This is a genomic window from Microbacterium lacus (assembly GCF_044794305.1).
Lineage (GTDB): Bacteria > Actinomycetota > Actinomycetes > Actinomycetales > Microbacteriaceae > Microbacterium > Microbacterium lacus_B.
In genome coordinates this window covers 1,953,571-2,068,125 of record NZ_CP084996.1, presented here as the reverse complement: position 1 = coordinate 2,068,125, position 114,555 = coordinate 1,953,571, and the positions used below count along the sequence as shown (strand labels likewise).

The window sequence follows — 114,555 nt, the reverse complement described above, 5'->3', positions numbered from 1 at the left end:
CCAACATCCTTTCGACGCGCCTGAAAGAACTCCAAGAAGGCGGGGTAGTCCGTCGCGTCCCGCTGATGAACTGTGGTCTCGTCTACGAACTCACTCCGTACGGGCGCGAGCTCGAAGAGGTCGTGCTCGCGCTGGGTCGGTGGGGCTTCGCGCAGATGGGCGAGCCGAGCCCTGACGACGTGGTCACCGCGGACTCCCTCACCATGGCGCTGCGTACAGCTTTTCAGGCGGATGCTGCGACGGCCCTCCCGCCCGCAGACTATGAGTTGCACGTAGGGGATGTCGTACTGCGCGTGCAAGTGTCCGCAGCCGGTCTGCGAATCACGCAGCTTGCGCCACCGGCGCCCGCCGTCGGCGGCCTGAGGCCGGACGGAGAACCAGAGCTCGTCTTCGCGGCGGGTCCCGGCATCCGGCGCATCATTTCGCGCGAGCTGACCCCTGCCGATGGGATCGACCAAGACGTGATCGCCGTCGTCTCGGGCGATGCCGACCTGCTCGAGCGCTTCGCCGCCACCTTTTACATCGCTGCAGGACCTGCCGCTGCCGCGGCCTGAGAGGAGCACGCCATGACTGGACGCATCCGAATCGATCTGTTCACCACGCTCGACGGAGTCGCACAAGCGCCCGGCGGGCGCAACGAAGACCCGAGCGACGGATTCCGCTTCGGCGGATGGCAGGCGCCGCTGCCCGACGAGGTCATCGGCGAGAGCGTGGGTGAAGGCATTGCGGCGATGGACGCCCTTGTGCTCGGGAGGCGCACGTACGACATCTTCGCCGGCTACTGGCCGACGCACACCGGCCCAGCCGCGCACATCGCGCAGAAGTTCAACAGCATCCCGAAGTACGTCGCCTCCCGCGGCAACCCCACCCTCGAGTGGGAGGGAACGACGCTGCTCGGCCCCGACCTGCACGCCGAGTTCGCGGGCCTCCGCGAACGCCACCGTGACATCCATGTCATCGGCAGCGTCGACTTCGTCCACACCCTGCTCGCCGAGCAGCTCTATGACGAACTGCTGATGTGGGTGCACCCGATCGTGCTGGGCGAGGGGCGCAAGGTCTTTCCGGATGGCGCGAAGCCCGCGAACATGAGGTTGCTCGCGCCCGCCGTCTCGACCCCGGCCGGCGGGTTGATCCTTCGGTACGGGCCGGCAGAGGGAGAACCCGCCACCGGCGACATGTGAGGATGTGTGCGGCCCCACGCGAATCGGATCCACCCGCGGCGGTCTATGGTGGTCACTCACGAAGGAATCGGGGGATCCCTTATGAAGGCACCACTTCGACTGCAGGTTGCCGCTCTTGCGCTCATGATGGCGGTCGGACTCGCCGGATGCACGGCATCGGGCGAGAACGAAGAGCCGGCAACCGACTCGAGTTCAGCGCCCAGCACAGACTCCGAGGCAAACGACGACGCGGAAGTTGACCCGGATACATCCGGAGCGGCGGATGCCGGCATCGATCTCGACAACCCGCCGGAGGCGATCGCCTCGATCGAGGTCCCTGTGACGATGGACGACGGCACCGACTCCATGCTCATCGAAGTCGTGGGGATGCGGCACGTCGAAGACGTGCTCGTCGCGACCTTCCGCTTCACCGCTGCCGGAGAGGACGCCGGAGTGGAGCCGGTGAGTCTCTTCCGACAGATGGGCCTGTTTTGGCCCGCGCTGATCGACTACAAGAATCTCGTCCGCTACGACTCCGTGAGAAAGCTCACGACGGACTCTGGCTTTGTCGAATCACGAGTGGGCAGCCCGATGTACACATCGGCCACGTTCGCGTACCCGGAGGGTGCCGACACCGTCGACATCTCGGTTAACAGCGGACTCCCGCCGATCGCGGATGTGCCGGTCCCTTGATCAAAGCAGTTGCAGCAGTTCTTGTCGCCGTCGTCTTCGCGACGCTCGGAACGGCCTTCGCTTCATCGAATGACGCCCCCGATGTCAGCAGTGCCGAACTCGCCGAGACCATCTCCGACATCGAACTGCCGCGGGAAGACATCGTGTTCCCGAAGCCCATCGAGGTGATCACCGAGACCGTCGATGAGGGCCAGCGTGTCATCGGCCTGAACACCGACATCCTCTTCGGCTTTGCAGAGGCCGTCGTCGCCGAGGCGGGCGCCGCTCAGATCGTCGAGGCGCTGGCGGACGTGCCGCAGGGGACGACTGTGTTGATCGGCGGGCACACCGACTCGATCGGCGATGACGCCTCAAACCAGGTGTTGTCGCAGCAGCGTGCCGAAGCGATCGCCGCGATCCTTAGGAGCGCTCGCCCCGATCTGGTGCTGACGGTCACCGGCTACGGCGAATCCCAGCCAATCGCCTCCAACACGAAGGGCGGAGAAGACGACCCGGAGGGTCGCGCTCTCAACCGTCGCGTCGAACTTCGCGTTGGGTAGCGAGGTCGAGCGCAGCGAGGAGCACCGGGGGCGGCGTGGGAGCGCCGGGTGTCCGCGGCGGCCGCGCTAGCGTGCGGGTGTGAGCGAGGCATCCGTCAAGCAAGAGCGCGCGCGGCGTGATGTGCCCGTCGGAGTGATCATGGTGGGCATCTCTGCGATCGCATGGTGGCCGGCGTTCACCCTCGGCGCGTGGGACGAGATCTTCTTCGACGACGTCCTGGGGCTCTGGGCCGCCTCGACCGCGGCCTTCGTCTTCGTGCTCGTGGAGCGCCGGCCGGTGGGCGGACGCCTCGCACGTGCGTTTGTGCTGTTGCTGCCGTCGGTGTGGCTCCTACTGAACTTCGTGGTCGAAGACGACACGACCGACTTGTGGGTGGCACTGCTCGACCTTGCCGCAATCGGGGCGGTGCTTGTCGGAATGCCGTTTACGTTATGGGTGCTGGTGCGGATCGTCTGGCCCGACTTTGCCGGTGATACCCCACGGCGCACAAAATGGCTCATCGTTCTCGTGGTACTCGGCGTCACGCTCGGCGCATTCGTGCTCGGGATAAACCACGAGTACTTCCTGACGTGTCAGGACTTTGCGATCAGCGGCAACTCCGAGCCTCCGGGCTGCCGGCCCGGCACCGATTGACGTCGGCGGTCACCACCACATGGGGCGGTTGTCGTCGTCTTCTTCTTCGTCGGTGGCAAAGTCGAGGTCGACCACGACCGGGACGTGGTCGCTCGGTGCTTCGCCCTTGCGCTCATCGCGGTGGATCGCGGCGCCCGTGACCGCATTGGCGAGGGCGTGCGAGCCGAGGATGAAGTCTATGCGCATGCCTTCGTTACGGGGGAAGCGCAACTGCTTGTAGTCCCAGTAGGTGAATCCGGTCGGGATCAGCGGCCGTACGACATCGGCGAGCCCTGCCGACTGGAGGGCGGCGAAGGCCTCGCGCTCGGGCGGTGAGATGTGGGTGGCGAAGCCTTGGACCACCGTCGGATCGCCGTTGTCGACATCGGTCGGAGCGATATTGAAGTCGCCGACCAGCGCGAGCGCCAGGTCGGGATCGGCAGCGAGGGTCGCTGCGGTGTACCCGCTGAGAGCCGCGAGCCACTCGAGCTTGTAGAAGTAGTGGGGGTCGCCGAGCGAGCGGCCGTTGGGAACGTATAGGCTCCACACCTCGACCCCGTCGATGGTCGCGCCCAACGCGCGGGCTTCTTGCGGAGCATCCGGGCCATCGTGGTCTTTCGCGAAACCGTGCATGCCCGGGAAAGACGTGCGCACGCTCTCGATCGGGCTCCTGCTGGCGATCGCGACACCGTTCCACTGAGAGAAGCCGTGCGCCTCGACGTGGAACCCGGCCTCTTCGAACGCGGCGAACGGAAACTGCTCGACCTTGCACTTGATCTCTTGCATCGCCAGCACATCGATGTGCTCGCGCACGGCGAACTCCACCGTTCGCTCGACGCGGGCGCGGATGGAGTTGACGTTCCAGGTGGCCAGGCGCATGACCTCAAGCCTACGGTCGCCCGCCGACGTCGTTGTGCGGCGCCGAGGCGCAGCATCCGTACACTCGATTGCATGACCGCAGCCTCCACGCCCGAGATCGAAGCCGACCGTCAGGCGCTCATCGCGCTGATCACGGACGAAGCTGTCTTCCACGGCGACTTCACGCTGTCGAGCGGCAAGAAGGCGACGTATTACGTCGACATGCGCAAGCTCACGCTTGACCACCGCGCCGCCCCGGCGATCGGTCGCATCATGCTCGACCTCGTGCGTGAGATCGACGGCATTGTGGCGGTCGGTGGGCTGACGCTCGGCGCCGACCCGATCGCCAACGCGGTCATGCACGAGTCTGCCCACACCGAGGCGCCGCTCGACGCGTTCGTCGTGCGCAAAGAGCCGAAAGACCACGGCCGCGGCCGACAGGTCGAGGGGGCGGATGTCGCGGGCAAGCGTGTCGTCGTGCTCGAAGACACCTCGACCACAGGCCAGTCAGCGCTCAAGGCCGTCGAGGCTCTGCGCCGAGAAGGCGCCGAGCCCGTCGCGGTCGCCGTCATCGTCGATCGCAAGACCGGCGCGCAGGCAGCGGTCGAAGCCGAGGGCCTGCAGTGGCTCGCCGCGATCGACCTCGACGATCTGGGTCTTGCCCCGCAGTAGCCAGCGCTGGCGAGCGTAACGAGACCCGGGCTACTCGCCCTTGTTGCGGCGCATGTACGACCAGGCCAGCGCGATGATCGTGCCGACCATGACCACTCCGGTCGCTGCGAAGAGCAGAGTCTGCTCGAATTCCGTCATGAGGGCCTCTTTCCGGATGCTGCATCCTGCACGATCTTCGCGATCCGTGCGGCTCGCGTCTCGGCGCGGCGCGCCATGTCCACCGTAGCGATGCCGAACTTGCGCGCCGACGCCGGAAAGTCGTCCCACGCCGCTCGAGCGGTGACATCGGCATCGAGAGCCTCCGCAAGGTCGTCGGGTTCACGCATCGCCTCGGAGTTGTCGAGCATGGTCCACGATCCGTTCGCCTTGGCGACCTCGATCGCCCGGTAGCCCGCCGGCTCCATTAATCCGGCGGCCTCGAGTTCGATCAGCCGCGCCTTGTTCGTCGCCGCCCACCCGCTCAGGGGCCGTCGGGGGGAGAACCACAGACCACCGAACTCTTCGTCGAACGTGCGGACCGGGCCGTCGATCCAGCCGAAGCAGAGCGCCTGACGGATCGCGTCTTCGTAGGGCACATGCCGGTCGGCGTACCCCGGGCGCCCGCGCAGCAGCCACGCCCCGGTTGTTCGGGTGTGGTTGTTCTCGAGCCAGGCACGCCAGGTCGCGGCATCCGGAGCGAAAACTCTCTCTCCGTCGTCGAGTGCACCCATGCGGCGACCCTACCCGCGAGCACCGACACCGGCGGCGATCAGAGGATGTCGGAGTCTTCGCTCTCGACCGGCTCGTCGGGGATCAGATCGGCGACCGAGTCGAGCACTTCGTCCGGTCGGAAGGGGTACTTCTCGATCTCGACCCGGTCGCTGATGCCGGTCATGACGAGCACCGTGTGCAACCCTGCTTCGATACCGGCGATGATGTCGGTGTCCATGCGGTCGCCGATCATGCCGGTGTTCTCGGAGTGCGCGCCGATGCGGTTGAGCGCCGAGCGGAACATCATCGGGTTCGGCTTGCCGACCACGTACGGCTCTTTACCGATCGCCTTGGTGATGAGCGCAGTGATCGCGCCGGTCGCGGGCAGTACCCCATCCGTCGATGGGCCCGTGGCATCGGGGTTCGTCGCGATGAACCGCGCCCCAGCGCCGATGAACCGGATCGCCTTCGTGATCGCCTCGAACGAGTAGTTGCGTGTCTCGCCGACGACCACGTAGTCGGGGTCGGTCTCGGTCATGATGAAGCCGGCCTCGTGCAGCGCGGTGGTGAGTCCTGCCTCGCCGATCACGAACGCGGTGCCGCCCGGCATCTGCGAATGCAGAAAGTCGGCGGTCGCCATTGCCGACGTCCAGATCGACTCTTCGGGAACCGTCAGGCCTGACGCCCGCAAGCGCGCCGAGAGGTCTCGCGGAGTGAAGATCGAGTTGTTGGTCAGCACCAGAAAAGGTGTGCCCTCGTCTTTCCACCGCTGCAACAGTTCGGACGCACCCGGAATGGGGGTGTTCTCGTGGACGAGCACACCGTCCATGTCGGTGAGCCAGCATTCGATATCGGCGCGGGTCCGCATGCGGTCAGCCTAGTCCTGACCGACGAACACGACGTTCGTCCGGGTGTGATCAGGCCGCTCGGAGAATGCGGGGCTAGGGTCGAGCCGTGCCGCGCGATCACTGGAGCCTGCCCGATCTGACCGGGCGCACGTACCTGATCACGGGATCGAACGCCGGCCTGGGCTTTTTCAGCACCGAGCATCTCGTGCTGGCCGGGGCCCGTGTGGTGATGACGGGTCGCAATCCGAACCGCCTCGCGGCGGCTCGCGCGGCGGTGCGCAGGCGGAATCCGGATGCTTCACCCGACCTCGTCGAGACCCTTTTGCTCGACACCAGCAATCTCGGGTCGGTTCGCGCGGCGGCAGCGACGCTGCGCGGGCGCAAGAAGCTCGACGGCGTGCTCTTCAACGCGGGGATCGTGCATCCTCCTCAAGAACGCCAGACGACCGCCGACGGGCATGAGATCGTCTTCGCCACGAACGTACTCGGCCACTTCGCCCTCGCGGGCGAGCTCCTGCGGCCGCTTGCGGCTGGGCTCGGGCGAATGGTGTGGGTGGGGAGCATGTCGACGTCGATGTGGCCCTACGATCCGGTCGACCCCGAACTCGTCGAGGGCTACACGGCCTGGCGCGCGTATGTGCAGTCGAAGGTTGCGACCGCCGCGCTCGGCTTCGAGGCCGATCGCCGTATGCGCGCAGCGGGAATCCCGGTGTCGAGTGTCGTGGCGCACCCCGGCTACTCGATGAGTGGCCGCACAGCGGGAATCATCGGCGTCAATGAGCCGTCGCGCCTCAAACGGTTCGCGGCCAATCTGCAGTCCCCGATCAACCAGTCGAAGGAGCGCGGCGCGCTCGTTCTCGTCCACGCGCTCGCCGGCGATGGCGTCGAGTCGGGCAGTTTCTGGGGCCCGCAGTTCGTGTCGCACGGAATGCCTCGACCCGCGACCCCCTCGAAGATCACTCGAGACCGTGAGATCGCCGCGCGCCTGTGGAAGGTCGCCGAGGACGCGACCGGAGTGCAGTGGCCGAAGCAGAAGTCCGGACGGCTGGGGCGGCGCTGACCCGCGTGACGGGAAAATTCGCGCTACGCGCTGAGCCAGACGGCGCCAACCGCGTCGGCGGGTAGCTGCACCTTCGCGTCGGCGATCCTGAGGGTCGCGGCATCCACCACCCTCACCTCCGCCCCGACGGTCACACCCGCAGCCTCCACCGCGCGGAGCACCTCGGGGTCGCGGTCGCTGACCCGCAGGACGCGCCCGACATGACCGGGTGCGGCGGCGGCCAGCAGCACGAAGGGTTCGCGTTGGGTGTGGCCCGAGGCATCCGGAATCGCATCGCCGTGTGGGTCGAACCGCGGGCGCCCGAGCCGCTGGTCGATGCCCTCGAGCAGACGGTCGCTGATCGCGTGCTCGAGCACCTCGGCCTCGTCGTGGACTTCATCCCACGCGTAGCCGAACTCGCCGACAAGCCAGGTTTCGATCAGGCGGTGTCGGCGGATGATCGCCGCCGCGCGGGTCTGGCCGGCCGCGGTCAGCGTGATGGGTCCATACGGGCGGTGGCTCACCAGCCCTTGTGCGGCGAGCTTCTGCACCATCTCTGTCACGCTCGACGGGGCAAGGCCCAGTTCTGAGGCGAGCTGCGACGGCGTGATGAGGACGCTCTGCCACTCGGTGTGGTGGTAGATCGTCTTGAGGTAGTCATCGATCGCTGGCGAAGGCACGGGATCAGGGTACCGGCGTGTCATGCGCCGGTGAGGACGAGCCAGAGCAGCAGAGCATTCAAAGAGATCAAGAAGACGGATGCTGCGACCCCCGCGATCGTCGTGACGACGCGGTTGCGGAAAACGCCGAGTGTCCGCCGCTGCGCGGTCAAGACCACGAGCGGCACCAGCGCGAACGGAATGCCGAACGACAGCACGACCTGGCTCAACACGAGGGCGAGTGTCGGGTCGACGCCGAGCGCGAGGATCACGAGTGCGGGGATCAGCGTGACCAGGCGTCGCGCGAGGAGGGGAATGCGGACGCGGAGGAGGCCGTGCATGATCTCAGCCCCGGCGTAGGCGCCGACGCTGGTGCTCGCGAGACCGCTGGCCAGCAGCCCGACCGCGAAGAGGGTGGCCACCGCCGGACCGATGCCGTCGCGCAGGGCCACGTACGCACCCTCGAGCGTGTCGGTCCCCGGCACCCCGGCGAGGTTCGCGGCCGCCAGGAGCAGGATGCAGAGGTTCACCGTCCCGGCGATCAGCATCGCGATCGAGACATCCCATTTGGTTGCGCGGAGGAGTCGCACCGTCGAGATTCCCCGGGCATCCTCGAGTTCGCCGGCTTCACGGGTGCTCTTCGCGGTGACTGTCTCTCCGTAGTTGCGTCGGCGCAGGGGGGTGTCCGCCAGGCCGATGGGCTGCAGGATTCCCCGGTTTCCGGCCGCGACCGGGGCGAACCTGTCGCGGGCCAGCGCGCTATGGGCGTAGATCGCGTGCGGCATGATCGTCGCGCCGAGGATGGATGCTGCGAGCAACACCGAGCCGGTGTCTTCGAAGCGGGGGACAAGGCCGCCGATCACTCCGGTGGCATCGGGTGGCGCGATGAACACTCCGAACGTGAAGCCGATCGCGATGATGGCAATCAGCCCGATGATCACGAACTCGAACGGTTTCGGCCCACGGCGGGACTGCAGCAGAAGCAGCGCGATCGACACGACGCCCGTGATCACACCGCCCCAGACGAGCGGCACGTCAAACAGCAGGTAGAGCGCGACCGCGCCACCGATCACTTCGGCGATATCGGTTGCCATCGCGACGAGTTCGGCCTGCAACCAGTACGCGCGGCGCGCCCAGCGACTGCGGATGCGCGTCCCGAGCGTCTCGGGCAGGCTCTGCCCGGTGACGATGCCGAGCTTTGCCGAGAGGTACTGGATAAGCCAGGCCATGACATTGCCGATGACGACGACCCACACCAGCAGATAGCCGTACATCGCGCCAGCGGTCATGTTGCTGGCGACGTTGCCGGGGTCGAGGTACGCAACCCCGGCGACCAGCGCGGGTCCCAGAAGCCACGCAGCGCGGGACGTGGTGAGGGTGCGAGTCGGCCGCTCGCTTTCGAGAGTTTTCGGCACACCGAAAAAATAGCAGAGCTTTCGGCACACCGAAAGACCGGGCGCCGGATACCCTGGGCCGGTGACTGACGACAATGCCGAGCCGCAGCTTCCTGTCGGCGTCGGACCGTGGCCCGGAGGCTCGACCGAGTGGCCCGACGAACCGCGGTACGACCGCAAACTGCTCGAGCTCGGTGACACCCGCAACGTGATTGACGCGTATCGGTACTGGACGATGGAGGCGATCGTCGCCGACCTCGACGAGCATCGCCACTCCTTTCACGTGGCGATCGAGAACTGGCAGCACGACATGAACATCGGCTCGATCGTGCGCAGCGCCAACGCCTTCGGCGCCGCCGAGGTGCACATCATCGGCCGCCGCCGGTGGAACCGCCGCGGAGCCATGGTCACCGATCGGTACCAGCACGTCCGCCACCACGAAGATGTCGCCCTCTTCACGGCCTGGGCGGCCAAGCAGGGCCTGCCGATCATCGCCATCGACAACGTGCCGGGCTCGGTGGCCCTCCCGAACTCGGACCTTCCCGAGCGGTGTGTGCTGCTGTTCGGGCAGGAGGGCCCAGGGCTTTCGCCGGAGGCGGTGGATGCAGCATCCGCCGTCGTCGAAATCACCCAGTACGGCTCGACCCGTTCGATCAACGCCAGCGCCGCCGCGGCCGTCGTCATGTACGAGTGGTGTCGCCGCTGGGCGTGATCTGCGTCCTCAGGCCCCGGCGGTGAGCCAGGCTGAGCCGCGCACGCGCCAGCCCAGCGTCGCGAGTCGCGCCAGCATGTAGACCCCGAAGAACGCGACCGCCAGCCAGGCGAGCCCTGCCGCGCCTCCGCCCGCGAAGAGCCCGACCAGAACGAGCGCCGGAATGAACGGTGCGAGATTGAGCAGACCGACGATCGCGAGGTACTTGGCGTCGCCGGCACCGATCAGCACGCCGTCGAGTACGAAGACGATTCCGCAGATCGGCTGAGCAATCGCGAGCACGATCAGCGCGGGCTGGATGAGCGCCGCGAGGTCGGGGTCGCCGGTGAAGACAAGTCCGATCACGCCCGAGAGGGCGGCGATGATCCCACCGACGATGACCCCGAACCACGCTCCCCACGCAAGGGTGCGACCGAGAACCCGCCGGACGAAGGGGTCGTCGCCCGCGCCCAGACCCTTGCCGATGAGAGCTTGCGCGGCGATCGCGAGGGCATCGAGGGCGAAAGCGGCGCTCGAGAAGATCGTGAACGCGACCTGCCAGCCCGCGAGCTCTTCCGTGCCGAGGCCGGTGGCCACCGCGACTGTGGCGAGGAGCGCGACGCGCAGCGAGACCGTCCGGACGAACAGCCAGCCGCCCGAGCGCGCGGACCCGCGTACCCCGTCGCGGCGGGGGAGGACGGATGCTTCGTGCCGCCGCGCGATCCGCCCCACGACGACCACGAACGCGGCGACCATGCCCCACTGAGCGAACACCGTTCCGAGCGCCGACCCTGCGATGCCCCACCCGAACCCGTAGATGAAGAGCCAGTTCAGCAGGGCATTGGCGGCGAACCCGATGCCCGCGATCCATAGCGGTGTGACGGTGTCTTGCAATCCCCGCAGGAGCCCCGTCGCGGCGAAGACGACCAGCATCGCCGGGAGCCCCCACATGGACAGGCCGAGGTAGATCTCGGCCTGTTCGGCGACCTCGGGGCTCGCACCGAACAGCGAGACCAACAGCGGTGTCGCGAACCAGCCGGCCACGGCGAGCACGGCACCGATGCCGACGGCGAGCCACATGCCATCGATGCCGACGGACACGGCCTTGGCCGGGTCGCCCGCGCCGAATCGCCGCGCGACGGCCGGGGTCGTCGAGTACGCGAGGAAGATCATCAGCCCGACGATGGTCTGAAGTACCGCTGCCGCAATCCCGAGGCCGGCGAGCGGCACCACACCGAGGTGACCCACGAGCGCCGAGTCGACGATCAGAAACAGCGGTTCGGCCATGAGGGCGCCGAGCGCGGGTACGGCGAGCCGCAGGATGCTGCGATTCAGCGTCACCGGGGGCTCTGTCACGCCTTCAGCCTAGAAGTTGCTATGACCTCCTCTCGTTCTCCCCAGGCAGGCGCGCCACAGGCACTCGGGAACGTATCCTGGAACGCATGACCGAGACCCCCCGATCGGGCCTCGCGCTCGATGAGCTGAGCGCTGAGATCCGCCCGCAGGATGACCTGTTCCGCTATGTCAACGGTTCGTGGATCGACCGCACCGACATTCCCGACGACAAGGCCCGCTGGGGCTCGTTCCACCTGATCGCCGAACAGGCTGAAAAGCACGTTCACGAGATCGTCGAAGAATCGCAGAACGCTGAGGTCGGCACCGAGTCGCGCAAGATCGGCGATCTCTACTCGAGCTTCATGGACACCGAGCGCATCGCCGCCCTCGGTGCCGCACCGCTCGCTGAGAACCTCGCCGTGGTCGACACGATCGATTCGATCCCGAGCCTCCTGCGCACGGTCGGCTCGCTCGAGCGCGATGGCGTCGGGGGCATGATCGCCCTGTACGTCGAGCCCGACCCGGGCAACCCGCAGCGCTACGTGCCGTTCGTCGTGCAGAGCGGTCTTTCGCTTCCGGACGAGAGCTACTACCGCCTCGACAACTTCGCCGACACCCGCACCGCATACCGCGGGCACATCGAGCGCATCCTCGCGCTCGCTGGTGTGACGGATGCCGCGGCCGACGCCGACCGGATCGTTGCGCTGGAGACCGAGCTGGCGACCCACCATTGGGACAACGTCAAGAGCCGCGACGCGGTGGCCACGTACAACCTGAAGAGCTGGGACGAACTCCAGGCCCTCGTGGGTGTCGATCTCGCGCCGTGGCTCGAGGGCCTTGCCCCCGGGTTCCCGGATGCGTTCGCCGAGGTTGTCGTCTACCAGCCGAGCTTCCTCGAAGGACTCGGCTCGATCCTGGTCGAAGAGCGCCTCGAGGACTGGAAGGCGTGGCTGCGCTTTCAGATCGTGCACGGCGCGGCCGCGTTCCTCTCCGACGACTTCGTGAACGAGAATTTCTCGTTCTACGGAACGCAGCTCACCGGTGTTCCGGTGAACCGTGAGCGGTGGAAGCGGGGTGTCGGACTGTCCGAGGCCGCGCTGGGTGAGGCGATCGGTCGTGTCTACGTCGACCGGCACTTCCCGCCGGCGTCGAAGATCGCGATGGATGAACTCGTCGCCAACCTCATCGAGGCGTACCGCGAGTCGATCACGAACCTCGAGTGGATGACCCCCGAGACCCGCGAGCGGGCGCTCGAGAAGCTCGACGCGTTCACGCCGAAGATCGGGTATCCGGTGAAGTGGAAGGACTACGCAGGGCTAGAGATCGACGCCGAAGACCTCGTCGGCAACGTCCGTCGCGCACACGTCCTCGAGCATGATCGTCAGCTGGGCAAGGTCGGCCAGCCGATCGACCGCGACGAGTGGTTCATGACCCCGCAGACGGTCAACGCGTACTACAACCCGCTGATGAACGAGATCGTGTTCCCTGCCGCGATTCTGCAATACCCGTTCTTCGACGCCGAGCGCGATGCAGCGGCGAACTACGGAGGTATCGGTGCCGTCATCGGCCACGAGATCGGCCACGGGTTCGACGACCAAGGCAGTCAGTTCGACGGCGAGGGCAAGCTCAACGACTGGTGGACCGACGCGGATCGCACCTCATTCGAGGGCCTCACCAAGAGCCTGATCGAGCAGTACAACCCGCTCGTTCCGCGCGGCCTCGGCGAAGAAAACACCGTCAACGGTGCGCTCACGATCGGTGAGAACATCGGCGACCTCGGTGGTCTCGGTATTGCGCTCAAGGCCTATGAGCGGTCGCTCAATGGCGCGGAGGCTCCCGTGATCGACGGTTTCACCGGCATCCAGCGTCTCCTGCTTTCGTGGGCGCAGATCTGGCAGCAGAAGGGGCGGGATGCGGAAACCATCCGCCTTCTCACGATCGACCCGCACTCACCCAATGAATTCCGCTGCAACCAGATCGTCCGCAACATCGACGCGTTCTACGATGCGTTCGAAGTCACCGAGGCGGACGCACTATGGCTGGATGAGGATCAGCGTGTCACCATTTGGTGAGTGCTGATCGACTTCTTGTACGAAACCCCCGATCGAAAGGAAACCTACTCGTGGGTATGCCCCCCGAACCCCAACGGGAGGCTGAGTCGCTTCGGGGGTCGCGACGCAGCAGCCGACGATTGCCGAGGAGGGCGGCAGTCGGACGCAGAAGTTTCACATCAACGCTCAAGGCGCTCGATGAGCTCGCAGCATCCGGAGCCCACGTCTCGATCCGCATCACCGATCTCGACCGCGGCACGACCGTGCTGTCGGGCGACGACTATCTGACGTTGCCCATCGCCGGTCTCGGAGTGGTCCCTCTGCTGATCGAGGTTGCGGCCGGCTTCGAATCCGGAGCACTCGATCCGCTCGAGATCATTGAGCGATCGAGCGTCGACCCGGTAGCCGTCGCCGGGGTGTGGCAACACCTGAAGGCACCGGCGCTTCCGCTGGTCGACCTCGCGGTGCTCACGGCATCGACCGGCGATGCCCTCGCTGCCAACGCACTGCTGCACCGCGTCGGGCTCGAGGCGGTGCACGTGCGGATCGCGCAGCTCGGGCTCACCCGCACGGCCGTGCTCGATCGTGTGCGTGACGAGCGTGGCCCCGACGATGCGCCGCACTTCGCACTCGGCTCGGCGAATGAACTCGCCGAGATCTTTGCCGCGCTGGTCAACACTCAGACGGTGTCGCCCGCGGTGAGTGCTCAGGTCGCGGAGTGGTTGAGCCTCAACCATGACCTCTCGCTGATCGCGGCTTCGACCGGACTCGACCCCTTCGCGCACGAGAACGACCAGCATGGGCTCTTGTTCATCAACAAGACGGGCCGTGATGCGGGCGTTCGCGTCGAGGCCGGCGTGCTCGCCGGACCCCGCGCGGGGGTCGCCTACGCGCTGATCGTGTGCTTCGACGACGTCTCGATCATGCACAGGATGCGGGCGCACGACGCGTTCCGCACGCTCGGTGTCGAGCTCATGGAGTACGTGCACTAGCGCTGGACTAAGTCTGGCTAAGTCGATACCCTCTTGAGTATGGCCCAAGTGAACGTGCACGAGGCGAAGTCGCAGCTGTCGGCGCTGATCGCGCGCGTGCTCGCCGGTGAGAAGATCACGATCGCACGCGCTGGAACTCCGGTCGTCGACCTGATACCTCATCGTGATCTTGTCGTTGTCTACGGGCTCGGTGCTGCCGAGGCTGAACACGACTCCGCACTGTTCGACGGCGGGGATGCCGAGATCAACCAATTGTTCTACGCGGGCAACGAGTGATTCTGCTCGACACGAACGCGCTGCTCTGGCTCTACCGCGACAGCGCTGACCTTGGTGTAGAGGCTCGCGTCCGAATCCAGAACGCTGACGGGGTCTACTTCTCCGCAGCAACCGTGATGGAGATCACGATCAAGCACATGCTCGGTCGGCTTCCGCTCCCGGGCGGCGAGGCCTTTCCGGGGGTGTTCGAGCGGTCGGGACTCACCGAGCTTCCGTTCACCTCCGATCATGCGGCCGCGATGGTCGGGTTCCCGACGCTGGCTCGGCATGATCCATTCGACCGGATGCTTCTTGCCCAGGCACGCTCGGAAGCCCTCGATCTGCTCACTTCGGACGCAGTGCTACTCGCGCTCGGCGAGCCGTGGATTCACGACGCGCGACGGTGACCTCCGTCGCGTCAGAAGACGATGGTGTGATTACCGTGGCGGATGACGCGATCCTGTGCGTGCCACAACACCGCACGCGAGAGCACCTGGCGCTCGACGTCGGCACCTCGTCGGGCGAGTTCTGCCGCTGAATCGGCGTGGGTGACCCGGATGGTGTCTTGGTCGATGATCGGACCCTCGTCGAGCTCGGTCGTGACGTAGTGAGAGGTGGCACCGATGAGCTTGACCCCTCGCTCTTTCGCCTTTTTGTAGGGCTCAGCCCCGATGAAGGCGGGGAGGAACGAGTGATGGATATTGATCACCGGCACTCCGAGCTTCTGGAGGAAGTCCGGTGAGAGGATCTGCATATAGCGCGCGAGCACGACGAAGTCGACATTGCCGACGAGCAGCTTCAGGATCTCAGCCTCGGAGGCCGACTTGTCAGATCCCACATCAGAGGGGACGTGGAAGAACGGAACCCCGAAAGTGCGGACATCTTCGGCGGCCGTGGTGTGGTTCGAGATGACCATGGGGATCGACACGGGCAGGTCCCCGCGGCGGTGACGCCACAGCAGATCGAGCAGGCAGTGGTCTTGCTTGGACGCGAGGATCGCCATCCGCTTCGGCACTGACTGGTCGGTGAGGGTCCACTCCAGGTCGAAACCGTCACCGAGAGTGCGACTGAGGTCGTCTTCGATCTCGGGGAGCGCTGCGCTGAGATTCGGGCGGTGCAGAACGACCCGGCAGAAGTACGCACCACCGGTGGGGTCATCGGAGTACTGATCGAGCGCGACGATGTTGCCCTGGTTGCGGGTTATCAGCGCCGAAATGGCAGCGACGATTCCGGGCTTGTCGCTGCCGTGCACGATGAGGCAGGCGTGATCGGCGAGCAGATGCATGCATCGATTCTGCCGTGTGATCGGGCAGACCGATTGCCTCAGCCTCTGTGGAGGGGTATTCTGGATGCGGATTTACCTATGCACATAGGTACTTCACCGGCACAGAGGAGTGGCGATGGCGGCAACATCAGTGGCGAAGATCTTCGACTATCCGCGCAACGCGTGGTACGTCGCCGCGTGGGATCACGAGGTCACTCGCGTGCCCCGTGCCCGCACAGTGGCGGGTCGTCCCCTCGCGCTCTTCCGCACCGAGGACGGTCGACCCGTGGCGCTTGCCGACGCCTGCTGGCACCGACTGGCGCCGCTGTCGATGGGCAAAGTCATCGGCGACGAGATTCAGTGCCCGTACCACGGCCTGCGCTACAACGCGGACGGCCGCTGCACGCACATGCCGGCTCAAGAGACGATCAACCCGAGCGCCACGGTGCCCTCGTTCCCGGTCGTCGACCGGTATCGCTACGTGTGGGTGTGGATCGGAGACCCGACTATCGCTGACCCAGAGACGATCCCCGACATGGGCCAGATGACCGATCCGGAGTGGACCGGCGACGGCGAACTCATCGAGGCGCCGTGCAACTACCAGTTGATCCTCGACAACCTGATGGACCTCACGCACGAGGAGTTCGTGCACACCTCGAGCATCGGACAGGCAGAGCTCAGCGAGGCGGAGTTCATCACGAGTCACACCGAGAACACCGTGAAGGTCGAACGCTGGATGCGCGACATCGATCCGCCGCCCTTCTGGCTGAAGAACATGCGCGACAAGTTCCCCGGATTCTCGGGCCGCGTCGATCGCTGGCAGATCATCCACTTCGAAGCGCCCTCGACGATTCGCATCGACGTCGGTGTGGCGAAGGCCGGGACGGGGGCGCCTGAGGGTGACCGCAGCCAGGGGGTCAATGGATTCGTCATGAATACGATCACGCCCGCGACGGATCGCACGAGCCTCTACTTCTGGTCGTTCCAGCGCAACTACCGGCTGGACAGCCAACTCATCACGACCCAGTTGCGTAACGGCGTGCACGGTGTGTTCGGGGAGGACGAGCGGATGCTGGCCGCACAGCAGGCGGCGATCGACGCGAACCCCGACTACGAGTTCTACAGCCTGAACATCGACACGGGTGGCATGTGGGTGCGGCGCATCCTCGATCGGATGCTGGCCGCCGAGGGGCGCTCGGCCGTACCCCTGCCGACGGGAAGCTGACGTGGTCGTCTCGCACACGATCTCGTGGCAGCAGGCGACCGTGATGGATGCGGTCCAGATCGCTGACCGCATCCGTCGCATCGTTCTGCAGCCCGCTGTGCGACGCAGGATCGACCCGGGCATGCACGTCGACGTGCGCGTCGGGGCTGATGCAGGCACGCTCGAGCGCTCGTACTCGATCGTTGAACCGGTCGGCGACGATGGCGCGTATGCCATCAGCGTCTTCGAGAGCGAAGCCTCACGCGGAGGAGCGCGGGCGATGCACGCGCTCGTGCCGGGCGATGTGGTCGAGGTCACCGATCCCCTGCAGGACTTTCCTTTCCGCGGCGGTGCGCCGCGCTACGTCTTTCTCGCGGGCGGCGTCGGAATCACGGCGGTGTTGTCGATGGCGCGGGCCGCGCGCATCGCGGGGGCCGACTACCAGGTCGCCTACTGCGGGCGCAGCCGGTCATCAATGGCGTATCTCGATGAACTTGCTGGCGAGCACGGTGAGCGATTGACCCTGCACGTCCGCGACGAGCAGACCTCGCTCGATGCAGCTGAGTTCGTCGCCAGAGTGCCCCGCAACGCCGAGGTGTACTTGTGCGGGCCGATCCGACTCATGGACGTCGTGCGGCGCGAGTGGCACGCCGCCGGCCGACCTCCGACGGCTCTCCGGTTCGAGACCTTCGGCAACAGTGGGTGGTTCGAACCCCAGCCGTTCGTGGTCGGTATCCCCGCAATCGGCGTCGAATGCGTCGTTTCGCCGCATCAGTCGATCCTCGAGGCCCTCGAGGCGGCGGGTGTTGATGCGCTCTCGGACTGCCGCAAGGGGGAGTGCGGTCTGTGCGAGGCGCGCGTCCTGGGGCTGCGGGGAACCATCGACCATCGCGATGTCTTCTACAGCGAGCGCCAACGCGATGCGATGACCAAGGTCTGCGTGTGCGTGTCGCGCGTCGCAGGAGACAGCAGCGTGGGGGTGCCTCGCATCGACCTGCAACTCACCTGAGGGCGCCGACGCCGGTGGTGGCATGATGGGCGTGTGTCAGACCAGGCCGGAGTCATCGGCGCTCCCCCACGTCGAGTGTCGCCCGCCCGCCAGGTGCTGACCCTTTTCGGTGACTATTGGTGGGAAGCCGACGATGCGATGCCCTCCGGAGCGATCGTCGCGGCGCTCGGCGACCTGGGAGTGAAAGAGGCCGCTGCGCGGGCCACCCTCACCCGGCTCACGCGGCTGGAACTTTTGGTTTCGGACCGCGCCGGGCGACGCACCACGCACCGGCTCTCGTCACGCGCGGCGGAGATCATCGCCGAGGAGGCGGCCTGGCTCGACTCGTTCGGTCGGGATGAGTCGACGTGGGATGGTCTGTGGAGTGTCCTGGCATTCTCGATCCCCGAGTCGCGCCGCGACGTGCGACACAGCGCTCGATCGCGCCTGAAGTGGCTGGGCTACGCGCCGCTGTACGACGGCGTGTGGATCTCCCCGCTCGACACGGCGGCCGAGGCCATGGCTGAGCTGCGCGAGCTCGGGGTGGCCGATGTGACCTCGATGCGCGCGAGTGTCGACACGACGACACCTGGCGGGCCGCAATCGGCATGGGACCTCGACGAAGCTCGACGGGAGTACCGAAAATTCGAGGTCGAACTGGCCGACTCGACCTCGCACGTAGGCGCGGATGCCCTCGCGGAGCGGTCGCGACTCATGCTCACCTGGCAGCGCTTTCGAGGCCTGGATGTCGGACTGCCGCGAGAGGTGCTCCCCGAGAAGTGGCCGCGTGTCATCGTCCGGGCACGGTTCGCCGGGCGCTACGACGCGCTGGGGCCGGAGGCCGAGGAGCGCATGCGCGATCACGTGCGCGTGATCTCGCCGGAGCTTGCCGGCGCGATCAGAGAGCGGAGACTCAGCGCCAGCTGATATTCGATCTTTCCTTGACGCACGTCACATGCACTTCTACTGTGGGGCGAGAGGGTGACGACGCCGTCACCCTCGACCTCGATGTCAAGGGAGACAGTCACATGTTCAGAAGTGGCGCACGCCGATGGGCGTTGTGTACGACCGCTGCGGCAGCAGTGGTCGTTGGTTTGATGGCTCCGCCGGCCGCTACGGCAGCCAGCGATGCGCAGATCGAAGTCCTGTCCGGACGAGCCGACATGATCAGCGCGGGAGACGCTCTGGTGAAGGTGACCGGACTGAAGAACCACGACCGCATCCTCGCCGCAGGCGTGGATGTCACCGATTCCTTCCAGCCACACGGTGATGGCGTAGTGGGTCTGGTCGAAGACCTTCCGCTCGGAGAGAGCCGGCTGGTGGTCCAAGCCGTCAGCGGCAACGAGCAGACCGGACTCGACGTCGTGAACCACCCCCGCAGTGGGCCCGTGTTCTCCGGTCCTCAGCACAAGTTGTACTGCCAGGCCACCGGCCTGGGAGTCCTTGACGAGAACTGCATGACCGACGAGGTCGTCGTTCAGTACCGTTACCGGACCACCGGCAATCAGTTCGCCAACTATCCGACCGACGGCTCGGTGCCGGCCAACCTTGCCTCCACCACTGTCGACGGTGTCGAGGTTCCCTATATCTTCCGCCTGGAGCGCGGCACCATCAACCGCTCGCTGTACCAGATCGCGATCCTGCACGAGCCCGGAACCCCCGAGCCCACACCCTGGAGTGACACCGCGGCATGGAACGACAAGCTCCTCTACACGTTCGGCGGCGCATGCGGCGTCGGGCTCGGTCAGGGTAACGGCACTGGCGGGGTGGAGAACGACCAGTTGCTGCGCGCGGGCTATGCGGTGGCATCCGGTTCGTTGAACGTCTACGCGACCAACTGCGATGACGTCACCAGCGCTGAGACCGCCTACATGGTCAAGGAGCACTTCACCGAGACGTACGGAGTTCCGAGGTTCACGATGGGCTTCGGCGGTTCTGCGGGCACGATGCAGCAGTACCTTCTCTCCAACGCCTACCCGGGCATTCTCGATGGCGTGATCGGCCAGATCGGCTACCCCGACGAGCGCACGACCACCGCCACCGGCCACGACTGCCGCGGACTCATGAACTATTGGAGTTCGCCTGCGGGTGCAGGGTGGACCGAGGCTGAGAAGGTCGCGCTGAGCGGCCACGCCATATCGGGCACGTGCTTCGGCTACGGCTTCTTCGACGGTGTCGATGACCCGACGCGCGGCTGCCCTGGTGTGGTTCCTGTCGCCGATCGCTGGTCGGTCGGCAACCCGGACGGCATTCGCTGCACCATTGCCGATACCGTGACCAACGTCTACGGCACGGATGACGAGGGACGTGGCCTGCGGGTCATCCCCGACAACGTCGGTGTGCAGTACGGTCTTCTCGCGTTCCAATCCGGTGCCCTTTCGGCCGAGAAATTCTTGAGCGTCAACGCGAACGTGGGCGGAATGAGCATCGACGGTGCCCGCACGCCCGCACGTTCGGAGGCGAGCGTCGAGGCCATCGAGCGCGGTTTCGAGACCGGTCGGTTCAACCTCACCACCGGGGGACTCACCCACATCCCGGTCATCGAGTACCGCGGCTACACGGATCCCAGCGGCGACTTCCACGACAGCTATCGGTCGGCAGTGCTGCGGGAGAGGATGCTGAACGCGCACGGTGAAGCGGGGACACACGTCAGCTGGCGCGGCGTCAGCACGGCGAACGGCACGATGGGTGCGCTGGCACTCGAGAAGATGGACGAGTGGCTGACCAACCTCGAGGCGATGGGTGCCGCGGGCGAGGAGAACCGCGAGGCCACTATCACCGCACGACCGGGTGACATCGAGGACGGATGCTTCACCGCTCCTGACACGTTCGTCGCGGCACCTCTCGACTGGTACGCCTCGGCTGACGAGAATCCGTGCAACGCGGCATTCCCGTTCCACGCAGATCCGCGTATCAAGGCCGGATCACCGTTGTCGGTGGACGTGCTGAAGTGCGAGCTGACGGCGCCGGTGCGCGGAGACTACCCCGCACTGACCGACGAGCAGTGGACGCAGCTGAACGCGATCTTCGCGTCTGGCGTGTGCGACTACAGCCAGCCCAGCCAGGGCTACGCCGAACTGGAAGGCACGTGGCTGTCGTTCGGTGCGGATGAGACCGTCGCGCTCGACAAGCCGGTGATCACGGGAACGCCTCGCGTGGGCGACACCCTCGCGGTGCAGGTGAGCGCCGCGGAAGGCGCTGCACTGTCGTACCAGTGGATGGTCGACGGTATATCTATCGCGGGCGCGACCGGACCGACGTTCGTGCTCACATCGGATTACCGCCTGGCGACCGTCACGGTCCGCGTGACGGCCGAGCTCGACGGCACCGTGCCGATGTCGCTCGTGTCTGACCCGTCGAAGAAAGTCCGTGAGGACCGCAAGGGCGGCAAACCCTGACCTGAGCTGAGCAAAGTACAGCCCTGCACGCCGTTGGTGTGCAGGGCTGTACTTCTTCGCACGCTCAGCTGTCGGGTAGCTCGAGGCCGCGCTCAGCCCAGGCGATCTCGATACGGGCGCGTTCCACCAGGCCCTCATAGGTGTGGCGCTTGAAGGCGATGGTGCGCTCGCGGTCGGCGGGCGCGGTGACGGCGAGCCGTCGCTGCAGCATCGGGTGTTCGTCACCGTCGATGCGGGCGAGTTCGCGGTTCCACTGGTCGAGTTCGGCCTGCCACTGCGCACGGTGCCGTTCGAAGAACGCGCGGGCGTTCTCGGCGGTTCCGGTCTCGAGGTACGCGGCCTTCAGGTGTGACTGATCCTTCACCCGTTGGTACTCCAGTGGCGCGGCGATCCAGTCGCGGAACGCCCGGTCACCAGCATCCGTCACGTGATACAGGCGTCGTGTCGCACGCTCTCCCCGCGGCTGCTCCTCTGCCTCGACAAGCTTGTCGGCCTCCATCCGCCGAAGTTCCGGGTAGATCTGCGAGTCAGGGGCGTACCAGACGTGCCCGACGGACTGCGAGAACTGCTTCTGGAGGTCGTACCCCGACATCGGTCCGACGCGCAGCAGTGCAAGTAGCGCGTATCGCAGACTCATCGAATCCCTTCCATCCCCGGAGCCTAGCGGCGCACGAGAACGACGAGTACGTCAGGCTTCAGAGGCGAACCGGGTGCGGAGGTCTGCTTTGCGCACCTTGCCGCTCGCGGTGCGGGGAAGCTCATCGACGATGACGACCCGCTGGGGGATCTTGAACCGCCCGAGCCGCCCATCGAGGTGCGCGCGCACGCTGTCGGTGTTGATCGTCGCGCCGTCGCGGACGGTGACGACGGCCCAGGGCACCTCGCCCCAGCGGTCATCTGGTACGCCGATCACAGCGGCCCCAGTGACACCGTCGATGTCGCTGATGAGGTTCTCGATCTCGGCGGGATAGATGTTCTCACCGCCCGAGATGATCATGTCTTTGAGGCGATCGGCGATGAAGAGATAGCCGTCGGTGTCGAGGTAGCCCAGGTCTCCGGTGCGAAGCCAGCCGTCAGCGGTGAACGCCTCGGCGGTCGCTTGGGGCAGATTGAGGTAGCCCGGAAAGACATTGGGTCCGGCGATCTCGATCTCGCCGATCGTGCCGCGAGAGACCACGGCGCCCTGTTCGTCGGCGATTCGGACTTCAGTGAAGAAGTGGGGGAGTCCGACACTTCCCTGTTTCGTGCGGGTCATCGTCGGATGCAGCGACGTAGCTCCCGGAGAGGTCTCGGTCATGCCGTACCCCTGAGAAAACGACAGGCCCCGATCTTCGTAGGCGTTCAGGATGCGGGTGGGTACGGGCGATCCGCCACAGGTCAGCTTCATCAGCGTCGACAGATCGGTGCTCGCCCAGTCTGGATGGTCCGCGAGGAGCTGATACGTGGTCGGCACTCCGCTCAGCATCGTCACCCCGTGTCGCTCGATGAGCGCGAGTGCGCGCCCCGGTTCGAACCCACGCTCGAGAACGATGGTCGCGCCCTTGAGCATGATCGGAAGTGCACCCATGCCGAGGGATGCTGCGTGGAAGAGCGGCGAGATCATCAGAGCGACATCGTCCGAGACGACGTCGTAGTCGACGAGCGTGTTGAGCGCGACCCACGTCAGGTTCTGGTGAGAGAGGATCGCTCCCTTGGACTTGCCCGTCGTGCCGGAGGTGTAGAGGATTGCCGCCGGATCATCGAGGGTCACCTCGACGTCTGTATGGCCTGCGGGGGTGTCGCGCAGGACACGCGAGAGGCCGGGCGCGGCATCCGTCCCCTCTCCTGTGGGGATGACGTGCGCGATCCCGACGGCCGAGATCAGCGGGGCAACTCGCTCGGTGAACGACGGATCGTGGATGAGCGCGCGGACCTGCGAGTCGGCGAGGACGTGCAGGATCTCGGGCGCTGCCAGTCGCGTGTTGATCGGCACGAAGACGGCACCGAGCTGCGCGGCACCGAAGAGGAGCTGAAGGAACTCGGGGCTGTTCTCGCCGAGGAACGCGACCCTGTCGCCCTTGCGAATACCGCGCCTCGAGAGCATCGCCGACACCCGGTCGGTGCCGTCGGCGAGCTCGCGGTAGGTCACTGTTCTGTCGTCGAAGATCAGCGCCGTCTTGTCGGGCGACTTGAGTCGGCGCTTGGCCATCCAGGCACCGAGTCCGTGGTTATGCACTTGCCCTCTCCTTCGAGGTGCGACGTTCGAGGTGCTGCGCGATGTTGCTACGCGTAGAAGCGGTACAAACCGCGTGCCACGACGGCCGGCTTGGACGCACCCTCGATCTCGATCGTCTGATCAACCGCGAACTGCAAGCCACCCGCAACCTCGGTGACCTCAGCGATAACGGCACCGCCGCGCACCTTCACGCCGACCTTCACCGGCGAAATGAACCGTACCTTGTCGAGGCCGTAGTTGACCTTCGTGCTCACGCCGGTGACGTCGAAGAGGTCAGACCAGAACTTCACGGTGAGCGAGAGTGTGAGGAATCCGTGCGCGATCGGTGCGCCGAACGGGCCGTCGGCGGCGCGGGCGGGGTCGACATGGATCCACTGCTGGTCATCGGTGGCATCGGCGAAGAGCTGGATGCGATCCTGCGTCACCTCGAGCCAGTCGGTGAACCCGAGGTCGGTGCCGGCGAGGCCTGCGGCGTCGGCGTAGTCGACGATGGTGGTCATGATGCTCCTTCTGATGCGGTCGTGGTGGTGAGTCCGAGCAGGCGTGCGGCGTTGTCTTTCATGATTCCGGGCAGCACTTCGGGCTTGAAGAGTGTTGCGGCGTCGGCATCCCGAACCCAGCGGTCCGGCATGAGCAACGGGAAGTCCGAGCCGAACAGGACGCGCTTCTTGAGGTAGGAGTTCGCGGCGCGCACGAGCGATTCGGGAAAGTACTTCGGGCTCCACCCGGAGAGGTCGATCCACGTGTTGTGCTTGTGGGTCGCGACCGACAGGGCTTCGTCCTGCCACGGCACAGACGGGTGGGCCATGATGATCTGCAGATCCGGAAAATCTGCGGCAACGGGGTCGAGCAGCATCGGGTTCGAGAGACCGAGCTTGAAGCCATAGCCCCCGCGCATTCCCGCACCGATACCGGTTTGTCCGGTGTGGAAGAGGGCCGGAATCCCGAGAGATTCGATCGTTGCGTACAGCGGATAGTGCGTCCGGTCGCTCGGATCGAACCCCTGCACGGTCGGGTGGAACTTGAAACCGCGCACGCCGTACTCATCGACGAGCCGGCGGGCGGTGTCGACCGCGGCAGCGCCCTGCAGCGGGTCGACCGACCCGAAGGGAATCAGCACGTCGTTGTTGCGCGCGGCACCCTCGGCGATCTCGACACTCGACAGCGCAGGGTGACCCAGGCGCGTGGTGGCGTCGACGGTGAAGACTACGGCCGCCATGCGGCGCTCGCGGTAGTACGCGGCCACACTGTCGAGGTCAGGCCGAGGCCCGTCCGCGCTGAAGTAGGTGCTGGCTGCCTCGACCAGATCGGGCGGCAACGACGTGTGCCCGTGTGCGTCGATCTCGATGTGCACGTGCATGTCGATCGCCTCGAGCGCGTCGAGGTCGATCGCGGATTCGTAGCGGGTCATCTTCGTCCCTGAGGCTCTTGAGGGTCAGGCGTTCGGCGCAGGGCGCTGCAGGTCTTCGGGGAGCGGCGGGAACTTCTCGCCGACGCTCTGCAACTGACCGCCGAACTCTGCGGGGAAGTCCGCTTCGAGCGCCTCGTACGACCAGCCGCCCTCGCGGTACGCCGTGACCACGGCTTCGGGGTGCGACCAGAGCTGCACGCGGTCACCGCCGACGCCGATGGCCTGCCCGGTGACATCAGCCGCAGCATCCGACGCCAGATACGCAATGAGTCCGGCGACATCGTCGGAGGTGCCGAAGCCGAGGTCATGACGGAAGAACGCGGGCATGGCCTCGCCCTTCTCGTCGGCTTCGACGGCTGCGGCGAAGTAGGGCACTGTGGCCGTCATCGCCGTGGCGGCCACCGGGACGACCGCGTTCGCGGTGATGTTCGCGCGGCCCAACTCGAGCGCCCAGGTGCGGACCATGCCGACGATTCCCGCTTTCGCGGCCGCGTAGTTCGTCTGCCCGAAGTTGCCGCGCTGTCCGGTGGGGGAGCCGATGCAGATGATCCGCCCGCCCTCGCCCTGCTCGCGCATGTGCACGACAGCCTCGCGGACGCAAGTGAAGGTCCCCCGCAGGTGCACGCCGATAACGGTGTCGAAGTCGTCGTCGCTCATCTTCCACAGCACGGTGTCACGCAGCACTCCGGCGTTGGTGACCAGAATGTCGAGACGCCCGAACTCGGTGACCGCTGTCTGTACCAGCAGGCGTGCGGTCTCGGTGGGCCCGACGGGCGCGGTGACGGCGACGGCTCTGCCGCCGGCTTCGGCGATCGCGGATGCTGCGGCCTCAGCGATCTCGCGATCGACGTCGTTGACGACGACCGCTGCGCCCTGCCGTGCGAGTTCGTGGGCGTAGGCGAGGCCCAAACCTCGGCCCGACCCTGTGACGATGGCGACTTTGCCCTCGAGTAGTGACATGTGTGCACGCTCCTTAGATCACCCATTATGGGGTCAACTCGCTCATTCTTCACCAATTTCGTGACGATCGTCACAATAACCTTGACAATCGGGGGCGCGTCGGCGCACCATGACTCATGTCGGTGGCAAAGGTGCCGAGACCGTGTCGCTGACGAACACCTGCCCGAGAACCACGAGAGGCCCATCAATGAAGAAGAGTCTTGCCACCCTGGGCGTGCTGGCCGCCGCCGCACTCGCCCTGAGCGGATGCACCGATTCCGCAGCCCCACCGGCTTCCAGTCCCAGTAGCAGTGGGAGCGGGAGCGAAGAGCCGATGGAGATGACCACCGTCCGCGTGGCCGCGCTTCCGATCGCCGAGACCGGAGCACTCTGGGCAGCAATGGAGGAGGGCATTTTCGAGTCCTATGGCCTCGAGATCGAGGTTGTGCCCGCCCAGGGCGGCGCCAACGCGATCCCCGCGCTTCTCAGCGGCGACATCCAGTTCGCGATCGGCCAGCCGTTCGGACCCATCCGCGCCGACCAGCAGGACCTCGGCATCGTGATCGTCGGCAACTACGCCAACAGCAACGCGGAGGGCGATGACGTGAATGCGGTCGTCGCGCTCGGCGACTCGGGCATCACAAGGCCTGCCGACCTCGCCGGCAAGAAGGTCTCGGTCAACACGATCGGCGCCGCGGGCGACCTCACCATTCGCAAGGCCGTGCAGGACGACGGCGGCGACCCTTCGACGATCGAATTCGTCGAAGTGGCCTTCCCCGATGTCCCGGCACAGCTCGAGGCCGGCACGATGGACGCCGCGTGGGCGCCCGACCCGTTCCGCGGCATGGTCGTCGGAGGCGGCGGTGTCTCGGTTGTCGCCCCCTACCAGGCGACGATTCCTGGGCTGTCGGTGCTCACGAACATCACGACGCAGGCTCTCTTGGACGAAGACCCCGACCTCGTCGCGGCGTACTCCGAGGCGATGGCTGAGGCGCTCGAGTGGGCATCGTCGAACGAAGACGCCGTGCGCGCGGCGATTGCCACCAACCTCGACATCCCCGAAGAGGCAGCAGCGGGAATCACGCTGCCGACCTTCACATGGGACCTCAGCGCGGCCGGTATCGAAGACCTCGGTGACCTCGCGGTCGAGTTCGGGTACATCGAGGCGGTGCCCGACTACGCAACGATGATTCAGCAGCAGTAACGTTCAGCGACAGGGGGCCGGATGCCGCGACCCGCGGCATCCGGCCCCTCACTGCACTCCGAAAGAGAGTCATGCACACCGACGTCACGACAGAAGCCCCCGCGGGGGTGCTCGCACCGACGCAAACCGCGAAAGACGCCGGGCGATTCCGCCGCGGTCGTCGCAACCGGTCGATGCGCAAGATCGCCCTGGGGCTCGCCGGAATCTTCGGCTTCCTGGTGACGTGGCAATTGCTGCCCACCCTCGGCCTTGTCGACCCGCGCTTCTTTCCGACCGCGACCGCGACCCTCGCCCAACTAGGCGAGGAGGTGCGCGACCTCGAGTTCTGGCGCAACGTCGGGCGTACCCTCACGAAGTGGGGTCTCGGGCTTGTCATCGCGACGACGCTGGCCGTGGTGCTCGGCACGCTCATCGGACTTGTGCCGTTCTTGCGTCGCGCGACCCACACCACGGTCGAGTTCCTGCGCCCCATCCCGTCGGTGGCACTCATTCCGCTCGCGGTGCTGCTCTTCGGGTACCAGATTCAGTCGGCGTTGCTCATCATCGTCTACGCGAGCTTCTGGCAGGTGTTCATACAGGTTCTCTACGGTGTCGCCGATGTCGATACGGTCGCTCGCGATACCGCTCGAAGCTTCGGGCTCTCGCGCGGCTCGCGCATCGTGAACCTGGTCTTTCCCACCGCGCTTCCGTACCTGATGACCGGGCTGCGCCTCGCAGCCGCCGTGGCGTTGATCCTCGCGATCACCGCCGAGATGTTCATCGGCAACCCCGGGCTCGGGCGCGAGATCGTCTTCGCACAGGGGGCCTCGAACTGGCCTCTGGTCTACGCACTCGTCTTGGTCACCGGCATCCTGGGTCTCCTCATCAACATGGTCTTCCGCGCGATCGAACGTCGGACGCTTTCATGGCATCAGTCCGTACGAGGGGAGGACGTCCTGTGACCCTCTACACGAGCACCGTGAAGGTGCCCAACAAGCCGTCCCGTGTATGGGCGAAGGTGGGCGAGAACGTCGCGTACGCGATCGGCCTTCCGATCCTCCTCGTCATTGCGTGGGGCATCTGGATGACGATCGCTCCCGCGCAGTTCTTCCCGACGCCTGTCGAACTCGCCGAGGCCTTCGTCGAGACCTGGATCGGGCCTGCGTTTGTGACGGATGTGCTGCCGAGCCTCGGGCGCCTCACGCTGGGCATCGTCTTATCGATCGTGATCGGAATCGTCGCGGGCGCGCTGATCGGGCTGAACCGGTGGCTGAGGGAGCTTCTCGAGCCGATGCTCGAGTTCTTCCGCGCCGTCCCGCCCCCGGTGCTCATCCCGATCGCGGTCGCACTGATGGGTGCCACGGACGCGATGAAGGTCGCCGTCATCGTCGCAGGGTCGATCTGGCCGATCCTGCTCAACACGATCGATGGTGTGCGCTCGACCGATTCAGTAATGACCGAGACAGGCAGGTCGTTCGGTCTCACACGGGCGGAGCGCATTCGCTTCCTCGTGCTCCCCGCGGCGAGCCCTCGCATCATGACCGGTGTCCGGCAGGCGCTGTCGATCGCGCTCATCCTGATGGTCATCTCCGAATTGGCGTACACATCATCGGGCCTCGGAAACAAGATCGTCCTCTTCCAGCGCAACTACCTCATCGCAGAGATGTGGAGCGGCATCTTGCTGCTCGGACTGATCGGGGTGCTTCTCGCGACGATCTTCGGGTTCGTCGAGCGTCGCGTACTTCGCTGGTACCACGGAATCAAGGAGGTGGAACGTGCCTGAATCGAACGAGCGCGGCACGCTGTTGAACGTCGAGAACCTGCGCAAGGTCTACGAGTCTTCGACTGGGAACGTCGAAGCGATCGGCGACATCAGCTTTCGCATGAACGCGGGCGAGCTGGTCTGCATCGTCGGACCTTCCGGATGCGGCAAGACCACACTCTTGAAGTGCATCGCCGGACTCCTGCGGCCGACGTCCGGCAGGATCGAGCTCGATGGAACGGCCGTCACCGCGCCGCCAGACAAGATGGCGCTCGTCTTTCAGGAGTACGGCCGCAGCCTCTTCCCGTGGCTCACCGTGCGTGGCAACGTCGAATTGCCCCTCAAGCACAAGAACCTCTCGCGCGCCGACCGCGACCGCCTCATCGACGACGCACTCACCGCCGTCGGCCTCGACCATGCGGCGAAGAGCTATCCGTGGCAATTGTCGGGCGGGATGCAGCAGCGCGTCGCCATCGCGCGCGCTGTTGCGTATCAACCCGAGGTGTTGATCATGGACGAGCCCTTCGCTGCCGTCGACGCACAGACGCGTGCCGACCTCGAAGACCTCGTGAGAACCCTCCATCGCGAACGCGGCATGTCGATCCTCTTCGTCACGCACGACATCGACGAGTCCGTCTACCTCGGCGAACGGGTGGTGGTGCTCTCGAAGTCTCCGACGTGGGTGCAGGAGGATCTCGCGATCGACCTCGCTCCGGAGCGTGACCAGATCACAACGCGGGCACTCCCGCGCTTCACTGAACTGAGGACACACGTCTACGAGCAGATTCAGCGGGCCAAGCGCGGTGAGGCGGTCCGGCCCACGGTATGACCACCGACGCGACGGTGCGATCGACTCCTCGCACACCCCGACGTTTGCTGCTGGCGCTGTTCGGTGAGCACGTGCTCGACCACTACGACGCACCGATCCGCACCGGGGTGCTCATCTCCGTGCTCGAGCAGGCCGGCATCGCCGCCCCCGCGACCCGCGCCACGCTGGATCGTCTCTCGCGCTCGGGTTTTCTCGCCAGTGAGCGCCGAGGGCGCGAGCTGCTCTTCCGGCTGACCACCGTCGGGGAAGACGTGCTGCGCGAAGCAACCGACCGCGTGCGCGGACCCCGCCCCTTCGACCCGCACGGGGAGGGGTGGACGCTGGTGACGTTTTCGATTCCGGAACGCCAGCGGCGGGTGCGCCACCGCTTGCGCGCCTCGCTCTCGTGGGAGGGATTCGCGCCGATCCGTGACGGGCTGTGGCTCGCGCCGGGCGAAGTAGACATGGAGGCATCGCTGGAGCCGATGCGCGCCGATCTGCCCGACGGTGCGCTCGTGGCTTTTCACGCGCGTGAGCTCGCGGGCTTCCCGATCGCCGAGAGCGTCCGAGCGGCATGGGACATCGAGGCGATCCGTACGGCACACCTCGGGTTCATCGACGAATGGTCACGGGAGGATGCAGCGGTTGGCCCGGGCCCACTCGCCACGATCACGATGCTCGTCGCCGACTGGCTCGCACTCCTTCGAGCGGACCCGCGACTGCCCTCGCAATACATGGGCGCCGACTGGCCGGCCACGCGATCGCTGAAGGTCTATCGCCGTCGGCGCGATGAGCTCGCCGCATCCGCCGAGGCCGAGTTCGCGACGCTCATCGCCGAGCGTGAACCCGCTCAGGCCGCGGGCAACGGCCAGCCTGTATAAGCCTCGGCCAGGAAGGTCGAGCCCGCCTCGGATTCCACGACCGAGCGCAGTTCTCCGAGCTGGCGCCGATGGTCGAACTCGGTCGCTTCGGGGGTGCTGTGCAACATCGAGGTCATCCACCACGAGAAGTGCTGTGCCTTCCAGATGCGGTGGAGGGCAGCATCCGCAAACCCGTCGATGAGTCGTTCGTCGTTCTCGAGTAGCAGCGCCTGCAGCGCGCGGTTCAGCAGAACCACGTCGGCGACGGCGAGGTTCATGCCCTTCGCCCCGGTGGGCGGCACGGTGTGCGCGGCGTCACCGACGATCGCGATGCGTCCCTTGCGGAGCTCGTGTGCGACGAAGCTGCGGAATCGCAGTACATCGCGCTGGAAGATGGGGCCTTCGGTGAGTGTGGTTCCGGGGACGCGGGCTTGCAGCATCCCCCAGATCTCTTCTTCAGACAGCGCGTTCGGGTCGGCGTCGGGGTCGCACTGGAAGTACATGCGCTGCACCGTGGGGCTGCGCTGACTGATGAGGGCGAAGCCGTCGGGGGAGTTGCTGTAGATCAGTTCTTCGGCGCTCGCCGGTGCTTCGGTGAGGATCCCGAACCACGCGAACGGGTATTCGCGGAAGTATCCGCCCTGTGAGGTGCCCGTCACCGCGGGGCGCACGACGCTGCGTGACCCGTCGGCGCCGACGATGAAGTCAGCCTCGATGATGAGCTCTTGGCCGTCGGCCTCTTTCGCGATCACGCGGGGGATGTCGTTGTCTTCGACGCGCTCGACGGTGACGCCGAAACGCAGGTCTTGCCCTCCGGCCAAGCGCGCGGCGATGAGGTCTTTCAGCGCCTCGTGCTGCGGGTACAGCCAGACGCTGCGACCGACAAGCCCCGGAAAGTCGATGCGGTGGCCGTGACCGGCGAAGCGCAGCTCGATGCCGTTGTGGCGGGTGCCGACCGTGCGGGCGCGGCTGAAATCACCGAGAGTGTCGAGCAGTTCGACGGTGCCCTGTTCGAGGATGCCGGCGCGGATCGTGGATTCGATCTGCTCGCGGGTGCGCTGATCGACGACGATCGAGTCGATGCCCGACTGTGCGAGCAGGTGGCTGAGAAGCAGGCCGGCAGGGCCGGCGCCGACGATCGCGACCCGGGTGCGGACGGTGGTGGTCATGGCGTCTCCTTCGACGGTGGATGCTTCGCCTCCAGTGTCGCGGTGTGGGCGGTGGCAGCATTCGAACTCTCCCGTTGAACGGGAATCCGAGTGGGAATGAAGGGCTCTGGATGCTTCAGCCGCGGAAGCCGAGGGCACGCTCGATCTCGCGCTTGCCGGAGTGCAGCTCCACGAGCGCAGGCTCGATCGGCGCATCCCGGCGAAGGACCACCGAGAGTGCGGCGGCGACGGTGCCCGTCTCGTCGCGCACCGGAACGGCGACTCCGGTCGAGACGGTCTCGATGAACCCCGGCGCGACGGCGTGCCCGAGTGTGCGCACCTCGGCGAGCTTGCGCCGCAGTGCGGCGGGATCGGTGATGGTCTCGCGGGTGAGCGGTGGGAGGGGCGCTGCGAGAATGCGCTCCTGCAGGTCGCGCTCGCCGAAGGCGAGCAGCACCAAGCCCGACGAAGAGGCGTGCAGGGGAAGGCGAGCGGCGATGCGCGTCACGTTCGCCCCCGAGTCAGGGGCACTGAGGCGCTCGAGAAACAGCGCCTCGTCCTGCTCGAGGATGGCGAGTTGGGTGTGCTCCCGCACACGAGATTGGACGCGCTCCATCGCGGGCATCGACGCTTGGCGCAGTCGCAGAGCCTGCGATGAGCGGGTTGCGAGCTCCCACAGGCGCATGCCGATGCGGATGCGGCGATCGTCATCGCGCTCGAGCAACCCGGTCTCGACCAGCTCGCCCACGATGCGGTGCGCGCTCGACCCGGGAAGGCCCGCGCGTCGGCCGATTTCGGCCGCGGTCTGGACCGTCCGCGTCGGAGTGAAGGTCTCGAGCACACGCACGAGCCGGTCGGTGACGGAGTCGCCGGACGTCGAATTGGCCATGGCCCAGCCTGACACGACTCCCATTGGATGGGAACAAGTTCGCTACTCTAGCCCGTTTGCACCGTTCGGGCCTGTGTCAGAGCATCGAGTGCTCCCGCGAGAGCGCCGAAGACCTGAGGGGGCATGTCGAACAGTCCCGCAGGTAGCGGGTCGGTCACGTTCCAATCGACACGGCGCTGAACGAGGGCCTCGTACGCGGGGTCGTGGGTGCGCAAGACGCCGAGCACGGTGGCCAATGCCTCGCGGTCATCCGCGATCTCGCGGAAGCTCGACCCGAGCGAGGGCACGGGCAGCTCCACACCTGCGGGTGCGGCAATGACCCAGCTGTGCGTCCCCGAACCCACGTCATGGGCGGTTCCGTCCGGCAGGTGCACCTCGGCGCTGGAGTGGGCGGGGACGGTGAGCGAGAAGTGGATGGCCTGATCCGTCCGCTCCCAGCCGCCGGCCACGCGGCCGGACGGTGTGTCCAGCGTTGCGCTCGCTCGGTCGAGATTGTCGAGGGGGGTTGGAGCGAAGCGGATGCGTCGGTAGCCAGTCGAGCCCGGTGCAATGCCCGCCAGACGGCGATAGAGCCAATCGACAACAGCACCGAACGCGTAGTGGTTGAACGAGGTCATTTCGCCGGGGTTGATCGAGCCGTCCGGCAGCATCGAGTCCCACCGCTCCCACACGGTGGTCGCTCCCATGGTCACGGGGTACAGCCACGACGGGAAGCTGGTCTGCAGGAGAAGCCGTCCGGCGACATCGGCGTGGCCCGTGTCGACGAGAGCGTCGAGCACGAGCGGCGTGCCGACGAAGCCTGTGGCGATGTGAAACGAAGAGCGACGTGACACATGGGCCAGGCGATCGCCGAGCTGTTGGCGTTGCGCAGCATCCGTCACGATCCCGTACGACAGCGCCATCGCGTACGCGGTCGGAGCATCGGCGGTCATGCGGCCGCCCGGGGTGACGTAGGCCCTGAGGAAGCCTGACCGAGTGCGCTCGGCGATCGCCCCGTACTCGCTCACGAGATCTACTCGGCCCAGTCGAGCGGCTGCGCGCGCCACCAGATCTGCGGACCGGAAGAGGTGCGCGGTGGCGACGATGTCGCCGGGAGTCTTTGCCGCACCCGGCAGCTCGGGCGGAGCCTCTGGGTCGAGCCAGTCGCCGAGTTGGATGTGCCCCTCCCATAGCCCGTCGGAATCCACGAACGGCAGGATGCTGTCGACCCAGGCCTTCATGCTCTCGAACTGGCCAGAAAGAACTTCTTCATCGCCGAAGCGGTCGGCGAGCACGGTCGGCACGACGGTCGCGGCATCCCCCCACGCAGCGGTCGGCCCGACGGGATAACGCAGAACATCGGGCACCACGAACGGGACGATGCCATCGCGCTTACTCTGCTCGAACGCGAGATCGCGAAGCCAGTTGCCCAGGAATGCGTTGCTGTCGTAGAGGGTCGCGGCAGTTGGGGCGAAGACCTGCACGTCGCCGGTCCAGCCCATCCGCTCGTCGCGCTGGGGGCAGTCGGTGGGCACCGAGAGGAAGTTTCCGCGCATCGACCAGACCACGTTCTCGTGGAGGCGGTTCAGCAGTTCGTGCGAGGAGTCGAACCATCCGGTCCTGCGCATGTCGGTGTGGAGGACGACCGCGCGTACCGCCGCAGGGTCGAGTTCGCCGGGCCAACCGGTGATCTCGGCGTAGCGAAAGCCGTGGAAGGTTCCCATCGGCTCCAGCGTGCGGTGTTCACCATCCAGGATGAATCGGTCGGTTGCCGCCGCGCGCCGCAAGGGCCGGGTTCCGAGCTCTCCGTGTTCGAGGACTTCCGCGTGGCGCACGATGATCTCGGTGCCGTGGGGGTCGGCTACCGAAAGCCGGAGGCGACCGACGAGGTTCTGCCCGAAGTCGAGGCGGTGAGTGCCCGAAGGCAGCCGCTCGATGGAGACCGGCGCGACTTCTTCGATGCGTCGGACGGGTTCCAGTGTTCGCGGTTCGGGGCTGATTCCGGTCTGCGCGATGAGCGCGGGTGTACCGGCCGCGGGTGAGCGTCGCAGGTCGACCGTCTCGCCGGCGTAGATGCCCGAGTCGACGACCTGCCAGTCGCCCGTCGCCGACCAGGTCTCGTCGGTGCGGATGACCTCGCGGCTTCCGTCGGCGAACGCGAGATGGAGTTCGAGCGCGACCGAGGGCTGCTCGCCGTAGACGCGGGTGCCCGCGGGGCCGAACCCGTACTCTTCGGTGAACCACCCGCCCGTGAGGCGGACCGCGAGCGAGTGTGAGTCTGCGCGGTCGAGGAGCGGGAGAACGTCTACCGTGTCGTGCAGCACGCGGTTGTCGTAGCTCGTCCATCCCGGGCCGAGAACCGTGTCATCGATCACGACGCCGTCGATGGAGACCTCGGCGATGCCGTAGGCCGCAACGTGCGCAAGAGCGCCGATCACGCCTTCTCTCACGACGAAGTTTCTCGACAGAAGGACGGGTTGAGCGGGACGGTCGGGGTCCGCGAGCCCGATGAAGGGTGCCGACCACTCCGAGACGGAAGCCAATCGCACCTCGCGCGGTTCGCTCCAGCCCGAGAAGGTTCCGGATGCATCCGCCACCCGCACCTCGACGGTGTGGGTCAGATCATCCGAGAGCGCGGCGAACGGCCAGGGCTGAAGCGTGTGCTCGGCGCCCTCGAGGTGCGCGACCTCCCCGCCATCAAAGCGGATCTGCGCGCCCGACTGACGCCATCCGGTGGGTGCGGCGTCGATGATCCACGACAGCCGCGGCCGGTCGGTGGCGACGAAGGGGGAGTCACGCCGATGCTCGGCGACGACCGTCCCGACCCGCACGAGCGCGCTCATCGGTTCCCCTCGTTGATTGCGCCAGACAGTACGACCCGCCACCCCGCAGGGTACAGCGGATCCACCGTGCCTCCGGCGACATCCGGTTGGCTGTCCACAACGGCCTGCATGCTCCGCGGGAGCTCGAAAGGAAGGCACCCTTCGGGTATCACCCTGCCGGTCAGCGCATCCAGGAGCGCCCGATCGGATGCCCCGAAGTCGCCGACGATCGCGGTGGCGAACTCGGCCAGCGGGGTGAGGATCGCCGGGCGACTCAGGGTGACCGCGATGATGAGCGGCGTCACAGCGGCGAGCGCGCGCAGTTCTTCGATGACGGCGGGAGCGAACTCGAGTGAGCCCTGTTCCATACCGCTCTCCAGGAAGTAGTGATCGCGCGGTTCGAACGGTGCGGCGAGCCGCACGATGGCGATGTCGGCGTCGGGGGCGGCTGACTCGTTCCAGCCCGGCGGAAGTGCGTCGGCATCGAGACCCTGCAGGTAGACGCGCAGCGGTCCGGTCAACGGAAGGGTTGCTGCCTCACCGGGAAGGCCCGCGCGCAAAACCGTGATCGACCGGGATTGCGCGAGCCGGCCCAGCTCGACGTGCTCGCGCAGCGGGAGGGTCGCAGCATCCGGAGCATCTTCGTCGCTCTCACCGAACAGGCGCAGGTTCATCTCGACGACACGGGTTGCGGCATCCTGAACGCGCTCCTGCGTGACGCGGCCGTCCTCGAGTAGTGACAGCAGCAATGCCGTGTCGCTCTCGCCGCCGAGTTGGTCGACGCCGGCGACGAGAAGTCGAGCGACGCGCTGACCGGGGTCGAGGTGCTCGACACCCCACGCGCGGGCGGGGAACGGCTTGCCGAAGACGACGGCGTCGTGGACGAGACCGAAGTCACTCAGCACGAGGCCGTCGAACCCGAGTTCACCGCGCAGGAGGTCGGTGATGAGGGCCCGGTTGAAGGCGAACCCGACTTCTTCGATCTTCTGCCCGTTGCGGCTGAGGCCGACGGGCATGCCGTAGTACGGCATGATCGTTGAGGCGCCGGCGGCGATGGCCGCGCGGAACGGCTGAAGGTGGTCTTCGAAGCGGCCGCCGGGGTAGACCTGCTCGCGGCCGTATTCGAAGTGGGGATCTTCCCCGTCCTTCTGGGCGCCGCCACCCGGGAAGTGCTTGACGGTGGCCGCGACGCTCTCGGCCCCGAGCTCGGGTCCCTGCAGGCCCTCGAGGAACGCAGTCAAGAGTCGGGACGTCAGCTCGGGGTCGGCACCGAAGCTCTGCGCCTGCCGGGCCCAGCGGGGGTCAGTCGTGAGATCGACCTGCGGGTGCAGGGCCATCCGGATACCGATGGCGCGGTAGTCATCGCGCACGATCCGGGCGAAGTCGCGCGCGAGGTCGGGGTCATCGAGCGCGCCGAAGGCGATCGGCTCGGGCCACTGCGACACGCCTTCGGCGCGATGAGTCGCCCCGTCATTCTGCAGGAAGGAGTGGCGCGGGTCGGTAGAGAAGACGATCGGGAGGCGTGAGCCGTGCGAGGTGGCGATCTCTTGCAGCTGCGCGAGAACGCGGGCGGTCTCTTGCGGGGACGGAATTGTGGCGAGAGCGAAGTGACGGATGCCTCGATCAACGATGAGTTCGCGGGTCGATGGCCCGAACGGCGAAGACGCATCGGGGTCGTGGTCGGCTTCGATCATGATCATCGGGTGGAACAGCAGTCCCGCCTGCTCGGCCGCGCTGAGCCCTGCGACAAGGGCTTTCGCGCGGGCGCGCGCATCGAGGGTCGTCGTGTTCAGGGTGGTCATGCGGATTCCTTAAGTTCATGGTCAGCGGCGATGGGAGCCACGGACTGGAAGAGTCGGCGTCGCTCGGCTTGTGCTGCCGGGTCGGCTACGGGGGATGCAAGAAGCAACCGCTGTGTATAGGGGTGACTCGGGGTGGAGGTGACGATGTCACCGTCTCCCCACTCGACGATTTCGCCGGCGCGCATCACGGCGACGCGGTGACAGAGCACTCGCACGACGTTCAGGTCGTGCGAGACGAAAAGGTACGCGACGCCGGTCCGGGCCTGGACTTCGAGGAGAAGCTCGAGAATGCGCGCCTGAGTGGTGAGGTCGAGCGCCGACACCGGTTCGTCACACACGATGAGCCGCGGTTCCAGCGCGATCGCCCTTGCGATGGCGACGCGCTGACGCTGGCCACCGCTGAATTCCCGGGGGAGGCGATGCGCGGCATCCGCCGGCAGATGCACCAAATCGAGCAGTTCGCGTACCCGCCGCGCAGCGACTTTCGTGCTGACACCTCGCGCGCGCAGGGGTTCGGCGAGAGTGTCGCCGACCGTGAGCGCGGGGCTGAGGGAAGAGTACGGGTCTTGGAAGATCACCTGGAGGTCGACTGCCAGCGCGCGCCTGCGTGAGCGGGAAGCGTGCGAGATGTCTTCGCCGTCGAGGGTGATCGTTCCGCCGGTCACCGGCGCGAGGCCGAGCGCAGCGCGGCCGAGCGTGGATTTTCCTGAGCCGGATTCTCCGACGAGGCCAACAGTTTCGCCGGCGCGCACGTCGAGGCTGACGCCGTGGAGGATTTCGATCGGCGTGCGCTTCAGACCGCGGCCCGGATACGCGACCCGCAGGTCGCGGATCTCGAGCAGGGGACGCTCTGCCTGGATCGTAGGAAGGGGAGTGTCGGTCATTTCTGCAGCGCTCCTCGGGCGGGGGCTCCATCGAGGAGCGCCTCGAAGAGTCCCTGCGTGTAGGTGTGGCGGGGGTTGCTGAAGACATCGGCGACCGAGCCGGTTTCGACGATGCTTCCGGACCGCATCACCGAGACTCGATCGGCAAGGTCTGCGACGACGCCGAAGTTGTGGGTCACGATGAGCATCGACATGCCGGTCTCTCGCTGAAGGTCGCGCAGCAGCTGCAGTATCTCGGCCTGCACCGTGACATCGAGTGCCGTGGTGGGTTCGTCGGCGATGATCAGGTCGGGCTCGGTTGCGACGGCTCCCGCGATCAGCACGCGCTGCGCCATGCCTCCCGAGATCTGGTGGGGGTAGGCGGCGAACGTGCGCTCGGGGTCGGCGATGCCGACACGTGCCAGCAGCGCCAGCGCCCGCGCTTTCGCGTCGGCCCGCGAGAGTCCGAGGGTGATCCGCAGCGGTGTGACGAGCTGGTGGCCGATCGTGTACGACGGGTCGAGGTTCGACATCGGCTCTTGCGGCACGTACCCGATGCGGCGTCCGCGCAGCTTCTCGAGCGCTCGCGGGCTCATGGTCAGCAGATCGTCGCCATCGAAGCGGATCGCCCCGGCGACGCACCGGCCACCCTCGGGGAGAAGCCCCAGCACCGACCATGCGGTCTGGGTCTTGCCCGAACCAGACTCACCGATCAGAGCGTGCACCTCGCCGCGACCGACCGTGATCGACACGTCGTCGACAACGGTCGACCACCCCGCTTCGCCGCGATAGGCGACCGACAGTCCGTCGATCTCGAGCAAGGGCTCCGATGTGACGCCCCCCTCGTGTCGCACCGGTGCCTCGGGGCGTTGGGCCGGCGGAGTCCACGTGCGCGGGGCGTTGCTGGAGCCGCTCCCCGACTGTTCGAGCACGTCCCGTAGGGCGTTGCCGAACAGCGAGAACGCGATGCAGGTCAGCGCGATGGCGATGCTGGGCCAGACCATGAGCCACGGCGTGCGTGACAGGTTGTAGAAGCCTTCGCTGAGCATCCCACCCCACGTCGGCAACGACGGGTCGCCGACTCCGAGGAAGTCGAGGCTCGCTTGAATCGCGATCGCGACGGCGAAGAGGCCGGTCGTCAGCAGAATGACCGGAGCCCGGACGGCTGTGAGCACGTGCCGGCCGACGATGCGCAGATCGCTGAGTCCGGCCACCCGCGCCGCGTCGATGTAGAGCTCTTTGCGGACGTTGCGTACCGCGCCGTAGACGATCCGGTAGTACGAGGCAGAGAGCACGACACCGAAGATGGCCATGATCCACCAGATCGAGGGTCCGGTCACCGCGCGTGCGGCGAGCAGGACGACGATCGCGGGGAGCGAGAGCACCATGCCGGCCATGAAGTTCGACACGTTGTCGAACCACCCACCGCGGTACCCCGCGATGAGACCCGAAGTGATGCCGATGACCGCGGCGACGGCGACGGCGATGGTCGCGCCCAGAAGGCTGGTCGACGTGGCGTAGATCAGGCGGGAGAGGATGTCGCGGCCCGCGCTGTCGCCGCCGAGCAGGTGCTCGGCGCTCGGCGGTGCGAGCACGTTGGACAGCGACGTAGCATCGGGCGGGTAAGGAGCGAGGAGGGGGGCGGCGATCGCGACGAAGACGAGCGCGATTAGGTACGCGGCCGAGATCGCTCCCAACGGCGTCCTGAGCACGCGGCCCGCGACAGAGCGGCGTTTAGGGGTGGGCGAAGTCATGACAGTCGCACCTTCGGGTTGAGCCATCCCTGCAGGAGGTCGACGGCGAGGTTGATGATGAGCACGATGACGGCGGTCATGACGATGAGGCCCATGATGAGGGGGATGTCACCCTGGACCGTCGCTGAGACGGCAGTCTGGCCGAGACCGGGGAGGGAGAAGACCTGTTCAACGACGACGGCGCCACCGAACATCACGATGAACTGAATGCCCAGAACGCTGAGCGCGGGCCCGGCAGAGTTGCGCAGGACGTGGCCGTAGACCACGCGTCGGTTCGGGATGCCTCGTGCGCGCAGTGTGCGGACGTAGTCGAGGCGCTGGGCGTCGAGCATCGAACCGCGCACCTGCTGCGCGATGCTGGCGATCGCCCCGATAGCCAATGCGATGACCGGAAGAGTGATGGTGGACAACCATCCGACGAACGACGTGTCGGGCCGGATGTAGCCCGTGGCCGGGAACCATCCCAGGCCGATCGCGAAGATCAGCACCAGGACGAGAGCGACGAGGAACCCGGGAATCGCTGCCGCCACGAAGGAGCCGACTTGGATGGTGCTGTCTACTGATCCACGCCGGGTCGCGGCGAGCACACCCAGGATCGTGCCGACGATCGCGGTCAGCAGCACGGCGCCGATCGTGAGCGAGAGCGTCACGGGGAGGCGACTGGCGAGGGCTTCGGTCACGGGCTGACCCGAGAACCACGAACGGCCGAGATCACCGGTCAGTGCGCTCCCTGCCCAATCGAAGAACTGCACGATGATCGGACGGTTGAGGCCCAGTTCTTCTGCCTTACGAGCGACGATCTCAGGGTCCGCAGTGTCGCCGACGATCCGGCGAGCGGTGTCGCGCCCACCAAGATAGAGCAGGAAAAAGCCCAACACGCTGATCGTGAGTACTGTCAGCACGCCTGCGAGAACGCGGCGGGAGATGAAAGTCAGCATTGACGTTGTGCCGTGCGCGGGGCCGACGTTCCGACCCCGCGCACGAGTCCTTCCTAGATCACTCGGACGGGCGGATGTTCCACAGGTAGGGAACGGCGTTGTCGGCTTGGACCGTCGCCTGAGTGCCCTCTGCGGTGATGTAGGTCGAGTACGGGCGATAGAGCGGGGCGTACCAGGCCTGCTCGACGATGTACTCGTTGAGTTCCTGGGCCGCAGCATCCGCTTCAGCCTCGTCGCCAGCGCGGACGATGTCGGCGAGCTCGATCACCGTCGGATCAGCAACACGGGAGGTGTTCCACGTTGACTCCGGCAGCATCGACAGCTGAATGGTCTGCCACGACGTCGGGTCGGACTGGAGAAGGAACGGGAATGACGCCCACGTTCCGCCGAGCATGCGGCCGAACAGGTCATCGCCAGTAGTCTCCCATTCGACGTTGATGCCGACCGCGTCGAGCTGTTCCTTGTAGATGGCGAATACTGACTCCGGCACGAAGTTATTGCTCGGCATGACGAGGGTGAAGCCATCCGGGTAACCCGCCTCGGTGAGGAGCTCTGTCGCCATCTCAGGGTCGTAGGGGTACCGCTCGTTCAGGTCGTCGTTGTAGGCGGAGGTGTTCAGACCGAACACCTGCGTGGTGACGGTGCCGAGGCCGCCCTCGAGCGCCTGCAACATGCCTTCGCGGTCCATCGCGTAATTGATGGCCTGGCGAACGCGCACGTCACCCATTGCGGGGTTGATGACGCCATCACGGTCAACGAGAAGGAACCCGGTCCAGTTCTGCTCCGAGATCTCGGCGGTGAAGCCAGCGGCCTCGGCCTCGGTAGCCTGCGTCGGGGTCTGCAGATTGGTGGCGTCGACCTGACCACCCTTGACAGCGTTCATCAGTGCCGTGGGGTCGCCGTAGAAGGTCATCTCGATGCTGTCGTAGTGCACCGAGTCGGCGTCCCAGTAGTCTTCGTTCGCCTCGTAGACGTAGGTCGAACCGATGACGGTCTCATCCGCGTCGAGCACGTACGGGCCGCTGCCGATCGGGGTGGTCTGCGCGTCGGGCGAGTCGAACATCGCCGGGCTGCCGACGAGTCCCGCATTCTGGCTCAAGTAGACCGGTAGGGCCGGGTCGGGCAGGGCGAGCGTGATCACGAGCGTCGTGTCGTCAGGTGCCTCGGCAGAGGTCATACCGGCGAGGAACGGTGCGTTCTCGCTCGTGCCGTCACGGAACCGGGTGAGATTGTCGGCGGCGACCTGTGCGGTGAGAGCAGTGCCGTCGGAGAACGTCACACCCTCCCGGATAGTCAGGGTCAGGACGGTTTTCGATTCGTCCCACTCCCACGCGGTCGCGAGGCCTTCGACGATCGTTCCGTCGGGCTCGGAGCGCAACAGCGTGTCGTACACAGCCTGGAGGTAGGGCGATTGGTTCGACCACGACGCTTCCCACGGCGCGAACGAGGTGAGCTGCGTGAGGATGCCCATGTTGAGCGTGGTCGGCGTTTCGGAGCCAGACTCAGGCGAAGCGGAAGAGGAACAAGCGGTCAGAGCAAGTACGGAAACGAGCCCACCGGCGGCGACAGCGCGCGCGACCTTGGTGCGGTGCAACATTGCACGTCCTTTCGGAACGAACGGGTGAATCGGCACGGAGCTGTGGCGATGGGGGAAACCTAACACGAAAACCTTTAGCACCAAAAGTGTTTAGTTATCGAAGGTTTTGATACCCTTCATCAATGCCTAGACGCCCAGGTCCGCGCGGCTCGTACGCGAAGACACCGAAACGGCGCGAGGAAATCCTCGATGCCGCCTTCGGGGTGTTCGCGCGCTACGGGTACCTGAACAGTTCGATGAGCGAGATCGCCAAACGAGCAGGCATGACGATGCCGGGGGTGACCCATCACTTCCCGACAAAAGCCGGCCTGCTCGAGGCGGTGTTGCGAGAGCGCGATCTCGATGCTGCGAGCCACCTTGAAGGCCGTAGGGGCGTCGAACTGCTCCGCGGAGTCCTCGAGATCGCTGAGCGTGACGAGCAAGATCGCGGACTGACCCAACTGTTCGCCATCCTCTCGGCCGAAGCGACAATCGACGATCATCCGGCGCACGCCTACTTTCGCGACCGCTACGAGTTGATTCTGCGTACCGTCCGAACAGCTTTCCTGGAGGCGCAGGAGGATGGCCATCTCCGACCGGACGTTGACCCAGGTGACGCCGCCCAGATGTGTATCGCGCTGTCTGACGGACTGCAGCTGCAGCGCCTCTACGGCGTGGATCGCGCGCGACAATGGGCGCTGACGAAGCGATTGCTCGACAGCCTGCTGATCCGACCTGTTACCAGCTCGGACTGAGCCGGCAGGTAACAGGTCGCGCGCTTCTCGCTGCGTAACTGTCAGCTGTCCCAGGCGGCGTCCACGGCCTGAAGGACGTCGTCAACGGTGAGTTGGCCGGTCAAGATTCCCTGGATGCCACTTCCCAGTTCGGCATAGACGGCTGGGTTGGGCCACGTGTCGGTCGGCAGTGTAGAGAAGGACTCCGAACCGACCAGGTCCACGACCGGTTGGAGTTCATCCGTCACCGAGTCCTGGAGTCCGCCCGTGATGGGGAAGCTTCCCTCGAGTTCGGCCAACTCGGCGGCGTTGTCGGGCTCTGCGAGCCACGCGAGAAAGTCCTGTGCGGCCGCCTTGGCCTCATCGCTCGCGCTCGCGCTGACGGCTAGTGCGTCGCGCGCGGAGAGAAGAACCCAGGGTGCGTCGTCTGCGACGCGTGGTGCGTAGGCGCGAACCTCGATGAGCGTGTCACGCGCGTCACCGACTGACGTCGCTGCGTTCCCCGGCAGAGCAGCGCTGAACGCGATGCCGGCGCCGACATTGGCGTCGATGGCTTCGAATCCACTCCCTACGGCGCCTTCCTGGAAGCAACCTGCTTCGCTCATCGCCTCGATGTCTTCAAGTACCGTGCGCCAGCCGCTGTCGGCGAACGAAACCTCGCCCTCGGCTCGCTGCTCATTCCAGTTCGGGTTCTCGGCGTACACCCGCGTCGCAGAGAGCCCCTGTGCCATGAGACCGAGATTGTTGGGGATCGCTCCTGCGAGGATCATGTAGTTCATCTCTGCTTCTCGTGCCAACATGCAGGCTTCGAGGGTCTCGTCGAAGGAAGTCGGGTAGTCCGTCAAGCCGGCGGCCTCGGCCGCGGCGGGGTTCCAGATGATCCCCACGGGTACCTGCGATATCGGCTGCCCGTAGATCTCGCCGCCAACGCTGTAGAGGGCTTCAGTCCCCGCGGGAACGACCGACGCGCTGGCTTCGTCGAGAGGTGCGAGCAGTTCGGCTTCGGCCAGACCGACGATGGAAACAGGTGACCCACGACCGGGCACCGTCGCGAAGACGTCGGCGGAGTTTCCGCCCTGGAGTTGTGTGGGCAACTGTGTCTCGTATGCAGCGACCGGCAAGCTGAGCAGCTCGATTTCGACGCCGGTCTCATCCATGTAGCGCTGCGCCAAGGTCTCGTAGAAGTTGTCTTGGTCTGCGGCCACGGGGAAAGTGAACGAGAAGCCAGCAACTGACTCATCATCGCCGGGGCTGGTGCCAGCGCAACTCGCGAGAAGTACCGCACCAAGCGAGACAGACGCGATGGCCGCGAATCGTCGACCGTGTAGAGGCTGGAACATTGTGGCGCCTTTCATGACTTCTTCGTCCGATAGCAGGGGTAGCAGATGGTGGCTACATGGGCCAGGATTGCACCATGACAGCATAATGTCAATATGACACTAGACTGTCACGTCAAACTCAAAACCATACGCCGACGGCATCGAGTGGGTCGTCAAGGCAGCGGGGTATTGTCATGAGTGCAACGCACGAGTCGGAGGATCCTGTGGGCGGAGTCGACCACGTCGGTGACAGCGAGCAGCGATCATTCGACGAGCGGGAGCTGACGAGCCGAAGCGGCCCACTCGGCACCATGTTCGGAGAACTGACGCGTGCGCTTGCGGTGGCGAACACGCTGGGCGACAAGCTCTTGGCGCCGGAGGGCGAGACGGTCGCGCGTTGGGGAATCCTCGACGAGTTCTCGGGAAGTCCACAGGCGGTTCCCGCCGTCGCGCGGCGAATGCGACAGGCCAGGCAGAGCGTCCAGCGCATCGCCGATGTGCTTGTCGCTGAGGGCTACCTCAGGCGGGTGCCCAATCCTGAGCACCGCAGATCGCCACTGTACGAGTGCACTGCTGCCGGTAAAGAGGTGCTCGATCGCCTTCCCTCTGCGCTGAGTGGCTGGTACGCCGAGCTCACGAGAACGTTCACGTCCGAAGAGATCGATCAGTTGACTGTTCTCACTCGGCGCCTTCGTCAGGCTGCCGAAGAATTCTCGGACAAGCGGTCACGGACGGCACGTTGACATCATGCTGTCATGATGACATCATGCTGACATGAACGAGCAGCGACAGCCCACCCTTCAGGGCGTGAACGGAGCGGAGCCGCGGGGCTACGAAGGGTTTGCCGGCGTGATCGCACCTCGATCATCGCAGTCGCAGCCGTGGTGGCCATCGCCGGTACGAGCACCAGAAGGGGCACCCAACGTCGTGGTCATCCTCATCGATGACATGGGCTTCAGTGACGTGGAGCCGTTCGGCAGCGAGATCGACACCCCAGCCATCCAAGCCCTCGCAGACGAGGGCTATCGATTCACCAACTTTCGAGTCATGCCGGTCTGCTCGCCGACGCGAGCGGCTCTCCTGACGGGCGTCAACCCGCACAGGGCGGGATTCGGCATGGTGGCAAACATCAATCCGGGCTATCCGGGCTTGCGCATGGAGCTTCCTGACGACATGCCGACCTTGGCCGAGACCTTTGGTTCTCAGGGGTACTCGACGTTCATGGTGGGCAAGTGGCATTTGACCGTCGAGTCGAAAATGCATGACGGTGCCGATAAGTCGTCCTGGCCGGTGCAGCGCGGATTCGATCGGTACTTCGGCAGCATGGAGGGCTTCACGACCATGTTTCACCCCCACCGTCTCGTTCGCGACAACTCGCCCGTCACCGAGGAGTTCGCCGATGACGACTACCTCACCGATCGGCTCACCGACGAGGCGATCGACATGATCGCCTCGTTGCGAGCCGGCGACTCGTCCCGCCCGTTCTTTCTCTACTTCGCACACAACGCAGTCCACGGTCCCGTCCAGGCGAAGGCCGACGACATCGAACGACAGCGGGGCGCCTATGACGCTGGCTGGAACCGGATCCGCGCGGAGCGGTTCGAGCGACAGAAGTCCCTCGGCCTGTTCGATGCGAACGTCGAGCTCTCCCCTTCGGGACCGGAAGACACGGGCGGTGTTCAACCATGGGACGACCTGGATGACTCGCGGCGTGCACTCTTTGCGCGCCACATGGAGGTCTATGCCGCGGCAGTTACGGCGGTCGACGACAGCGTCGCACGCCTTGTCGCGCATCTGAAGGACATCGGTGAGTACGAGAACACGATCTTCGTCTTCACAAGCGATAACGGCGGCACGGGCGAAGGTGGCCTCGAAGGAACGCGCAGCTATTTCAGCCAGTTCACTCAGCAGCCTTCGATGCCCGAGGGCTGGATTGCCGACGTCCCCCGCCCTCTCGCCGACATGGGTGGACCGCGCGTGTTCGGTCACTACCCGATGGGCTGGGCCCACGTGTCGAACACCCCTTTTCGCATGTACAAGGGCTCCACCCAGGAGGGCGGGGTTCACAGCCCGCTCATTGTGAGCTGGCCAGCAGGTCTTGCTCGAAAGAACGCCGACGACGGCATCCGCGCAGGCTTCACCTATGTCACCGACATCGCACCGACTCTGGTCGAGCTGTGCGGAATCACTCGACCCGAGACTCTTCGTGGCGTGCCGACAGAAGCGATCGACGGCGAGAGCTTCGTGCCGGCGTTGCGAGACGACAGGTTGCCGGAGAGATCTCCCGCGCAGTACATCACGATGTTGGGCGGCCGGGCGTTCTACGAAGGCAAGTGGAAAGTCGTCGCCTCTCGACCCAGCATGGGCCCGGACGATCTCTCGCCCTGGTCGCTCTTCGACATCGTGGCCGATCCCACCGAAGTGCGCGACGTCTCGAGCCAGCATCCGGACATCGTCGCCGACCTCGCAGAGAAGTGGCGCCGGGCCGCGTGGCACAACACGGTATTCCCTCTGCCCGACGAACCCAAGATGCTCGCGACGGTGCCTTCGACCGAGCTGGAGTTTGAGAGGCCCGTACGCCTGTTGCCGGGAACCCCGACGCTCGAACGTCACAGGTCCGCCAAGCTGGTTGCGCTGCGCTCCATCGAGATCATCGCGCGCTTCGAGGGAGACGCCGGAGAAGGCATCATCGTCTCCCACGGAGACCAAGGAGGTGGCTATATCGCCTGGATGGAGAACGATCACCTACACGTCAGCTACAACGCCTATGGCCACATGCACAGGTCCCACCTGCCGATGGCGACGGGCGTCACTCTCGTCACCCTCCGGTTCGATGCCCTCAACGACTTCGCGTGGCGGATTTCTGTCGAGCTCGACGGTCGAACGCACACGCTCTTCGAGCGCGTCCCCATGCTCGTAGGAATGGCGCCGTTCACAGGGATCAGTGTCGGCTTCGACGGCGGGGGTCCTGTCGACTGGGAACTGCACGAGCGACACGGCATGTTCCGCTACCGCGGCGGTCTGCGAGGAGTGGAATACGTTCCGGGTGCTCGAGCTCCCTACAACCGCGAAGTCGTCGTCGCCATTGACGACCTCAGCGCGCGCCTCCTCGACTAGGAGCGTTTGCTCTCGGTCGCACTCGTCACCGAGTGACGGAGTACGCGTGAGCCCGCCGGTAGAGTCATCCGCAATGTGAGCAAGGGAGCCGGCATCATGACCTCATCCTCGTTGGAGGGCCAGGGGAGTGCGGGAGACTACGGTCTCGGTCGCGTGAACCTCAACCTCCTGCTGATCTTGGACTCACTGCTGGCGGAAGCGAGTGTTACCCGCGCTGGCTCGCGCCTTCACATGAGTCAACCCACCGTGAGTGGGGCGCTGGCGAAGTTGCGCGCGCACTTCTCCGACCCGCTCCTCATCCGGCGCGGCAACACCTATGAGTTGACCCCGCTTGCGATGCACCTTTCGACCCTCACTCCCGCTGCGTTGGCTGCGGCCCGCGACGTCTTCAGCGGGGGCGCGGCGTGGATTCCGGCCGAGAGCGAGCGTGAGTTCGTCATTTACGGAGATGAACACACGTTCGCGGTGGTGGCTCCTGAACTGCTCCGTCTCACGCGGGAAACCGCGCCAAAGGTGAACTTTCGCTTCGCCCGCCATTCCGCTGTCGATGCTCAGGAGGCGGTGAGTGTCTTGCGTAGCGGCGATGCGCTCGTCATGCCACACAGCTTTCTCGGGCAAAGCGACGAGCTCATGTTCATGGACCTCTGGCAGGACGACTGGGTGATGCTGATCGCCGATGACAACCCGGCCGTTGCTGACGGTGATCTAGAACCTCACCATGTGCACTCCTTGCCCTGGGTCGTGACGCACCTCACACGTCGGGCGATCCCCACGTCGATCCTGCATTCACAGGGCTTCGGTGTGTATCCACGGGTGGTGGCTACCGTCGACAGCTCGCTTGCGGTGCCCCATCTGATCGCGGGAAGCGACCGCATAGCGATCATTCAGACGAGTCTTGCCGCGCACGCGCACGCCGTCCCAGGGGTGCGGGTATGCCCCCCGCCGTTCGTGGCGACACCCCTGACTAATGCGATGTGGTGGCATCGCGCTCACACGATTCGCGAAGATAACCAGTGGCTACGCCGCACATTCGACGAGGTCGGACGTGCGATCGAGCGACGACTCCGGTAGTCCTACATCCCGATCGCGCGCTCGAGCAAACCCGTCAGCTGCGTTCTTACCTCGCCGCGGGTTGCGATGGGGTGATCCCATTCGACGCGGATGCGACGAGTTGTCTCGGCATCCCGAATCTCAAAGATCGCACCATCGCCATCGAAGCCTTCGAGCACCGCAGCAACGAGCGAGTCATCCACGGTTGCGTGCGTGGCGATGTACAGGCAACTCGATGGCTGCTCTTCATTCATGTACCTGCAGATCGCGCTCACGATCTCGGGGGAGAACTCGTACGGCTCGTGTTCCTCGTCACGGGTCATAGCGATCCCGACGTCGTGAGAGGTGCGAGCAGAGATTTGAGCGGTTCTGAGCTTGCCCGTGCCAGTTCGGCCGGGATGCTTCGTCCTTCACCGAGCGCGCGACGCACAGTCAGATAGTCGCCAGGACTGTTGACCGCATCCACGGCAATCAACTGACCCTCGAGGTAGTAGAGCGAGACGAATTTGTCGTCATGCTCTGTGGGTCGCACCACCACCTCGTCACTTCCCGACGATATTCCGGCGATCTGTAGTTTCATGTCGCCTTGGTCTGACCAGAACCACGGAACGGTGTGCGACGGGTGCTCATTGCCCATGATGGTCAACGCTGCGATCCGTCCTTGGTCGACAGCGTTCTGCACGGACTCCAGCCGGATATGTTCCTCGTCGCGTGCGGGGTGCATCTGCAGTGCAACATCTCCGACGGCGAGCACGCGCGGATCGCTGGTGAGAGCGAATCTGTCGACGAGGATCCCGGTGGGTTCGGTGCGCAGGCCCAACGCTTCGGCGAGGTCGATACGCGGCAGTGCGCCGATGCCGACGACCACAATGTCGGCCGGCACGATCCCTTCATTCGTGTAGACCGCAGAGGCGACTCCGTCTCTTGTGAGCACCTGTTCGATGCGGGCACCGAGCCGGACTTCTACCCCGTGGGCTCTATGCCAGTCGAGCAGGAACTCGCTCGTATGGCTCGACACTGCGCGACCGATGAGGCGGTCAGCAACCTCCAGCACGGTCACATGTTTGCCGTCCTTTGCCGCTGCGGCGGCCACCTCCAGTCCGATGAATCCGCCACCGATCACAACGACACTCTCGGCCGCGGGCCAGCGGCGCTTCAGTTCGAGCGCATCGTCGATATCTCGCATGTAGAGCACGCCCGCCGCGTCAGAGCCTGGGATGGTGAGGCGTCGAGGTGACGCACCGGTCGCGATCACCAATCGATCAAAGGCATACACCCGACCCGACTCGCCGAGAGCGCTGCCTCCGTCGCCGGCGAGCGAAGCGGTCGTGATCGTCTCTGCTGTGACGACTTCGATCTCGTTCTCGGAATAGAAGGTGTCGGCACGCAGTTCCAGTCCGGCTTCATCGGTGACGCCCTGTAAAAAGCCCTTCGACAGCGGAGGCCGCTGATACGGCGCGTACTTCTCGGCGCCCACGATGGTGATCGGCGCGCTGAAACCCTCTGAGCGGAGCGTCGCGGCCACCTGCATTCCTGCTTGTCCGCCGCCGACGATCAGGACTCCGGCGGTCACAATTGCTCCTGGGCGATTTTGACAATGATTCCGTGCAGCTCATCGCGCATCTTGATCTGGCACGACAGGCGTGATGCGTCGGTTCTGGGACTTGCCACGCCCTCGAGCATTTCGTCCTCCATCACTCCAGGGCGCCCGGCCACGGCCAAGAACTGCTCGTCGACGTACACGTGGCAGGTGGCGCAGGCGCACGAGCCTCCGCATTCGGCGACGATCCCGTCAATGCCGTTTCGGACGGCGGCGTCCATGACGGACTGGCCAGTTGCCACGTCGACGATGCGAAGGCTCCCGGTCGGCGTGAAGAATCTGACTTCGGGCATGATGAGACCTCCTCTTAGTCAGGCGTCGATGCGGATCGGAAGCGACCGGAAACCGCGCAGCGAGTTGTTCAACTCGTAGACAGGCTCTCCAGCGAGTGAGATGCTCGAGGCTCGCTCCGCGAGGACGCCGAGAATGCACTCCGCCTCCATGCGCGCGATGTTCTGGCCCGAGCAGCTGTGGCCGCCCGATCCGAAACCGACGTGGCCGCTGGTCACTCGAGAGATGTCGTACGCCTCGGGAGCGTCCCACCGGCGCGGGTCGCGGTTCGCAGAGCCGAGGAATAGCAGTACGCGCTCGCCTTCAGGAATCGTCGACCCCGGTGCCACTTCGACGTCACGGGTGGCTACCCGCGCAAAGGTCTGGACGGGTGATCCCAGTCGCACGGCCTCTTCGAACGCAGCGCGTGCTCGTGACGGATCGGCCTTCAAAAGCTGCCACTGGTCGGGGTTGGTGGCGAGGTAGTACAGCGCCAGGCCCAGTCCGTGCATCGTCGTGTCAAGGCCGGGAATGAGCAACCCGGCCACCAGGCCGCGTGCAATCATCTCGTGCAGACCCTGATCAGCGGCAACCTCGTGAATGTGCTGGCCGACACCGTCAGCCGTCGCTCCGGGGGCGGTTTGTTCCCACAGCCACCCCATGGCCTGGGGGCCCTCCTGCTGTGCCGCTTGCCGGAGTCGGTTCTGCGGTCCGAAAGAGTTGAACGTCAGAGACGCAGCCTTGAGGAGATTCTCGCGGCCGTCCTTGCGAACGCCCACCATGTCGGGGAATACGCTCAACGGAAAGGCGACCGCGAGGTCGCCGATGCCGTCGACCGGACCGGCGCCGACGAGCGGGTCGATAAGCCCTTCTGCCGATTCCCGAAAGGTTGCACGCAGGCCGCGGATGTAGGCCGGGTTCAGAACCTTGTTGTGAACGCGCCGCAACGCCGAGTGCAGCGGGTCGTCTGACATCAGAATGTTCGGCGGTTCACCCTCGGGTCGCGTTTCGATACCCACGCCTTTTCCGGAGGAGAAAGTGTCGGTGTCGTTGAGCGCGTGATGTACCTGGTCATACCGCGCCATGGCATACGCGCCGTACTGCGGGAGCCAGATCAGTGGTCCGGCGTCGCGCAGAGTCTGCTCGTGTGAGAACGGCTCCGAGAGAAATGCGTCCGAATACGGATCGAGTTGGGATGTCACTGCGCCGGGTCGATCCTCGGTCATCGTCGTTGATGTCATGCCACTCACGGTAGGAGCTTTGCGATCGCTGAGTGATCAGAAGGCGTGATGCGCGCATTGGCTATGCATATACATGACAACATATTGTCAGTTCTGGAATCGCACTAAACCCCTGGTCAAAAGGCTGAAACAGTACGGAAGCCGCAGTCGCTCATCATGTGACCTGTTGACAACATGTTGTTGAACTGACAACATGTTGTTATCAGAAGAGTTGCCGAGCACAAAGGAGTGGGCATGAGTGAGGTCGGTCTTGCAGACGGCACGTTTGGCGTGGCGCGTCTGAGTGGAGATGCGGGAGCCTTCCCCGCGATCGTTCGTCCCGACGGCTCAGTGCTCGACGTCTCGTCTCACTATGGCGATACGCATGATCTCTTCGCCGATTGGAACGTGGCGTTTCCGCTACTCGCCAAACTCGCCGACTCGTCGGCAACCACCGGTGAGTACTCGTCCTATCGTCCGCTTCCCCCTCTTGCCCACCCCAACCTCATGGGTGCGGGCCAGAACTTCAAGACGCACACTGCGCAGATGCTGACGAAGAATGCCTTCAACCAGCACAAGCGCCACGCCGGTGAAAGCGACGAGGACTTCTACGCTCGCAACCTCGAGCTGATGGAGGAGCGTTCGCGCACGGGAGTCCCGTTCTTCTGGACGGGTCTGCATTCCTCCCTCGCCGGCGCCACCGATGACCTGGTGCTGCCGGTCATCGGTGAGCACCCGGACTGGGAGCTCGAGCTCTGCGTCGTCATGGGGCAGACACGCCGCTTCATCCGCCCGGAGGAAGCCAATGACTCCATCGCGGGCTACATGATCATGAACGATGTGGGCACGCCAGACAACTTCCGTCGTACCGACATCCACTTCGGGTTTGACTGGGTCGGGAAGCACCAGCCCACCTTCAAGGTCGCCGGACCCTTCGTCGTGCCTAAGGAGTTCGTCGATCCCGCGGCCGTGCAGATCCAACTCGATCTGAACGGAAAGCGCATGCAGGATTGGCCCGCCGGCGACATGATCTTCGGGCCCCAGCAGTTCGTCGCCTACGCGTCGGAGCGGGTGAACCTCATGCCCGGTGACCATATCTTCCTCGGCTCTGCGCCCGGCAACGGCGCACACCACAATCGGTTCCTGCAGCCCGGAGACGTCATCGATTCGACGTTGACCGGGCTCGGACACCAGAGAAACGTGTGCGTGGCCGAGGACGTGGGCGATCGAACCCCCGTCTACCCGTCCTTCCCCAACAGCTAGATCCTGTCGACGGACCACCGTCGCCACCGACAAGGAAGTCACTCATGGCCGAACTCGTGTTCGTCGGCATTGCTCCTCACGATCCGACCCTTCCCCACCAAGTCGCGCGCGCCGACGAGGGGCACCCGGTGTTCCGACGCATTCGCGACGACTACGCGCGCGTGCGCGCGTCGTTGGATGCCGCCCGCCCCGACGTCATCGTCATGGCGTCGGGCGACCACTTCAACCAGTGGTTCTATGACAACATCCCCGCGTTCGCGATCGGCAAGTCCGGACGCAGCGAAGGCCCGTTCCCGTGGGAGCGCGAGGTGTACGGACTGCCGCCTTATGCGGCTCCCGGTCACCACGACTTCGGTCGCTACCTCCTCGAGTCACTGTTGGAGCGGCACTTCGACCTCGCAGCATCCGACGACTACCGAATCGACCACGGCTTCACCGTGCCACTCCAGGCGCTGCGCCCAGAGGCCGACATCCCCGTCATCCCGCTCTGGGCAAACGTGCTTGTTCCGCCTCTCCCTCCCGGCCAGCGCTACTTCGACCTCGGCCTAGCTTTGCGAGAGGCGATCCTCTCCGCCCCCGCTGACCTCCGGGTCGCTGTTCTGGCTACGGGCCACATGACCAACTCCGTGGGCGGTCCGGCGATGGATCGGTTCACCAGTGAGCCAGTCACGGCGTGGGATTTGCGCACGTGGGAGCTCTTCACGAACGGCCGGGTCGATGAGCTTCTTCCCGACATGACGTGGGACAGGCTCTACGCTCAGGGCAACGGAACCCCCGGCTTCATGGTGCATCTGATTGCGTGGGGCGCAGCCCGCGGCGCGGTGCCCTCGTGGAGCGACATCACATCATCACCCGCCAGCTTCGTCAACACGTTCTTGGAGTGGGATGAGGCCACGATCGCCCAAGGAGGTCACCGATGAGCATCTTCGCCATGGATTCCGCACTGTGGGGGGTGTACACCTCGCAGGAGAACGCTGAGCAATTGCGCACAGACGCCTCCACGTATCTCGCCGCGTTCGACCTCACGCCCGAAGAGGCAGCGGCAATTGCGCAGCAGGACTTCGGTGCACTCCTCGAGCTCGGCGCGCATCCCTTCCTCATGTACAAGATGGCGCTTCGGCTCGAGGGCCGATTCTCCATCGAGTTCCTTCAGCGCTACCTCGGCCCGCTTCGCGGCCACCAACTTCGCGACATCGTCACCTGAACCACGCCGTCACCTGAACGACGCCATCACCTGAATCCCCAACACCCAGTCGAAGGAGACTGCCTCATGCCTTCCATCACCTCCACCCTCATCGTCGGAGGCGGGATCGCCGGCCTCACCGCGGCGATCGCCCTCGGCCGCCAGGGGATCGCGTGTGACATCGTCGAGCTGCGCGGGGAGCCAGCGGGCGCCGCGATCACCATCCAGAATCGTGCAATCAACGCCATGCAGGACCTCGGTCTCCTTGACCAGCTCCTAGAAGCCGGGGCGGTGCGCAGACAGAGCGAGATCTTCCGCTACGTCGACAAGAACGGCGAGCTCATTCCGACGCCGCCGATGCCTCCCGAGCCCGAAGGTGGGTTGCCCTCCGCTGTCGTCATTCACCGGAATGACCTCGCTCGAATCTTGCGCACAGCCGCGCAGGAAGCCGGTGCGGTCATCCACGACGGATGCAGCATCTCCGCACTGACGCAGGACGACGACGCCGTCACCGCGACTCTGAGCACCGGCGCAGAACGCCAGTACGATCTCGTTCTCGCTGCCGACGGAGTCGCCTCGACGACCCGCTCCATGGTCTTCGGCGACGTGGTCGTTCCCAAGTACTCCGGCACGACCATGTTCCGCTGGGTTGTTCCTGGAATTCCTGATGTGGGGCCGACCGGCTTCTACCAGGCGGGTTCTACTCTCGTGGTGCTCGTGAGGCTCCGTGACGGAAGCCTCTACCTAGCGACGGGTCGTGAGTACGACGAGCCGCCCCGCTTCGACCAGGACGAGGCGCGACGCATCGTGCGCGAGAACCTCGAGCAGTTCGATGCGCCTCTGACCAACGAGATGTTGAAGCGCCTCGACGACTCCTCGCGCATCGTTGTCAACGATTACCGTTGGCTGCTTCTCCCGGACCCCTGGTATCGCGGTCGGGTACTCGCGATCGGTGACGCCGCTCACGCAACGACGGCGCACCTTAGCTCCGGCGGTGCGATGGCAATCGAAGATGCCGTCGTACTAGGAGAAGAACTCGCTGCCGGTGGCGAACTGCCAGAAGTCCTCGCGCGCTTTATGGCGCGCCGGTTCGAGCGTGCTCGACTGGTCGTCGAGACCAGTGTGCAGATCGGCGAAATGCTCGTGAGCGGCGCACCGGGCGCCGAACAGAATGCCGTGCGAGGCCGGGCCCTCGGCGCCCTGCGCCAGCCGTACTGATCACCCGAAAGGATCACACAGTGAGCGAAACCATGAAGGCCTACGTTCTGGAAGAATTCGACGCGCCGGCGCGCATCGTCGAGGTTGCGGTGCCGTCACCCGGCCCTGGGCAGGTGCGTGTGCGCGTTCGGACATCGTCCGTGAATCCCGTGGATTCTGCCGTGGTGCGCGGATTCTTCCGCGCGATGATGGAGTACCGACTCCCGGCCATTCAGGGCCGCGACTTCGCCGGCACCGTGGATTCCGTGGGCGCGAACGTGACGGCATTCGCGCCAGGGGACGAGGTCTTCGGCATGGTCAAGCGTGACTATATCGGCGATGGCACCTTCGCGGAGTTCATCGTGGTCGACGCAGATCGCTTCGTCGCACACCGGCCGGATGCCGTCGATATCGCCTCTGCCGGCGCACTGGGTCTGGCGGGAGTGACAGCGCTGCAGTGCGTCGACGCCCTCGGGCTCGAAGCAGGCGACAGCGTGTTCATCAACGGGGCAACGGGCGGAGTCGGGTTGCTTGCGACGCAGATCGCCGCGGCACGCGGCCTTCATGTGATCGCGACAGCTCGGCCCGGTGCACAAGACGAGTACGTGCGAGAACTCGGTGCAGAAGAGACGATCGACCGCACATCGGACGATGTTCCGTCGGCGATCCGTCACCTCCACCCGGACGGTGTGGATGGCGTCATCGACCTCATCTCTCGCGGCGAGGCGTTCACCGCAATTGCCGCGTCAGCCCATGAGCGAGGGATCGCGGTGAGCACGCTGAGTGCCGCACCTGCGGGCCCGTCCGAAGGCGCGCGGCTTGTGAACATCCATTCCGAGAGCGACCCCGCGCTCCTCGCCCAGGTTGCCGATCTTGTGGCTTCAGGAGTGGTCCGCGTGCCGATTGTCGCCTCGTACCCGTTCGACCGGATCGACGAGGCGTTCGCTGCGCTCGCGACAGGGCCGAACGGGAAAATCGGGCTCCTGGTCGGAGATTAGGCGACCGGGCTTGTGAGGCCGGAATGACCATCTCGCAGAGCCGATACGCTGTCAGCGTGGCCGACCGCGAAGACGTACGACGGATGCTGCGGCAGCTGACCTGGACCGCGGCATCCACTCACGCGAACGGCGAACGAGCCGCCGTCGCCGCGACTGGTCACGGGCTTACCCGGTGGCAGTTACTCGACCTGTTCTCGGACGACGGCAGAACGGTGCCATCTGCAGCGCGCGAAATGCGTCAGTCACGTCAATCCACTCAGCGCTTGGCTGATGTCCTCGAGACATCCGGACTGATCGAGCGAGTCCCGAACCCGGGCCACCGCACGTCCCCGATCTTCCGGGTTACTCCTGCTGCGCGAGAGACACTCGCCCAGCTCGATCAAAGCGTGACCGAGTGGATCGACTACGTCGGTTCGCAACTCAGCGCCGACGAGGTCGAGGATTTCACCCGGCTTCTCGCCCGCGTTCGCGAGATCGCCGATAGCTATCGGACTGACTGACAGCCCGTGGCGGTTCGTCATCGTCGTCGGCGGAAGACGCCCGCTAGCTCGAGGCGGGGTCGCGCTTCCAGATGTCGCCCAGCGTCGATCGACGTGGAATCAGGTGGGGTTCCAGGATCACGGTTCGCCTGGTCGAGTCGGGGTTCGCGATCCGATCGAGCAGAAGCTCGGCGGCAGCGCTGCCCATTTCTTCACCGGGCTGGCTGACGGTGCTGATCGGGATCGCACTTTCGGAGGCGAAGTGGTTGTTGTCATAGCCCGTGACCGCGATGTCTTCGGGAACGCGGAACCCCGGAACGTCGGAAAGGGTCTGGATGAGGCCGATCGCCAGGAGGTCCGCTGCCGCGACGACTCCGTCATAGCGGCCTGCACCTTGTGCCCGAATCTGGTCAGCGATCTGGCGTCCGTGGCGGATGTTCACACCGCGTGTCTCGATCAGCTCGATGGACGCATCCGGAGTCGCGTCAACCACTTCCTTCGCGCCTTCGTACCGATTCTTGACGGCGCCGAGGAACATTGGCCCGCCGGCGAAGAGCAGCCGCCGACGGCCGCGGTCGAGCAGATGTCGCGCGGCGAGCGCACCGCCGTGTCGTTCGTTGACGACGACGCCGTCATACGCGTGGCTGGGCGACTCGTAGTTCACCAGTACCGTCGGAGTGGTTTTGGCGGGCAACCGCTGCGAGCGTACAAGTTGCGTATCGAGCGGGGCAAGAATGATCCCCGCAACGCGTGCCTGCTCGAAGAGCTGGAGGTTGCGGACCTCGCTGACGGGGTCGACGTCGCTGTTCACGATCAGCACGTTCATGCCGTGGCGGCGCATGACGGCCTCCGCGCCACGGGCGATGTCGACGAAGAAGGAGTTGCCGAGGTCGGCGACGACCAAGCCGACCGCCGTGCTCGTTCCGGCGGCGAGAGATCGCGCGGCGTCATTGCGAACGAAGCCCAGCTCGGCGATCGATGCGAGAACGCGACGCCGCGTGCGCTCGGACACCTTCTCGGGGTTGTTGAGGGTGTTGGAGACCGTCCCGATGGCCACGCCGGCGTGGACGGCAACGTCCGCCATGCTGGGCTGGCTGCGGCCTGCCCGATATTCCGTGGTGATGATCGCCCTCCCCAATGAGGTGTCGGTGATTGCGTGTGCTGTCCTCGAACATTATCGTGACCGACGGCCCAAGGTCGGATGCTTGAAGCGTTTCACAAAATGGTAACGGTGACTTGACAATACGCCGACACTCCGGGAGCATTCATAAATGAAGCGCTTCAATTCGAAGCGTCGCATTCAAGGAGGAATTGTGACCACAGCAACCACGCGCCTACGGCGCCTTCTTCCGGCCGTTGCAGTGCTCGGCGCCGGAGCAATTGTCCTCGCCGGCTGCGCGGGCGGTTCGGAAGAGTCGGGTGGAGAGGGAACCGGCGAGTTCACCTACTTCGGACAGACCGAGAACACCACCATCATCGGCACGCTCGAGTCGCTCGCCGAGGCGGGATGTGTCGACGCCGCAGGCGTTGCGCCGCTGACCGCGGATGCCATCCCCGGATCGAACTGGGACCAGCAGCTTCAGCTGCTCGCGGGCCAGGGTGCCCTCTCGAACATGAGCATGGCAGCGGGAACGCCGTCGCTCATGAAGGAGTTCATCGAGAACGACCAGGTCGTCAATCTGTCGGAAGAGCTCGAGAAGCTCGGAGTCGCCGACAAGATCCTTCCTGCTGCCGAATCAACACTGAAGGCGCTCTACGACTCGGAAGACTTGTACTCGCTGCCGACCGAGCTGAACATCGAGGGCTTCTGGTACAACAAGGCGATCCTCGAAGAAAACGGCGTCGAAGCGCCCGCGACGTGGGACGACCTCGTTGACGCAGCGGCCACGTTGGAGGCAGCGGGCGTGCAGCCGTTCATCGCGGCAGGGCAAGACGGCTGGCCCATCACGCGTCTGGTGGGCAATTACATCCTCCGCGACCTCGGGGCCGACGCTCTGCAGAAGGTCGCCGACGGCGAGGCCAGCCTGACCGACCCGGAGTACGTGGCTGGCGCTGACGCAATCGCAGCGCTCGGCGCGGAGGGTTACTTCGGGGCTGCTCCCGGATCGATCGATTACACCACGGCGATGAACCAGTTCCTGACCGGTGGCGGCGCCTTCTTCTACATGGGCAGCTGGGCGCTCGGCAACTTCAACAACCCCGAAGAGAACACGATCGGGGTCGAGAACATCGGCTTCGCGCCGTTCCCCGCCGTCGAAGGTGGCGCCGGTGACATCAACGAGGTGCCGGCCAACGCGGGCATCCCGGTGATGTTCACGACGCAGGACTACAACGACGAGACGGCCGAATGGCTCAAGTGCGTCGTCGAGGGCTACGGTGACACCGCACTCGCAGAGTCGGGCGTTATCACGGGTTTCGCGATCGACGAGGCACCGAGCGACCTTCCCGAGCTGACCACGCTCGTTCAGGACACCATCGCCGAGGCATCCGGCAGCGTTCTCTGGTTCGAGGCGACGTTCACCCCTGAGGGCACCACGGTCAGCCAGACCAACGGTGGCGGGCTCGCGTCCGGCACACTCAGCGGTGAAGAGTTCATGCAGCTCGTCGAAGCTGCCAACGAGGGCTAGAACCTTCTGTTCCTAATCGGGGGGAGCGTGTACCTGCGCTCCCCCCGATGTCTCCCCAACGAGGAAAACCTCATGCAAAAGCTTCTCGGTGACCGGCGGGCCGTCTTCGTCCTGCTCGGACCGGCACTCCTTCTCTACACCGCCATCATGCTCGTGCCGATCTTCTGGTCTATCGGCTACACCACGCTCGACGGCAATGCGATCCGCGGATTCGAGTTCGTCGGATTCGACAACTACGTCAAATTCTTCCAGGATCCGACCGCGTGGGAGGCGCTCGGATTCACCCTCCGCTACGCGCTCATCATGACGCTGCTCCAGGTCGGGTTCGGGTATCTCCTCGCGATGCTCTACATCTTCTATCTACGTAAGTCTTCAGCGCTGATCAGGACGGTGGTGTTCTTCCCCGTCGTGCTCCCGACGGTCGCGGTTGCACTCCTCTTCCAGAAAATCTTCGAGGCTGCACCGACGGTCGGGCCGATCAATGTGATCCTTGAAGCCTTCGGCGTCAACGCAGTGGACTGGTTCGGCCAACCTGCTGCCTCGTTCGCCGTGATCATCCTCATGGACCTCTGGCGCTCGATGGGTTTCTACGCCGTCCTGCTCTATGCGGGCCTGGTCGAGATCCCAGAGGACGTCATCGAGTCCGCGCGCCTGGACGGCGCGGGCGGATTCCGTTTGGTGCGCTCGATCATCATCCCGCTCTCACTCCCGGTGCTCCTGTCGGCGATCATATTCAGCATCAACGGCACGCTGAAGGTGTTCGACACCGTTGTCGCCCTGACCAACGGCGGCCCAGGTACGGCCACCACGCCGCTCACCCTTTACATGTTCCGTACGTCCTTCAACTACGGCGAGTTCGGCTACGGATCGACGGTGGCGATGATGCTCACGATCCTGTGCCTGCTGGTGACCCTGGTCATCTTCCGGTCCACGCGCCGCGACCCGATGAAAGGCTGATCAATGTCTGCCCTCACCTCGTCCGTCGGCTCTGACCGCAAAGCACCCCTGTCCCGCCGCATCCGCCGGCTCCCGCTGCTCATCGGCGTCGCGATCCTGCTCGTGATCATGGTCTACCCGGTCCTGTGGATGTTCCTCGGGTCGTTCAAGACGCAACCCGAGTTCTTGAACGAGCCGTTCTGGAGCCTTCCGCAGCAGTGGAACCTCGACAACTACGTCTCTGCGTTCGTCGACGGTGGCCTCGGAACTTACATCCTCAACAGCGTGATCGCGGTTTTCCCCTCGCTGGCGCTCATCATCCTCCTCGGCGTTGCCGCGGGTTTCGCCTTGGAGGTCATGGTCTGGAAGGGCCGCGGAGCGGTCCTCATCGCGTTCCTGATCGGCATCATGGTTCCCGTTCAGATGATCCTGCTGCCGCTGTTCACGATCTACTTCAACCTGCGACTCACCGGCACGCTCTGGCCGCTGATCATCACGTACACCGCGATCGGTCTTCCGCTGACGGTGTTCATGATGGCCACCTACATGCGGGCGATCCCGAAGGAGATCTTCGAGGCGGCGGCGATCGACGGCGCCAGCGTGTACCGCATGTTCTGGTCGCTCGGTCTTCCGCTGATGCGCAACGCGATCTTCACGGTAGGGCTCGTCCAGTTCTTCTTCATCTGGAACGACCTGCTGATCGCCCTCACGTTCACGAGCCGCGCCGACCTGCGCACCATCCAGGTCGGTCTCCTCAACTTCACCGGTGAGTACGGCGCCGTGGACTACGGGCCGACGTTTGCCGCGATCTCGGTGAGCGTGCTGGGAACGCTGCTGATCTACCTGTTCCTCAACCAGCGTGTGATGAAGGGCCTGACGGCCGGATCGGTCAAGGGCTGAGATGACGCAACACATCACCGAGGTCTGGCTGGAAAATCGTCGCGGAGAAACGCTCCTCGGAATCGACGAGTCCGCGCCGCGGATCTCGTTCATTGCGTCCGAGCCGGCCGACGCGTTTGAGCTCGAACTGAGGAACGACGACGGCGTGCACGCTGCGACCGTCACGGACAACCGCCTGGTCGCGTGGCCCTTCGGGCCGCTCGGCGCGCGTCAAGGCGGCGACCTCCGCGTCCGCATCGCGGGCTCCGACACGTGGACGCATCCCGTTCGGGTCGAGCGTGGTCTGGCGGGGGACTGGCGGACCGACTTCGTCTCTCCGTCGACGGATGCTGCGCAGGGCACGCTTCGCCCCGCCTATCTGCTGCGCGCCGCCTTCAACCTCGCTGCGCTCGGCCTCGATGCCGCCGACGTGATCCGCGCGCGGGTATACGCGACGGCGCACGGCGTCTTCGAGTTGGAGATCAACGGAGCGCCGGCGTCGAGCGATCGGCTCTCGCCGGGGTGGACCAGCTACAACCACCGACTGCGGTATCGGACTCTCGACGTCACTTCCTCCCTGACGGGCGGTGAGAACGTCATCGGAGCGTGGCTGGCCGACGGTTGGTACCGCGGGCACATCGGCTTCGACGGCGGCGTGTGGGATATCTACGGCACGGACGTATCGCTCCTCCTTCAGTTGGAGCTCACGACGTCGGACGGTCGACACGTCATCGTCGATCTCTCGGACTGGCGCACGCAGGAGTCCCCGATCACCGGTGTGGGCCTCTACGAAGGCGAGGCGTACGACGCTCGCCTCTTTCCGTCTGGGTGGTCAACGCCGCACTTCGACGCATCCGGATGGGAACCCGCGCAGCACCTCGGTCGCGCGCGTTTCAGCGCCGGTATCGAGGCGAACACGTCGCTTCCCGTCCGTGAGATCGAGACTCTGGCGCCCGTGAGCATGGAACGGGTCGCGAGCGGTCGCATCCGCCTCGATTTCGGCCAGAACGTCTCGGGCCTTCTTCGCATTCGTCCGCGCGCGCCGCGCGGGACCGAGATCCGGCTGCATCACGCGGAAGTCCTCGAAGACGGCCTGCTCGGCACCCGCCCGCTGCGCGGAGCAACATCGGTCGACACCTACGTCTGCTCGGGCGACGATGACGAGGTCTGGTCGCCGCGCTTCACGATCCATGGATTCCAATACGCCGAACTCGAGGGCTGGGTCGGCGATGTCGAAGCTGGCGATGTCGAAGCCGTCGTGCTGCACACCGACATGCAGCGCACCGGCTGGTTCGACTCGTCGCACGGCGGGCTCAACCAGCTGCATTCGAACGTCGTGTGGAGCATGCGCGACAACTTCGTCGACCTCCCGACGGACTGCCCGCAGCGAGACGAGCGGGTCGGCTGGACCGGCGACATCCAGGTCTTCGCGCCGACGGCGCTGAACCTGTACGCCGCGCACGGAACGCTGACCGGATGGCTCCGCGACGTCGCATTCGAGCAGGCCGACCAGGGGCATGTCCCCAACTTCGTGCCCTGGGTGGAGTGCGGGTTCCCCAACTTTCCGACGGCGGCGTGGGGAGATGCCGCGGTGATCGTGCCGTGGGCGATGTACCTCAACGACGGCGACACCCGAATCCTGGCCGATCAATACGACAGCATGCGCGCGTGGGTCGACCTCGTCGATTCGCTCACCGGGCACACCGGACTCTGGGATCAGGGTTTCCAGCTCGGCGACTGGTTGGACCCCACCGCACCGCCCGAGAGCCCGGGCGATTCGCACACGGATCGGTACCTCGTGGCAACGGCATATCACGTCCGCACGGCGCGAATCCTGGCGCAGACCGCGACCCTCCTGGGCAACACCGAGCACGCCGAGCAGTACGCCGCGATCGCCGAGCGTGCGACGCGGGCGTTCCAGGCAGAGTTCATCAGCCCGTCCGGCCGGATCGTGAGCGACACCGCGACGTCGATCGCGGTCGCTCTCGTCTTCGAGCTGTTCGAGAACGAAGACCAGGTCCGCCGGGCGGGCGAGCGCCTGTTGCATCTGGTCGGACACGGCGGATTCCACATCAGCACCGGATTCGTCGGCACCCCCATCATCTGCGACGCCCTGGTGCGTGCCGGAAGCATGGACTACGCGTACCACCTGCTGCTGCAGGATGAACTCCCGTCGTGGCTGTATCCCGTTTCCATGGGCGCCACCACGATCTGGGAGCGCTGGGACAGCATGCTGCCCGACGGCAGCATCAACCCCGGCGACATGACCTCGTTCAACCACTACGCGCTCGGCGCGGTGGCCGACTTCCTGCACCGCGTCGTCGCCGGTCTCGCCTCTGACGCCCCGGGGTGGAAGCGCATCCGATTCGCGCCCCAGCCGGGCGGCGGGCTCACCCACGCGTCCGCTCGCTACGACAGCGTGCGCGGAACCGCCTCGTGTGAATGGCGACGGGATGCTACGACCCTGACGATCTCGGTGCAGGTGCCGGCAGCATCCGAGGGCGTTGTCGTCATTCCGGGGACCGGCGAAGAGATCGCCGTCGGACCGGGTCGACACACCTTCACGACGGACTTCCGCGATGCGTCGGATGACCCGTCAGCGCCTTTCTTCGGATGGCGGAAAGAGCAGCAGGTAGACGCATGATCCGTTCCGGAACGCCGTGGTTCGACACCGACGGCAATCGCATCCACGCGCACGGCGGGTCGGTCATCGAGGTCGACGGCACGTTCTATTGGTACGGCGAGAACAAGGAGCGCTCCACACCGGGGAGCGGGATCTGGCACTGGGGTGTGCGCTGCTACTCCTCGAGGGACCTCGTGAACTGGGAAGACCGCGGGCTCATCATTCCTCCGGACCAGAACGACCCCGAGTCGCCGCTTCATCCGGAGCAGCTGCTGGACCGCCCGCACATCATCTTCAACCCGCGCACCGAGAAGTACGTGTGCTGGATCAAGGTGATGACGAAGGGGTCGATCCAGCGCTCGACGGTGCTGACCGCTGATTCGATCCTCGGCCCGTACGAGATCGTCCGAACGTGGCTGCGCCCGCTCGACATGAGCGCGGGCGACTTCGATCTCGTCGTCGACCCGCACGACGGCAAGGCGTACTACTACTTCGAGCGCGTGCACTCCGAGATGATCTGCGCCGATCTCACGAGCGACTTCACCGACGTCACGGGCTACTACTCGACGCACTTCCCGCAGCCGCAGCCCCCGTTCGTGCGCGAAGCTCCGGCGTACTTCACCCGCAACCGCCTGCACTACCTGTTGACCAGCGGGACGACCGGGTACTACCCCAATCCGTCCGAGGCGGCGGTCGCGCGTAGCTACCACGGCCCGTTCGACGTGCTCGGCGACCTGCATCCGTCCGATGAGTCGCGCACGTCTTTTCACTCACAGATCTCGTCGGTCTTTCGGCACCCCGGCAAGAAAGATCTCTACATCGCCGTGGCCGACCGCTGGCTTCCCGGCTATCTCGACCACGGTGCCCGCGCTCACCAGGCGTTCATCGAGCACTTCGCACCCGGCCGGGACAGCGACGAGCCGATGGAGGAGTTCGCGCACGTCGACACGTCGATCGCGGACTACGTGTGGCTCCCCATCCGATTCGACGGAGACCGTCCCGTCATCGAGTGGCGCGACGAGTGGAGCCCCGACGAATTCGAAGACGCCTGAGGTCAGCGCGACACTCTGACCGGCATCGTCTCCCACCCGCGCAACGTGTTGTTGAGGTGGCGGCGGGGAGGTCCCATCAGTTCGATCGACTCCACCCGGTCGAGCAGCGCATCGAGAAGCGTCGTGGCCTCGAGCCGCGCGACGTGCTGCCCGACGCACTGGTGAAGGCCCATGCCGAAGCCGACGTGACCGGACGGGTCGCGCGAGAGGTCGAAGCGGGCAGGGTCATCCCAGCGTCGCGGGTCGCGGTTGGCGGCACCCAGGAACATCAGGACCTTGCGCTCGGGTGCGATGACAGTGTCACCGATGCGCGTCTCGGTGGTCGTCGTTCGAAAGAAGGTCTGCACGGGCGACTCGAGGCGAACGGCCTCTTCGAACGCGCGGGGGAGCAGGCTTCGGTCTGCGCGAAGCCGCTCCCACTGGTCAGGATGCGTCGCGACGGCGTGCAGGACGGCCGCAATGCCGGTGACGGTTGTATCGACCCCAGCCGTCAGCAGCGAACGGACCATGAGCGGAGCTTGCTCGGGCCTGATCTCTCCGCGGTCGGCCGCCGCCCAGATCTGAGCGCCGAACCCGGTCTCGGTGAGGTTCTCGCGCAGGCATTGCGAGGCGATCCATTCGATCGTCGGTCCGATCGTCTTCGCCGGTTCGGTCACGCGTTCGTTGCGCGGCCCGAACGCGTTGAAGGCAAAGTCGCCGTAGGGAAGCAGGTGCTCTCTGTGCTCGGTTCCGATTCCGACGGCATCGGGAAAGACCCGCAAGGGAAACGCTTCTGCCAGCGACTGGACCGCATCGAATTCATCGCCGCGTGAGAGAACGTCGTCGACGAGGGATGCAGCATCCGATCGCCAGTCACTTTCCATCGATCGCAGCCGTCGCGGTGACAGCAGCCTCTCGAGAACGGCGCGCGGTGAGTCGTGGCGCGGCGGGTCGGCTTCGAGAAGAAGGCTCGGCGGACGCCACGGCTTCTCGTGGGTGAAGTTGCTCAGGCCCACGCCCGCACCGGACTGGAGTGACTGCCAATCGATGAGCGCGCGGTGGACGTCGTCGTAGCGGGCGATGGCGTGCACGTCGTAGCGCGAGAGGTAAACCGCCGGTGCGAGCTCGCGCAGCTCTTCGTGAAAGACCAGCGGGTCCTCGAGGAACTCCGCAGAGAACGGATCGAGGTCTGACGTGGGGACGGTGGATGCGGCGAGAGTCATAGCTGCCTTCAGTTCGCAGGGGGTTAGAGATCAAGGACGAGTCGCGCGTCGAGGCTGCGCGAGACGCAGGGGAACATGCACGACGCTGCGCTGCGCTCGGCGTCGTCCAGCAGAGAGTCGCGGTGTTCGGGTCGGCCTGACAGCACGTCGGTCTCGCACGTGCCGCACACTCCTTGGGCGCAGGAGGTGAGGACCTCTACTCCGATACGGCGCAGCGCAGCGGTCACCGTCTCCTCGGCACGGACCGTCGTGGACGCGCCGGACCGAGATGCGACGACGTCGAATTTGATCGTCGTTGACGGAGGGGGAGTCGATGCCGCGAACCGCTCGGTCTTCGGGGCGAAGCCGCCGGGCGCGGCATCCCACTCCTCAACAGCGTCGAGAAGCCGCGTCGGACCACACGCGTACACCCGGGTCTCTGCGTCGGCCGGCCGCCACTCCTCGAGCATCGCCCGGCCCGCCTCGTCGGCGCAGTGAAGGCTGACGCGTCCCTCGAAGGGGGCAAGTTCGTCACGGTACGCGAGCGCGGACCGGGACCGCCCGAGGTAGAGCAGGCGCCAGTCGATCCCCAAAAGATCGGCTTGTCTCACCATCGGAAGAATTGGGGTGACGCCGATGCCGCCGGCGATGAAGAGGTACCGGGCGGCCGGAGCAAGCCGGAAGTTGTTGCGGGGTCCGCCGAATCCCACCGTCGAACCGACGGGCATGTTGTGGAGTGCGACCGACCCTCCGCGACCCGCGTCTTCACGCTGGACGGCGATCCCGTAGGTGTGCGCATCCCAGCGGTCGCCGCAGAGCGAATACTGTCGGGTCGTGCCGTCGGGGAGGATGACGTCGATGTGGGCGCCGGGCGACCAATCCGGCAGTCGAGCGCCGTCCGGACGGCGGAGGGTGAATTCCACAACGTCGTTCGCCAGGTGGCGTCGGTCGGTGATGATCAGGTGCACCGCGTTCCTCTTCTCTGAGGTGCCGGCAGCGTTGCCGGTGAGGACACGGTAAGTCCTCCGCAGCCGCGCGGTCGCGGCGGATTCCGTTGAACGGAATCTGGGCGTAGAGTCTGCGAGGGAGGTGGACATGGCTCGAGGGTCTGCGGGCGAGTCGGTGCTGCACAAGCACCTGCGAGTGCTCGAGACGTTTGATGCACTGCACCCATTTCTCACGCTGGCTGAGATTGCGGGTGCGGCGGGCCTGGCGCCCTCCACGGCACACCGCCTGGTCGGTGAGCTGGAACACGAAGGGCTCCTCGAGCGGCTCCCTGATCGCACCTACCGGCTGGGCGTGCGCCTGTGGGAGTTCGCGTCGCGGACTCCGGGAGCCCTGGGGCTCCGCGAGGTTGCGCGACCGTGGATGAACGCCGTGCACGCCCGCGTCGGGCAGCACACGCAACTTGGGGTGCTGAGCGGAACGGACGTGCTCTTCATCGAACGCATGTCGACGCGTGACGCGGTGGTGAACGCGACGATCATCGGAGGCCGCCTTCCGTTGCCGGTGAGTTCGAGCGGTGTGGTGCTGCTGGCACACGCCGATGAAGCAGTCGTCGATGAAGTAATCCGCACGGGATGGGTCATTCCGACTCGCCGCGCAATTCGCGATGGGGCTGAGCTGCGCGAGCGACTGCGTGAAGTGCGCGTACAGGGATTCGCGGTGATGGACGGACACATCTACGAGGGTTCCCGCGGAATCGCCGTACCCGTGCGTGGCAAAGGATCGACTGTCTACGCGGCGCTTGGAGTGGTGGTGCCGGTGACGGAGGCTTCTCCCGACGCCGTCATCGAGCTTCTCGTGATCGCGGCCGCGAGGATCTCACGTGCACTCGAGGAGGCACAGCTTGCGGGAGGTGTCGGCGCGTTGGTCACCACTTCTGAAGCATCCCTCGAGTATTTCGCCAGTCGCGGCTACTGAGACCGGTTGTGGACGTGACGCTCGTTGATGCATCCGGATGCTGCGGCAACGTGCCGAGGTAGGTTCGCTGTATGAGCTCATCCGCGCCGAACGCCGCGACACCGTGGGCGCCGTTCACGCCCGCGCAGATCGCAGACGTGCTCGCATCGGCATCGGCGCGCTGGTGGCTGTCTGGCGGAGTCGCCCTCGATCACTGGCTCGGTCGAGCGACCAGGGTGCGACCGAACGCGGACGTGTCGACGACGACGCAGGATCTGGCACCGCTCGTCGCCGGCCTTCCCGCGCACCTCTCCGCCTGGGTGCTCGTCGGTGGCGACATCATCCCGTTCCGTGATGCGCCGGAGGGCGAAGACCTTCAACCGGTCGATATTTTCGATGACGTCCAGGGCGCGTGGGTGTTGAGGGTGAACGTCGAAGACGGAACCAACGACGTGTGGATGTACCGGCGCGACCCGCGCCTGCAACTTCCCTGGGACCGTGCCGTGGTCGACGTCGACGGCATCCCGACCGGCGCACCCGAGGTGCAACTCGTCTGGAAGGCATTGCGCCCGCGGCCGGAGGACGATCTGGACAAGGATGCTGTGTTGCCTCAGCTGTCTGATGAAGCTCGGGCATGGTGGGAGCGAGCAATTCTCACCACGCATCCGCACTCGACCTGGTCGATCCATGTGCGCAGCCCGATGTTCCCGGCCAAGGCCAGTTGGAACCGCCCCTCCCGCTGATTCAGTCGCCCAAGAAATCGCCTGACGCCACAGCATCCTGAACCAGCCGGCGGAACCACGTCTGCGCGGGAGTCAAGCTCGTCTCGCGTCGCGAGTAGATCGCGACCGGGGAACTCTGCCCCGGCCACGGCAGTTCGGCGATCCGCAGGCCGGGGAACCAGCCGCAGAACACCTCGGCCACATGGCGCGGAAGCATGACCACGAGATCAGTCGACACGAGCACCGCGGGTACGGTGGCGTACTCCTCGACGGTGAGGGCGACTTGAGGCATGAGGCCGTGTTCGACCAGTGCCTGCAGCGGAAAAGTGTGACCGCCGCGCGCTGACACCCGAACGAAGCGACGGCCGGCGAACATGTCGGGCGCCGGTGCCGGGAGGGGGTGGTCTCGCGAAGAGAGTGCGACGTACTCGACCCCACGCACCGGCGTGCGCCAGAGCCGTGGTGTGCTCATCAGAGACACGGTGATCGCGACGTCGATCGCGCCGCGGACGACCTCTTCTTCGACCTGAGTGGCATCGAGCCTCTCGACCTGGAGGTGGAGGCCGGGTGCCTCATGGCCGATCGCGGCCATGATCGGCGGGAGGAAGGTCTGCTCGCCGATGGAGGTCAGCCCGAGGGTGAGTTCGCCGGTGAAAGTCGCGGGGGCAAAGGTGCGCGAGTCGTCGACGGTGGCGTCGATCTGTGCGAGCGCCTCATGGAGTGGCCCGAAGAGCTGGGTTGCTCGTGGGGTCGGCACCATCACGTGTCCTTCGCGACGGAACAGATCATCGGAGAAGCGTTGTCTCAGCCTTCCCAACGTGTAGCTGACGGTCGGTTGGGTGACGTGGAGACGCTCGGCAACGGCCGTCAGGTTTCGCAACTCGTACAGCACCACGAAGGTGCGCAGCTGGTTCAGATCGGCGAGGGACATGAATAGATGCTATCTATGCAGGGCGTCATCGGAATCTATTGGACTAGATGAAGTCCCCGACCTAAAGTCGGGAGTATCGAGGTTCGGCGCCGTTGCCGCGCATGTGCGCAGCCGGGGCCGCGCCCACACCGACAAGGACTCGCGATGATCATCGACATCCACGGTCACTACACGACCGCTCCCGCGGCGCTGGGTGAGTGGCGGGATCTGCAGATCGCCTTCGCCGAGAACGGTGGAGACGCGCCCGACCCGGCTGCCCTCCGCATCAGCGACGACCAGATCCGCGACACGATCGAGGCGAACCAGCTGAAGCTGATGGACGAACGCGGCAGCGACGTCACCGTGTTCAGTCCGCGCGCCTCTTTCATGGCACACCACATCGGCGACCTCGCCGTCAGTCAGACGTGGGCCCGCATCTGCAACGACCTGTGCGCCCGCGTGAGCGAGCTGTATCCCGACCGGTTCCTGATGGGCGCCATGCTTCCCCAGTCGCCGGGGGCTGCGCCCGAAACCACCGTCGCCGAGATCACGCGCGCGGTCGAAGAGCTCGGCGCGGTCACCGTCAACCTGAACCCCGATCCCTCCGGCGGCCTGTGGACCTCGCCGCCGCTCACCGATCGCTCGTGGTACCCGATCTACGAGAAGCTCGTCGAATACGCGCTCCCCGCGATGATCCACGTCAGCACCTCGTGCAAGCCACAGTTCCACACCACCGGCGACCACTATCTGGGCGCCGACACCACTGCCTTCATGCAGCTGCTCAAGGGCGACCTGTTCCGCGACTTCCCCGATCTGAAATTCGTGATCCCGCATGGCGGCGGCGCGGTGCCGTACCACTGGGGTCGGTTCCGCGGACTCGCGATGGCGCTGAAGAAGCCCGAGCTCGAAGAGCACCTGCTGGGCAACGTGTTCTTCGATACGTGCGTCTACCACCAGCCCGGCATCGACCTGCTCACCACCGTCATCCCCACCGACAACATCCTGTTCGCCAGCGAGATGATCGGCGCCGTCCGTGACGTCGACCCGCGCACCGGACACTACTTCGACGACACCAAGCGCTACGTCGACGCGACGCCGAATCTGACGGATGCGGAACGCGCGCAGGTGTTCGAGGGCAACGCCCGCCGCATCTACCCGCGCCTGGACCGCGCACTGACTGCCCGAGGGCTGTGAGGGAACTTCATGAGACTCAACGACTTGGGCATCGTCCGGACCAACATCGAGCGTCCCGACGCCGAAGCCGTGGCACGGCTGTCGCAGTTCGGTGTTGCGACCATCCACGAGGCGATGGGACGCGTCGGCCTGCTTCGCCCTTACATCCGGCCCATATACAAAGGCGCAAAACTGTGCGGTCCGGCCGTGACCGTGCTGTTGCAACCGGGCGACAACTGGATGTTCCACGTCGCCGCCGAGCAGGTGCAGGAGGGTGACGTCGTCATCGCAGGATGCACGACCGAGAGTGAAGACGGGTTCTTCGGTGACCTGCTGGCCACCTCGTTGATGGCACGCGGTTGCAAAGGACTCGTCATCGACGGCGGCGTCCGCGACGTCGCCGACCTCGAAGAGATGGGCTTCCCGGTCTTCTCGCGAGCGATCAACTCGAAGGGCACCGTCAAGGCCACCCTCGGCTCGGTCAACGTTCCTGTCGTCGTCGCGAACGCCCTCGTGAACCCCGGCGACGTCGTCGTCGCGGATGTCGACGGTGTGGTGGTCGTTCCTCGGCTTCTCGTCGCGGCGGTGGCCGACGCATCCGCCGCCCGCGAAGCGAACGAAACCGGCAAGCGCGAGAAGTTCCGAGACGGAGTTCTCGGTCTCGATCTGTACGGCATGCGCGAACCGCTCGCGGCCGCGGGCCTCACGTACGTGGAGGACTGAGCGATGGCGCACGGTGACACGAGCGGTGGCTTCACCAAGACCGCGGGCTGGCTCGACTGGTACGACGGCCCGTCACGCCCCTCGTTCGCTCTGCCCGAGGGTGCGGTCGACGCGCACTGTCATGTGTTCGGGCCCGGCGAGCAGTTTCCCTATGCGCCCGAGCGCAAGTACACCCCGTGCGATGCATCCGCGGATCAGCTCTTCGCCCTGCGTGACCAGCTCGGGTTCGACCGCAACGTCATCGTGCAGGCCACGTGCCACGGTGCCGACAATCGTGCGCTGGTGGATGCTTTGCGTCGCAGCGAGGGCCGCGCCCGCGGCGTCGCCACCGTCTACCGTGATGTGACAGCCGAAGACCTGGCCGAAATGCACGACGCCGGCGTCCGAGGCGTCCGCTTCAACTTCGTCAAGCGCCTCGTCGACCGCCTCGATACCGATGAGCTGGACGAGATCGTCGCGAAGATCGCGCCGCTCGGATGGCACGTCGTCATCTACTTCGAGGCCGAAGACCTGCCCGAACTGTACGGCTTCTTCTCTGCGATCCCGACCGACGTCGTCGTCGACCACATGGGCCGGCCCGATGTCACCAAGGACCCGGATGGGCCGGAGTTCGGACTCTTCTTGAGGTTCATGCGCGAGAACCCCAATGTCTGGACCAAGGTCTCGTGCCCCGAGCGGCTCTCGGTCGCAGGCCCCCGGGCTCTGGATGGCGAGCAGCACGCGTACACCGACGTCGTGCCCTTCGCTCGACGTGTTGTCGAGGAGTTTCCGGATCGCGTGCTCTGGGGCACCGACTGGCCACACCCGAACCTGAAGGACCACATGCCCGATGACGGGCTTCTGGTCGACTACATCCCTCAGATCGCGCTCACTCCCGAGCTGCAGACTGCTCTGCTCGTGGATAATCCCCGCCGACTCTACTGGCCCGAAGGAGAATGACATGGCTCTCGACAAGCCGTACAAGGACGTTCCCGGCACGACGATCTTCGATGCCGACCAGGCCCGAAAGGGCTACCACCTCAACCAGTTCTCGATGTCGCTCATGAAGCCGGAGAACCGCGAGCGCTACCTCGCCGACCGCGAGGCGTACCTTGACGAATGGCCGCTCACCCCGGTGCAGCGACAGGCGGTGCTCGACCTCGACCTCAACACCTGCATCGCCGAAGGCGGCAACATCTACTTCCTGAGCAAGATCGGTGCGACGCACGGACTGAGCTTCCAGCAGATGGCAGGTTCCATGACCGGAATGTCGGAGGCTGCCTACCGCGACATGATGATCGGTGGCGGTCGGCGCCCCGAGGGCAACCGCCTGAAAGACCTCGACGGGTGGACGCCTCCGCAGCGCGGCGAGAAGTCCGATGTCATGCGGCCGGAGGCCCCGGCGCGCTTCTCGTCTGCGCTCTTCACGTCACACGTTCCGGCGATCGGTGCGGCGATGGACCTAGGAAAGACCGAAGAGCCCTACTGGAAGAAGGTCTTCTCGGGCTACGAGTGGACGCGCCAGTGGGCGAAGGAGAACACCCCCGACGTCGTGATCCTCGTCTACAACGACCACGCGACTGCGTTCGATTCGTCGATCATCCCCACGTTCGTGCTGGGCACCGGAGCGCACTACCCCGTCGCCGACGAGGGTTACGGGCCGCGCCCCGTGCCCGATGTGAAGGGCTTTCCCGAGCTCGCCTCGCACATCGCGCAGTCGGTCATCCAGGATGACTTCGACCTCACTCTCGTCAACGAGATGGTCGTCGACCATGGGCTCACCGTGCCGCTCTCCCTCGTCTTCGGAGATGTGGAGGAGTGGCCGTGCAAGGTCATTCCGCTCGCGGTCAACGTCGTGCAGTATCCGGTTCCGTCGGGTCGCCGGTGCTACGAACTCGGCCGGGCTGTGCGCCGGGCGCTCGACAAGTGGGACGGTGAGCCGCTCAACGTGCAGATCTGGGGCACGGGAGGAATGAGCCACCAGTTGCAGGGACCCCGTGCCGGCCTCATCAACGAGGAGTGGGACAACGCGTTCCTCGACCACCTCATCGCCGACCCGCTCGGACTCAGCGAGTGGGACCACATGGAGTACGTCGACGAGGCCGGTTCCGAGGGCATCGAGCTGGTCGACTGGCTGATCGCCCGCGGCGCCATGGACGACCAGTTCGGCGGAGACGCGCCCGAGTTGAACCACCGTTTCTACCACGTGCCCGCATCCAACACCGCGGTCGGACACCTGGTGCTGTCCAACCCGACGGCCTGAGTACCATCCGCTGAGGAGGCAAAGAACATGACCCACGACAAAGTGCGGATCGCAGTCGTCGGCGCAGCCGGCGCGTTCGGAATGAAGCACCTGGACGCGCTCGCCGAGATCCCGGATGCCGAAGTCACGGTCGTCAGCGGCACTCGGCCGGAGCCGACTCAGGCGGTGGCCGACAAGTACGGCGTGCCGGTTGCGGTGCTGAGCTACGAGGCCGTTCTCGAACGGGACGATGTGGATGCCGTCATCCTGGCGACCCCGACGCAGATGCACGCCGCGCAGACGCAGGCGGCGCTCGCCGCAGGCAAGCACGTCCAGGTCGAGATTCCCTTGGCCGATTCGCTCGCCGACGCCGAAGCGACGCTCGCAGCGTCCGAGGCATCCGACCGCATCGCAATGGTGGGGCACACGCGCCGCTTCAACCCTTCGCATCAGTGGGTGCACAACAGGATCGCCGCCGGCGAGTTCGCGGTGCAGCAGATGGACGTGCAGACCTACTTCTTCCGCCGCACGAACACCAACGCCAAGGGTGAGGCGCGGTCGTGGACCGACCACCTTCTCTGGCACCACGCCGCGCACACCGTGGACCTGTTCGCTTACCAGGCGGGCAAGATCGTCCGCGCCAACGCCGTGCAGGGGCCGATCCACCCCGATCTCGGCATCGCGATGGACATGTCGATCCAGCTCGTCGCCGAGTCCGGCGCCATCTGCACGCTGTCGCTGTCGTTCAACAACGACGGGCCGTTCGGGACGTTCTTCCGCTACATCGGCGATACGGCGACCTATGTCGCCCGCTACGACGACCTTTACAACGGCCGGGACGAGCAGATCGACGTGTCGAAGGTGGCGGTGAGCATGAACGGGATCGAGCTGCAGGACCGCGAGTTCATCACCGCGATCCGTGAAGGGCGCGAGCCGAACTCGTCGATTCGCCAGGTGATCGACTGCTACCGCGTGCTGGGGGCCCTCGAGGAACAGCTCGCATGAAGATGCCCCGCATGGGGCTCGGCTGCATGTCGCTGAGTCACGCGTACGGCACCGCGCCACCGGTCGACGAGGGAATCCGTCTGGTGCGCGCGGCGCTCGACGACGGAATCCGGATGCTGGACACCGCCACGTTCTACGGCAACGGCCGCAACGAAGAGCTTGTCGGTGAGGCGATCGCCGGCCGGCGCGACGACGTGCTCCTCGCCAGCAAGGGTGGCATGGCCCAGGTGGACGGCAAGAAGAAGATCGACGGTCGTCCCGCGACGCTGCGCGCTCAGGTGGACGCATCGCTGCAGCGATTGGGCGTCGACCACATCGACCTGTACTACCTGCACAGGTGGGACAAAGGCGTGCCGATCGGCGAGAGCGTCGGAGCGCTCGCCGAGATGGTCGCCGCCGGCAAGATCGGCGCGATCGGACTGTCAGAGGTCTCAGTCCCGCGCCTGCGCGAAGCGCAGCAGGTCGCCCCGATCGCCGCGGTCCAGAATGAATACTCGCTCTGGAGCCGCAACCCCGAACTGGGGATGCTCGAGGCCACGCGAGAATCCGGGGCAGCACTCGTCGCGTTCTCGCCGACAGCGCGCGGGTTTCTCGCCGATGTCGTGCACGACCCCGACGAGTTCGTCAGCGGAGACATCCGGCGTGCGATGCCGCGCTTCCAGCCAGAGAACTGGCCGGCTAACGCTGCCCTGTTGCCGTCGTGGCGCGCGTTGGCGGTCGATGCCGGGTGCACGCCCGCGCAGCTCGCGCTTGCCTGGCTTCTCTCGCGCGGCGACCACGTCGTTCCGATTCCGGGGACGACGCGCATTGAGCACGCACGCGAGAACCACACGACGCTCAGCGTTCATGTCGACGCGGCAGTGCTCGAACGGGCGGGAGAGCTCATCAACAGCACCACCGTCACCGGGCCGCGGTATCCGGCACCTCAGGCGAAGGAGGTCGACGCCGAGACCTTCGATGCCGATCGTTTCGACGACGTGCCATGAGGGCGATTTCGTCGATGGCGACTCGTCACCTCCTGGGGGAGCTGATCGAGGCCGCGACCGCGGCGGGACTCCCGGAGGTCACGCTCGAATCCGTCGGAGGGGTGGAGGCCGCCGCGCGCGTATCGGCCGGAGAACGGGTCGACCTCGTCTTTCTCGCCTCGGATGCCCTGCAGCGCCTGGCCGTAGAAGGTCACGTGGACGAGGCATCCCTCACCCCGCTCGTCCGTTCCCAGGTCGCCATTGCCGTCCCGTCCCACTCCGACGCGATGGCGGTGACCCCCGGCATGCCCGCCTTCGGCGACGCGGACGGTGTGAAGGGTGCGCTTCGCGCGGCAACCCGCGTCGGCTACTCGACCGGGCCGAGCGGGATCGCGCTGCTCGAAATGATCGAGGGGTGGGGGATGACGGCCGAGATCGGCGAACGGCTCGTGCAGGCGCGTCCTGGCGTTCCCGTCGCCGGACTGCTGGCCGACGGCGAGGTCGACCTGGGCTTTCAGCAGCTCAGTGAGCTCGCTGGCCAGCCGGGGGTGCGCATCCTCGGTGTACTTCCTGCGGACTGTGCGATCGACACCGTCTTCTCGGGGGCGGTCGCGACCGAGGCGTCGGACGCGGCGGAGGCCCGCAGCATCCTGAACTTCTTCGTCAGCGCCACAGCTCCGCTCGTCGCTGGCCACGGCTTCGATACGGCGTGACCGGGGCTGACTGTGCTCTGGCTATGCTGGCGCCGTGAGCACCTCGACCGAGCCCCGCGCGTCTGCCCGCGATGACCGCGTGGTGCTGCGGTTTCTCGCAACGCCCGCCGACACCGCGGCCGGAGGCCGGTCGGTCGCTGCCGGAAGCGTCATGGAGTGGATCGACAAGGCCGGCTTCGCGTGCGCGGTCGGCTGGGCCGGCACCTATTGCGTCACGGCGTATGTCGGCAATGTGCGGCATCGCCGTCCGATTCCGCCCGACAGTCTGATCGAGGTGCAGGCCCGTGTCGTGCACACGGGCCGTACGAGCATGCACGTGGTTGTCACGGTGTCGTCCGCTGAAGTCAGCACGCGCATGTACACGCCCGCGACGACCTGCATCTTGATCTTCGTGGCCAAGGGGGCTGACGGTAGACCCACAGGCGTGCCCGAGTGGACGCCGATCTCACGCTCTGACCGCAAGCTCGCCGACGCGGCGCTCGAGCGGATGGACACTCGTGCCCAGATCAAGCGGCTCATGCTTGATGAGGAATACACCGACGCGACGGGTGCTCCCCGCACGACTTTGCGGTTTCTCGTCCCGACGAGCGTGGTGAACTTCGGCGGAAAAGCCCACGGCGGCACGGTCATGCGCTGGATCGACGAAGCCGCCTACGCCTGCGCGGTGGGATGGATGGGTGAGGCCGATCTGGCCGATCACGCGATCGGGGTGTACTCGGGCGGCATCCACTTTCTCGCGCCCGTGCGCATCGGCGAGCTCGTCGAGGTCGAGGCGCGCATCATCCTCACCGGGCCGCACAGCATGCACATCAGCACGCGGGTTTCGACGGCCGACCCGCGCACGCCGAACGATCTCGTGCTCACGACTCAGTGTCTGAGCGTGTTCGTCGTGCCGGACCACAGCGGCGTCTCGCTCGCCGTTCCGCAGTGGGAGCCGGCCCTCGCTGAAGATGTGCGGTTGCATGAACACGCGCGCGAGATCATCCGCTTGCGCGAAACCATCGTGCCGCTCGCGGCCTCGCTCACGCTCGAGCCGTAGATTTGCGCCGGGCTCAGGCCGGCGTCAAGAGCCGCCAGCCCAAACGCTCCGCAGCATCCTGATCGAACGTGACCGTCTTGGTGGCGCCGAAGAGTTCCATGTTCGCCTGGATCAGGGCGTCGGCGAAGTCGGCACCCTCCTCTGCGAGTGTGAGCGCGCGCACGACGGTCTCGCCATCGTCGAACTCGAGCACTTCGGTCTCGACGAGACTGCGGATGACGGCCAGGCATTCATGCTTTGCGAATCGATAGCTACGCGAGAGCACCCACGCGACTTCTGCGAGAGTCACCTGCGTGACAAACCCCCGAGACTCGTCCGAAAGGTCGTCGAAGAAGCCTGAAGCGAGTTCGAACTGCGCCTCATTGTCGCGAACCAGGTAGCGCAACAGCACATTGGTGTCGATGCCGGTAAGTTGCGCATCGAGGCCGAAGATCGCCATCAGTTGGCCATGCCTCGAAGGCCGCTCTCGGCACCGCCTTCGGCTATCGCGTTATTGATCTCTTCAATCGTGAGTGCTGGCCTATCGGGGTCGTAGAGCATGCCGGCGAGGTCTTGAATGCGCCCGGTCCGCGCGATGAGCCGGTACTGCCCGCCCGACAGCTTCACGAACATCACTTTGGAGCCCGCAACAAGGTTCAGATCGTCGCGCACCTCTTTCGGAACGGTGATCTGGCCCTTGCTGGTCATCGTCGCAGTTGCCATGGCGATTCCTTTCGGTTAGCACAATAAGCTTACTCATGACGGATAGGTAAGGGAACAGTGCCGTGACACGACCAGCGGAAGGGCTCTGCCTTGCGCGGCGAGGTTGCAGCATCCGTCATGGTTACGTTGCAGCATCCGTCATGGTTACGCGCGCATCACGCACACTTATGCGAGAAACAGACAAAGCGCGATAGCGTGGAGACACGACGTGATGTTGCGTCGTCTGGTCACGGTCGATCGAACGAGACACCGTGGTCGCCCTTCTGCAGAGAGTCGCCTCCATGCTCCTCGAGCGAGACCTCATCCAATCCGTCGGATTTCGCAACGTGCGCGAGGACGGTGTCATCACCGGCTTCCAGCTGCGACTGCGGATGCCCTCTTACCGGGGGATGACCGCATCCCTCATCGATGGGGTCGCCATCACGGTCGCAGGGCACGTCGACGTTGCCGCCGACGTGCCGCTGTGGACGTTGCAAGGCCAGACCTACACGCTCACCGAACTCTGGGAGAGCGACGGAGTCCGGTGGCCCCTCGAAGAAGCGGCCATCGTCACGGTGCCGCACCCCGGCGGCCTGCCCGACGGCATCCATGAGGTCTCGATCGAGCTGCGCCTGCGTATGTCGTACATCCCGGTCGAACACCAGCCGTCCACCTACAAGGTCACCAAGAGCATGGCGCTGTCGCCCGAAGCGACCGGTGCACCCTTCAAATACGGGGTGAGCCTGTACAGCTTCATGGGCGACTACGGCACCGTCCTCGACCTCGAGACGGCGATGGCCGGCATCGCCGACATCGGCGCGACCGGCATCGAGATCCTCGGCGAGGGCCACATCCCGAACTACCCGAACCCGTCGCAGGAGTGGGTCGACGACTGGTTCCGCCTGCTCTCGACCTACGGGCTCGAGCCCACGAACTACGGCTCGTGGATCGACACGCGTCTGCACTCCAGTGGTCCAAACGGTCGCGACATGACAGTCGCAGAGGGTGCCGAAGCCCTCCAGCGCGACCTGCGTCTGGCGAAGCGTCTAGGGTTCCGGTTCGTCCGACCCAAGATCGGTGTCATCACCAGCGACCTCGTGCCGCACCCGATCTGGACCGAGGTCGTCGAGGCGTCGCTGCCGCTCGCCGAAGAGCTCGACGTGATCATCTGCCCCGAGATCCACTCGCCGACCCCGATCAAGCACGAAGTGGTCGATGAGTACATCGAGTTCATCAAGAGAACCGGAACCAAGCACTTCGGCATCCTGATCGATACCGGCATCTTCCAGGACCGCCCGATTCCGCTGAAACCCGGTGAACTGCCCGGGCACCGTCCCGCGTTCCTCGACGGCATCGGGGTAGACCCGGCCGACTTCGCCGACGTCGCAGAGCATGTCGTGTTCATCCAGGCGAAGTTCCACGACATCGACGACACCCTCGAAGACCAGCAGATCCCGTGGGAGCCGGTCCTGCGCGCGATCCGCGATGCCGGTTACACCGGATACCTCTCCAGTGAGTACGAGGGCGAACGCGAACCGTGGCGCTCGATCGAACAGGTCCGTCGCCACCACTCACTGATGCGCCAGGTCGCCGACGCGCTCTGAGCTGCAGCACTTGTGCTGAGCGAGCGGAGCGAGCCGAAGCATCCGCCAATGAAACTCGAAGGAACACGACAATGCCCAATGGACTCATCGCCGAAGACAGCCTGCGCGTGCACCCCGACGGCCTCGCGCTGTCGCTCACACTGCCCTGGTACCGCAGCCTCTGGCTGTCATCGGTCGGCACACTGAAGGTCACGATCGACGGCGTCGAGGTCTCGGCCGCCGACATCGCCTTCGAGCTGAACGGATCGCGTTACTCGCTCGACCAATTGCCCGAGCAGAGCGAGACCCTCTGGTACCTGCAGCAGCACCCGCTGCTGATCGTCCGGCGCGAAGCGCCGATCGCGCTCGGTGACACGCACGATGTCGAGATCGTCGGCGAGCTGCGCCTGCCGTACATGCAGATCGCCCCCGGCAAGGACGGCGGACCGGGCATGTACGTGCCGAACTTCGTGCGTCAGTCGTTCACGCTGACCGCGACGGATCAGGATGCTGCGCCCCCGGCGCTTGTGACCGACATCGCTCCGCCGCCTCCGGCGACCGACGCCGACCCCTTCAAGCTCGGCCTGACGCTCTATTCGGCCAGCGCCGAGTTCCGCGCCGGCTGGTACGACTTCGACAGTCTGCTCGCCCGTGTCGCGGAGCTCGGCATCGGCCCCGGTATCGAGATCGTCGCCTCGCAGGCGCTGCCCACCTATCCGTACCTCTCGCCCGAGTTCATCAGCAACTGGCGTGCCGCGTTCGACAAGTACGGGTTCGATGAGAGCTCGTTCGGCGCGAACCTCGACATGGGCCGCCGCCGCGACCGCGATATGACCGACGACGAAGAGTTCGAGTTCAGCGAGATCCTCTTCCGGGATGCCGCGGCCCTCGGATTCCCGCTCGTGCGCATCCAGAGCGCCAATCCGACCCTGTTGCGCCGACTCCTTCCCATCGCCGAGGAGCTCAACCTCAAACTCGCGTACGAGATCCACGCGCCGATGGGCCCGAACGCACCCGCCGTCATGAAGGTGCGCGAGGTCTATGACGAGCTCGACTCGCCGCTGCTCGGCTTCGTCGCGGACTTCTCCTCGACGATGCACGCGATGTCGCCGACGCTGCTTCGCGCGGTGCAGCGCGCCGGGCTCGACGACGAGGCGCTCGCGATGCTGCAGAAGATCTGGGCGACGGATGCCTCGATGCAAGAGCGCCAGCAGGAGTTCATCGGCTATCTGAAGAGCCGTGACTTCGACCCGGGTCGCCTGGGATCGTTCGCGCACCTCGCCTTCAACATGCACGGGCACGTCGCGCCGCAGGAGTGGGCCGACATCATGCCGCAGATCATGCACGTGCACGCGAAGTTCTACGACATCGACGAGACCGGGCAGGAGCCCGCGATCGACTACCCCGAGCTCGTGCGCGTCTTCGTCGAGGGCGGCTACCGCGGCTACTGGTCGAGCGAGTGGGAAGGTCACGCGTTCGCCGAGCTCGGCGAGGTTGACCCGCTCGTGCTCGTCCGCAAGCAGCACGACCTCATCCGCCGCTCGATGCGGGAGCTTCAGCCGGCATGACCGATACGCAGACGGCGGAGGTGCCGGACTTCCGCCGCATGCCGATCGCGGATGCCGTTCGCTGGCTTGCCGAGCACGGTGAGCCGGCCGACCCCCGCACCGACATCGACACCGCGTCGTTGAAGCGCCGCTTCGCGCACCTCGCGGCCGTGGAGACCGCCGACCTCCGCATCGACGGACCCTACGGCAGGCTCGTCCCGGCGAGGCTGTATCGGGATGCCACGGCGGCGGCATCCGGTCGGGCCCTCGTGTGGGTGCACGGCGGTGCGTTCATCGGCGGGTACCTCGACATGCCCGAGGCGAATTGGGTCGCGCTCGAACTCGCCGCCCGCGGCATCCCGGTGCTGTCGGTCGATTACGTCAAGTGCCTGGGCGACGTGCACTTCCCCGAGCCGACCGACGAGGTGCGCACCGCGTGGCGGCACGCCGTCGCGCACGCCGAGGGGCTGTTCGGGGTCGGCGCTGATGCGGTGCTGCTCGGCGGCGCGAGCGCGGGCGGCAACCTGACGGCGGGGGCAGTCGCGCAGATGCAGGATGCCGGTGATCGCGTCCCCGAAGGACTGATTCTGGTCTATCCCGTCCTGCACCCGAACGGACCCGAGGCATCGGCTGAGATCGACCCGTCCTCGCCGCACGGCCAGCTCGCGATGAACTTCGCGGGGTCGGACGAGTCCCTGCGCGACCCGCACGCGTTCGCCGCTCTCGGGCGGGTGGACGGATTCCCGCCGACCCTCATCGTCGTGTGCGACAAGGACGGTCTGCGACCTTCGGGAGAAGCGTTCGCGCGGCAACTCGCGGACGCAGGGATCGACGTGGAAGTGCACCTGGAGCCAGGTGCCGACCATGGTCACATCAACGAACCTTCCGACCCGACGGCTCTGCCTACGATCGAGGCGATCGCGAAATGGGTCGGTGCGAGATCGTGACCACCTTCACTAACCCGATCGTCGCGGGAGACCGGCCTGACCCGGCTGTCATCAAGGTGGGCGACGAGTACTGGCTCACCTACTCGTCGTTCGAGGCGGCGCCGGGACTGCCGCTGCACCGCTCGACCGACCTGGTGAACTGGACGTACGAGACCGCCGCACTGCCCGAACCGATCGGCAGCACGTTCGCCGTCGACATCGCTGAGCACGACGGCCGCTTCTTCATATACATCCCGTTCATCCCGACGCCGTGGTCGACGTTGACGGATGCCTCGATCTTCGTGATCCACGCACCGTCGATGAGCGGCCCGTGGTCCGAGCCCATCGACCTCGGCATTCGCGGGGCGATCGACCCCGGGCACGTGGCCGGCGAGGACGGGCACCGCTACCTCTTCGTGAGCGGGGTGCGCCGCATCCGTCTCGCCGATGACGGCCTCTCGACGGTGGGTGAACTCGAGAAGGTGTACGACGGCTGGCGGTACCCCGACGAGTGGATCACCGAAGCGTATGCGCTTGAGGGGCCGAAGCTTTTCTGGCGCAAGGGGTGGGTCTACCTCGTCAGCGCCGTCGGTGGCACCGCTGGCCCGGCGACCGGACACATGGTGATCGTCGCGCGCTCGCGGTCGGTGCACGGACCGTGGGAGAACCACCCCCGCAACCCGATCGCCCGCACCGAGGATGCGTCCGAGGCGTGGTGGTCGCGGGGCCACGCCACGCTCTTGCCTGGTCCGGGTGCGGCTGCCGAGTCCGACGACTGGTGGATGATCTCGCACGGCTACGAGAACGGCTACCGCACGCTCGGCCGGCAGATCCTGCTCGAGCCCATCCGCTGGGGCGAGGACGACTGGCCCGAGGCGGTCGTCCGCGACATCGGCGGACCGATCGACGCCCCCGTCGGGGCCGTCGCCCAGACGGCGGCACCCGACATCACCGACGACTTTTCGCAGCTCGAACTCGGCCGGCGCTGGACCTTTCACGCTCCCGGTCGCGGTGAGGCCGACCGCGTGCGGCTCGAGGACGGTCTGGTGCTGCGGGGCAAGGGCACCTCACCCGCTGACACGTCACCGCTCGCGATGCTCACCGGAGACCACGCCTACGAGATCGAGGTCGATGTCCAGGTCGGGCGGGGCGTCGAGGCGGGACTCCTGCTCTTCTTCAACAACCGACTGTTCTGCGGGATGGGCATCGACGGCGAGCGGATGCTGAGCTACTCGGGCGGCATCCGCACGCACTGGCGCGAGCCCGCGCCGACCACGGATCGCATGACGCTGCGCATCCGCAACGACCGGCACATCGTCACCGGCTGGTACCGGGTGCCCGGCGGCAAGTGGGTCCGCCACGGTGTGCGGTACGAGACATCCGGCTACCACGCCAACACGACCGGCGACCTGCTCAGCCTCCGCCCCGCGCTCTATGCCGTGGGTGATGGCGAGGCGCACTTTCGCGACTACACCTATCGGAGGCTCACATGAATCCGGCCACACGACCGTGGACCCTCTCGAGCGAAGCGCCGTTCGCGCTGCGCCGCGACGGGGAACCCGCGCTCCTCGTCGGGGGTCAGGTCTTCAATTCGGCCTCATCTTCGCCGAAAGCGATCGCGGACTCGTTCGCGCAGGTCCGACTCGTCGGCTCGAACGTTGTGCTCTCGCCCGTCAGCTGGGCGCTCAGCGAGCCGGCCGAGGGCACGTTCGACTTTTCGCTCGTCGACATCATGCTCGCCGAGGCGCGCAAGAACGACATGCGACTGGTGCTGCTGTGGTTCGGCGCGTTCAAGAACGCGGCCTCCACCTACTCGCCCACCTGGGTGCGTAGCAACCCGGCCCGCTTCCCGCGCGTGGTAGTCGAGCCGAAGGGCATGCAAGCCTTCACCTACGAGGGTGCGACGGCCAAGCCAGTGCTCTCGGTCTTCAGCCCGGAGCTGCGCGAGGCCGATGCGAAGGCCTTCGAGGCGCTCATCCGGCACCTCGCGGATGCCGACCCGGACGGCACCGTCGTCATGGTGCAGGTCGAGAACGAGTCCGGCCTGCTCTCCGACAGCCGCGACCGCAACGAGCTCGCGGAGGCGGTGTGGAACGCGCACGTGCCCTCCGAGTTGATCGCGCACATGAGTGCGACGGCGCAGGGGAGTACCTCCGCCCGACAGCTCTGGGAGTTGAACGGCACCACCGAGAGCGGGACGTGGCCCCAGGTCTTCGGCGAGACGCCCGCGGCCGAAGAGGTGTTCATGGCTTGGACCATCGCCGGCTACGTCGAGCACCTCGCACAGCGCGGCCGGGCGATCGCCGACATCCCGATGTACGCGAACGCGTGGCTCGGCCCGCAGCCCGGTCAGGACACGCCCGGCCAGTACCCGAGCGGAGGCCCGACGTCGACCGTGCTCGACATCTGGCGCGCCGCGGCACCGTCGCTCGCCTTCCTGGGGCCTGACCTCTACGTGCACGACGCCGACGCCGCGATGGCGCAGTACGCCACCGGCATCCAGCCGTTCTTCGTTCCGGAGTGCCGCCTCAGCCCCGCCGAGCTCATTCGCGCGATCGGTACGTACGGCGCCGTCGGATGGTCGGGATACGGGTTGGACCTGGCAAACCCCGATGCTCAGCTCGCGGCGACGATCGCGTTCGTCGCGGGCCTCGAGAGTGAGATCGCGGCCGCGGCGCTGCGCGGCGGACTCGCTGCCGTCGTTCTCGAGCCCGGCGTGGATGGCGAGACCCGGCACATCGACGGCGTCGAGATCACCGCGCGCGCCGCTCGGGCGCTGTTCCGGCGAATGCTGCTCGATGCCGGGGTGAACATCCCCGACACCGAATTGCAGGTGCCCGACGAGACTCTCCCCAGTGCGCAGATCTCCACAACCGGCGAGACGCGGCCATTCGCCCTGATCGCTGCGACCGGCGACGACGGCTTCCTCGTGATCGGACGCGAGGTGACCCTGGACTACTTCGCCGCCGACGCGCGGGTGGAGATCGACTCCGTGCAGGAACTTCTCCTCGACGACGGGCGCGTCACAGACGGTCGGGTTCTCAACGGCGACGAGCGACTCATGATCCTGCCGACCGATCGCGTGGGCGCGGCTCGCATCCGACTCGTTCGGGTGTGACAGGAAGAACGCGACCACGACCTCGCAGGATCGACGCCTACCCGTCTCTCAACCAGCCGCGGTGAAACTTCCGGGACGTGTCGGGCTCTCCGCCGCCCAGCGCGCCGATGTGCCGAAATCTCCCGGATCTTTGACCGCCGACGCCGATCACTCTGTGACGACGAGTCTCAACGCGCGCGAGTCGGTGCCGTCGGTGACGGTGATCACGAGCTCTCCGGGTTCGACCACGAAGTGGTTCTCGTCGTCCCAGAAGCCGAGTTCGTCCCCGCCGAGTTCGAAGGAGACGGATGCTGCGGCGCCCGCATCCATCGACACACGTGTGAACCCGCGCAGCCTCTGCACGGGTTGCGCGATCGAGGCGACCGGGTCGGCCAGGTAGGCGAACACCACTTCGTCGCCGGCGCGGTCGCCGACGTTGCGCACGGTCGCCGACACCGTGACGCGCGCGCCGGCGCAGAGGTCTGCGACGGAAATCTCTGCGGGTAAGGCGGATGCTGTCTCGACGGCGAACCTCGTGTATCTGAGGCCGTCCCCGAACGCGAAGCGCGGACCCTTCTCGAGGTCGAGGAACTTCGACGTGTAGTAGTCGTCGAGATTGTTCGGGCCCTGGAGTCCGACGTCCCAGCGGTCGACCGCCATCGAGCCGCCTGACTGCGCGGGGCGCCCGGTGTTCTCGTGGTCGTGATGGATCGGGATCTGCCCGACCGCGCGCGGAAAGGTCATCGGCACGCGACCACCCGGGTTCACCGCACCCGAAACGACTCGTGCGATCGCCTCGGGCGCTCTGGTGCCGAGGTGCCACGTCAGCAGCACCGCCGGTGCGCGATCGACCCAGTCTTCGACGACGAGCGGCCTGCCGGTCGCGAGCAGCACGATGAACGGCACGCCCGTGTCGGCGATCGCATGGATCAGTCGCTCCTGCTCACCCGGAAGCCGGATGTCGGCGCGAGAACTGGCCTCGCCCGAGAGAGAACTCGGCTCGCCGACGGCGATGACGACCAGGTCCTGCTCGAGCGCAAGAGCCGCGGCTTCAGCGATCTGATCGGCCGAGGGTTCAAGAAAGTCCGCACCGGCAGAGACTGTCCAGGTCGCGTCGGGAATCTCTGCGGCCAGCGCGTCTTCGAGCGTGCCGGCCACAGCGCCGAAGTGCTGCACCCAGGCGCCGAGGTGATCAGTGCTGGCGGCATACGGCCCGGTGAGCAGAATGCGCGTCGCGCCCGAAGAAACGGGCAGCAGAGCATCGTCGTTCTTGAGCAGCACGACACATCGCTCAGCGGCCCACTGCGCTCGGTCGAGGGTCTCCGGCGTCGGACCTGAACGCTCGTGAGAGGCATCCGTATACGGATTGTCGAACAGACCGAGCGCCTTCTTGAGCCGCAGAATCCGCATCACCGCGTCATCGATCCGCGCGGCGTCCATCGCGCTCGACTCGATGAGGGCGACACCGTCGGTGGCGAGTTCTGATCCGCCCATGACGATGTCGAGCCCCGCCGAAAGTGAGAGCTTCACGGCATCCGTCTCGTCCTTCGCCACGCCATGCGGCACGAGCTGCGCGACACCCTCCGCATCGCCGACAACGACCCCTTCGAAGCCGTATTCGCCACTGAGCACGTCGGTCAAGAGTCGACGGTGCGCATGCATCGGTGTGCCGTTGAGGGAGTTGAAAGACGCCATGACGGATGCTGCGCCCGCCGCGACCCCGGCGCGGAAGGGTGCGAGATACGTCTCGCGAAGCCTTCGCCACGAGACGTCGGTGGTGTTGTAGTCACGTCCGGCCTCGGCGGCGCCGTAGGCGACGAAGTGCTTGAGGCACGCGGCGATCGAGCCAGCGCCTGACAGGTCGTGCCCCTGGTAAGCCCGCACCTTCGCCGCACCGAAGGTTGAAGCGAGGAAGGAGTCCTCGCCGAACCCTTCAACGACCCGCCCCCACCGCGGATCGCGCGTCACGTCGACCATTGGCGAGAAGGTCCAGTTCACCCCGCCCGAGCGTGCTTCAGCGGCAGATACCCGGGCGTCCGCCTCGGCAACGGCGACGTCAAAGCTGGCTGCTTGGGCAAGCGGAGTCGGGAAGATCGTGAACTGCCCGTGGATGACATCCAAGCCGATGAGGAGCGGGATGCCATGCGCGCTCTCTTGGACGGCCGCGCGCTGGAGCGCGTTCGTGCGCTCGGCGCTCTGCGGCCAGAACAGCGCACCGATCCCGCCGCGAGCGAGCCCGACGGCGTCTGCTTCGTCGCGGCGCCAGATGATCTGCAGTTGCGCGAGCTTGTCGGTCCACGACATCCGCGCGAGCAGGTCGTCGAGGTCGGGACAGGTCATCATGATCCGATCGTGAGGTGACATGACGGTGGCCGCCCAGGGGGATCCCCGGACGGCCACCGCGATTGTGGAACTGTCTTACTGGTCCCAGGCCGCATCCATGTCTTCGAGGATCTGGTCGACCGTGGACTGGCCGGTCAGCAGACCCTGAACGCCCGTGCCGAGGGCTTCGTAGACGGCAGGGTTGGGCCACGCGGCGTTGGGAACGCCGGTGTACGAACCGGACGACAGCAGCTCACCGATCGGCTCGTAGGAGGGCAACAGCGTCGCAGGGTCGATGCCGCTGATCGGCACTGCGCCCGAGATCTCGGCGAAGTGCTGGGCGTTCTCAGGTGCTGCCGCCCAGTCAAGGAAGGCCTGCGCCGACGCCTTGACCGCATCATCAGATGACGCGTTGACGGCCCATGCGTAGTTCGCGCCGGTCAGCGTGAAGGCGTCCTGTCCGGATGCGGGCGGGAATGCCTGCACGTTGAGGTCAGAGCCGGTTGCGGTGGAGATCGAGGCTGCCGCGCTTCCGGGGACAGCTGCGGTCAGGGCCGTACCGCCACCGAGACCGGCGGTGATGTTGTCGAACGTGCCACCCGCGGCACCATCCTGGAAGCATCCGCCGTCGTTCATCTCGACGATGTCTTCGAGGACGTCGCGCCAGCCGCTGTCGGCGAACGTGACATCACCCGCAGCGCGCTGCTCGTTCCAGTCCGGCGTCTCTGCGTAGACGCGTGTGGCTGAGACGAGCATCGAGAAGAGGCCCGTGTTGAAGGGGATTCCACCCGCGAGGACGGTGAAGGTCTTGCTGCCGTCGCGCGCGGTGGTGCACGCCTCGAGAAGATCTTCGTAGGTTTCGGGGTACTCGACTCCTACTTCTTCTGCGGCGGTGACATTGAACACCATTCCCACAGGCGTGAGCGAGGTCGGCTGCGCGAACGTGTCGCCATCGATCTGGAATTGCGCTTCGCTGCCGACGGGCAGAATCGATGCGGATGTCTCATTCAGCGGCTCGAGGAATCCTGCCTCAGCGAGCGTGATCACCGAGATCGGCTGGCCCGTGCCGGGCGAGAGAATCATCACATCGGCCGCGTTGCCGGCCTGCAGCTGTGTCGTCACCTGCGTGTTGTACGCGTCGGAGGGGTAGGGGATGACCTCGATGTCGATGCCCGCCTCTTCGGCGTACTGCATCGCGAGCTGCTCGTAGTAGTCGTCGGCGTCGTTCGCCGCGGCGACCATGATGGAGAACCCTGTGGCTTCCGGCTCTTCGCTGCTGGTGCCGCCGCCGCCGTTGTCGTCGGTGCCGCCTGCGCAACCGGCGAGGACCAGGGCTCCGGCAACAGGGAGCGCGAGAAGCGACCACCGGAAGTGCCGGTTGGTGGAGAGCTGTGACATGTCGAACCTTTCGTGACATCTTTGTCGCCAGCGGTGCAGCTGGCTCGGCTTCGGGGGCCGCACTTCCACTGTTGCACCATTTGCATCATTCCGACATAACCATCGCTTATATGCGGCCATAGGCCCAGTGATCCCGAGTTGCGCGGCCAATCACGGCGTGATGAGCAGGTGAACGGGGCCGTGCAGTCCGGCAGGCAGGGGTGCGGCGTTCTTCTCGAAGACCGTCGTGGTCGGAGCGAAGATCTCACCTGATGGGTCGGCCGCTTCACTGATCAGACGGTTGCGCCACGGTGTGGCCACGTGGATCGAGAGGTCGTTGCGCCCCGCACGCAGAGACTGCGTCACCTCGACGCGCAAGGGCGCCGTCCACACCACGCCGCACTCCTGCCCATTCAGCATCACCCGGGCAATCGCATCGACGGAGTCGAACTGGAGCAGCACCGAACCAGTCGGCTGCTCCTCGAGCTCGAACTCGTGGTGATAGACCGCGGTGCCCGAGAACCCGAGGTCCGGCGCAGGGCCCTCCGTCCACCGCACCGGGTGCGGCGAAGAAGCACGAGTCACGCCGTCGGGCATCTCTTGAGACCACTCACCCTCGAGTGGTACGCGGATCGCGGTCGGTGCGGCGGGCGGCTCTGGCGCGGAGAGTACGAACATCGACCCGAACGGTGGGAGGGTGAGCATCCACGTCACCTGACTCCCCGGGCTCCCGACGACGCGTTCCAGTCGCACCCGCTCCACCGCGACGGGATCCCATCCGCACAGACTTTCCCTCGTCAGCGGGGTGAGGGTGAGGACCACCTCCGCGCCAGTGGGGTTCGCAAGGAACGTCACCAGTCGACCATCGACAACGCGCGAAACACGCCGCACCGGGCCACCTTCGATGGCGAGTTGCGGTTTCATGCCCGCCTCGTCGAGGGCTTGCTCGAGCGACACCGCCCACACGCGGCCCGTACTCCACAGTCGGTCGCATGTCTGGGCGAACGAGTCGGGGTCATCGGCGAGCGAGGGTGAGCACTCAGGGCGGATGCCGACGACGGTGGCTCCGGCATCCACCAGTCTTTCGATCTGTGTCAGTGCGGCCAAGGTCATCCGCCGCGACGATCCGCCCAGGGAGAGCAGTCGGTAGCTCGCACCCGCCGAGACCAGGTGGCCTTCCTCGACGCGGAGCACATCCGTGAGAGCGCCCGCGCCGACGTAGTCGAAGTCGAAGCCGACGGGAACGGTGTCGAGGGCATCGTTGAAAAGCCCGGTCACCGGGCCCTCTTCACCCACGAAGACGGCGATGTCGACCGCCGGTCGGCCCGAATTCAGCACCGCACTGCAGCGGGCGAGGTAGTCGATCCACGGTCGAGCCATGCTCGACCAGGTTTCGTTGATCGTGAACGCTTGGCCGAGGAATGGTGCCAGCGAGATCCCGGGCGGCGGTGCGGTAAGTGGTTGATGGGGAGAAGTGTGGATGCAGAATCGCGTCACGCCGAGCGAGAGTTGCAGATCGGCGATGTGCTTGAGCGCTTGCGGCGACCACGACCAGGGTTGGTCGAACGAGGTGAACGCTTCACTGCCGGTCCACGTCTTGCCGTAGACGTGGGCGACTGACGACGCCCCCTTCAGGTCGGCGACGTAGGTCGGTCGCGGCCCAGCGTCGGGGTTGAAGGTCCACATCGCCCCCATCGGCACGTCGGCGTGCGATCGCATCGCCAGATCGTCGCCGATCTGCGGACGCCCGTCTTCGAGCGCCTCGGCGTAGTACGTCATCCCGCGTCGATGCGCTTCCTGTGCGAGCGTGCCGTAATACTCATCGGCGAACACCTCCGCGAGAGTGCGGCGATAGTCGAAGAGAAAGCGATCGGATGCTTCGGCCCCGCCGATCAGGTAGCCGGCGAGCGTGGGAAGCCACCGCACCGGGTCGTACCCGCGGCGCGCGAGGAACTCCTCCAGAATCCGCTCGGTCCAGTTCTGTGGGCCCGCCTCGATGCTGTCGCTGAGGAGAGCTCCGAACCTCGACGCGTCGGTGTCGGTGTCGCCGAAGCGCGCGAGATGGGTCTCGAGAAAAGCGGCGACACGGACGCCGTCGAGCTTGTCGACTTCGAGTCCTGTGGAGTCCGCGGGAGCGGGTCCGTTGGTTTGGCCCGTGAGCGAGGCGCCGAAGCGCAGGATGCGCCACCGCCCCGGAGGGGCATCCCATTGCACTGTGCCGTTGGTAACGAACGATGTCAGGTCGATCACCGCGGAGGGGTCGATCGAGCCGATCTCAGCGCGAGGATCGGTGTCGACGCCGTAGTAGTCCGGAACGACCGCGTAACCGGCCTTCGTCTCGGCATGATGGACGCGCCCGGACGCGCGAAGGGCGAACTCCGCCACGTGAAAGGTGTCGGCGCGACGCAGCACCGGCGGCGTGCGCACGCCCTCGGCGACGGGCGGCAGAGCATCCGCCGCGCTCCCACCCGAGAGTACGAGCCGAAAGCGACGAGCCGTCACCGGCGCGAAGCTCGCCGTGCGCACCGGCGCCGTCGTCGCATCGATCCGTATGACGTCGCGGTAGGTGGTGCCCTCGTCGCTGGCCTGCAGCATCGCGTCGGGTGGCGGAGCCGCGCCGAACCCTCGCGGGCCGGGCAATCCGACGACGACCGAGCACACGGTCACCGGCTCGTCGAAGTGCTGTTCCACCCATGCGGTCGACCACCTGTCGGGGTCGCGGGGGAGGGTGATCGACTCTGAGAACGAGCCGTCCACGAGGCATCCCCACTCATCCATGGGGGCGGAGGCGGTAACCGTCTCCGGCCGCAGCGCATCGAGTGATGGGCTGTCGGGGACGGCGAGAACGACCCAGTCGGTCGAGAACTCGGCGCCCGACGATCCGCCCCAGCGCGGAGCATCCTGGTAGAGACCGGTCGTCGCCGGCAGAGAAGGCAGCGCGTGGGTGACCGGGCTGCCGCCATCGACGGATGCTTCGGTCCAGACGACCTTCTTCATCGCATCTTCAGGTCGCACCCACGGTCCGCCCGTGGCGCTCCATCCCGACGATGTCGCCACTGCGAGCTCCAGCCCGAGCTCATCAGCGACGCGGACGGCGGTCTCCACCGCCTCGTCCCACACGGAGGAGCCGGGACGCACGGCTTCGGGCACAACGAGAGGCACTCCCATTCCGCCGTCGAAGAGCTGCACGCCGCGAACCCCCACCTCGTTCAACCAGGTCAGGTCACGCACGATCCCGGCCGGGTCGATGTTGCCGTCCATCCAGTGCCACCAGGCCCTCGGCCTGGCTTCGTCGGGTGGCTCGACGAACGTTCGCCAGAGTTCTGCGGGTGGGCCGTCGCTGCGATCGTCGCCGATGGTGCTCACCGCTGCATCCTGACATCTCGATCACCGGCGGCGCACGGTCACCGATCACAGCGGGACTTATACCGGATATCGCTAGGACTAATGTGTGATTTCGACGCAAGCGTGTGATAGTGGTGAGAGGGCGCTGAGAACGGTAGCGCCATGACGACGAGGTCAGAGAGCAGACGACAGTGACGATCGACGAGAACAGTACTCGCACCCTCACCGTGCCTCCCAAAGCTCGGCGCACGCCGCCGCCCCGCACCACGCGGAGGCCGCTGATCAGCTACGGCCACTGGTGGTGGGCACTGCCGGCCGTCGTGCTGGTCATCGCCGTGCACTACGCGGCGACGTTGACGGGCGGTTTCTTCGCCTTCACGAACTGGACGGGCCTGGGCGACTGGGAGTTCATCGGACTGGACAACTTCGAGCGGATCTTCAATGATCCGCAGCTCGTCGGAGCAGTGGGCAACACGCTGTTCCTCGCGTTCGGCTCGGTGATCCTGACCAACGTCATCGGTCTGCTGTTCGCGCTCGCGATCAACCGGACGCTCAAGTCCCGTTACATCCTGCGCACGCTGCTGTTCATGCCCGTAGTGCTCAGCCCGCTGGCGGTGGCGTACGTCTGGAAGTTCATCTTCCAGTACGAAGGGCCGCTGAACGGCTTTCTCGCACTCATCGGTCTGGAGGAGTTCCAGAAGGTCTGGCTCGCCGATCCCACATGGTCGATCTGGGCCATTCTCTTCACCGTGGTGTGGCAGCAGACCGGTTTCACCATGGTGATCTACCTCGCAGGTCTCGCCTCGGTGCCGGTCGAGATCGAAGAAGCCGCCGCGCTGGACGGCGCCGGTATCTGGGGTCGCTTCTGGCACGTCACTGTTCCGGCCATTCGCCCCTCGATCGCCATCGCGACCACGCTCGGGATCATTCAGGGTCTGCGCATCTTCGACCAGATCTTCGCCTTGACCGGCGGAGGCCCAGCCGGTGCAACAGAAACCCTTGCGACCGAGATCTATAAGCAGGCGTTCTCGCTGGGGCAGTTCGGTTTCGGCTCAGCTCTCGCGCTGGTGCTGACCGTCATCATCCTGGCCTTCGCCATCCTCCAGCAGTACGTCACCCGCGACCGCGACGCTCGAAAGGCCTGACCGATGTTCCGTTACACCAAGGCCACCGCCGTCCGTGAAGTCTTCGTCTGGGTCGTCACCCTGCTGGGTCTTCTGCCGTTCTACATCCTCATCGTGACCTCGCTGAAGTCTGACGAGGAAGCGCTCACCACCAGCGCGGTTGCGCCGCCCACCACGGTGACCTTCGACGCATTCATCGAGGTACTCACCAGCACGGGTCGCAACAGCATCCCGATGAGCATCCTGAACAGCGTCATCATCACCGCGGGCGCCATCGCGGGACTCGTGCTGCTGGGCTCCGCGGCGGCGTACGTCATCGCCCGCCGTACGCGCCGGTGGACGACCGTCACCTTCTACCTCGTGCTGATCGCGATCATCCTGCCCGCCCAACTGGGTACGGTGCCGCTCTACATCGGAGCGCGCAGTGTCGGCTTGACCGGTAACGCGGTCGGAATGATCCTGCTGTGGATCGGCATCCTGCTGCCGCTGTCGGTCTTCTTGTACGCGAGCTTCTTCCGGGGGCTCTCGACCGAGTACGAAGAGGCCGCCGTGATCGATGGCGCGACGCCCACGCAGGCGTTCTTCCGTGTCGTGCTCCCGCTGATGGCGCCGGCCACCGGCACGGTTGCGATCCTCGCGGGCCTGATCGTCTGGAACGACTTCTTCAACTCGCTGATCTTCCTCGGCGGCTCCGACACGCAGACCCTGCCGGTCGCCATGTACACCTACGTCGGTGGACTGCTCTCGGCGTGGAACAAGATCTTCGCGGTCGTGATCATCTCGATGGTCCCGATCCTCGCGTTCTACATGTTCGCGCAGAAGCAGTTCATCCAAGGATTCGCCGGTGGACTCAAAGGCTGACCGGGTCGCTCGCTATGTCGATCGGTTCGATGTAGCGGTCACCACCCGACACTTCGGATCGCACCTCGCGGGCGGCCTCCAGGAAGATGGAGCGCATCCACGCATGTTCGGGATCACGATCGTGGACGGGATGCCACCACAGCGCATTCGCGGTGGGAGTCGCATCGAACGGCGGTTCCAGAATGCGGATGCCGCTGAGTCGGGCGATCTCGGGAGCCAGGGCCGACTGCACGAGACCCAGTCGGTTCGTGCCGACGATGAAGTGGCCCAGGGCCAGGAAGCTCTCGACCACCACGTCGACGACGGGCTCGAGGCCCATCATCTGCAACTGACGGCCGGCCGACGTGAACGCCGAGCGGGATCGATAGGTGAACACCCACGGCGAGGCTCGAAGAATGTCCCACGTCAGCCCCTCGGCCACGGCCGCGTTGGACTCGTCGGCGACGACCACCCACCGGTCTCGCCACAGGTCTTCGTAGGGCATATCGGTGATGAATCCGTGCGGGATGACCATCGCATCGACCGATCGCAGGCTGTTGGCCGCGTCATCGACGATCGGGGTGTTGTGCAGCATGAAGCGAAAGCGCACACCCGGCGCGGTTCGTGCGGCGACGCGCGAGACGGCCGCACCGATGGTGGCGAAGCCGTAGTCCGATCCATAGATCGAGAATTCCCGCGTCGACTCGTGTGGGGTCCACGTCGCCTGGCTCTCGAACACGCGGCGCGCAGCATCCAGAGCAATCGTGGTGTGCTCCGACAGACGCAAGGCCAGCGGTGTGAGCTCGTACGCGTTGCCGCGGCGAGCAAGGATCGGGTCGTTGAAGTGATTGCGCAGTCGAGCAAGCGACGCGCTCAGCGCGGGCTGACTCAGATGCAACCGCTCCGCCGCTCGCGTCACGCTGCGCTCGGTGAGCAGGGCATCCAGCGCGACCAGCAGATTCAGGTCGAGACGGGACAGAAGCGGGTGATCGGCCACAGCGATGTGATCCTTCGGCAGGCGACGGGTGTGCCGCCCATCATATCCAGGCGATCTATTCCGGCGGCATCCGTCATTCGTCGAAGCGATGCCGCCTGATCCAGACGAATCACCCTCTTTGCCACACCCCGAAGGACAGGCCATGTACCAGCTCGCACCCAACATCGAACTCCTCTTCACCGAAGCCGGTGACTACCACGACCGCGTGCGCGCAGCCGCGGCAGCCGGCTTCGACGCCGTGGAAATGTGGGGCCCGACCGGTGTCGACGCTCCCGCGACGCCGAAGGATCTCCCCGCGCTCAAGGCGGCGCTGGAAGAGACCGGCGTGCAGCTCACCGCCCAACTCTCTGAGCCGCGCACACAGTTCATGATTCCGCCGTGGGATCACTCCGAGTTCTTCCGCAAACTCGATGAGGGTGTCGAGATCGCGCACATGCTCGGTACGCCCCGCATCGTCGTGGGCAGCGGCACCGGCTTCGGCGGGTGGAAGCGCCAGGTGCAGCTCGACAAGCTGATCGAGATCTACCAGAAGGCGATCGCTCAGATCGACGGCTCGGGTATCACCCTCGTTCTCGAGCCGGTCAACGTGCGCGTCGACCACCCGGGCTCGCTGCTGGATCGCACCGCCGAGGGCGTCTACGTCGCGAACGGCGTCGACTCGCCGTTCTTCGGTGTGCTCTACGACATCTACCACTCGGCCGTCGAGGGCGAAGACATGGCGGTGGAGCTAGCGAACGCCGGCTCGATCGTGAAGTACGTGCAGCTTGCCGACACCGACGGCCGCGGAGAGCCGGGCACGGGTTCGCTCGACTGGCCGGCGACCCTCGCCACGCTGCGCGCTTCGGGCTACGGCGGACCCATCGGGCTCGAGTACTACCCGACCACCGAGTCGTCCCAGTCGGTGCAGTACATCCGCGAACTGGCGGCCCAGGCGTGAGCGATCGCTATCCGGCATCGGTCGACGTCGCGATCGTCGGCAGTGGCCCGACGGGCGCCGCGTACGCCCGCATCCTGAGTGAAATCGCTCCGGATGCCGAGGTCGCCATGTTCGAGGTCGGTCCCACGGTCTCGAACCCGCCCGGCGCGCACGTGAAGAACATCGCCGATGCCGACGAGCGCGCCGATGCCCAGGTGCGCTCGGAAGGACCGGACGCGCACGACGACGGCGATCGCGTGGGCGGAATCGTCAAGACCGCGCAGCGTCGGGCGCGGCCCGGCACGTTCCTCCTCGAATCGGGCTACCAGGTCGAGGGTGAAGAGGGCCTTCCTGCGGCGGCGATGTCGAGCAACGTGGGTGGCATGGCCGCGCACTGGACCGGCGCTTGTCCACGGCCGAACGACAGCGAGCGCATCGACTTTCTCGACGCGACGGGCGAACTCGACGAGCTGTTGGCTGAGGCCGAGCGGCTCCTCGGTGTCACCGCCAACGCCTTCGACGCGTCGCCCCATGCGCCGCTCGTCCGGGGTCGGCTTGCCGCGGCCGCCGATGCGGGGCGTGAAGACCACGAACGCGTCCAGCGGATGCCGCTCGCGGTGCACCGCCGTGAGGACGGCCGGCTGGTGTGGTCGGGATCCGATGTCGTGCTGGGCGATGAGGCCAGGGCGAACGCGAACTTCCACCTCTTCGACGAGTCGCTCGTCACCCGCGTGCTCGTCGAGGACGGGCGCGCGACAGGTGTCGTGGTGACCGATCGGCGTACCGGCGAGAACCACGAGGTCCGCGCGCGGTACGTCGTCGTGGCCGCCGACGCGCTGCGGACTCCGCAGGTGCTCTGGGCCTCCGGCATCCGCCCCCCTGCTCTGGGTCGCTATCTCAACGACCAGGCGCAGATCGTCTTCGCCGTGCGCATTCGCGACTTCGTCCCCGCCGAGGGTGCCGAGGGTGCCGCGCAGACCGGACTCAGCGAGTACAGCGGCGTGACATGGGTGCCGTTCACCGACGAGATGCCCTTTCACGGGCAGGTCATGCAACTCGACGCCTCGCCCGTGAAGCTCGCTGAAGACGATCCTGCGGCCCCCGGATCGATCGTGGGTCTCGGGCTGTTCTGCGCGAAAGATCTGCAGGCATCCGATCGGGTCGAGTTCACAGACGGTGACGTCGACGGTTACGGGATGCCGGCGCCGACCGTGCACTACACACTGAGTGCCCGCGACCACGAGGTCATCGAGCGCGCGAAGGCCGAGGTCGTTCGCCTCGGAAAGGCGATCGGCGAACCCCTCGACGATCGGCCGTTCATGATGCCGCTCGGCGCCTCGCTGCACTACCAGGGCAGCACCCGCATGGGGCTCGCCGACGACGGCGAGAGCGTCTGTGATTCCGACAGCCAGGTGTGGGGGGTCCCGGGACTCTTCGTCGCCGGCAACGGGGTCATCCCCACGTCGACCGCGTGCAATCCGACGCTCACGAGCGTGGCGCTCGCGGTCCGGGGCGCGCGAAAGATCGCCTCAGACCTTGCTTTTGTCTGATTTCGACATTAGAATGAAGAAACAATGACAAAGATGTCCGGCCGCTTGAGTCGGCCCACAACCAGGAGGTTCTTGTGATCCCCGATCGCATCATCGAGCAGGGAACGCTCACGACCGACGGTGCTCGCGCTGCTGTCGAGATTCGCCTTCCCTGGTATCGCGCGCTCCCGGGCTCGTGCATCGCCGGCGCAAAGCTGATCATCGACGGCGTCGAGGCGCCGAGCGAGTCGCTGCGCTGGCAGATGAACGGGCGCGAGTCCACGTTCGACGAGCTGCGCACCAACACCGACGAGTGGTGGTTCCCCACCGATTCGGCCGTGCTTTCCGGCGACTTCTCGATCGAGCCGGATGCCGAGCACGAGGTGACCGTGGGGCTGACGCTCTACATCCCGTACATCATCATCTCGGACACCGAGACGCTGCACATCGACGAATCCAACACCAAGACCATGAAGGCGGTGGCAGCATGACCGAGTCTTCGCTTGGCTCGCCCATCCAGGGCGTCACGCTCTACAGCTTCACCCGCGCCTTCCACGGGCGCGAGTACGACCTCGAGGGCCTCATCCGCAAGACCGCGGCCGAGGGCTTCGGCCCGGGTCTGGAGATCATCGGGTTCTCGAGCTTCCGTGGCTTCCCAGAGATCGACGACGAGTACGCAGGCTGGTTCCGCGACCTCGTGGATGAGGTCGGGCTGGTCACGACCTCGCTCGCGGTCAACGCCGACATCGGCATCCACCGCGATCGCTTGCTCAATCAGGACGAACTCATCGAATACATGACGCGGCAGATCAAGGCGGCCGCGACACTCGGCTTCCCGATCGCCCGCGTGCAGATCTCGATCGAGCCCGACTCGATGGAGGCGCTCGCTCCGATCGCCGAAGCGCACGGAGTCACCCTCGCCCTCGAAGTGCACGCCGACCAGTACGCGTCGCACCCGCGCATCCTCGCGCTGCGCGACCGGTATGAAAAGGTCGGCTCTCCGTTCCTCGGCTTCACGATGGACTGGGGTGCGACCGTGTCGGGCTTCGCTCCGTCGCTCATCGAGGCGTACCGCCGCCGTGGGGCATCCGAAGAGCTCCTCGGTCAGGTCGTCGACCTCTGGAACACGTACTACGAGCAGGGACCGCCGGCCGATCAGGCCGTACACGGTCAGCGCTTCGGGTCGTTCATCGGGCTCGCCGCGAAGAACGGTCGCCCCGATCTGGGCATCGACTTCGGCATCAACGGCACGGGACTGTTCGGCCCCGCCCGTGTGGATGACTGGCTCGAGATCGCACCCTGGATCAAGCACGTCCACGGCAAGTTCTTCGGCATCGACGAGAACGGCGAAGAGCCCTCGGTTCCCGTCCGCGACCTCGTGAAGCTCCTGGTCGAGAACGGCTACAACGGCGCGATCTCGAGCGAGTACGAAGGCTGGCACTGGAACCACTGGGAGTCGCCGTTCGACATCATCCGCGCCGAGCAGGCTGTGCAGCGCTCCGCCGCCGCCGATGCCGGCTCGCGCATGGTCACCGATTTGGCAGAGGCCCGCGCACAGCTCGGCGCCTGGCTTCCCACCACACAGAGCACGACACGGGGAGCAGGAGCATGAGCGACGGAATCGCCGGTACCGGCATCAAGCTGGGCACGACGCTGTATTCGATGACGAGCGAGTTCGCGGGTGGCATCTACACGCCCGAAACGCTGATCGCCGCCGTCGCCGAGAACGGCATCGGCCCCGGCGTCGAGTTCAACATCGCGCAGCTGCTGCGCACCTACCCCGACGTCGACAACGCGTTCGTCACACTGTGGTTCGACTCACTCGAGAAGTACGGCCTCGAGGCGAGCGCGGTCGGAACGAACCTCGACATGGGGCGGCGTAAAGATCGCGACATGACCCCCGACGAAGAGCACGACTTTCTCGCTCGTCAGCTGAAGACCGCGCACACCCTCGGGTTCAAGACGATCGTGATCCGTTCGCACGGCAAAGAACTGCTGCGCAGTCTGCTGCCGCTGGCGGAGAAGTACGACCAGCGTCTCGGGTACGAGATCCACGCGCCGTCGGGACCCAACGACCCCGCTGTGGTGCAGATGCGCGAGATGTACGACGAGCTTCAGTCGGAGCGCCTCGGGTTCACCGCGGACTTCTCGTCGACCATGCACTCCCTTTCGCCGACGCTGCTGCGCACGCTCGGTCAGATGGGCATGGACGAGAAGCACTTCCCCGTGATGGACGAGATCTGGCACGAACCGACGCCGATGTACGTGCGCAACCAGAAGTTCGAGGACTACCTCTCGGGCGAGGGCGTCGACTTCTTGCGCTTCGGCCCCTTCACGCGCCTCGCATTCAACATGCACGGACTGGTGCCGCCGGAAGAGTGGCTCGACATCATGCCGCAGATGTTCCACGTGCACGCGAAGTTCTACGACATCAACGACAACGGCGACGAGCCGGCCATGGACATCCCGCGGATCGTGCAGCAGTTCGTCAAGGGCGGGTACCAGGGGTACCTCTCCAGCGAGTGGGAGGGCCACGCGTTCTCTGACCTCGGCGAGAGCGACCCGATCGACCTGGTCAAGAAGCAGCACGCGCTCATGCGCCGTGCGATCGAAGAATCCGTCGTTACGGCCTGAGAGGTCCATCATGGCAACCCACAATTCGCTGTTCTCCGAAAAGGATGTCCGACGCACGGACGACGGCATCGCCGTCTCGGTGCAACTGCCCTGGTACCGCAGCCTTTGGCTGTCGGCCGTCGACGGCGTCGCAGCATCCGTCAACGGCGTCGCCGTCCCGACCGATCGCCTCCGCTTCGTCCTCGAAGGAAAGTCGTACGCGATCGAGGAGCTTCCTGAACAGTCAGAGACGCTCTGGTTCGTCGCAGAGAAGCCCGAAGTGATGATCTCGCTCGATGACCCGCCGGCAGCCGGCGACAAGGTCACCGTCGAGGTCGTGCTGACCATGCGTCTGCTGTACATGCAGATCATGCCCGGTGTCGACGGCGGCCCCGGCCGCTACGTCACCAACCGCGTGCCTGTGGAGCGCGAGGTCGTGCTGGCGTGAGCTGACGCCCAGAGCGCGACAATAGATGCCGAGTGCGCGGCCTGCCAGCGTGGCCAGGTCGTGCACTCGGCGTTCACGCGACATCGCACCGCCGCGTGGGCATGCGGCAGCCGGGGAAACGACAGTGCTGGTCGCGCACCCGCAGATGTCGGCGCATCTCGGATCTCGCGTTATCGAGAACGGATGCTTCGTACTCGGCCTTCAGCTCGGGTCGGTCGATGATCTGCCCGGCCGGCATGACGACCCGCGTGTGGGCCGACGTGATCGCGCCGGAGGCCAGCGCGGCACGCGTCTCGGGAAACTCGTTCACCAGGGTCGCAGCGTCGTTCATCTGACGTTGCACTGTGCGGTCGCTCACTCGCCACGCCACCGAGTTGGGTGCGGGTGCTCTCAGCCCTCATGGTTGTAGTACGGCCAGGGCAGGAACCGGCGCTCGCCGCGGCGGTCGGGACCCTCGAGTGCCACCTCGCCGGTGGCAGCCCACTCGACCCCGCGCGGGAACATGCGGATGAACTCGATCCGCCGGAACGTGTCGATGTCGTGCCCGATCGTGATGGTGAAAGAGCGACCCGCTCCGTACTCGTTGATCCACGCGATGGGCTGGTCGGTGTTCATGCCGTTCAGAGCCGCGATGCCCCCTTCGGGAATCAGAACCGGGTAGTGCGACATCGGCCAGACGGGCGCGCGTTCGTACGACTCGAGGTCGTCGAATGTCGTGAGCAGCACCTGCGCGCCGTCGTACAACTGCACGCCGGTGAGGATGTCGTCGCCGGTGACGGTCCATGTCGCGTTGATTCCGTCGGTGATCGGATGCCGCGGTTCGGTGGTCTTCAGCAGGGCTTCGCCCCATGGCCGAGGGCGCAGCCCGGTCTCGTACGCGCTGAGCTTCGAGCCGCGCATCACGTTGTACTCCTCGGGGTAGCCCCACGAGTCCTCCTGCGCCGCAGAGCCGTGGAACCAGACGATCCCTCTGCCGTCGTCGTGCACGAACTTCAAAAGGGCTGCGTCCGTTTCGGCCCCGAAGCCGACGGCCTTGTCGTGGTAGCCGTCGCGCCCCTCGAAGACGACGATGACCACGTCGTACTTGTCGATGATCTCGGCGCCGAGACCACGGGGGTCTTCGATGACGCGCACACGGAACCGGCCGGTGTCTTCGAGCAGGGTCGTGAGCCACTGGTTGTGCTGGCGGAAGCTGCGGTATTCGTTGTCGTGCTCGATCGTCATGTGACCGGACAGGATGAGGACGTTGAGAAGGGTCATGCGGTGTCTCCGTTCAGGGCGCGGCGTGCCAGCGCCAGGTGGTCGCGGGTGATGGTCGTGGGGTCGTCGTCGAGCCACTCGTGGCCGCCCCACTCGCTGCAGAGGGTTCCGGCGAATTCGGTGCCGCTCAGAAGTGAGCCGAGGTCGCGGATCGGATCGCTGACGCGGCCGTCGGAATCTTCGAGGTCCCAGAACTTCAGGTGGAACGCGCCGACCCACGGCAGCACGTCGGCGATGACTGCGGCGTCTGACCGCCCGAAGCGCACGAGCATGTCCATGAAGAGGGTGTGAACGGATGCCGGAACCCCGCCCGATCGCAGCAGTCCGACGATCGTGCCGACGGTTGCAGGGTCGCGCCACTCGTGTCGCACGGTCTCGATGAACGCTGCCGGAACCCCGGCGGCCTCCAGTTGCGCGAGATAGGTTTCTGGAACTGCCGGCATGAACATCGAGATGTCGACGAGGAGTCGCACGTGCGGGTCGTCGATGTCGATGATCTGATCGATCGAGGTGCCCGCCTGCGGCGAGCCCGGAGTCTGCGACCCCTGGATCTCTTCGAAGAGCGTCAGGCCGGTTTCCTGGAGGATCGGCAACACCCGCTGCAAGAGCGCAGGACCGGCCTGCCCGATGGGCAGCCGTAGGCCGCGCGCATCGAGCTGCTGCGCTATCTCGATCTGCGGCAGCAGGAAAGCGAATCGCTCGTCGTCGGTGCGGCGGATTCCCTCGGGCGACCAGTCATCGATGCTCGCGCCCAAGATGCTGACGCGGCCGCCTGCGGAGTCCAGGCGCGCACCGAAGGCCGTGGCATCCGCTTCGCTCCGGCCAGGAAAGGAGCGCCACAGTTGGCCCGGCTCCGCCTCGATCTCGACGGCGAGACCGTTCTCGACGATCCCGACCGCGATATCAACAGCGTCGCGGTCGCCCGCGATCATCTCGGGCGTCCAGTTGAAGGCGCTCGCGCTGAGCACGAGGCCGACCGGCAGCGGACCGTCGTGGGCGAGCGGCTCACGAACAGCCACCACAGCGGCGGGCACATGAGGCGCGTCAAGCACGAGTGACTGCTTCGCGTGGAACGGCAGCGTCAGCGGGCCTTCGGGACTGACCTGAAGATAGGGGATGCGGAGCCCGAACCCGACCTCGACGTCGTGGGGTCCAGAGGTGAGTTCATGTGGCACGGCGAGCGTGACCCGATCTTGCTGGAACCACCAGCCGTCGACTTCGGTCAGCTCTTCCGGCGCCACCTCGCGGTCGCCCAGTATCACCGTGACGGTTTCGGCGGCAACTCCGTCGATCGTCACGACCGGGTCTCGCAGCGAGGTCAGGGGGAGCGAACGGATCCAGGGAAGGGAAACGCGCAGGGCGGCTCCGCCCGGAGTGGTGGTCAGCGAATCTTCGCGCAGCAACGGCAGCGTCATGGGCACGTCCTCGTGTCGTCGACCGCGAACGCGGCTTACGACGAGAATCTACACGCTTTAGTCCGAAAACAGAATAAGTGTCAGGGAGTGCCTTGTACCGCATCGATCGTCGGGTGCCCGTCAGCAAACCATCGCGGGAACGTGGCATCGAAGAGTTGCTCGCGCACCATCTCGGCGCCACCGCGCAGGGGCTCGCGTCGGTCGTTCTGGGACTGCACGATGCTGAGGTCCCGTGTTGCGAGGGGGAGCGACAGTTCATACACGCGCTGGCGCACCTCGGCGAGGAACACCTCGCCGGCACTCACCACCGCACCGCCGATCACGATCGCGCCGGGATTGAACATGTTGACGAGCGCCGCGATCGATTCGCCGACGACGCGTGCGCACCCCTGGACGAGTGAGATCGCCAGTGCATCGCCGTTCTCGGCCGACCGGGCGATCAGCGTGGGTGTCATCGGTTCACCGTCGCGATATCGCTGCGCCAGCAGTCCCGTCGCTCCTTCCGCGATCGCCAACTCGGCATCGCGGACGAGTGCCCACCCGCCGGCTACGGCTTCGAGACACCCGACCTTGCCGCACCGGCAGGCCGCCTCTGATGAAGCGACCCGCACGTGGCCGATATCGCCCGCGGCGCCGTTGGCCCCGCGGTGAATGCGCCCATGCGAGACCAATCCCGCGCCGATGCCAGAGCCGACCTTGCAGTAGATCAGGTCGGTGTGCTCGTCGCCGCGCCGCGAGCGCTCGTTGAGCGCAAGTAGGTTGACGTCATTGTCGACCCAGACGGGCGCGTCGTACTTCTCCTCGAAGCGGCGCCGGATGTCGAACCCGTTCCATCCGGGCATGATCGGCGGAGCGACGGGCCTGCCCGACTCGAAGTCGACGGGGCCTGGGATGCCCACCGAGATGCCCCACACCGGAACGTCCGGCGTCTTCGCCAACAGCTCGTCGATCATCGCGTGCGCTCGATCGAGCGTTTCGGCCGGCCCCCGGGAGATGTCCCACTCGGCGTGTGAGTCCTCGAGGACATCGCCCTCGAGCATCGATACTCCGACATGGATGTGCAGCCCGCCGAGGGCACACGTGATGATGCGGCCGCGATCGGCGCGAAAGCGCAGCGTGCGGGGCGCACGCCCACCCGAGGAGGGCCCGAACGCGCCGTCTTCGAGGTAGCCCATCTCGATCGCCTGGTCGACGCGCTGCGTCACGACTCCGCGGCCGAGGCCGGTGATGCGCCCGATTTCGGGCCTGGTCGACGCGTGGCCGTCCCGAACCATGTTCACGATCCGCAGAAGGCTCGTCACTTCGTCGGTTTGAGCGCCGAAACGCAGGGTGGACTCCGATGCCATGGTCGATTTTTGCACGACGGATGCCGAAAACGAGCCATTTCGTCGAATCTATAGTCAATCTCGTGTTGACTTAGGTACGCTCCATGCAAAAGAAGTGATCTGTCCAACGAAGGAATGACATGCCCCACGGCGTCGGAATTGTGGGCGCAGGCCCGGGTGCCTCAGCGCTCCACCTGCCGACTCTCGAGCGTCTGAAGGGCGACTTCGAGGTTGTCCATGTCAGCGACGGTGGCAGCGGACGCGCGCGAGAGCTCGCAGATCGCGTGGGTGCACAGTCATCCTCGGGCATCGATGACCTGCTCGCCGACGAGCGGGTGACCGTCGTGGCCATCAGCAGTCCTCCGGCCGAGCACGCCGAACAGGTTCTCGCGAGCGTGGCGGCCGGCAAGCGGGCCATTCTCTGCGAGAAGCCCTTGGCGACGACGCTCGCCGATGCCGAGCAGGTCATCGAGGCGTGCCGCTCCACCGGCACGGTGCTTCTGGTCGGCACGAATCACCTTTTCGACCCCGCCTGGGGGCGGGCCACCCACCATCTGCTCGCCGGCGGGCACACCGTCCGCGCACTCTCGGTGACGTTGGCGCTGCCGCCCAACGGCCGCTACCACGACGTCGTCACCGAACTGAGCGCGCCCGCCACCATGCCCGGGCGCGGAGCGCCCGACCTGACGATTCCGGCGGTCGCGGCATCCGTCGTCTGTCAACTGATCACGGGTCTCGCGGTGCACGAGCTGCCCATGCTGCGCGACCTCGCGCCAGTGTTCGAGAAGCTCATCTATGCCCGGGCGGTGGCGCCGATCGGCTACGCCCTGGGGTTTCAGGCCTCGGGCATCCCCATTCGCATGGCGACGGTCATGCTGCCGAGCGGCGCCGACGCGGTGTGGCAGCTGACGATCACGACCGACACCGATGTCGTCGAAGTGTCGTTTCCGCCGGCCTTCGTGCACGTCGGCAGCGCTTCCGTACGCGTCGAACTGGGTTCGGGACTCGAGACGACGTATCCGATCCATCCCGACGACGGGTACCTCGCCGAGTGGCGTGCGCTCGCAGACCTGCTGAGCGGCGACGGGGTCGTCGAGTACGACGAACTGCTCGCCGACGCAAGATATGCGTTGGACTTGGCGGATGCTGCGGCCGAATGGATCTCTGCGGGAGGTGCCCGATGACCGGAGTGTTGTGTCCCGAAGGCCCGTATCGCGTGGCGATCGCGGAACTTCCGCTCAGCGCTCAGCCCACTGATCGCCCCGACGGAGCCATCGTGGTCGTGCCGGGCGCGGCAGCCTGGCCCGATGCTGTGCTCGCAGCCGCGCAGGCAGGTGCCGCGGCGATCGTCGTCGCCGATCCGGTCTTCCTGTCCGCCATCGAGATACAGCGCGTGATCGACGAAGTCGGGATCCCCGTGATCGTGGAGCGCCCCCTGCTGCGCCCCGACGTCAGCGCCGCTGCGCCCGCCGCGCGGGAGACAGCCAGCGAAGCGTCGAGACCTGCACGCATGGTGGTTGTCGATGCGACCGCACGCCGCTCGGCGCTGGGCGCCGTCGCCCGCGACGCGGTCGGGTGGGCACGCGTGCTCATGAGTGAAGAGCTCGAGGTGGTCGCAGTCGGAGGGGCTCAGGCGCTTCTGGTTGCCGCATCCGGCCTCTCTGCGGCGATCAGTGTGGCCGTCACCGCGCGCCCGGGATCCGGGCGCATCCATGCGCAAGCGCTCGGCGAGGTGATCACCGATGTCGTGGTCGAGGGGAGTGCTGTGCGGATGTCCACCTCCACCGAAGCCGGAAGGCTGATCGCCCCGGCCGTGTTCGAGTCTTCGGAGCGACTGGCGCTGCGCCGAGCGCTGGCGGCGGTGGGCGGAGCCAGCATCCGTGACCTCGAAGAGCTGGCCGCAGACACGGTGACGGCCGACGCATTGCTCACCGCGCGCTCATAGACGGTGGTGATTCTGGGCATCGGAGATATGGGATTCCCTGATATGCCGGTCTCGCGCGAAAGTAGTCACGCACGATGATGAGCAATGAACGGATACCTGCGATGACTTCGACCGGCCCCTCGGCCCCCTACGCGCTCGCGCGCTTCCGCACCGAAGGCGCCGTCGCGCTCGGCGTGGTCGCAGCAGACCGCATTCGCGCGATCAGCGCTGACGAGCTCGGCGCCGCCGACCTGAACGCGTTCCTGGCCGACCCCGACTGGGATCGCATCGCTGCGCTCGCCGAGAGCGAAGGCGGGTGGATGCCGCTGGCCGCTGTCACCCTGACCGCACCGGTGCAGCCGCGCCAGGTGCTGCAGGCGGGCGCCAACTATCGCCAGCATGTCATCGAACTGGTCGCGGCAGGTCTCACGAACAACACCGACCGCACGCCCGAACAGGCGCGGGACATGGCTGCGGAGATGATGGACCAGCGCGCCCTCAACGGTGAACCCTACTTCTTCATCGGACTCCCGACCTGTGTGGTCGGCGACGATGTGCCCCTCGCACTGCCCCCGTACAGCAAGGTGCACGACTGGGAGCTCGAACTGGCCGTGGTCATCGGTCGCGAGGCGTTCCGTGTGACTCGTGAAGATGCGCTCGACCACGTCGCCGGGTACACGATCGTCAACGACATCACGACGCGTGACCTGGTGTTCCGCAAGGACATGAAAGAGATCGGCACCGACTGGTACCGCGCGAAGAACGCTCCGGGATTTCTCCCGACGGGTCCGTTCCTGGTGCCTGCCCCCTTCGTGGAGGGCGGCAACCTCAACGTCCGCCTCGAGCTCAACGGCGACGTGATGCAGAACGGCTCGACCGACGATCTGCTCTTCGACATCGCGGCCCTCATCTCGGGTGCTTCGCAGACCATGCCCCTCCTTCCGGGCGACATCCTTCTGACGGGAAGCCCTGCGGGCAACGGCCAGCACTGGAAGCGCTTCTTGCAGGACGGCGACGTCATGACGGGGACCATCGGCGGTCTGGGCACCCAGGTCGTGCGGTGCGTGGCCGGCTGATGAGCGCGCCCACTGAGAACCCTGCCGAGGTAGACCGGCAGAACCCCGAGGCTGAGATCACCGCGCGCGCGGAGGCCTTTCGCAACTGGGGCCGCTGGGGCGAAGACGACGTGCTCGGCACACTGAACTTCATTGATCCGGCCGCTCGGGTCGCAGCTGCCGCGCTCGTGCGCGAGGGCCGAGTGATCTCGCTCGCGCAGTCCTTCGATACGAACGGCCCGCAGAAGGGGTGGCGTCGCCGGACGAACCCCGTACACACGATGACCGATACCGGTGTCGACGCCGAGCGCGGCAATCAGGGCTTTCCGCACGGGATCGGGGGAGCGGACGACGTCATCTCGATGCCGCTCCAGTGCTCGACGCAGTGGGATGGCCTCGGCCACATCTTCGACCACGGCATGGCGTGGAATGGGCGGCGGGCGGGCGACGTCGTCACGAGCGAGGGCGACCTCGTGACCGGCATCGAGCACGCGGCATCCGTCATCGTTTCTCGAGGCGTTCTGCTCGATGTCGGGCGCTTTCTTCAGCCCGAAACCGCTGAACTGCCCGACGGGTATGCCATCACTGTGGCCGACCTCGAGGGCTGCGCAGCGGCTCAGAGCGTCGCGATCGGCCGCGGCGACATCGTCCTCGTCCGCACCGGCCAGCTCGCCCGTGCCCGCCGCGACGGCTGGGGCGACTACGCCGGAGGCCCTGCCCCCGGTCTCTCGCTCACCACCGCCGGCTGGCTGCACCGCACCGAGATCGCCGCGATCGCCACCGACACATGGGGCTTCGAAGTGCGCCCGAACGAGTTCGATGTGCCCGCCTTCCAGCCGCTGCACCAGGTCGTGATCCCCAACCTGGGGCTGACCATCGGCGAGATGTGGGACCTCGAAGAGCTCGGCTCGGCCGCAGCCGATACCGGGCGCTATGACTTTCTGCTCTCGGCCGCACCGCTGCCCATCACCGGAGCCGTCGGCTCGCCCATCAACCCCGTCGCGATCCTCTGATCGCCACGCACGAGACAACACAGGAACAGAGAGGTTCTGACATGACCGCAGTAAAGAAAGTGGCCATCGCCGGAAGCGGCGTCGCCGCACTCGCCACCGCCATTCAGCTCGCCAAGGCCGGCGTCGAGGTCGACATCTTCGAGGCCCAGCCCGCGCTCAGCGCGCTCGGCTCGGGCATCACCCTGCAGGGCAACGCGCTCCGCGTCTTCGACGCGCTCGGCGCGTGGGACGACATCCGCGACGCCGGCTATGTCTTCCAGGGCCTCCACCTGCGGGCGCCCGGACCGGGTGCCCCGGTGGTGGCGCAGTTGCCGGACGTCCAGTCCGGCGGACCGGATTACCCCGCAGCGATGGGGATGCCGCGCCCCGACCTTGCCCGCATCCTCTCCGCGCACGCCGATAAGGCGGGCGTCCGCAGCCGCTTCAGCGCGAAGGTCACCGGCATCTCTGAGACCGACGCGGGCGTCGAGGTCTTCGTGAACGAGGAGTCCGCGGGTGTGTACGACCTGCTGGTCGGCGCCGACGGACTCAACTCGAAGGTGCGAGACCTGATCGGGATCGAGACCAAGCCCGAGCCCACGGGAATGGGCATCTGGCGGTCGTTCGTCTCGCGTCCGGCCGAGGTCGAGCGCAGCGAGCTGTACTACGGCGGTCCGGTGTACATCGCGGGGTACACGCCGACGGGCGAGAACTCGATGTACGCCTTCCTGGTGGAGAAGGCCGAAGACCGCTTCGGCATCAGCGACGAGGATGCGGCCCGCATCATGCTCGAAGAGTCCCGTGCCTACGACGGCCCGTGGAACTCGATCCGCGCCGACCTCGAAGCCGGCGCGCCCGCGAACTACACGTGGTTCACGAAGCACATCGTGCCCGCCCCCTGGAACCGCGGTCGGGTCGTCATCATCGGAGACGCCGCCCACAGCTGCCCTCCGACGATCGCCCAGGGTGCCGCGCAGGCGCTCGAGGACGCGCTCGTCCTCACCGAACTGCTGGTCGCCCGTGACGAACTCGATGCAGAGCTGTGGGGCGATTTCCACGCCCGTCGTCTGCCCCGCGCCACCGCGGTGGTCGAGGCATCCGTTCAGCTCGGCCAGTGGCAGATCGAAGGCAACCGCGACGCGGACGCCCCCGGTCTGATCTTCGGCATCGCGCACAAAATGGCGGCGCCCGCATGACCATCGACGTCCACGCGCACCTGCTCCTCCCGGCCGTTCAGGCCGAGGTGCAGCGCCGCGACCCCGAAGGCGTCGCCGAGGCGGCCGCGCTCGAGCTCACCCGCAACGGCGGCGAAAGTCTCGCGGCGTCCGGCGCGATGATCGGGGCACGCATCCCGAAGCTCACCGCCGTCGAGGCGCGACTCGCGGCGATGGATGAGCAGGGTGTCGACACCCAGTGGGTGAGCGCTTCGCCGAACCACTTCTATCCGTGGGCTGGCGCCTCCCTCGCAGTATGGACGGCGACCGAGGCCAATCGGCTGATTGCCGAGCACGTCGGCGCGGCGCCCGAGCGGCTCGTGGGGCTCGGACTCGTTCCGCTGCAGCATCCGGACCGCATCGTCGAATGCCTCGATGACGCCGTTGTCGCTCGCGGCCTTGCGGGAGTCGAGATCTCTTCGTTCGCCGGCGATGTCGAGCTGTCGGACGAGCGCCTCGAGCCGTTTTGGGCGCGCGCGGCCGAGCTTGGCGCGGTGATCTTCCTCCACCCGTTCGGGTGCAGCCTCGATGAGCGCCTCGACCGGTTCTACCTCTCCAACACGGTCGGGCAGCCCACCGAGAACGCCGTGGCGCTGTCGCATCTGATCTTCGCGGGGGTCTTGGACAGGCATCCCGATCTCAAGATCGTCGCCGCGCACGGGGGCGGGTACCTGCCCTTCGCCATCGGACGATCGGACCGTGCATGGAACGTGCGCCCCGAAGCCCAGCGCTGCGCGCACGCGCCCTCGAGCTACCTCAAGAAGATGTGGTTCGACACCGTCGTACACGATCCGGTAGCCCTGCGCCACCTCGTCGAGGTCGCGGGCGCATCGCAGGTCGTGCTGGGGAGCGACTTCCCGTTCGACATGGGACTCGATGACCCGGTCTCGTTGGTGCGCGGCGCGGGGCTCCCGACCGAAGTGACCGAGCGCATCCTCACCGGTAACGCTGAAGCACTTCTGCACACGAAGGTGCCCGCATGAGAATCGCACGCTGGAAGCATGGTGCCGAGATCGGCGAGGGCTTCGTCATCGGTGACGGCGTGGTGCCGTTCCCGGACGGTTTGCGCGTCGCCGAAGTTCTGGCTGAGGGGCTGGACGCTGCGCACGCGCTGTTCACACGGGTCGACACCGCTACGGCCACTCCGCTCGCCGACGTGCGGCTGCTCGCACCGCTGGTGCCGGCCGCGATCCGCGACTTCGTCGCCTTCGAAGAGCATGTCGAGGGCGTGAGCGCCTCTGTCGACGGCAAGAGCGAGGTCGTCCCTGAGTGGTACCAGGCACCCACGTTCTATTTCACGAACCCGCACACGGTGCTGGGCCCGGGCGATACCGTGAGCCCGCCGAAGACCGAACGGCTCGACTTCGAACTTGAACTCGCCGTGGTCATCGGCTCCTCGCCGGGGTCTGACGGGGCGAACCTGACGGCTGAGGCCGCGGCACGACACATCTTCGGCTACACGATCATGAACGACTGGTCCGCGCGCGATGTGCAGTCCCGCGAGATGAAGGTGCGCCTCGGGCCCGCAAAGGGCAAAGATTTCGGCACGACGCTCGGGCCATGGATCGTCACGGCCGATGAGCTCGCGCCGTTCCTCGATGCCGACGGCTTTCTCGCCGTCCACGCAGAAGTGTTCGTCAACGGAACGCTCATCGGCGAAGACCTCGTCTCGAACATGGGTTGGCCGTTCCCCGAACTCGTCGCCTACGCGGCGCGCAACTCCAGGGTCGTCCCAGGGGATGTGCTCGGATCGGGAACCGTCGGAAACGGCGGATGCCTCGGCGAACTGTGGGGCAGAGCCGGCGAGCTGACCCCGCCCCCACTGGCTGAAGGCGACGAAGTGCGCATGACCGTCGAGGGAATCGGCGAACTCATCGGATTCGTCGGGACCGCAGCATCCACCCCTGAACTCGTCCCAGCGCGTTCCCGCTCCCGGCAGCGCACGCGCGACTGACACCACAGATCACAGAAAGAACAACGACATGACCGAGCGACTCGTCTCACACCTGCGGTACGCCGCACTGGCCGTTCCCAACTTCGAGCAGGAGCGCAGCTTCTTCTCGACCTACTGGGGCCTTACCGAGGTCCACGCCGAAGAGGGCCTCAGCTACTTCGCCGCGGAAGGCTCGTCCGAGCCCTTCATCCTGCGCCTCCGCGACGACGAGAAGCGCATCGACCTCGTCGGCTTCGCTGTCGAGGGGCGGGACGACATCCACGCCCTCGCCGACAAGCTCCGCGCCGAAGACGTGCAATTCGTCCACGAGCCGCAAGAGCTCGACGGCTTCAGCGGCGGATACGGGTTCCGCGTCTTCGACGGCGACGGCCGCGTGCTCGAGTTCTCGACCGGCTACCAGACCCGCGAGGCGCGCAAGATCCGCGAGCGCGAGCCGATTCCCGCGAAGCTCTCGCACGTGGTCTTCAACTCGGCGAACCTCGCGCAGTCCGCGCAGTGGTACATCGATCACCTCGACTTCTCGATCTCGGATTCGCTGATCCGCCCGGACGGCGTCGACATGATGCACTTCATGCGCTGCAACGCGACGCACCACTCGCTTGCGATCGCCCAGGGTCCGCACCACTCGCTGCACCACCTCTCGTTCGAAATGCGCGGTATCGAAGAATGGATGCGGGGCGCCGGCAAGATCCTCCGGTCAGGCGCACGCATGATCTGGGGTCCGGGTCGCCACAACGCCGGAGACAACACGTTCGCGTACTTCCTCTCGCCTGCGGGCAACACGATCGAGTACACGACCGAACTCGCCGTGCTCGACGAAGACACCTGGAGCCCGCACCGGCTGAACATCAAAGAGGTCTCGAACCAGGACCAGTGGGGCACGGCGCAGGAGATGAGCGAGTTGATCGCGCGCGAATCGTTCAACGACATCGACAAGGGTCTGTTCGTCGCACCTCCGGTGTGACCGACAGCGCAGGAGGTTCAGAGATGACACGTCTTCACTTCGCCGCCGACCACGGCGGTTACGAGCTCGGCCGCGCCCTCGAGGCGCGCGCCCGCGTGGCGGGCCACGAGGTCGTCTGGCACGGTGCCGAGCAGCTCGACCCGGGCGACGACTATCCGATCTTCGCGATTCGCGTCGGCACTGCCGTCGTCGTCGATCAGGACGCGGGCGTGGACGCCTTCGGTGTTCTCGTCGTCGATGAAGGGGCTGCCGGAGTCGTCGTCGCCAACAAAGTCAACGGCGCCCGCGCCGTTTCGGCGGCGTCACCGCGCGCGGCCGCGAACACCCGCGAGGTCGTCGATGCCAACGTGCTCGTCCTCGAGGGAATCGCCTTCGAAGAGAACGCGTGGCTGACGATCAGCGCCTTCGTGACAGCATCCATGCCTCACATCGTCGATCTCGGACGCCGGGTCCTGCAGATCGAAGAGTACGAGAACGCCGGCACGATCGAGGGCTGGGCTGTGCAACTCGAGCCCGAACAGGTCGCCGTGCGGCACGAATAAGCCTTCAAGCGAGCGCGGCTTAGGTTGTTTTTCGACTAAAGAAAGTCTAGAATGGACCTGACGTCGGGATCCTTCGGATCCGTTCTCCCGCGTGAAGTCGCACGGGAGGCACATACGGTCGCGTCGACGACCCGATCGTTCGGGTGAATCGAACATGCCGCTCTCGCCATGGAGGCTCCGCCTCCTCATCGTCTCCCTCCTCACCGTCTCGTTTCTCGGTGCACTCGACCACACGGTGGTCTCGACGTCGCTCGCGACCATCGCGGGTGAACTCGGTGCCGTCGAGCAGATGAGTTGGGTGATCGTCTCCTACACGCTGGCAAGCACCGTGCTGCTGCCGGTTCTGGGCAAACTCGCCGACCTCGTCGGCATCCGCCTGGTGTTCTTCGCGAGTGTTGTGCTCTTCCTCGTGGCATCGATGTTCTGCGGATTCGCGCAAGACATCACCCAACTCGCGATCGCGCGCGTCGCTCAGGGCGCCGGTGCGGCCGGTCTCATGTTGATGCCCCAGACGATGATCGGCGTGCTCACCTCGCCCCGAGAGCGTCCCCGCGTGCTGTCGATCATCGGTATCGCGTTTCCCATCGCGATCCTCGTCGGCCCCCTCATCGGCGGAATCATCACCGACGCGTGGGGCTGGCGCTGGGTGTTCTGGGTCAACATCCCGCTCGGAGTGATCGCTCTCGCGCTCGCCGCCTTCGCGGTTCCGCACATCGAGGGCCGCTCGGGCAAGCGCTTCGACATCGCCGGCGCGGTTCTGCTCGGTGTCACCGTCACTGCCGTCGTGCTCGCTGCGAGCTGGGCCAGCGCGGGCGGGTCAGAGAGTGCGACACCCATCCTCATTGCGTCGCTCGTCGCGGTGCTCGGTCTCGCGGCCTTCATCGCCGTCGAACTGCGCGTCGCCGAGCCGCTGGTGCCGCTGCGTCACTTCTCGAACCGCACGATCGTCGTCTGCATCGCGCTGTCGACCGTGATCGGCGTCGGGCTCTTCTCGGTCGTCGCGTACGTGCCGACCTTCATCCAGATGGCGTATCGCACGTCGGCGACGGTGTCGGGGCTGGTCCCGATCGCGACGGTGTTCGGGATGCTGATCAGCACACTGGTCACCGGCTCACTCGCGAGCCGCTCGGGCAGGTACCGGATGTTCCCGCTGTTCGGAACTGCCGTCGCTG

Annotated in this window: 108 protein-coding genes (2 of these 108 cut by a window edge); 69 read left to right on the top strand and 39 right to left on the bottom strand. The window is 66.0% G+C overall.

Annotation, left to right across the window (positions count from 1 at the left end; translation table 11 throughout):
- The 5 genes from LG299_RS09870 to LG299_RS09850 all read left to right on the top strand — a co-directional run.
- Window positions 1-554 carry the 3' portion of a winged helix-turn-helix transcriptional regulator gene (locus LG299_RS09870; RefSeq protein ID WP_404429716.1) on the top strand. 148 nt of this gene lie to the left of the window's left edge, so only the last 554 of its 702 coding nucleotides appear in the window; its start codon lies beyond the left edge, outside the window; it ends in the stop codon at window positions 552-554.
- A 12-nt stretch (window positions 555-566) separates the two neighbouring features.
- Window positions 567-1,181, top strand: a complete 615-nt coding sequence (locus LG299_RS09865; RefSeq protein ID WP_404429714.1) for a dihydrofolate reductase family protein — start codon at window positions 567-569, stop codon at window positions 1,179-1,181.
- A gap of 81 nt (window positions 1,182-1,262) precedes the next feature.
- Entirely contained in the window at window positions 1,263-1,853 is a 591-nt protein-coding gene (locus LG299_RS09860; protein WP_404429712.1) for a hypothetical protein, read from the top strand.
- The gene (locus tag LG299_RS09855; RefSeq protein ID WP_404429710.1) at window positions 1,850-2,392 is read left to right on the top strand and encodes an OmpA family protein; all 543 of its coding nucleotides are present in this window, start codon (window positions 1,850-1,852) and stop codon (window positions 2,390-2,392) included. The genes LG299_RS09860 and LG299_RS09855 overlap by 4 nt, the downstream gene beginning before the upstream one ends.
- A 79-nt stretch (window positions 2,393-2,471) precedes the next feature.
- Complete coding sequence (locus LG299_RS09850; RefSeq protein WP_404429708.1) at window positions 2,472-3,026, top strand: hypothetical protein; 555 nt, start codon at window positions 2,472-2,474, stop codon at window positions 3,024-3,026.
- A 9-nt stretch (window positions 3,027-3,035) separates the two neighbouring features.
- Here LG299_RS09850 and LG299_RS09845 read toward each other — a convergent pair whose 3' ends face one another.
- Window positions 3,036-3,884 (bottom strand): exodeoxyribonuclease III, encoded by an 849-nt coding sequence (locus LG299_RS09845; RefSeq protein ID WP_404429706.1) that lies wholly within the window; start codon window positions 3,882-3,884, stop codon window positions 3,036-3,038.
- 72 nt (window positions 3,885-3,956) lie between these two features.
- Between LG299_RS09845 and pyrE the strand changes: the two genes are divergently transcribed.
- Window positions 3,957-4,535, top strand: coding sequence for an orotate phosphoribosyltransferase (pyrE, locus tag LG299_RS09840; RefSeq protein WP_404429704.1), 579 nt, complete (start codon window positions 3,957-3,959; stop codon window positions 4,533-4,535).
- 134 nt (window positions 4,536-4,669) lie between these two features.
- Here pyrE and LG299_RS09835 read toward each other — a convergent pair whose 3' ends face one another.
- Both LG299_RS09835 and LG299_RS09830 read right to left on the bottom strand, forming a co-directional pair.
- The gene (locus tag LG299_RS09835; RefSeq protein ID WP_404429702.1) at window positions 4,670-5,245 is read right to left on the bottom strand and encodes a YdeI family protein; all 576 of its coding nucleotides are present in this window, start codon (window positions 5,243-5,245) and stop codon (window positions 4,670-4,672) included.
- A gap of 38 nt (window positions 5,246-5,283) precedes the next feature.
- Window positions 5,284-6,093: an HAD-IIA family hydrolase gene (locus LG299_RS09830; RefSeq protein WP_404429700.1), complete on the bottom strand. Its 810-nt coding sequence runs from the start codon at window positions 6,091-6,093 to the stop codon at window positions 5,284-5,286.
- An 86-nt stretch (window positions 6,094-6,179) separates the two neighbouring features.
- On the opposite strand from LG299_RS09830, the gene LG299_RS09825 reads away from it, so the two are divergent.
- Complete coding sequence (locus tag LG299_RS09825; RefSeq protein ID WP_404429698.1) at window positions 6,180-7,133, top strand: SDR family NAD(P)-dependent oxidoreductase; 954 nt, start codon at window positions 6,180-6,182, stop codon at window positions 7,131-7,133.
- A gap of 23 nt (window positions 7,134-7,156) precedes the next feature.
- On the opposite strand, the gene LG299_RS09820 is transcribed toward LG299_RS09825, so the two are convergent.
- Together LG299_RS09820 and LG299_RS09815 are read right to left on the bottom strand one after the other, a co-directional pair.
- Window positions 7,157-7,792, bottom strand: coding sequence for a metal-dependent transcriptional regulator (locus LG299_RS09820; RefSeq protein WP_404429696.1), 636 nt, complete (start codon window positions 7,790-7,792; stop codon window positions 7,157-7,159).
- Between the two features lie 20 nt (window positions 7,793-7,812).
- Window positions 7,813-9,186 (bottom strand): Nramp family divalent metal transporter, encoded by a 1,374-nt coding sequence (locus tag LG299_RS09815; protein ID WP_404429694.1) that lies wholly within the window; start codon window positions 9,184-9,186, stop codon window positions 7,813-7,815.
- A 61-nt stretch (window positions 9,187-9,247) separates the two neighbouring features.
- Between LG299_RS09815 and LG299_RS09810 the strand changes: the two genes are divergently transcribed.
- On the top strand, window positions 9,248-9,877 hold the full coding sequence (locus tag LG299_RS09810; RefSeq protein ID WP_404429692.1) for a TrmH family RNA methyltransferase: 630 nt from the start codon (window positions 9,248-9,250) through the stop codon (window positions 9,875-9,877).
- Between the two features lie 9 nt (window positions 9,878-9,886).
- Here the strand turns inward: LG299_RS09810 and LG299_RS09805 are convergent, their stop codons facing one another.
- Window positions 9,887-11,212 carry an MATE family efflux transporter gene (locus LG299_RS09805; RefSeq protein WP_404429690.1) on the bottom strand — a complete coding sequence of 442 codons (1,326 nt, stop codon included), beginning with the start codon at window positions 11,210-11,212 and terminating at the stop codon, window positions 9,887-9,889.
- Between the two features lie 86 nt (window positions 11,213-11,298).
- Here LG299_RS09805 and LG299_RS09800 point away from each other — a divergent pair, with 86 nt between their 5' ends.
- The 4 genes from LG299_RS09800 to LG299_RS09785 are packed head-to-tail and all read left to right on the top strand — an operon-like array spanning window position 11,299 to window position 14,896.
- Window positions 11,299-13,263: a M13 family metallopeptidase gene (locus LG299_RS09800; RefSeq protein WP_404429688.1), complete on the top strand. Its 1,965-nt coding sequence runs from the start codon at window positions 11,299-11,301 to the stop codon at window positions 13,261-13,263.
- A 56-nt stretch (window positions 13,264-13,319) separates the two neighbouring features.
- Entirely contained in the window at window positions 13,320-14,234 is a 915-nt protein-coding gene (locus tag LG299_RS09795; RefSeq protein WP_404434852.1) for a serine hydrolase, read from the top strand.
- 39 nt (window positions 14,235-14,273) lie between these two features.
- Entirely contained in the window at window positions 14,274-14,510 is a 237-nt protein-coding gene (locus LG299_RS09790) for a type II toxin-antitoxin system Phd/YefM family antitoxin (protein ID WP_404429686.1), read from the top strand.
- Entirely contained in the window at window positions 14,507-14,896 is a 390-nt protein-coding gene (locus tag LG299_RS09785; protein WP_404429684.1) for a type II toxin-antitoxin system VapC family toxin, read from the top strand. The genes LG299_RS09790 and LG299_RS09785 overlap by 4 nt, the downstream gene beginning before the upstream one ends.
- Window positions 14,897-14,907: 11 nt before the next feature.
- On the opposite strand, the gene purU is transcribed toward LG299_RS09785, so the two are convergent.
- A complete protein-coding gene (gene purU, locus LG299_RS09780; protein WP_404429682.1) occupies window positions 14,908-15,774 on the bottom strand; it encodes a formyltetrahydrofolate deformylase in 867 nt (288 codons plus the stop codon).
- Between the two features lie 115 nt (window positions 15,775-15,889).
- Between purU and LG299_RS09775 the strand changes: the two genes are divergently transcribed.
- The 4 genes from LG299_RS09775 to LG299_RS09760 all read left to right on the top strand — a co-directional run bounded on the left by LG299_RS09775 (window position 15,890) and on the right by LG299_RS09760 (window position 21,343).
- Entirely contained in the window at window positions 15,890-16,978 is a 1,089-nt protein-coding gene (locus LG299_RS09775) for a Rieske 2Fe-2S domain-containing protein (protein ID WP_404429680.1), read from the top strand.
- 1 nt (window position 16,979) lies between these two features.
- The gene (locus tag LG299_RS09770) at window positions 16,980-17,966 is read left to right on the top strand and encodes a PDR/VanB family oxidoreductase (protein WP_404429678.1); all 987 of its coding nucleotides are present in this window, start codon (window positions 16,980-16,982) and stop codon (window positions 17,964-17,966) included.
- A 33-nt stretch (window positions 17,967-17,999) separates the two neighbouring features.
- The gene (locus LG299_RS09765; protein WP_404429676.1) at window positions 18,000-18,872 is read left to right on the top strand and encodes a PaaX family transcriptional regulator C-terminal domain-containing protein; all 873 of its coding nucleotides are present in this window, start codon (window positions 18,000-18,002) and stop codon (window positions 18,870-18,872) included.
- Window positions 18,873-18,973: 101 nt separating this feature from the next.
- Window positions 18,974-21,343: a DUF6351 family protein gene (locus LG299_RS09760; protein WP_404429674.1), complete on the top strand. Its 2,370-nt coding sequence runs from the start codon at window positions 18,974-18,976 to the stop codon at window positions 21,341-21,343.
- A 64-nt stretch (window positions 21,344-21,407) separates the two neighbouring features.
- On the opposite strand, the gene LG299_RS09755 is transcribed toward LG299_RS09760, so the two are convergent.
- The 5 genes from LG299_RS09755 to LG299_RS09735 are packed head-to-tail and all read right to left on the bottom strand — an operon-like array spanning window position 21,408 to window position 25,929.
- Complete coding sequence (locus LG299_RS09755; RefSeq protein ID WP_404429672.1) at window positions 21,408-21,980, bottom strand: PadR family transcriptional regulator; 573 nt, start codon at window positions 21,978-21,980, stop codon at window positions 21,408-21,410.
- A gap of 51 nt (window positions 21,981-22,031) precedes the next feature.
- A complete protein-coding gene (locus tag LG299_RS09750; protein WP_404429670.1) occupies window positions 22,032-23,558 on the bottom strand; it encodes a long-chain fatty acid--CoA ligase in 1,527 nt (508 codons plus the stop codon).
- 47 nt (window positions 23,559-23,605) lie between these two features.
- Window positions 23,606-24,058, bottom strand: a complete 453-nt coding sequence (locus LG299_RS09745; RefSeq protein WP_404429668.1) for a MaoC family dehydratase — start codon at window positions 24,056-24,058, stop codon at window positions 23,606-23,608.
- Window positions 24,055-24,969 (bottom strand): amidohydrolase family protein, encoded by a 915-nt coding sequence (locus LG299_RS09740; RefSeq protein ID WP_404429666.1) that lies wholly within the window; start codon window positions 24,967-24,969, stop codon window positions 24,055-24,057. Before LG299_RS09740 ends, LG299_RS09745 begins: the two co-directional genes overlap by 4 nt.
- A 24-nt stretch (window positions 24,970-24,993) precedes the next feature.
- Window positions 24,994-25,929, bottom strand: a complete 936-nt coding sequence (locus tag LG299_RS09735; protein WP_404429664.1) for an SDR family NAD(P)-dependent oxidoreductase — start codon at window positions 25,927-25,929, stop codon at window positions 24,994-24,996.
- A gap of 319 nt (window positions 25,930-26,248) precedes the next feature.
- On the opposite strand from LG299_RS09735, the gene LG299_RS09730 reads away from it, so the two are divergent.
- From LG299_RS09730 to LG299_RS09710, 5 genes are all read left to right on the top strand, one after another.
- Window positions 26,249-27,112 (top strand): ABC transporter substrate-binding protein, encoded by an 864-nt coding sequence (locus LG299_RS09730; protein WP_404429662.1) that lies wholly within the window; start codon window positions 26,249-26,251, stop codon window positions 27,110-27,112.
- A gap of 71 nt (window positions 27,113-27,183) precedes the next feature.
- On the top strand, window positions 27,184-28,053 hold the full coding sequence (locus tag LG299_RS09725; RefSeq protein ID WP_404429660.1) for an ABC transporter permease: 870 nt from the start codon (window positions 27,184-27,186) through the stop codon (window positions 28,051-28,053).
- Window positions 28,050-28,874: an ABC transporter permease gene (locus tag LG299_RS09720; RefSeq protein ID WP_404429658.1), complete on the top strand. Its 825-nt coding sequence runs from the start codon at window positions 28,050-28,052 to the stop codon at window positions 28,872-28,874. The genes LG299_RS09725 and LG299_RS09720 overlap by 4 nt, the downstream gene beginning before the upstream one ends.
- Window positions 28,867-29,682, top strand: a complete 816-nt coding sequence (locus LG299_RS09715) for an ABC transporter ATP-binding protein (protein ID WP_404429656.1) — start codon at window positions 28,867-28,869, stop codon at window positions 29,680-29,682. The genes LG299_RS09720 and LG299_RS09715 overlap by 8 nt, the downstream gene beginning before the upstream one ends.
- Window positions 29,679-30,542, top strand: a complete 864-nt coding sequence (locus LG299_RS09710; protein WP_404429654.1) for a PaaX family transcriptional regulator C-terminal domain-containing protein — start codon at window positions 29,679-29,681, stop codon at window positions 30,540-30,542. The genes LG299_RS09715 and LG299_RS09710 overlap by 4 nt, the downstream gene beginning before the upstream one ends.
- Here LG299_RS09710 and LG299_RS09705 read toward each other — a convergent pair.
- The 8 genes from LG299_RS09705 to LG299_RS09670 all read right to left on the bottom strand — a co-directional run bounded on the left by LG299_RS09705 (window position 30,512) and on the right by LG299_RS09670 (window position 42,313).
- On the bottom strand, window positions 30,512-31,690 hold the full coding sequence (locus tag LG299_RS09705; protein ID WP_404429652.1) for a 4-hydroxybenzoate 3-monooxygenase: 1,179 nt from the start codon (window positions 31,688-31,690) through the stop codon (window positions 30,512-30,514). The two genes, LG299_RS09710 and LG299_RS09705, sit on opposite strands and share 31 nt — an antisense overlap.
- Before the next feature lie 115 nt (window positions 31,691-31,805).
- Window positions 31,806-32,558 (bottom strand): IclR family transcriptional regulator, encoded by a 753-nt coding sequence (locus tag LG299_RS09700; RefSeq protein ID WP_404429650.1) that lies wholly within the window; start codon window positions 32,556-32,558, stop codon window positions 31,806-31,808.
- 47 nt (window positions 32,559-32,605) lie between these two features.
- Window positions 32,606-35,380, bottom strand: coding sequence for a family 78 glycoside hydrolase catalytic domain (locus LG299_RS09695; RefSeq protein WP_404429648.1), 2,775 nt, complete (start codon window positions 35,378-35,380; stop codon window positions 32,606-32,608).
- Window positions 35,377-37,161 carry a glycoside hydrolase family 3 protein gene (locus LG299_RS09690; RefSeq protein ID WP_404429646.1) on the bottom strand — a complete coding sequence of 595 codons (1,785 nt, stop codon included), beginning with the start codon at window positions 37,159-37,161 and terminating at the stop codon, window positions 35,377-35,379. The genes LG299_RS09695 and LG299_RS09690 overlap by 4 nt, the downstream gene beginning before the upstream one ends.
- The gene (locus LG299_RS09685) at window positions 37,158-38,045 is read right to left on the bottom strand and encodes an ATP-binding cassette domain-containing protein (protein ID WP_404429644.1); all 888 of its coding nucleotides are present in this window, start codon (window positions 38,043-38,045) and stop codon (window positions 37,158-37,160) included. Before LG299_RS09685 ends, LG299_RS09690 begins: the two co-directional genes overlap by 4 nt.
- Entirely contained in the window at window positions 38,042-39,778 is a 1,737-nt protein-coding gene (locus tag LG299_RS09680) for an ATP-binding cassette domain-containing protein (RefSeq protein ID WP_404429642.1), read from the bottom strand. Before LG299_RS09680 ends, LG299_RS09685 begins: the two co-directional genes overlap by 4 nt.
- Entirely contained in the window at window positions 39,775-40,716 is a 942-nt protein-coding gene (locus LG299_RS09675) for an ABC transporter permease (RefSeq protein WP_404429640.1), read from the bottom strand. Before LG299_RS09675 ends, LG299_RS09680 begins: the two co-directional genes overlap by 4 nt.
- A 58-nt stretch (window positions 40,717-40,774) precedes the next feature.
- Window positions 40,775-42,313 (bottom strand): ABC transporter substrate-binding protein, encoded by a 1,539-nt coding sequence (locus LG299_RS09670; protein WP_404429638.1) that lies wholly within the window; start codon window positions 42,311-42,313, stop codon window positions 40,775-40,777.
- Window positions 42,314-42,435: 122 nt separating this feature from the next.
- Between LG299_RS09670 and LG299_RS09665 the strand changes: the two genes are divergently transcribed.
- Window positions 42,436-43,047 carry a TetR/AcrR family transcriptional regulator gene (locus LG299_RS09665; RefSeq protein ID WP_404429636.1) on the top strand — a complete coding sequence of 204 codons (612 nt, stop codon included), beginning with the start codon at window positions 42,436-42,438 and terminating at the stop codon, window positions 43,045-43,047.
- Between the two features lie 41 nt (window positions 43,048-43,088).
- Here LG299_RS09665 and LG299_RS09660 read toward each other — a convergent pair whose 3' ends face one another.
- Entirely contained in the window at window positions 43,089-44,231 is a 1,143-nt protein-coding gene (locus LG299_RS09660; RefSeq protein WP_404429634.1) for an ABC transporter substrate-binding protein, read from the bottom strand.
- Window positions 44,232-44,539: 308 nt separating this feature from the next.
- Between LG299_RS09660 and LG299_RS09655 the strand changes: the two genes are divergently transcribed.
- The 3 genes from LG299_RS09655 (at window position 44,540) to LG299_RS09645 (ending at window position 48,533) form a co-directional block, all read left to right on the top strand.
- Window positions 44,540-45,088 (top strand): MarR family winged helix-turn-helix transcriptional regulator, encoded by a 549-nt coding sequence (locus tag LG299_RS09655; protein WP_404429632.1) that lies wholly within the window; start codon window positions 44,540-44,542, stop codon window positions 45,086-45,088.
- A gap of 31 nt (window positions 45,089-45,119) precedes the next feature.
- Window positions 45,120-47,462, top strand: a complete 2,343-nt coding sequence (locus LG299_RS09650; protein WP_404429630.1) for an arylsulfatase — start codon at window positions 45,120-45,122, stop codon at window positions 47,460-47,462.
- Window positions 47,463-47,558: 96 nt separating this feature from the next.
- Window positions 47,559-48,533: a LysR family transcriptional regulator gene (locus tag LG299_RS09645; RefSeq protein WP_404429628.1), complete on the top strand. Its 975-nt coding sequence runs from the start codon at window positions 47,559-47,561 to the stop codon at window positions 48,531-48,533.
- Window positions 48,534-48,535: 2 nt separating this feature from the next.
- Here LG299_RS09645 and LG299_RS09640 read toward each other — a convergent pair whose 3' ends face one another.
- From LG299_RS09640 to LG299_RS09625, 4 genes are read right to left on the bottom strand one after another with little or no spacing between them, the layout of a single operon-like run.
- Entirely contained in the window at window positions 48,536-48,835 is a 300-nt protein-coding gene (locus tag LG299_RS09640) for a DUF2470 domain-containing protein (RefSeq protein ID WP_404429626.1), read from the bottom strand.
- Window positions 48,832-50,085 carry an NAD(P)/FAD-dependent oxidoreductase gene (locus tag LG299_RS09635; protein ID WP_404429624.1) on the bottom strand — a complete coding sequence of 418 codons (1,254 nt, stop codon included), beginning with the start codon at window positions 50,083-50,085 and terminating at the stop codon, window positions 48,832-48,834. Before LG299_RS09635 ends, LG299_RS09640 begins: the two co-directional genes overlap by 4 nt.
- A complete protein-coding gene (locus LG299_RS09630) occupies window positions 50,082-50,405 on the bottom strand; it encodes a 2Fe-2S iron-sulfur cluster-binding protein (protein ID WP_404429622.1) in 324 nt (107 codons plus the stop codon). The genes LG299_RS09635 and LG299_RS09630 overlap by 4 nt, the downstream gene beginning before the upstream one ends.
- 18 nt (window positions 50,406-50,423) lie before the next feature.
- Entirely contained in the window at window positions 50,424-51,623 is a 1,200-nt protein-coding gene (locus LG299_RS09625) for a cytochrome P450 (protein WP_404429620.1), read from the bottom strand.
- Window positions 51,624-51,857: 234 nt separating this feature from the next.
- On the opposite strand from LG299_RS09625, the gene LG299_RS09620 reads away from it, so the two are divergent.
- The 6 genes from LG299_RS09620 (at window position 51,858) to LG299_RS09595 (ending at window position 56,743) form a co-directional block, all read left to right on the top strand.
- Window positions 51,858-52,865: a fumarylacetoacetate hydrolase family protein gene (locus LG299_RS09620; RefSeq protein ID WP_404429618.1), complete on the top strand. Its 1,008-nt coding sequence runs from the start codon at window positions 51,858-51,860 to the stop codon at window positions 52,863-52,865.
- 44 nt (window positions 52,866-52,909) lie between these two features.
- The gene (locus LG299_RS09615; protein WP_404429616.1) at window positions 52,910-53,785 is read left to right on the top strand and encodes a hypothetical protein; all 876 of its coding nucleotides are present in this window, start codon (window positions 52,910-52,912) and stop codon (window positions 53,783-53,785) included.
- The gene (locus tag LG299_RS09610) at window positions 53,782-54,069 is read left to right on the top strand and encodes a hypothetical protein (RefSeq protein WP_404429614.1); all 288 of its coding nucleotides are present in this window, start codon (window positions 53,782-53,784) and stop codon (window positions 54,067-54,069) included. Before LG299_RS09615 ends, LG299_RS09610 begins: the two co-directional genes overlap by 4 nt.
- A gap of 66 nt (window positions 54,070-54,135) precedes the next feature.
- Window positions 54,136-55,266, top strand: coding sequence for an FAD-dependent oxidoreductase (locus LG299_RS09605; protein ID WP_404429612.1), 1,131 nt, complete (start codon window positions 54,136-54,138; stop codon window positions 55,264-55,266).
- A 20-nt stretch (window positions 55,267-55,286) separates the two neighbouring features.
- A complete protein-coding gene (locus LG299_RS09600) occupies window positions 55,287-56,243 on the top strand; it encodes an NADP-dependent oxidoreductase (RefSeq protein ID WP_404429610.1) in 957 nt (318 codons plus the stop codon).
- 56 nt (window positions 56,244-56,299) lie between these two features.
- Window positions 56,300-56,743 carry a MarR family winged helix-turn-helix transcriptional regulator gene (locus LG299_RS09595; protein WP_404429608.1) on the top strand — a complete coding sequence of 148 codons (444 nt, stop codon included), beginning with the start codon at window positions 56,300-56,302 and terminating at the stop codon, window positions 56,741-56,743.
- 43 nt (window positions 56,744-56,786) lie between these two features.
- On the opposite strand, the gene LG299_RS09590 is transcribed toward LG299_RS09595, so the two are convergent.
- Window positions 56,787-57,806 carry a LacI family DNA-binding transcriptional regulator gene (locus LG299_RS09590; RefSeq protein ID WP_404429606.1) on the bottom strand — a complete coding sequence of 340 codons (1,020 nt, stop codon included), beginning with the start codon at window positions 57,804-57,806 and terminating at the stop codon, window positions 56,787-56,789.
- 229 nt (window positions 57,807-58,035) lie between these two features.
- Here LG299_RS09590 and LG299_RS09585 point away from each other — a divergent pair, with 229 nt between their 5' ends.
- The 5 genes from LG299_RS09585 to LG299_RS09565 all read left to right on the top strand — a co-directional run bounded on the left by LG299_RS09585 (window position 58,036) and on the right by LG299_RS09565 (window position 64,839).
- Window positions 58,036-59,349 (top strand): ABC transporter substrate-binding protein, encoded by a 1,314-nt coding sequence (locus tag LG299_RS09585; protein ID WP_404429604.1) that lies wholly within the window; start codon window positions 58,036-58,038, stop codon window positions 59,347-59,349.
- A 72-nt stretch (window positions 59,350-59,421) separates the two neighbouring features.
- The gene (locus LG299_RS09580; RefSeq protein ID WP_404429602.1) at window positions 59,422-60,306 is read left to right on the top strand and encodes a carbohydrate ABC transporter permease; all 885 of its coding nucleotides are present in this window, start codon (window positions 59,422-59,424) and stop codon (window positions 60,304-60,306) included.
- Window positions 60,307-60,309: 3 nt separating this feature from the next.
- On the top strand, window positions 60,310-61,185 hold the full coding sequence (locus tag LG299_RS09575) for a carbohydrate ABC transporter permease (protein WP_404429600.1): 876 nt from the start codon (window positions 60,310-60,312) through the stop codon (window positions 61,183-61,185).
- A gap of 1 nt (window position 61,186) precedes the next feature.
- A complete protein-coding gene (locus LG299_RS09570) occupies window positions 61,187-63,808 on the top strand; it encodes a family 78 glycoside hydrolase catalytic domain (RefSeq protein WP_404429598.1) in 2,622 nt (873 codons plus the stop codon).
- Entirely contained in the window at window positions 63,805-64,839 is a 1,035-nt protein-coding gene (locus LG299_RS09565) for a family 43 glycosylhydrolase (protein ID WP_404429596.1), read from the top strand. The genes LG299_RS09570 and LG299_RS09565 overlap by 4 nt, the downstream gene beginning before the upstream one ends.
- Window positions 64,840-64,841: 2 nt before the next feature.
- Here the strand turns inward: LG299_RS09565 and LG299_RS09560 are convergent, their stop codons facing one another.
- Window positions 64,842-66,041 (bottom strand): cytochrome P450, encoded by a 1,200-nt coding sequence (locus LG299_RS09560; protein ID WP_404429594.1) that lies wholly within the window; start codon window positions 66,039-66,041, stop codon window positions 64,842-64,844.
- Between the two features lie 23 nt (window positions 66,042-66,064).
- Window positions 66,065-67,117, bottom strand: a complete 1,053-nt coding sequence (locus tag LG299_RS09555) for a PDR/VanB family oxidoreductase (RefSeq protein ID WP_404429592.1) — start codon at window positions 67,115-67,117, stop codon at window positions 66,065-66,067.
- On the opposite strand from LG299_RS09555, the gene LG299_RS09550 reads away from it, so the two are divergent.
- Both LG299_RS09550 and LG299_RS09545 read left to right on the top strand, forming a co-directional pair.
- Window positions 67,116-67,943 (top strand): IclR family transcriptional regulator, encoded by an 828-nt coding sequence (locus LG299_RS09550; RefSeq protein WP_404429590.1) that lies wholly within the window; start codon window positions 67,116-67,118, stop codon window positions 67,941-67,943. The two genes, LG299_RS09555 and LG299_RS09550, sit on opposite strands and share 2 nt — an antisense overlap.
- Before the next feature lie 71 nt (window positions 67,944-68,014).
- A complete protein-coding gene (locus LG299_RS09545; protein ID WP_404429588.1) occupies window positions 68,015-68,665 on the top strand; it encodes a hypothetical protein in 651 nt (216 codons plus the stop codon).
- A 1-nt stretch (window position 68,666) separates the two neighbouring features.
- Here the strand turns inward: LG299_RS09545 and LG299_RS09540 are convergent, their stop codons facing one another.
- Window positions 68,667-69,575: a LysR substrate-binding domain-containing protein gene (locus tag LG299_RS09540; protein ID WP_404429586.1), complete on the bottom strand. Its 909-nt coding sequence runs from the start codon at window positions 69,573-69,575 to the stop codon at window positions 68,667-68,669.
- Between the two features lie 144 nt (window positions 69,576-69,719).
- Here LG299_RS09540 and LG299_RS09535 point away from each other — a divergent pair, with 144 nt between their 5' ends.
- The 8 genes from LG299_RS09535 to LG299_RS09500 are packed head-to-tail and all read left to right on the top strand — an operon-like array spanning window position 69,720 to window position 77,393.
- On the top strand, window positions 69,720-70,748 hold the full coding sequence (locus LG299_RS09535; protein ID WP_404429584.1) for an amidohydrolase family protein: 1,029 nt from the start codon (window positions 69,720-69,722) through the stop codon (window positions 70,746-70,748).
- 9 nt (window positions 70,749-70,757) lie between these two features.
- A complete protein-coding gene (gene ligK / locus LG299_RS09530; protein ID WP_404429582.1) occupies window positions 70,758-71,450 on the top strand; it encodes a 4-carboxy-4-hydroxy-2-oxoadipate aldolase/oxaloacetate decarboxylase in 693 nt (230 codons plus the stop codon).
- Window positions 71,451-71,453: 3 nt separating this feature from the next.
- Window positions 71,454-72,389 carry an amidohydrolase family protein gene (locus tag LG299_RS09525; RefSeq protein WP_404429580.1) on the top strand — a complete coding sequence of 312 codons (936 nt, stop codon included), beginning with the start codon at window positions 71,454-71,456 and terminating at the stop codon, window positions 72,387-72,389.
- 1 nt (window position 72,390) lies between these two features.
- Window positions 72,391-73,692, top strand: a complete 1,302-nt coding sequence (locus LG299_RS09520) for a protocatechuate 4,5-dioxygenase subunit alpha/beta (RefSeq protein WP_404429578.1) — start codon at window positions 72,391-72,393, stop codon at window positions 73,690-73,692.
- A 27-nt stretch (window positions 73,693-73,719) separates the two neighbouring features.
- A complete protein-coding gene (locus tag LG299_RS09515; RefSeq protein ID WP_404429576.1) occupies window positions 73,720-74,676 on the top strand; it encodes a Gfo/Idh/MocA family oxidoreductase in 957 nt (318 codons plus the stop codon).
- Entirely contained in the window at window positions 74,673-75,662 is a 990-nt protein-coding gene (locus LG299_RS09510) for an aldo/keto reductase (protein ID WP_404429574.1), read from the top strand. Before LG299_RS09515 ends, LG299_RS09510 begins: the two co-directional genes overlap by 4 nt.
- 14 nt (window positions 75,663-75,676) lie before the next feature.
- Window positions 75,677-76,354 (top strand): substrate-binding domain-containing protein, encoded by a 678-nt coding sequence (locus LG299_RS09505; RefSeq protein ID WP_404429572.1) that lies wholly within the window; start codon window positions 75,677-75,679, stop codon window positions 76,352-76,354.
- A gap of 34 nt (window positions 76,355-76,388) precedes the next feature.
- Window positions 76,389-77,393 carry an acyl-CoA thioesterase gene (locus tag LG299_RS09500; protein WP_404429570.1) on the top strand — a complete coding sequence of 335 codons (1,005 nt, stop codon included), beginning with the start codon at window positions 76,389-76,391 and terminating at the stop codon, window positions 77,391-77,393.
- Window positions 77,394-77,406: 13 nt separating this feature from the next.
- On the opposite strand, the gene LG299_RS09495 is transcribed toward LG299_RS09500, so the two are convergent.
- Both LG299_RS09495 and LG299_RS09490 read right to left on the bottom strand, forming a co-directional pair.
- Entirely contained in the window at window positions 77,407-77,832 is a 426-nt protein-coding gene (locus tag LG299_RS09495) for a PIN domain-containing protein (protein ID WP_404429568.1), read from the bottom strand.
- Window positions 77,832-78,095 carry an AbrB/MazE/SpoVT family DNA-binding domain-containing protein gene (locus LG299_RS09490; RefSeq protein ID WP_404429566.1) on the bottom strand — a complete coding sequence of 88 codons (264 nt, stop codon included), beginning with the start codon at window positions 78,093-78,095 and terminating at the stop codon, window positions 77,832-77,834. The genes LG299_RS09495 and LG299_RS09490 overlap by 1 nt, the downstream gene beginning before the upstream one ends.
- Window positions 78,096-78,376: 281 nt before the next feature.
- On the opposite strand from LG299_RS09490, the gene LG299_RS09485 reads away from it, so the two are divergent.
- The 5 genes from LG299_RS09485 (at window position 78,377) to LG299_RS09465 (ending at window position 85,248) form a co-directional block, all read left to right on the top strand.
- Entirely contained in the window at window positions 78,377-79,678 is a 1,302-nt protein-coding gene (locus tag LG299_RS09485; RefSeq protein ID WP_404429564.1) for a DUF6379 domain-containing protein, read from the top strand.
- A 71-nt stretch (window positions 79,679-79,749) separates the two neighbouring features.
- The gene (locus tag LG299_RS09480; protein ID WP_404429562.1) at window positions 79,750-81,225 is read left to right on the top strand and encodes a DUF6379 domain-containing protein; all 1,476 of its coding nucleotides are present in this window, start codon (window positions 79,750-79,752) and stop codon (window positions 81,223-81,225) included.
- Window positions 81,222-82,151, top strand: a complete 930-nt coding sequence (locus LG299_RS09475) for an alpha/beta hydrolase (protein ID WP_404429560.1) — start codon at window positions 81,222-81,224, stop codon at window positions 82,149-82,151. Before LG299_RS09480 ends, LG299_RS09475 begins: the two co-directional genes overlap by 4 nt.
- Window positions 82,148-83,623 (top strand): family 43 glycosylhydrolase, encoded by a 1,476-nt coding sequence (locus LG299_RS09470; protein ID WP_404429558.1) that lies wholly within the window; start codon window positions 82,148-82,150, stop codon window positions 83,621-83,623. The genes LG299_RS09475 and LG299_RS09470 overlap by 4 nt, the downstream gene beginning before the upstream one ends.
- Complete coding sequence (locus LG299_RS09465) at window positions 83,620-85,248, top strand: DUF5597 domain-containing protein (protein WP_404429556.1); 1,629 nt, start codon at window positions 83,620-83,622, stop codon at window positions 85,246-85,248. The genes LG299_RS09470 and LG299_RS09465 overlap by 4 nt, the downstream gene beginning before the upstream one ends.
- Window positions 85,249-85,395: 147 nt before the next feature.
- On the opposite strand, the gene LG299_RS09460 is transcribed toward LG299_RS09465, so the two are convergent.
- The 3 genes from LG299_RS09460 to LG299_RS09450 form a co-directional block, all read right to left on the bottom strand.
- Complete coding sequence (locus LG299_RS09460) at window positions 85,396-87,570, bottom strand: glycoside hydrolase family 3 N-terminal domain-containing protein (protein ID WP_404429554.1); 2,175 nt, start codon at window positions 87,568-87,570, stop codon at window positions 85,396-85,398.
- A gap of 75 nt (window positions 87,571-87,645) precedes the next feature.
- Window positions 87,646-88,947, bottom strand: coding sequence for an ABC transporter substrate-binding protein (locus tag LG299_RS09455; protein WP_404429552.1), 1,302 nt, complete (start codon window positions 88,945-88,947; stop codon window positions 87,646-87,648).
- Window positions 88,948-89,097: 150 nt separating this feature from the next.
- On the bottom strand, window positions 89,098-92,292 hold the full coding sequence (locus LG299_RS09450) for a glycosyl hydrolase (protein WP_404429550.1): 3,195 nt from the start codon (window positions 92,290-92,292) through the stop codon (window positions 89,098-89,100).
- 170 nt (window positions 92,293-92,462) lie between these two features.
- Between LG299_RS09450 and LG299_RS09445 the strand changes: the two genes are divergently transcribed.
- Together LG299_RS09445 and LG299_RS09440 are read left to right on the top strand one after the other, a co-directional pair.
- Complete coding sequence (locus tag LG299_RS09445; protein ID WP_404429548.1) at window positions 92,463-93,416, top strand: carbohydrate ABC transporter permease; 954 nt, start codon at window positions 92,463-92,465, stop codon at window positions 93,414-93,416.
- A gap of 3 nt (window positions 93,417-93,419) precedes the next feature.
- Window positions 93,420-94,256, top strand: coding sequence for a carbohydrate ABC transporter permease (locus tag LG299_RS09440; RefSeq protein WP_404429546.1), 837 nt, complete (start codon window positions 93,420-93,422; stop codon window positions 94,254-94,256).
- Here the strand turns inward: LG299_RS09440 and LG299_RS09435 are convergent.
- On the bottom strand, window positions 94,246-95,232 hold the full coding sequence (locus LG299_RS09435) for a LysR family transcriptional regulator (protein WP_404429544.1): 987 nt from the start codon (window positions 95,230-95,232) through the stop codon (window positions 94,246-94,248). The two genes, LG299_RS09440 and LG299_RS09435, sit on opposite strands and share 11 nt — an antisense overlap.
- Window positions 95,233-95,374: 142 nt before the next feature.
- Here LG299_RS09435 and LG299_RS09430 point away from each other — a divergent pair, with 142 nt between their 5' ends.
- From LG299_RS09430 to LG299_RS09405, 6 genes are all read left to right on the top strand, one after another.
- On the top strand, window positions 95,375-96,169 hold the full coding sequence (locus LG299_RS09430) for a TIM barrel protein (protein WP_404429542.1): 795 nt from the start codon (window positions 95,375-95,377) through the stop codon (window positions 96,167-96,169).
- Window positions 96,166-97,698 carry a GMC oxidoreductase gene (locus LG299_RS09425; protein WP_404429540.1) on the top strand — a complete coding sequence of 511 codons (1,533 nt, stop codon included), beginning with the start codon at window positions 96,166-96,168 and terminating at the stop codon, window positions 97,696-97,698. The genes LG299_RS09430 and LG299_RS09425 overlap by 4 nt, the downstream gene beginning before the upstream one ends.
- 74 nt (window positions 97,699-97,772) lie before the next feature.
- Window positions 97,773-98,168, top strand: a complete 396-nt coding sequence (locus LG299_RS09420; protein WP_404429538.1) for a DUF6379 domain-containing protein — start codon at window positions 97,773-97,775, stop codon at window positions 98,166-98,168.
- Window positions 98,165-99,289 (top strand): sugar phosphate isomerase/epimerase family protein, encoded by a 1,125-nt coding sequence (locus LG299_RS09415; RefSeq protein WP_404429536.1) that lies wholly within the window; start codon window positions 98,165-98,167, stop codon window positions 99,287-99,289. Before LG299_RS09420 ends, LG299_RS09415 begins: the two co-directional genes overlap by 4 nt.
- On the top strand, window positions 99,286-100,311 hold the full coding sequence (locus tag LG299_RS09410) for a sugar phosphate isomerase/epimerase family protein (protein ID WP_404429534.1): 1,026 nt from the start codon (window positions 99,286-99,288) through the stop codon (window positions 100,309-100,311). The genes LG299_RS09415 and LG299_RS09410 overlap by 4 nt, the downstream gene beginning before the upstream one ends.
- A gap of 10 nt (window positions 100,312-100,321) precedes the next feature.
- The gene (locus tag LG299_RS09405) at window positions 100,322-100,738 is read left to right on the top strand and encodes a DUF6379 domain-containing protein (RefSeq protein WP_404429532.1); all 417 of its coding nucleotides are present in this window, start codon (window positions 100,322-100,324) and stop codon (window positions 100,736-100,738) included.
- Between the two features lie 73 nt (window positions 100,739-100,811).
- Here LG299_RS09405 and LG299_RS09400 read toward each other — a convergent pair whose 3' ends face one another.
- The 4 genes from LG299_RS09400 to LG299_RS09385 all read right to left on the bottom strand — a co-directional run bounded on the left by LG299_RS09400 (window position 100,812) and on the right by LG299_RS09385 (window position 104,759).
- Entirely contained in the window at window positions 100,812-101,096 is a 285-nt protein-coding gene (locus LG299_RS09400) for a hypothetical protein (protein WP_404429530.1), read from the bottom strand.
- A 32-nt stretch (window positions 101,097-101,128) separates the two neighbouring features.
- Complete coding sequence (locus LG299_RS09395; protein WP_404429528.1) at window positions 101,129-101,998, bottom strand: ThuA domain-containing protein; 870 nt, start codon at window positions 101,996-101,998, stop codon at window positions 101,129-101,131.
- A complete protein-coding gene (locus tag LG299_RS09390; RefSeq protein ID WP_404429526.1) occupies window positions 101,995-103,413 on the bottom strand; it encodes a hypothetical protein in 1,419 nt (472 codons plus the stop codon). The genes LG299_RS09395 and LG299_RS09390 overlap by 4 nt, the downstream gene beginning before the upstream one ends.
- Window positions 103,414-103,493: 80 nt before the next feature.
- Window positions 103,494-104,759, bottom strand: a complete 1,266-nt coding sequence (locus tag LG299_RS09385) for an ROK family protein (protein WP_404429524.1) — start codon at window positions 104,757-104,759, stop codon at window positions 103,494-103,496.
- A 119-nt stretch (window positions 104,760-104,878) separates the two neighbouring features.
- Here LG299_RS09385 and LG299_RS09380 point away from each other — a divergent pair, with 119 nt between their 5' ends.
- From LG299_RS09380 to LG299_RS09335, 10 genes are all read left to right on the top strand, one after another.
- A complete protein-coding gene (locus LG299_RS09380) occupies window positions 104,879-105,922 on the top strand; it encodes a Gfo/Idh/MocA family protein (RefSeq protein WP_404429522.1) in 1,044 nt (347 codons plus the stop codon).
- On the top strand, window positions 105,919-106,683 hold the full coding sequence (locus LG299_RS09375) for a hypothetical protein (protein ID WP_404429520.1): 765 nt from the start codon (window positions 105,919-105,921) through the stop codon (window positions 106,681-106,683). The genes LG299_RS09380 and LG299_RS09375 overlap by 4 nt, the downstream gene beginning before the upstream one ends.
- A 101-nt stretch (window positions 106,684-106,784) precedes the next feature.
- On the top strand, window positions 106,785-107,738 hold the full coding sequence (locus tag LG299_RS09370) for a fumarylacetoacetate hydrolase family protein (protein ID WP_404429518.1): 954 nt from the start codon (window positions 106,785-106,787) through the stop codon (window positions 107,736-107,738).
- Window positions 107,738-108,730 (top strand): cyclase family protein, encoded by a 993-nt coding sequence (locus LG299_RS09365; protein WP_404429516.1) that lies wholly within the window; start codon window positions 107,738-107,740, stop codon window positions 108,728-108,730. Before LG299_RS09370 ends, LG299_RS09365 begins: the two co-directional genes overlap by 1 nt.
- A 41-nt stretch (window positions 108,731-108,771) precedes the next feature.
- A complete protein-coding gene (locus LG299_RS09360) occupies window positions 108,772-109,905 on the top strand; it encodes an FAD-dependent monooxygenase (RefSeq protein WP_404429514.1) in 1,134 nt (377 codons plus the stop codon).
- The gene (locus LG299_RS09355) at window positions 109,902-110,906 is read left to right on the top strand and encodes an amidohydrolase family protein (protein WP_404429512.1); all 1,005 of its coding nucleotides are present in this window, start codon (window positions 109,902-109,904) and stop codon (window positions 110,904-110,906) included. Before LG299_RS09360 ends, LG299_RS09355 begins: the two co-directional genes overlap by 4 nt.
- Window positions 110,903-111,877, top strand: coding sequence for a fumarylacetoacetate hydrolase family protein (locus LG299_RS09350; RefSeq protein ID WP_404429510.1), 975 nt, complete (start codon window positions 110,903-110,905; stop codon window positions 111,875-111,877). The genes LG299_RS09355 and LG299_RS09350 overlap by 4 nt, the downstream gene beginning before the upstream one ends.
- Window positions 111,878-111,905: 28 nt before the next feature.
- The gene (locus LG299_RS09345) at window positions 111,906-112,841 is read left to right on the top strand and encodes a VOC family protein (protein ID WP_404429508.1); all 936 of its coding nucleotides are present in this window, start codon (window positions 111,906-111,908) and stop codon (window positions 112,839-112,841) included.
- 23 nt (window positions 112,842-112,864) lie between these two features.
- Window positions 112,865-113,383 carry an RpiB/LacA/LacB family sugar-phosphate isomerase gene (locus tag LG299_RS09340; RefSeq protein WP_404429506.1) on the top strand — a complete coding sequence of 173 codons (519 nt, stop codon included), beginning with the start codon at window positions 112,865-112,867 and terminating at the stop codon, window positions 113,381-113,383.
- 154 nt (window positions 113,384-113,537) lie between these two features.
- Window positions 113,538-114,555: the 5' portion of an MFS transporter gene (locus LG299_RS09335; protein WP_404429504.1), read on the top strand. It continues 494 nt past the right edge of the window; only the first 1,018 of its 1,512 coding nucleotides appear in the window; it begins with the start codon at window positions 113,538-113,540; its stop codon lies beyond the right edge, outside the window.

Bases quoted from the DNA above. Each gene is read 5' to 3' on its own strand.
- LG299_RS09380 (WP_404429522.1), top strand. From the start codon at position 104,879: ATGCCCCACGGCGTCGGAATTGTGGGCGCAGGCCCGGGTGCCTCAGCG.
- LG299_RS09775 (WP_404429680.1), top strand. From the start codon at position 15,890: ATGGCGGCAACATCAGTGGCGAAGATCTTCGACTATCCGCGCAACGCG.
- LG299_RS09620 (WP_404429618.1), top strand. From the start codon at position 51,858: ATGAGTGAGGTCGGTCTTGCAGACGGCACGTTTGGCGTGGCGCGTCTG.
- LG299_RS09650 (WP_404429630.1), top strand. From the start codon at position 45,120: ATGAACGAGCAGCGACAGCCCACCCTTCAGGGCGTGAACGGAGCGGAG.
- LG299_RS09375 (WP_404429520.1), top strand. From the start codon at position 105,919: ATGACCGGAGTGTTGTGTCCCGAAGGCCCGTATCGCGTGGCGATCGCG.
- LG299_RS09710 (WP_404429654.1), top strand. From the start codon at position 29,679: ATGACCACCGACGCGACGGTGCGATCGACTCCTCGCACACCCCGACGT.
- LG299_RS09340 (WP_404429506.1), top strand. From the start codon at position 112,865: ATGACACGTCTTCACTTCGCCGCCGACCACGGCGGTTACGAGCTCGGC.
- LG299_RS09800 (WP_404429688.1), top strand. From the start codon at position 11,299: ATGACCGAGACCCCCCGATCGGGCCTCGCGCTCGATGAGCTGAGCGCT.
- LG299_RS09520 (WP_404429578.1), top strand. From the start codon at position 72,391: ATGGCTCTCGACAAGCCGTACAAGGACGTTCCCGGCACGACGATCTTC.
- LG299_RS09540 (WP_404429586.1), bottom strand. From the start codon at position 69,575: ATGTCCCTCGCCGATCTGAACCAGCTGCGCACCTTCGTGGTGCTGTAC.
- LG299_RS09680 (WP_404429642.1), bottom strand. From the start codon at position 39,778: ATGACTTCGCCCACCCCTAAACGCCGCTCTGTCGCGGGCCGCGTGCTC.
- LG299_RS09705 (WP_404429652.1), bottom strand. From the start codon at position 31,690: ATGACCACCACCGTCCGCACCCGGGTCGCGATCGTCGGCGCCGGCCCT.
- purU (WP_404429682.1), bottom strand. From the start codon at position 15,774: ATGCATCTGCTCGCCGATCACGCCTGCCTCATCGTGCACGGCAGCGAC.
- LG299_RS09860 (WP_404429712.1), top strand. From the start codon at position 1,263: ATGAAGGCACCACTTCGACTGCAGGTTGCCGCTCTTGCGCTCATGATG.
- LG299_RS09865 (WP_404429714.1), top strand. From the start codon at position 567: ATGACTGGACGCATCCGAATCGATCTGTTCACCACGCTCGACGGAGTC.
- LG299_RS09510 (WP_404429574.1), top strand. From the start codon at position 74,673: ATGAAGATGCCCCGCATGGGGCTCGGCTGCATGTCGCTGAGTCACGCG.
- LG299_RS09525 (WP_404429580.1), top strand. From the start codon at position 71,454: ATGGCGCACGGTGACACGAGCGGTGGCTTCACCAAGACCGCGGGCTGG.
- LG299_RS09365 (WP_404429516.1), top strand. From the start codon at position 107,738: ATGAGCGCGCCCACTGAGAACCCTGCCGAGGTAGACCGGCAGAACCCC.
- LG299_RS09405 (WP_404429532.1), top strand. From the start codon at position 100,322: ATGGCAACCCACAATTCGCTGTTCTCCGAAAAGGATGTCCGACGCACG.
- LG299_RS09590 (WP_404429606.1), bottom strand. From the start codon at position 57,806: ATGGCGGACGTTGCCGTCCACGCCGGCGTGGCCATCGGGACGGTCTCC.
- LG299_RS09350 (WP_404429510.1), top strand. From the start codon at position 110,903: ATGAGAATCGCACGCTGGAAGCATGGTGCCGAGATCGGCGAGGGCTTC.
- LG299_RS09440 (WP_404429546.1), top strand. From the start codon at position 93,420: ATGTTCCGTTACACCAAGGCCACCGCCGTCCGTGAAGTCTTCGTCTGG.
- LG299_RS09355 (WP_404429512.1), top strand. From the start codon at position 109,902: ATGACCATCGACGTCCACGCGCACCTGCTCCTCCCGGCCGTTCAGGCC.
- LG299_RS09795 (WP_404434852.1), top strand. From the start codon at position 13,320: ATGCCCCCCGAACCCCAACGGGAGGCTGAGTCGCTTCGGGGGTCGCGA.
- LG299_RS09515 (WP_404429576.1), top strand. From the start codon at position 73,720: ATGACCCACGACAAAGTGCGGATCGCAGTCGTCGGCGCAGCCGGCGCG.
- LG299_RS09475 (WP_404429560.1), top strand. From the start codon at position 81,222: ATGACCGATACGCAGACGGCGGAGGTGCCGGACTTCCGCCGCATGCCG.
- LG299_RS09615 (WP_404429616.1), top strand. From the start codon at position 52,910: ATGGCCGAACTCGTGTTCGTCGGCATTGCTCCTCACGATCCGACCCTT.
- LG299_RS09560 (WP_404429594.1), bottom strand. From the start codon at position 66,041: ATGACTCTCGCCGCATCCACCGTCCCCACGTCAGACCTCGATCCGTTC.
- LG299_RS09575 (WP_404429600.1), top strand. From the start codon at position 60,310: ATGTCTGCCCTCACCTCGTCCGTCGGCTCTGACCGCAAAGCACCCCTG.
- LG299_RS09390 (WP_404429526.1), bottom strand. From the start codon at position 103,413: ATGACGCTGCCGTTGCTGCGCGAAGATTCGCTGACCACCACTCCGGGC.
- LG299_RS09845 (WP_404429706.1), bottom strand. From the start codon at position 3,884: ATGCGCCTGGCCACCTGGAACGTCAACTCCATCCGCGCCCGCGTCGAG.
- LG299_RS09465 (WP_404429556.1), top strand. From the start codon at position 83,620: ATGAATCCGGCCACACGACCGTGGACCCTCTCGAGCGAAGCGCCGTTC.
- LG299_RS09555 (WP_404429592.1), bottom strand. From the start codon at position 67,117: ATGTCCACCTCCCTCGCAGACTCTACGCCCAGATTCCGTTCAACGGAA.
- LG299_RS09415 (WP_404429536.1), top strand. From the start codon at position 98,165: ATGACCGAGTCTTCGCTTGGCTCGCCCATCCAGGGCGTCACGCTCTAC.
- LG299_RS09685 (WP_404429644.1), bottom strand. From the start codon at position 38,045: ATGACCGACACTCCCCTTCCTACGATCCAGGCAGAGCGTCCCCTGCTC.
- LG299_RS09490 (WP_404429566.1), bottom strand. From the start codon at position 78,095: ATGGCAACTGCGACGATGACCAGCAAGGGCCAGATCACCGTTCCGAAA.
- LG299_RS09535 (WP_404429584.1), top strand. From the start codon at position 69,720: ATGATCATCGACATCCACGGTCACTACACGACCGCTCCCGCGGCGCTG.
- LG299_RS09735 (WP_404429664.1), bottom strand. From the start codon at position 25,929: ATGTCACTACTCGAGGGCAAAGTCGCCATCGTCACAGGGTCGGGCCGA.
- LG299_RS09725 (WP_404429660.1), top strand. From the start codon at position 27,184: ATGCACACCGACGTCACGACAGAAGCCCCCGCGGGGGTGCTCGCACCG.
- LG299_RS09570 (WP_404429598.1), top strand. From the start codon at position 61,187: ATGACGCAACACATCACCGAGGTCTGGCTGGAAAATCGTCGCGGAGAA.
- LG299_RS09740 (WP_404429666.1), bottom strand. From the start codon at position 24,969: ATGACCCGCTACGAATCCGCGATCGACCTCGACGCGCTCGAGGCGATC.
- LG299_RS09630 (WP_404429622.1), bottom strand. From the start codon at position 50,405: ATGCCCGAAGTCAGATTCTTCACGCCGACCGGGAGCCTTCGCATCGTC.
- LG299_RS09455 (WP_404429552.1), bottom strand. From the start codon at position 88,947: ATGTCACAGCTCTCCACCAACCGGCACTTCCGGTGGTCGCTTCTCGCG.
- LG299_RS09495 (WP_404429568.1), bottom strand. From the start codon at position 77,832: ATGGCGATCTTCGGCCTCGATGCGCAACTTACCGGCATCGACACCAAT.
- LG299_RS09370 (WP_404429518.1), top strand. From the start codon at position 106,785: ATGACTTCGACCGGCCCCTCGGCCCCCTACGCGCTCGCGCGCTTCCGC.
- LG299_RS09730 (WP_404429662.1), top strand. From the start codon at position 26,249: ATGACCACCGTCCGCGTGGCCGCGCTTCCGATCGCCGAGACCGGAGCA.
- LG299_RS09485 (WP_404429564.1), top strand. From the start codon at position 78,377: ATGCTCCTCGAGCGAGACCTCATCCAATCCGTCGGATTTCGCAACGTG.
- pyrE (WP_404429704.1), top strand. From the start codon at position 3,957: ATGACCGCAGCCTCCACGCCCGAGATCGAAGCCGACCGTCAGGCGCTC.
- LG299_RS09410 (WP_404429534.1), top strand. From the start codon at position 99,286: ATGAGCGACGGAATCGCCGGTACCGGCATCAAGCTGGGCACGACGCTG.
- LG299_RS09550 (WP_404429590.1), top strand. From the start codon at position 67,116: ATGGCTCGAGGGTCTGCGGGCGAGTCGGTGCTGCACAAGCACCTGCGA.
- LG299_RS09835 (WP_404429702.1), bottom strand. From the start codon at position 5,245: ATGGGTGCACTCGACGACGGAGAGAGAGTTTTCGCTCCGGATGCCGCG.
- LG299_RS09460 (WP_404429554.1), bottom strand. From the start codon at position 87,570: ATGATGACCTGTCCCGACCTCGACGACCTGCTCGCGCGGATGTCGTGG.
- LG299_RS09395 (WP_404429528.1), bottom strand. From the start codon at position 101,998: ATGACCCTTCTCAACGTCCTCATCCTGTCCGGTCACATGACGATCGAG.
- LG299_RS09755 (WP_404429672.1), bottom strand. From the start codon at position 21,980: ATGAGTCTGCGATACGCGCTACTTGCACTGCTGCGCGTCGGACCGATG.
- LG299_RS09655 (WP_404429632.1), top strand. From the start codon at position 44,540: ATGAGTGCAACGCACGAGTCGGAGGATCCTGTGGGCGGAGTCGACCAC.
- LG299_RS09670 (WP_404429638.1), bottom strand. From the start codon at position 42,313: ATGTTGCACCGCACCAAGGTCGCGCGCGCTGTCGCCGCCGGTGGGCTC.
- LG299_RS09830 (WP_404429700.1), bottom strand. From the start codon at position 6,093: ATGCGGACCCGCGCCGATATCGAATGCTGGCTCACCGACATGGACGGT.
- LG299_RS09760 (WP_404429674.1), top strand. From the start codon at position 18,974: ATGTTCAGAAGTGGCGCACGCCGATGGGCGTTGTGTACGACCGCTGCG.
- LG299_RS09690 (WP_404429646.1), bottom strand. From the start codon at position 37,161: ATGACCACCCTGAACACGACGACCCTCGATGCGCGCGCCCGCGCGAAA.
- LG299_RS09505 (WP_404429572.1), top strand. From the start codon at position 75,677: ATGGCGACTCGTCACCTCCTGGGGGAGCTGATCGAGGCCGCGACCGCG.
- LG299_RS09675 (WP_404429640.1), bottom strand. From the start codon at position 40,716: ATGCTGACTTTCATCTCCCGCCGCGTTCTCGCAGGCGTGCTGACAGTA.
- LG299_RS09360 (WP_404429514.1), top strand. From the start codon at position 108,772: ATGACCGCAGTAAAGAAAGTGGCCATCGCCGGAAGCGGCGTCGCCGCA.
- LG299_RS09745 (WP_404429668.1), bottom strand. From the start codon at position 24,058: ATGACCACCATCGTCGACTACGCCGACGCCGCAGGCCTCGCCGGCACC.
- LG299_RS09700 (WP_404429650.1), bottom strand. From the start codon at position 32,558: ATGGCCAATTCGACGTCCGGCGACTCCGTCACCGACCGGCTCGTGCGT.
- LG299_RS09790 (WP_404429686.1), top strand. From the start codon at position 14,274: ATGGCCCAAGTGAACGTGCACGAGGCGAAGTCGCAGCTGTCGGCGCTG.
- LG299_RS09565 (WP_404429596.1), top strand. From the start codon at position 63,805: ATGATCCGTTCCGGAACGCCGTGGTTCGACACCGACGGCAATCGCATC.
- LG299_RS09545 (WP_404429588.1), top strand. From the start codon at position 68,015: ATGAGCTCATCCGCGCCGAACGCCGCGACACCGTGGGCGCCGTTCACG.
- LG299_RS09580 (WP_404429602.1), top strand. From the start codon at position 59,422: ATGCAAAAGCTTCTCGGTGACCGGCGGGCCGTCTTCGTCCTGCTCGGA.
- LG299_RS09625 (WP_404429620.1), bottom strand. From the start codon at position 51,623: ATGACATCAACGACGATGACCGAGGATCGACCCGGCGCAGTGACATCC.
- ligK (WP_404429582.1), top strand. From the start codon at position 70,758: ATGAGACTCAACGACTTGGGCATCGTCCGGACCAACATCGAGCGTCCC.
- LG299_RS09430 (WP_404429542.1), top strand. From the start codon at position 95,375: ATGTACCAGCTCGCACCCAACATCGAACTCCTCTTCACCGAAGCCGGT.
- LG299_RS09645 (WP_404429628.1), top strand. From the start codon at position 47,559: ATGACCTCATCCTCGTTGGAGGGCCAGGGGAGTGCGGGAGACTACGGT.
- LG299_RS09480 (WP_404429562.1), top strand. From the start codon at position 79,750: ATGCCCAATGGACTCATCGCCGAAGACAGCCTGCGCGTGCACCCCGAC.
- LG299_RS09665 (WP_404429636.1), top strand. From the start codon at position 42,436: ATGCCTAGACGCCCAGGTCCGCGCGGCTCGTACGCGAAGACACCGAAA.
- LG299_RS09640 (WP_404429626.1), bottom strand. From the start codon at position 48,835: ATGACCCGTGACGAGGAACACGAGCCGTACGAGTTCTCCCCCGAGATC.
- LG299_RS09695 (WP_404429648.1), bottom strand. From the start codon at position 35,380: ATGAGCGCGCTCGTGCGGGTCGGGACGGTCGTCGCCGAGCATCGGCGT.
- LG299_RS09385 (WP_404429524.1), bottom strand. From the start codon at position 104,759: ATGGCATCGGAGTCCACCCTGCGTTTCGGCGCTCAAACCGACGAAGTG.
- LG299_RS09610 (WP_404429614.1), top strand. From the start codon at position 53,782: ATGAGCATCTTCGCCATGGATTCCGCACTGTGGGGGGTGTACACCTCG.
- LG299_RS09605 (WP_404429612.1), top strand. From the start codon at position 54,136: ATGCCTTCCATCACCTCCACCCTCATCGTCGGAGGCGGGATCGCCGGC.
- LG299_RS09345 (WP_404429508.1), top strand. From the start codon at position 111,906: ATGACCGAGCGACTCGTCTCACACCTGCGGTACGCCGCACTGGCCGTT.